Origin of the sequence: Corallococcus sp. AB038B (genome assembly GCF_003668955.1) — a bacterium.
In the GTDB taxonomy this organism is placed as follows: Bacteria; Myxococcota; Myxococcia; order Myxococcales; family Myxococcaceae; genus Corallococcus; species Corallococcus exiguus.
Genome location: NZ_RAWO01000002.1, coordinates 285149 through 400491 on the forward strand (window position 1 = coordinate 285149; position 115343 = coordinate 400491).

General features: G+C 69.6%; 79 protein-coding genes (2 of these 79 running past the window's edge). 48 read left to right on the forward strand and 31 right to left on the reverse strand.

Annotation, left to right across the window (positions count from 1 at the left end):
- From D7Y04_RS12395 to D7Y04_RS12425, 7 genes are all read left to right on the forward strand, one after another.
- Positions 1-306: the final stretch of a cation diffusion facilitator family transporter gene (locus tag D7Y04_RS12395; protein WP_120599095.1), read on the forward strand. 702 nt of this gene lie to the left of the window's left edge; only the last 306 of its 1008 coding nucleotides appear in the window; its start codon lies beyond the left edge, outside the window; it ends in the stop codon at positions 304-306.
- Positions 307-353: 47 nt separating this feature from the next.
- The gene (locus tag D7Y04_RS12400; RefSeq protein WP_121759463.1) at positions 354-1397 is read left to right on the forward strand and encodes a hypothetical protein; all 1044 of its coding nucleotides are present in this window, start codon (positions 354-356) and stop codon (positions 1395-1397) included.
- A gap of 10 nt (positions 1398-1407) precedes the next feature.
- A complete protein-coding gene (rsmD, locus tag D7Y04_RS12405; RefSeq protein ID WP_120599097.1) occupies positions 1408-1965 on the forward strand; it encodes a 16S rRNA (guanine(966)-N(2))-methyltransferase RsmD in 558 nt (185 codons plus the stop codon).
- Between the two features lie 47 nt (positions 1966-2012).
- Complete coding sequence (gene coaD / locus D7Y04_RS12410) at positions 2013-2495, forward strand: pantetheine-phosphate adenylyltransferase (RefSeq protein ID WP_014396068.1); 483 nt, start codon at positions 2013-2015, stop codon at positions 2493-2495.
- Between the two features lie 81 nt (positions 2496-2576).
- Positions 2577-3770, forward strand: coding sequence for a pyridoxal phosphate-dependent aminotransferase (locus tag D7Y04_RS12415; protein WP_120580181.1), 1194 nt, complete (start codon positions 2577-2579; stop codon positions 3768-3770).
- Positions 3771-3937: 167 nt separating this feature from the next.
- Positions 3938-6334, forward strand: coding sequence for a carboxypeptidase regulatory-like domain-containing protein (locus tag D7Y04_RS12420; RefSeq protein ID WP_121759464.1), 2397 nt, complete (start codon positions 3938-3940; stop codon positions 6332-6334).
- A gap of 167 nt (positions 6335-6501) precedes the next feature.
- Positions 6502-7119, forward strand: coding sequence for a carboxypeptidase-like regulatory domain-containing protein (locus D7Y04_RS12425; RefSeq protein WP_158627502.1), 618 nt, complete (start codon positions 6502-6504; stop codon positions 7117-7119).
- A 49-nt stretch (positions 7120-7168) separates the two neighbouring features.
- On the opposite strand, the gene D7Y04_RS12430 is transcribed toward D7Y04_RS12425, so the two are convergent.
- Positions 7169-7921 carry a hypothetical protein gene (locus tag D7Y04_RS12430; protein WP_121759466.1) on the reverse strand — a complete coding sequence of 251 codons (753 nt, stop codon included), beginning with the start codon at positions 7919-7921 and terminating at the stop codon, positions 7169-7171.
- A 142-nt stretch (positions 7922-8063) separates the two neighbouring features.
- Here D7Y04_RS12430 and carB point away from each other — a divergent pair, with 142 nt between their 5' ends.
- The 3 genes from carB to D7Y04_RS46745 all read left to right on the forward strand — a co-directional run bounded on the left by carB (position 8064) and on the right by D7Y04_RS46745 (position 14505).
- The gene (gene carB, locus D7Y04_RS12435; protein ID WP_121759467.1) at positions 8064-11315 is read left to right on the forward strand and encodes a carbamoyl-phosphate synthase large subunit; all 3252 of its coding nucleotides are present in this window, start codon (positions 8064-8066) and stop codon (positions 11313-11315) included.
- A gap of 251 nt (positions 11316-11566) precedes the next feature.
- Positions 11567-13573, forward strand: a complete 2007-nt coding sequence (locus tag D7Y04_RS12440; RefSeq protein ID WP_121759468.1) for a rhomboid family intramembrane serine protease — start codon at positions 11567-11569, stop codon at positions 13571-13573.
- 281 nt (positions 13574-13854) lie between these two features.
- Positions 13855-14505, forward strand: a complete 651-nt coding sequence (locus tag D7Y04_RS46745) for a pentapeptide repeat-containing protein (protein ID WP_366928227.1) — start codon at positions 13855-13857, stop codon at positions 14503-14505.
- Positions 14506-14514: 9 nt separating this feature from the next.
- Here D7Y04_RS46745 and D7Y04_RS12450 read toward each other — a convergent pair whose 3' ends face one another.
- Genes D7Y04_RS12450 through tssK form a run of 10 tightly spaced genes read right to left on the reverse strand, consistent with a single transcriptional unit; the run spans position 14515 to position 32083 of the window.
- The gene (locus D7Y04_RS12450; protein ID WP_147454738.1) at positions 14515-16368 is read right to left on the reverse strand and encodes a hypothetical protein; all 1854 of its coding nucleotides are present in this window, start codon (positions 16366-16368) and stop codon (positions 14515-14517) included.
- A gap of 47 nt (positions 16369-16415) precedes the next feature.
- Positions 16416-17399 carry a hypothetical protein gene (locus D7Y04_RS12455; protein ID WP_120598556.1) on the reverse strand — a complete coding sequence of 328 codons (984 nt, stop codon included), beginning with the start codon at positions 17397-17399 and terminating at the stop codon, positions 16416-16418.
- 15 nt (positions 17400-17414) lie between these two features.
- Entirely contained in the window at positions 17415-19181 is a 1767-nt protein-coding gene (locus tag D7Y04_RS12460; RefSeq protein WP_121759469.1) for an alpha/beta fold hydrolase, read from the reverse strand.
- Positions 19178-25036, reverse strand: a complete 5859-nt coding sequence (locus D7Y04_RS12465) for a choice-of-anchor D domain-containing protein (RefSeq protein ID WP_121759470.1) — start codon at positions 25034-25036, stop codon at positions 19178-19180. Before D7Y04_RS12465 ends, D7Y04_RS12460 begins: the two co-directional genes overlap by 4 nt.
- A 9-nt stretch (positions 25037-25045) precedes the next feature.
- Entirely contained in the window at positions 25046-25561 is a 516-nt protein-coding gene (locus D7Y04_RS12470) for a hypothetical protein (RefSeq protein ID WP_121759471.1), read from the reverse strand.
- Positions 25558-29259, reverse strand: a complete 3702-nt coding sequence (locus tag D7Y04_RS46515; RefSeq protein WP_121759472.1) for a type VI secretion IcmF C-terminal domain-containing protein — start codon at positions 29257-29259, stop codon at positions 25558-25560. Before D7Y04_RS46515 ends, D7Y04_RS12470 begins: the two co-directional genes overlap by 4 nt.
- A 3-nt stretch (positions 29260-29262) precedes the next feature.
- The gene (locus tag D7Y04_RS12480) at positions 29263-29577 is read right to left on the reverse strand and encodes a hypothetical protein (protein WP_128796573.1); all 315 of its coding nucleotides are present in this window, start codon (positions 29575-29577) and stop codon (positions 29263-29265) included.
- Positions 29574-30212: a DotU family type IV/VI secretion system protein gene (locus tag D7Y04_RS12485; protein WP_121759473.1), complete on the reverse strand. Its 639-nt coding sequence runs from the start codon at positions 30210-30212 to the stop codon at positions 29574-29576. The genes D7Y04_RS12480 and D7Y04_RS12485 overlap by 4 nt, the downstream gene beginning before the upstream one ends.
- Before the next feature lie 11 nt (positions 30213-30223).
- Positions 30224-30802, reverse strand: a complete 579-nt coding sequence (locus D7Y04_RS12490) for a hypothetical protein (RefSeq protein ID WP_120594183.1) — start codon at positions 30800-30802, stop codon at positions 30224-30226.
- 27 nt (positions 30803-30829) lie between these two features.
- Positions 30830-32083: a type VI secretion system baseplate subunit TssK gene (gene tssK / locus D7Y04_RS12495; RefSeq protein ID WP_121759474.1), complete on the reverse strand. Its 1254-nt coding sequence runs from the start codon at positions 32081-32083 to the stop codon at positions 30830-30832.
- A 309-nt stretch (positions 32084-32392) separates the two neighbouring features.
- On the opposite strand from tssK, the gene tssB reads away from it, so the two are divergent.
- From tssB to D7Y04_RS12510, 3 genes are read left to right on the forward strand one after another with little or no spacing between them, the layout of a single operon-like run.
- The gene (gene tssB / locus D7Y04_RS12500; protein ID WP_120574479.1) at positions 32393-32953 is read left to right on the forward strand and encodes a type VI secretion system contractile sheath small subunit; all 561 of its coding nucleotides are present in this window, start codon (positions 32393-32395) and stop codon (positions 32951-32953) included.
- 50 nt (positions 32954-33003) lie between these two features.
- On the forward strand, positions 33004-34521 hold the full coding sequence (tssC, locus tag D7Y04_RS12505; RefSeq protein WP_120594181.1) for a type VI secretion system contractile sheath large subunit: 1518 nt from the start codon (positions 33004-33006) through the stop codon (positions 34519-34521).
- Positions 34522-34553: 32 nt separating this feature from the next.
- Entirely contained in the window at positions 34554-35204 is a 651-nt protein-coding gene (locus D7Y04_RS12510; protein ID WP_120594180.1) for a hypothetical protein, read from the forward strand.
- Between the two features lie 58 nt (positions 35205-35262).
- Here the strand turns inward: D7Y04_RS12510 and D7Y04_RS12515 are convergent, their stop codons facing one another.
- Complete coding sequence (locus D7Y04_RS12515) at positions 35263-35862, reverse strand: hypothetical protein (RefSeq protein WP_147454449.1); 600 nt, start codon at positions 35860-35862, stop codon at positions 35263-35265.
- 55 nt (positions 35863-35917) lie between these two features.
- Here D7Y04_RS12515 and D7Y04_RS12520 point away from each other — a divergent pair, with 55 nt between their 5' ends.
- The 5 genes from D7Y04_RS12520 to D7Y04_RS12535 are packed head-to-tail and all read left to right on the forward strand — an operon-like array spanning position 35918 to position 41547.
- On the forward strand, positions 35918-36889 hold the full coding sequence (locus D7Y04_RS12520) for a type VI secretion system protein IglI family protein (protein WP_121759475.1): 972 nt from the start codon (positions 35918-35920) through the stop codon (positions 36887-36889).
- A gap of 13 nt (positions 36890-36902) precedes the next feature.
- Positions 36903-37847 carry a hypothetical protein gene (locus D7Y04_RS44420; protein ID WP_158620571.1) on the forward strand — a complete coding sequence of 315 codons (945 nt, stop codon included), beginning with the start codon at positions 36903-36905 and terminating at the stop codon, positions 37845-37847.
- Between the two features lie 14 nt (positions 37848-37861).
- Entirely contained in the window at positions 37862-38248 is a 387-nt protein-coding gene (locus D7Y04_RS44425) for a GPW/gp25 family protein (RefSeq protein ID WP_158620570.1), read from the forward strand.
- Positions 38245-39876, forward strand: coding sequence for a hypothetical protein (locus tag D7Y04_RS12530; protein ID WP_120594177.1), 1632 nt, complete (start codon positions 38245-38247; stop codon positions 39874-39876). Before D7Y04_RS44425 ends, D7Y04_RS12530 begins: the two co-directional genes overlap by 4 nt.
- Positions 39877-39879: 3 nt before the next feature.
- Positions 39880-41547, forward strand: coding sequence for a type VI secretion system baseplate subunit TssF (locus D7Y04_RS12535; protein ID WP_120594176.1), 1668 nt, complete (start codon positions 39880-39882; stop codon positions 41545-41547).
- A gap of 1 nt (position 41548) precedes the next feature.
- Here the strand turns inward: D7Y04_RS12535 and D7Y04_RS12540 are convergent, their stop codons facing one another.
- From D7Y04_RS12540 to D7Y04_RS12560, 5 genes are all read right to left on the reverse strand, one after another.
- Positions 41549-41935 carry a DUF4280 domain-containing protein gene (locus tag D7Y04_RS12540; RefSeq protein ID WP_120594175.1) on the reverse strand — a complete coding sequence of 129 codons (387 nt, stop codon included), beginning with the start codon at positions 41933-41935 and terminating at the stop codon, positions 41549-41551.
- A complete protein-coding gene (locus D7Y04_RS12545) occupies positions 41935-43617 on the reverse strand; it encodes an AMP-binding protein (protein WP_120594174.1) in 1683 nt (560 codons plus the stop codon). Before D7Y04_RS12545 ends, D7Y04_RS12540 begins: the two co-directional genes overlap by 1 nt.
- Positions 43614-44654, reverse strand: a complete 1041-nt coding sequence (locus D7Y04_RS12550) for a hypothetical protein (RefSeq protein WP_121759476.1) — start codon at positions 44652-44654, stop codon at positions 43614-43616. Before D7Y04_RS12550 ends, D7Y04_RS12545 begins: the two co-directional genes overlap by 4 nt.
- A gap of 210 nt (positions 44655-44864) precedes the next feature.
- Entirely contained in the window at positions 44865-47186 is a 2322-nt protein-coding gene (locus tag D7Y04_RS12555; RefSeq protein ID WP_158627503.1) for a PAS domain-containing sensor histidine kinase, read from the reverse strand.
- Between the two features lie 201 nt (positions 47187-47387).
- Positions 47388-47762 carry a DUF1622 domain-containing protein gene (locus D7Y04_RS12560; protein WP_120594171.1) on the reverse strand — a complete coding sequence of 125 codons (375 nt, stop codon included), beginning with the start codon at positions 47760-47762 and terminating at the stop codon, positions 47388-47390.
- A 273-nt stretch (positions 47763-48035) separates the two neighbouring features.
- On the opposite strand from D7Y04_RS12560, the gene D7Y04_RS12565 reads away from it, so the two are divergent.
- The 22 genes from D7Y04_RS12565 to D7Y04_RS12660 all read left to right on the forward strand — a co-directional run bounded on the left by D7Y04_RS12565 (position 48036) and on the right by D7Y04_RS12660 (position 82862).
- Positions 48036-49994, forward strand: a complete 1959-nt coding sequence (locus D7Y04_RS12565; RefSeq protein WP_121759478.1) for a hypothetical protein — start codon at positions 48036-48038, stop codon at positions 49992-49994.
- A gap of 16 nt (positions 49995-50010) precedes the next feature.
- On the forward strand, positions 50011-52332 hold the full coding sequence (locus D7Y04_RS12570; RefSeq protein ID WP_158627504.1) for a phage tail sheath subtilisin-like domain-containing protein: 2322 nt from the start codon (positions 50011-50013) through the stop codon (positions 52330-52332).
- The gene (locus D7Y04_RS12575) at positions 52332-52895 is read left to right on the forward strand and encodes a phage tail protein (protein ID WP_120594168.1); all 564 of its coding nucleotides are present in this window, start codon (positions 52332-52334) and stop codon (positions 52893-52895) included. The genes D7Y04_RS12570 and D7Y04_RS12575 overlap by 1 nt, the downstream gene beginning before the upstream one ends.
- 24 nt (positions 52896-52919) lie before the next feature.
- A complete protein-coding gene (locus D7Y04_RS12580) occupies positions 52920-53411 on the forward strand; it encodes a phage tail protein (RefSeq protein ID WP_120594167.1) in 492 nt (163 codons plus the stop codon).
- A 1-nt stretch (position 53412) separates the two neighbouring features.
- Positions 53413-54288 carry a hypothetical protein gene (locus D7Y04_RS12585; RefSeq protein ID WP_121759480.1) on the forward strand — a complete coding sequence of 292 codons (876 nt, stop codon included), beginning with the start codon at positions 53413-53415 and terminating at the stop codon, positions 54286-54288.
- 18 nt (positions 54289-54306) lie between these two features.
- Positions 54307-54519 carry a hypothetical protein gene (locus D7Y04_RS44010; protein ID WP_126932725.1) on the forward strand — a complete coding sequence of 71 codons (213 nt, stop codon included), beginning with the start codon at positions 54307-54309 and terminating at the stop codon, positions 54517-54519.
- Positions 54516-55244: a hypothetical protein gene (locus tag D7Y04_RS12590; RefSeq protein ID WP_121759481.1), complete on the forward strand. Its 729-nt coding sequence runs from the start codon at positions 54516-54518 to the stop codon at positions 55242-55244. The genes D7Y04_RS44010 and D7Y04_RS12590 overlap by 4 nt, the downstream gene beginning before the upstream one ends.
- Positions 55245-55254: 10 nt before the next feature.
- Positions 55255-55533: a LysM domain-containing protein gene (locus D7Y04_RS12595; protein ID WP_120574501.1), complete on the forward strand. Its 279-nt coding sequence runs from the start codon at positions 55255-55257 to the stop codon at positions 55531-55533.
- Positions 55533-56720 (forward strand): phage late control D family protein, encoded by a 1188-nt coding sequence (locus D7Y04_RS12600; protein ID WP_121759482.1) that lies wholly within the window; start codon positions 55533-55535, stop codon positions 56718-56720. Before D7Y04_RS12595 ends, D7Y04_RS12600 begins: the two co-directional genes overlap by 1 nt.
- Entirely contained in the window at positions 56720-57094 is a 375-nt protein-coding gene (locus D7Y04_RS12605; protein ID WP_121751450.1) for a GPW/gp25 family protein, read from the forward strand. The genes D7Y04_RS12600 and D7Y04_RS12605 overlap by 1 nt, the downstream gene beginning before the upstream one ends.
- Positions 57091-60858: a baseplate J/gp47 family protein gene (locus tag D7Y04_RS12610; RefSeq protein ID WP_121759483.1), complete on the forward strand. Its 3768-nt coding sequence runs from the start codon at positions 57091-57093 to the stop codon at positions 60856-60858. The genes D7Y04_RS12605 and D7Y04_RS12610 overlap by 4 nt, the downstream gene beginning before the upstream one ends.
- On the forward strand, positions 60855-63377 hold the full coding sequence (locus D7Y04_RS12615) for a hypothetical protein (protein WP_121759484.1): 2523 nt from the start codon (positions 60855-60857) through the stop codon (positions 63375-63377). Before D7Y04_RS12610 ends, D7Y04_RS12615 begins: the two co-directional genes overlap by 4 nt.
- Before the next feature lie 382 nt (positions 63378-63759).
- The gene (locus tag D7Y04_RS12620; protein WP_121759485.1) at positions 63760-67401 is read left to right on the forward strand and encodes a phage tail protein; all 3642 of its coding nucleotides are present in this window, start codon (positions 63760-63762) and stop codon (positions 67399-67401) included.
- Entirely contained in the window at positions 67398-75005 is a 7608-nt protein-coding gene (locus tag D7Y04_RS12625; RefSeq protein WP_121759486.1) for a right-handed parallel beta-helix repeat-containing protein, read from the forward strand. The genes D7Y04_RS12620 and D7Y04_RS12625 overlap by 4 nt, the downstream gene beginning before the upstream one ends.
- A 31-nt stretch (positions 75006-75036) precedes the next feature.
- Positions 75037-75378, forward strand: a complete 342-nt coding sequence (locus tag D7Y04_RS12630; RefSeq protein ID WP_121751455.1) for a hypothetical protein — start codon at positions 75037-75039, stop codon at positions 75376-75378.
- A complete protein-coding gene (locus D7Y04_RS12635) occupies positions 75378-75587 on the forward strand; it encodes a hypothetical protein (RefSeq protein WP_120565664.1) in 210 nt (69 codons plus the stop codon). Before D7Y04_RS12630 ends, D7Y04_RS12635 begins: the two co-directional genes overlap by 1 nt.
- Positions 75584-76771, forward strand: a complete 1188-nt coding sequence (locus tag D7Y04_RS12640) for a phage baseplate assembly protein V (protein ID WP_121759487.1) — start codon at positions 75584-75586, stop codon at positions 76769-76771. Before D7Y04_RS12635 ends, D7Y04_RS12640 begins: the two co-directional genes overlap by 4 nt.
- 4 nt (positions 76772-76775) lie before the next feature.
- Positions 76776-76970 (forward strand): hypothetical protein, encoded by a 195-nt coding sequence (locus tag D7Y04_RS44015; protein WP_120594156.1) that lies wholly within the window; start codon positions 76776-76778, stop codon positions 76968-76970.
- Positions 76939-78549, forward strand: coding sequence for a hypothetical protein (locus tag D7Y04_RS12645; RefSeq protein WP_121759488.1), 1611 nt, complete (start codon positions 76939-76941; stop codon positions 78547-78549). The genes D7Y04_RS44015 and D7Y04_RS12645 overlap by 32 nt, the downstream gene beginning before the upstream one ends.
- Positions 78546-80708, forward strand: a complete 2163-nt coding sequence (locus tag D7Y04_RS12650; protein ID WP_120594154.1) for a hypothetical protein — start codon at positions 78546-78548, stop codon at positions 80706-80708. Before D7Y04_RS12645 ends, D7Y04_RS12650 begins: the two co-directional genes overlap by 4 nt.
- Before the next feature lie 1204 nt (positions 80709-81912).
- Positions 81913-82644: a hypothetical protein gene (locus tag D7Y04_RS12655; protein WP_147477098.1), complete on the forward strand. Its 732-nt coding sequence runs from the start codon at positions 81913-81915 to the stop codon at positions 82642-82644.
- Positions 82641-82862 (forward strand): hypothetical protein, encoded by a 222-nt coding sequence (locus tag D7Y04_RS12660; protein WP_139916135.1) that lies wholly within the window; start codon positions 82641-82643, stop codon positions 82860-82862. The genes D7Y04_RS12655 and D7Y04_RS12660 overlap by 4 nt, the downstream gene beginning before the upstream one ends.
- Before the next feature lie 208 nt (positions 82863-83070).
- On the opposite strand, the gene D7Y04_RS45105 is transcribed toward D7Y04_RS12660, so the two are convergent.
- Genes D7Y04_RS45105 through D7Y04_RS12690 form a run of 5 tightly spaced genes read right to left on the reverse strand, consistent with a single transcriptional unit; the run spans position 83071 to position 96360 of the window.
- The gene (locus tag D7Y04_RS45105) at positions 83071-84585 is read right to left on the reverse strand and encodes an SUMF1/EgtB/PvdO family nonheme iron enzyme (RefSeq protein WP_199749656.1); all 1515 of its coding nucleotides are present in this window, start codon (positions 84583-84585) and stop codon (positions 83071-83073) included.
- Complete coding sequence (locus D7Y04_RS12670) at positions 84585-85355, reverse strand: hypothetical protein (RefSeq protein WP_121759490.1); 771 nt, start codon at positions 85353-85355, stop codon at positions 84585-84587. The genes D7Y04_RS45105 and D7Y04_RS12670 overlap by 1 nt, the downstream gene beginning before the upstream one ends.
- 15 nt (positions 85356-85370) lie before the next feature.
- Positions 85371-85895, reverse strand: coding sequence for a hypothetical protein (locus D7Y04_RS12675; protein WP_121759491.1), 525 nt, complete (start codon positions 85893-85895; stop codon positions 85371-85373).
- Between the two features lie 12 nt (positions 85896-85907).
- The gene (locus tag D7Y04_RS12680) at positions 85908-93980 is read right to left on the reverse strand and encodes a hypothetical protein (protein WP_147477099.1); all 8073 of its coding nucleotides are present in this window, start codon (positions 93978-93980) and stop codon (positions 85908-85910) included.
- 31 nt (positions 93981-94011) lie between these two features.
- On the reverse strand, positions 94012-96360 hold the full coding sequence (locus tag D7Y04_RS12690; protein WP_158627505.1) for an AAA family ATPase: 2349 nt from the start codon (positions 96358-96360) through the stop codon (positions 94012-94014).
- A gap of 146 nt (positions 96361-96506) precedes the next feature.
- On the opposite strand from D7Y04_RS12690, the gene D7Y04_RS12695 reads away from it, so the two are divergent.
- Together D7Y04_RS12695 and D7Y04_RS12700 are read left to right on the forward strand one after the other, a co-directional pair.
- A complete protein-coding gene (locus tag D7Y04_RS12695; protein ID WP_120595125.1) occupies positions 96507-97007 on the forward strand; it encodes a flavin reductase family protein in 501 nt (166 codons plus the stop codon).
- Between the two features lie 46 nt (positions 97008-97053).
- Positions 97054-97638 (forward strand): superoxide dismutase, encoded by a 585-nt coding sequence (locus D7Y04_RS12700; RefSeq protein WP_120595124.1) that lies wholly within the window; start codon positions 97054-97056, stop codon positions 97636-97638.
- Positions 97639-97710: 72 nt separating this feature from the next.
- Here the strand turns inward: D7Y04_RS12700 and D7Y04_RS12705 are convergent, their stop codons facing one another.
- The 4 genes from D7Y04_RS12705 to D7Y04_RS12720 all read right to left on the reverse strand — a co-directional run bounded on the left by D7Y04_RS12705 (position 97711) and on the right by D7Y04_RS12720 (position 102674).
- On the reverse strand, positions 97711-97920 hold the full coding sequence (locus D7Y04_RS12705; RefSeq protein ID WP_120595123.1) for a hypothetical protein: 210 nt from the start codon (positions 97918-97920) through the stop codon (positions 97711-97713).
- A gap of 45 nt (positions 97921-97965) precedes the next feature.
- Positions 97966-100698 carry a serine/threonine-protein kinase gene (locus D7Y04_RS12710; RefSeq protein WP_121759495.1) on the reverse strand — a complete coding sequence of 911 codons (2733 nt, stop codon included), beginning with the start codon at positions 100696-100698 and terminating at the stop codon, positions 97966-97968.
- Positions 100699-100728: 30 nt separating this feature from the next.
- On the reverse strand, positions 100729-101691 hold the full coding sequence (locus D7Y04_RS12715; protein WP_121759496.1) for an SMP-30/gluconolactonase/LRE family protein: 963 nt from the start codon (positions 101689-101691) through the stop codon (positions 100729-100731).
- A gap of 77 nt (positions 101692-101768) precedes the next feature.
- On the reverse strand, positions 101769-102674 hold the full coding sequence (locus tag D7Y04_RS12720) for a sigma-70 family RNA polymerase sigma factor (RefSeq protein ID WP_158627506.1): 906 nt from the start codon (positions 102672-102674) through the stop codon (positions 101769-101771).
- 127 nt (positions 102675-102801) lie between these two features.
- On the opposite strand from D7Y04_RS12720, the gene serC reads away from it, so the two are divergent.
- The 3 genes from serC to D7Y04_RS12735 all read left to right on the forward strand — a co-directional run bounded on the left by serC (position 102802) and on the right by D7Y04_RS12735 (position 106277).
- On the forward strand, positions 102802-103890 hold the full coding sequence (gene serC / locus D7Y04_RS12725; protein WP_121759498.1) for a 3-phosphoserine/phosphohydroxythreonine transaminase: 1089 nt from the start codon (positions 102802-102804) through the stop codon (positions 103888-103890).
- 83 nt (positions 103891-103973) lie between these two features.
- Positions 103974-104720, forward strand: a complete 747-nt coding sequence (locus D7Y04_RS12730; protein ID WP_199749657.1) for a bifunctional 2-polyprenyl-6-hydroxyphenol methylase/3-demethylubiquinol 3-O-methyltransferase UbiG — start codon at positions 103974-103976, stop codon at positions 104718-104720.
- A gap of 54 nt (positions 104721-104774) precedes the next feature.
- The gene (locus D7Y04_RS12735; RefSeq protein ID WP_121759499.1) at positions 104775-106277 is read left to right on the forward strand and encodes a lipopolysaccharide biosynthesis protein; all 1503 of its coding nucleotides are present in this window, start codon (positions 104775-104777) and stop codon (positions 106275-106277) included.
- Positions 106278-106280: 3 nt separating this feature from the next.
- Here D7Y04_RS12735 and D7Y04_RS12740 read toward each other — a convergent pair whose 3' ends face one another.
- From D7Y04_RS12740 to D7Y04_RS12750, 3 genes are read right to left on the reverse strand one after another with little or no spacing between them, the layout of a single operon-like run.
- Positions 106281-107273, reverse strand: coding sequence for a WecB/TagA/CpsF family glycosyltransferase (locus tag D7Y04_RS12740; protein ID WP_120595118.1), 993 nt, complete (start codon positions 107271-107273; stop codon positions 106281-106283).
- Positions 107270-108412 carry a glycosyltransferase family 1 protein gene (locus tag D7Y04_RS12745; protein WP_121759500.1) on the reverse strand — a complete coding sequence of 381 codons (1143 nt, stop codon included), beginning with the start codon at positions 108410-108412 and terminating at the stop codon, positions 107270-107272. The genes D7Y04_RS12740 and D7Y04_RS12745 overlap by 4 nt, the downstream gene beginning before the upstream one ends.
- Positions 108409-108930: a serine O-acetyltransferase gene (locus D7Y04_RS12750; protein ID WP_158627507.1), complete on the reverse strand. Its 522-nt coding sequence runs from the start codon at positions 108928-108930 to the stop codon at positions 108409-108411. Before D7Y04_RS12750 ends, D7Y04_RS12745 begins: the two co-directional genes overlap by 4 nt.
- 383 nt (positions 108931-109313) lie before the next feature.
- On the opposite strand from D7Y04_RS12750, the gene D7Y04_RS12755 reads away from it, so the two are divergent.
- On the forward strand, positions 109314-110729 hold the full coding sequence (locus tag D7Y04_RS12755) for a sigma-54 dependent transcriptional regulator (protein WP_158620617.1): 1416 nt from the start codon (positions 109314-109316) through the stop codon (positions 110727-110729).
- A 26-nt stretch (positions 110730-110755) separates the two neighbouring features.
- Here D7Y04_RS12755 and D7Y04_RS12760 read toward each other — a convergent pair whose 3' ends face one another.
- Both D7Y04_RS12760 and D7Y04_RS44430 read right to left on the reverse strand, forming a co-directional pair.
- Positions 110756-111688, reverse strand: coding sequence for a hypothetical protein (locus D7Y04_RS12760; RefSeq protein ID WP_158620616.1), 933 nt, complete (start codon positions 111686-111688; stop codon positions 110756-110758).
- Between the two features lie 79 nt (positions 111689-111767).
- Complete coding sequence (locus D7Y04_RS44430) at positions 111768-113627, reverse strand: hypothetical protein (protein WP_158627508.1); 1860 nt, start codon at positions 113625-113627, stop codon at positions 111768-111770.
- 125 nt (positions 113628-113752) lie between these two features.
- On the opposite strand from D7Y04_RS44430, the gene D7Y04_RS12765 reads away from it, so the two are divergent.
- Positions 113753-114976: an alkaline phosphatase family protein gene (locus D7Y04_RS12765; RefSeq protein WP_121759504.1), complete on the forward strand. Its 1224-nt coding sequence runs from the start codon at positions 113753-113755 to the stop codon at positions 114974-114976.
- Positions 114961-115343: the 5' end (the start) of a glycosyltransferase family 4 protein gene (locus D7Y04_RS12770; RefSeq protein WP_158627509.1), read on the forward strand. It continues 805 nt past the right edge of the window; 383 of the gene's 1188 nt are visible here — the first part of the coding sequence; the start codon lies at positions 114961-114963; its stop codon lies off the right edge, out of view. Before D7Y04_RS12765 ends, D7Y04_RS12770 begins: the two co-directional genes overlap by 16 nt.

Sequence of the window (115343 nt, forward strand, 5' to 3'; positions counted from 1 at the left end):
CGGCTGGTGAAGGACGCGGTGGACGTGCTCCTGGAGGCGGTGCCCGCGCACGTGGACCTGGAGCAGGTGCGCGACCTCATGGGAAAGGTGCCGGGCGTGCAGGCGGTGCACGACCTGCACGTGTGGACCATCTCCAGCGGCATGTACGCGCTGTCCGCGCACCTGGTGGTGGCGGACCCCATGGTCTGCAACAACGACGACATCCTGTCCGCGGTGAAGCACGACCTCTTCGACCGCTTCGGCATCGACCACACGACCATCCAGATTGAGAGCCAGTCCTACGCCCACCTGGGCGAAGTGCACTGACTCACGCTTGCGAAAGGCGCGCGGGGAGGGAATCCTCGCGGGCCTCTATGAGCGTGCTGGACAAGGTGTTGTCGCTGCGGCCGGGCAATGTGGTGGCGCGGGTGGGCCCGGGCTCCCGGGTGCCCCTGTTGGATCCACGAGAGTTGCTTGCGGCGCTGGAATCCACGCCCATGGCGCTGCCGTGCCTGCCGGTGTTGTCCAAGGGCTCGCTGCCGGGCCTGTTGGGCGCAGCCCGCGCGGAGGACTCGGTGCTGGGCCTCTCCTGCCCGCACCCCCTGGCGGACCGGGGCGCGCCGGAGCGCTTCGTGAGGGCGGTGCACGCGGCGGCGCAGGAGGCCGAGCACACCCGGCCCCTGTTCCTCCAGGCCGGCCCCCTTCGAGTCACTTCCACGGACGCGGACGTGCTGGATGCCCTGCAGGACGGCATCTTCCGCGTGGTGGACGCGGGCTTCGCGCTGGTGTCGTTGGACCTGTCGCGCCTCACCTCCTACGAGGCCGTGGAGGCGGTGAACGCGCTGGTGGGCCCGCTCAAGGAGCGCGAGCTGTCGCTGGAGGTGTCCCCGCCCCAGCTGTCCTCCGGCGGGCTGGTGGACGCGTGCGCGACGCTGCTGGAGGGGCTGGCGCAGTGGCAGGTCCCGCTGCGCTTCCTGCGCGTGTCGGACGCCCAACTGGGAGAGGGCGAGCTGGACGTGGATCTGCTGCGGCAGGTGGTGGAGACGGCCGCGGCGAAGGGCGTGTCGGTGTCGGTGGCCGAGTCCTCCACCGGACCCGCGCGGGGGCTGTCCAGCTACGTGGCCGTGGGTGTACGCAAGGTGGACCGGGGAGGGCCCTTCGGTCCGCTGGCCCTGCGCGCCTGGCCTCCGGAGGTCCGCGAGGCGGTAGTTGCGCGGGCGCAGGCGGCGGGCATGCCGGCCGGGGAGCTGCTCTCCGTCCTGGAGGAGGGGCTGCCGCCCCTGTCGTCCTCGGCCCGGGAGACGCTGGAGGCGCTGTCCTTCGCGGAGGCCACGGAGGCGCTGGTGGCGTTGGGGGCGCACCGGTCCTCGTCGGTGGCCATGGCGTTCCTCGCGAAGCCGGGCGGGGACCTGGGCTAGAAGGGCGCGCATGCGCATCGTTGCAGGCAGCGCGAAGGGTCGGGCCCTGACGGGGCCCAAGCCGTCGTCCGAACACATCCGCCCCACGGCGGACCGGGTCCGGGAAACCATCTTCAACATGCTGGGCCAGTTCCTGGACGGCCAGGCCGTGCTGGACCTGTACGCGGGCACCGGCGCCCTGGGGCTGGAGGCCCTGTCGCGGGGCGCGGGGCGGCTGGTGCTGGTGGACCAGGACCGCGAGGCCCTGGCCCTGTGCCGGAAGAACACCGACGCGCTGGGCTTCGCCGCCCAGGTGTCCATCCTGGCGCAGCCCGTGGTCCGCGCGCTGGAGACGCTGGGCAAGCAGGGGGCGAAGTTCGACCTCGTCTTCGCGGATCCGCCCTACGCGGCGCGCGTGGTGGAGACGGTGCTGGAGGCGGTGGTGGCCGCGGGCGTGGTGACGCCGGGCGGCACGGTGATGGTGGAGCACGACAAGCGGGAAGCGGCCCCGGAGGCCCACTCGGGGCTCGCCCTGGAGGACCAGCGCCGCTTCGGGGACACCCTGGTGAGCTTCTACCGGGCCCCGTGACGTGCGCTTGACCGGCCCCGTGGGCCCGCCGAGACTTCAACGCACCCATGCCGGTCGCCATCTATCCTGGTTCGTTCGATCCGCTCACCAACGGGCACCTGAGCCTCATTCAGCGCAGCCTGAAGATGTTCGACCGGCTCATCGTCGCCATCGCGGTGAACCCGAAGAAGACGCCCCTCTTCAGCCAGGAGGAGCGCATCGAGCTCATCCGTGAAGCGGTGAACGACCCCCGCGTGGAGGTGGACGCCTTCCACGGCCTGCTGGTGGACTACGTGCACCAGCGCAACGTGAGCGTCGTCATCCGCGGGCTGCGCGCGGTGTCGGACTTCGAATACGAGTTCCAGCTGGCGAACATGAACCGCAAGCTGGCGCCGGACATCGACACCGTCTTCATGATGACGGGTGAGGACTACTTCTACATCTCCTCGCAGCTGGTCCGGGAGGTCGCGACCTTCGGGGGGAACGTGGATGGGCTCGTCCCCCCGAACGTCAACGCGGGGCTGAAGAAGAAGTTCGGCCCGAAACCCTAGGGTCGTTCCGGAGGGGCAGCCGGCCCCCATGGCGCGCGAGCGGGCTTGTCCGGCTCGGGAGTTCCGCGCTACGCAGGGCGCATGAAACTCGCCCGCCGGCTGCAAGCCATCAAGCCTTCCGCCACCCTGGCCCTCAACGCCCGCGCCAAGGCGCTCGCCGCGAGCGGCAAGGACGTGGTGGTGCTCGCCGCCGGTGAGCCGGACTTCGACACGCCGGAGTTCGTGAAGCAGGCGGCCATCGACGCGCTCCGTACGGGCTTCACCAAGTACACCGCCACCGCGGGCATGCCGGAGCTGCGCGAGGCCGTCTGCCGCAAGCTGGAGAAAGACAACGGCCTGAAGTACGCGGTGGATCAGGTGGTGGTGACGGCGGGCGGCAAGCAGTCGCTCTACAACTGCTTCCAGGCGCTGCTGGACGAAGGCGACGAGGTCATCATCTTCGCGCCGTACTGGGTGAGCTACCCGGACATGGTGCACCTGGCGGGCGGCACGCCGGTCATCGTCCCCACGCGCGAGGAGGACGGCTACGCGCCGGACCCCGCCGCCATCAAGAAGGCGCTCACCCCGCGCACGCGCGCCATCGTGCTCAACAGCCCGGCCAACCCCACGGGCGCGGTGTACTCGCGCGCCACGCTGGAGGGCATTGCCGACGCGGTGCGCGGCCATGACTGCATCATCGTCACCGACGACATGTACGAGAAGCTCCTCTACACGGGGGAGCCGTTCCTCAACCTGGGCAACGTGGCGCCGGACCTGGTGCCCCGGCTGCTGCTGTCCAACGGCCTGTCCAAGTCCCACGCGATGACGGGCTGGCGGCTGGGCTACGCGGCGGGGCCCAAGGCGCTCATCACCGGCATGCAGCTGGTGCAGGACCAGTCCACCTCCAACGCGTCCTCCATCACGCAGAAGGCGGCGCTGGCGGCGCTCAATGGCCCCACGGACACCATCACCGCGATGGTGAACGAGTACCGCGAGCGCCGGGATCTGTTCGTCGCGGGACTCAATGCCATCCCCGGCATCCGCTGCCGGCTGCCGGAAGGCGCCTTCTACGCGATGGCGGACGTGCGGGGCCTGCTGGGCAAGACGTACAAGGGCAAGCCGCTGACGGACTCGCTCCAGCTCTCCGAGGCGCTGCTCAACGACTTCCTCGTGGCGGCGGTGCCGGGAGACCCGTTCGGTGCGCCGGGCTACATCCGCATGAGCTTCGTCACCTCTCGCGAGGTGCTGCAGAAGGGCCTGACGCGCCTGCGGGACTTTGTCGCGGCGCTGGGCTGACGGCGGAAACGGTCGTTGCGCCCGGCAACTTTCCGGAGCCGGAGTGAATTGATGCTCACACGGTACGTCGGAGGGGTGGCATAGGGCACGCGGGCCGGTTCCCCGTGACCTGGTGCCCGCAGTCAACAGCCGGACGCGGCCCCGTCCCCAACCGGAAGAGCTCAGACATGAAGATGAATCGACGGGGCGCGCTCTGTGCGCTGCTCCTGGCGTTGGTGTGCGCCTGCGACCCGAAGGATGCGCCAACGGACCCTGGCGGCCCCGTCATCCAGACGGGCAAGGTCGCGGGGACGACGCGGACGGAAGACGGGCAGACGCTGTCGGGCGTCCTGGTCAAGGCCGAGGGCACGGATGCCAGCGCCACCACGGATGCCCAGGGCACGTTCACCCTGTACGGGTTGAAGCCCGGCGCGCATTCCATCGTGGCGTCCCGGAAGGACTACCTGCCCGCCACCCAGGCGGTGGAGGTGAAGGCGGACGAGACGGCGACGGTGGCGCTCGTGCTGGCCGTGTCGGAGGGCCGTGTGGCGGGGACCGTCCAACTCGACGATGCGACCTCCCATGAGGGCATCACCGTCACGCTCGATGACTCGGGCCTGAGCACCACGACGGATGCCTCGGGTGCGTTCGCGCTGGAGAATGTGAGGCGGGGGGCGTGGCGCCTCGTCGCGTCCAAGGCGGACTACCTCGCGAGGTACGAGGTGATCACCGTGCGCGGTGACGAGACGACCTCCATGGCGCTCAAGCTGGCGCGCGCGACGAGCCGTATCACCGGGACGGTCCGCTTCGACGACGCGGCGTCGCACCAGGGAATCACCGTGTCGCTCCAGGGGACGAAGGTGAGCACGACGACGGATGCGTCCGGCGCGTTCGTGCTGGAGAACGTGAAGACGGGCACCTGGCGCATCGTCGCGTCTCAGGCGGACTACGTCGCCCGGGAGGCGGAGGTGGAGGTGCACGCGGACGCTGCGGCGACGGTGGCGCTCACGCTGACGCGCGCGGCGGGCCGGGTGGAGGGGAAGGTGCTGCTCGACGGGGCCAGCTCGCACGAGGGCATCACCGTCTCCATCGTGGGCACGGACGCGAGCACGACCACGGATGCGTCCGGTGCGTTCGTGCTGGGCTACGTGAAGACGGGCCTCTGGGTCCTCCAGGCGACGAAGGAGAACTACCTACCGCGAGCGCAGGAGGTGACGGTCCTCGCGGGCCTGCCGGCGACGGTGTCGTTCACGCTGATGCAGCAGGTGGGCCGCGTGACGGGCACCGTCCGCATGGCGGACAACAGCTCGCTGGAGGGCGTGCTCATCTCCGCCACGGGCACCACCGAGACCACGGTGACGGACGCGCAGGGCGTCTACACGCTGTTCGCGGTGCCCGCGGGCGCCCGGACGGTAACGGCGCGCAAGAGCCACTACACGCAGGGCACGCAGGCCGTGACGGTGGTGCGCGACGAGTCGCGCCGGGCGGACTTCGAGCTGGCCCGCGTGGACGGGCCTCCGGCGGTCACCTTTCCCATGCTGTCGGTGCAGGGCGGCGCGCTCGTGCTCAAGGGCGGACCCTTCGGCTTCGTGCGCGGTGCGAGCTCCGTGACGGTGGGCGGGGTAACGGTGACGGAGTACTCCACCTGGACGGAGGAGCTGATCGTCGCCCAGGTCCCCGCGTCGCTCGCCTCGGGTGAGCAGCCGGTGGTGGTGACGATGGCTGCCCCCTGGCGTCCCGCGGTCTCCGGCTCGGTGCGGGTCCTGCGGGCCCAGACCGTGAGCGCGGCCAACGACTGGGGCGTGGCCGTCCGGACGGATGGGACCGTCGCGGCCTGGGGCAGCACGCCCTCGGGCCTGGGGGACCTGAAAGGCGTGGTGAGCGTCGGGGCGGTCTGGCTCCAGGGCGTCGCGCTGCTGAAGGACGGCTCCGTGGCGTCGTGGGGTTCGAGGAACGAAGGCCGGCCCGACGTGCACGACGGCGTCGCCGTGGCCGCGGCCGGACTGACCCGGTTCGTGCTCCGGGCGGATGGCACCCTCATGATGTGGGGCGCCAGCGTCTATGGCGAGGACTCCCCGCCCGCCGGGCTGAAGGACGTGGTGGGCATCCACGGCGGCTTCAGCCACGTCGTCGCCGTCACGAAGGATGGCCGCGCGGTGGCCTGGGGGCAGGGCAGCTACGACGCCACGAAGGTGCCGGCGGACCTCTCGAACGTCGTGGCGGTGGCGCCCGCGGGCTTCCACAACGTGGCGCTGCGCCAGGACGGCACCGTGGCGGCGTGGGGCTCCAACGTCTATGGCGAGGGTAACGTCCCAGGCGGCCTCAAGAACGTCGTCTCCGTCGCGGCCGGGCAGTTCCACAGCTACGCCCTCCAGAAGGACGGCACGGTGTGGTGCTGGGGTAACAACGACGGCGGGCGCTGCAACGTCCCCGCGGGGCTGACCGGCGTGGCGGAGGTGATCAACATCGGGAACGGGGAGGGGTCCATCGCGCTCAAGCAGGACGGGACCCTGGTGAGCTGGGGGACCACCTACGGCTTCAGTCGTCCTCCCGGAGGACTCGTCGTGGTGGTGCCGCCCCGCTAGCCCCGTGGGAATGACGTCGCAGTGAAGGAAAGAAGCGGTCTGGAAGGATGAATCGCCAGGCCGCTTCCGCGTCCAGGAGCTGACTGGACGCACCGCCGAGCCCCTCCGAGGGCCAGATGCTGAAGTCCTCGCGCCGGCCGGAGCGCGCTCACCCAGGAAGAACCCCCATGATGACGTTGAAGACGCGAAGCAGCGTGCTCTGCGCGCTGTTGATGGCCGTGGTGTTGTCCGCGTGCGATCCCGAGATCGAGCTTGTCGATGATCCGGCCGATAAGGAGCCCCGGCCCGGGCGGGTGACGGGCGTCGTGCTGACGGAGCAAGGCGAACCTCTCAAGGACTTCGAGGTCACCCTCCTGGAGACCGACAAGACGGTCATCTCGGACGCGCAGGGCAAGTTCACCTTCGAGTCGCTCCCTCCGGGCAACTACACCCTGATGGCCGCGGGGCCGGGCTACGACGTGGAGCAGCAGGAGGTCGAGGTGGAGGCGGGCATGACCCTCGCCATGTCCTTCAACCTGAAGGCCACCATCATCCGCGTGTCCGGCAAGGTCCAGCAGGCGGACGGGACGGCGCTCGTCGGCGTCTACATCTCCGTCCTGGACCACGAGACGAAGGAGGTCCTGGAGCGCGCGACCACGAATACGTCCGGGGAGTTCTCCGTGGACCTGGCGCCCGGCCTCTACACGATTGAAGCCGAGCGTGATGGCTTCGAGACGTACTCGGACCTCCTGATCGTGATCCAGGACCCGGATCCCGTGAGCATCACCCTGCAGCCGGCGGGGTAACGGAAGCAGCGGAGCGCCCGGTGGGAACGCCGGGCGCTCCTTGGCGTCTTCAGTCCGTGTACGCGAAGGCGTGCCAGCTCAGGTCCGGGCTGCCGCGGAAGAGGAAGATGGCCGCGTGGCCGGAGAGGTTGCCCACCGCGGCCCAGGTGTCCTTGAGCGCGCGCGGATCCAGGCCCAGGCGCGCGGGCGGCTTGCCGTACTTCTTCTCCATCTCCGCGATGGGCAGCACTTCGATGTCGTAGAGGGTGACCAGGTCCGTGCGCCGCGAGCGCAGCTGCTTCACCCACGCCTGCACCAGCTCGTCGGGCGTGTTGAAGCGCTTGTCCTCCAGCTGGAACGGGAAGCTCAGCTCCGTGGACGCGTTGCGCACATCCCCCGTGAGCAGGCTCTGGAAGAGGAAGCGCGCCTCGTTGTGGATCACCGAACGGGCGATGCCCTCGGGGGACAGGTCCTCTTCGGTGGGACGCGAGGCTTCGCGACCCGGGGCCAGCTGGACGGTGCCCGCGGAGGAGGGGGTGGCCGGCGTGGGCGGCCGCGCCGTGGGGGACATGGGCACGGAGCCCGGAGGCGGGGTGGGGGCGGGCGTGGGCTTGCGAGGGGCCGGAGTGGGAGCCGCCGCTGGAGCCTGGGCCGCGGGCGGCTGCTGGGCCTCCGCGGGGGCGGGCGTCGGAGCCGGAGTGGGCGCGGCGGGGGCTGGCGCCGGGGTCGGCTCGGCGGGAGCGGGCGTGGCGGCCGGAGCGGTGTCCTGGGCGAGGGCGGGCACGGAGAGAAGGACGAGCAGGGCCAGGGGCCAGCGACGCATGAAACCTCCGGAGGGAAGCGCGGCAGCGTAGCAGAGGACGCCGGGCCGGGGTCTCCCGAGCAAGCAGGCATCGGACGGTCTCTTCGGATGCCACAACGCACCGCGTGCATGTGGCGGCGGACGTTGGTATGGGGGGCGCCCGATGCCCAAGCGTACCGATATCCGGAAGGTTCTCGTGATTGGCTCGGGCCCGATTGTCATCGGGCAGGCCGTCGAGTTCGACTACTCAGGCACCCAGGCGATCAAGGCGCTTCGGGACGAGGGCGTGGAGGTGGTGCTGCTCAACAGCAACCCCGCCACGGTGATGACGGACCCAGAGTTCGCGCACCGCACCTACATTGAACCCATCACCGTGGAGGCGGCGGAGAAGATTCTCGCCGCCGAGCGCCCGGATTCGCTGCTGCCCACCATGGGCGGGCAGACGGCGCTGAACCTGGCCAAGGCGCTCGCGGAGAAGGGCATCCTGGAGAAGTACGGGGTGCGGCTCATTGGCGCGTCCCTGGAGGCCATCAACAAGGCCGAGGACCGCCAGCTCTTCAAGGCGGCCATGCAGAAGATTGGCGTGGCGCTGCCCAAGAGCGGCTACGCGACGACGCTCACGGACGCCATGGCGCTGGTGGAGGAGATTGGCTTCCCGGCCATCATCCGTCCGTCCTTCACGTTGGGCGGCACGGGCGGCGGCATCGCGTACAACCGCGAGGAGTTCGAGGCCATCTGCCGCTCGGGCCTCAAGGCGAGCCCCACCTCCACCATCCTCGTGGAGGAGAGCGTGCTCGGCTGGAAGGAGTACGAGCTGGAGGTGGTCCGCGACTCCGCGGACAACGTCATCATCATCTGCTCCATCGAGAACCTGGATCCGATGGGCGTGCACACCGGTGACTCCATCACCGTGGCGCCGGCGCAGACGCTGACGGACCGCGAGTACCAGCGCATGCGGCAGGCGTCGCTGGCCATCATCCGCGAGATTGGCGTCGACACGGGTGGCTCCAACATCCAGTTCGGCATCCACCCGGGTGACGGCCGCATGGTCGTCATTGAAATGAACCCGCGCGTGTCGCGCTCCAGCGCGCTGGCGTCCAAGGCGACGGGCTACCCCATCGCGAAGATCGCCGCGAAGCTGGCGCTGGGCTACACGCTGGATGAATTGCGCAACGACATCACCCGCGACACGCCGGCCTCCTTCGAGCCGACGCTGGACTACGTGGTGGTGAAGGTGCCGCGCTTCAACTTCGAGAAGTTCCCCAAGGCGGACCGCACGCTGACCACGAGCATGCGCTCGGTGGGCGAGGTGATGGCCATTGGCCGCACCTTCCCCGAGGCGTACATGAAGGCGCTGCGCTCCATGGAGCTGGGGCGCGTGGGCCTGGAGTCGCCGGAGCTGCCCACGGAGAAGGAAGAGCGGGAGAAGGTGCTGCACGAGGGCCTGCGCGTGCCCCGTCCGGAGCGCCCGTGGTTCGTGGCGCAGGCCTTCCGCGAGGGCATGACGGTGGAGCAGGTGCACCAGCTCTCCGCCATCGACCCGTGGTTCCTGCGGCACATCGAGGCGCTGGTGCACGAGGCGCAGTCGCTGGCGGACATTGGCCGCCTGGATCACCTGGCGGACGACGTGCTCCGTCAGGCGAAGGCGCACGGCTTCTCCGACAAGTACCTGGGCAACCTGATGGGCTACCCGGAGGCGGAGGTGCGGGCGCACCGTCACTCGCGCGGCATCCGTCCGGTGTTCAAGCGGGTGGACACCTGCGCCGCGGAGTTCGAGGCGTACACGCCCTACCTGTACTCCACCTACGAGGAGGAGGACGAGGCGCCCCCCACGGACCGGCAGAAGGTCCTGATTCTGGGCAGCGGCCCCATCCGCATCGGACAGGGCATCGAGTTCGACTACGCGTGCGTGCACGCGGCCTTCGCGCTGCGCGAGGCCGGGTACGAGACGGTGATGGTCAACTGCAACCCGGAGACGGTGTCCACGGACTACGACACGTCCGACCGCCTCTACTTCGAGCCGCTGACGATTGAAGACGTGCTGGAGGTGTCCCAGCGCGAGAAGCCGGTGGGCGCCATCGTGCAGTTCGGCGGGCAGACGCCGCTGCGCCTGAGCGTGCCGCTGGAGCAGGCGGGGCTGCCGATTCTTGGCACTTCGCCGGACGCCATCGACCGGGCGGAGGACCGCGAGAAGTTCTCCAAGCTGATTGAGAAGCTGGGCCTGAAGCAGCCGGAGAACGGCGTCGCGCGCAGCCACGCGGAGGCCTTCAAGGTGGCCGAGCGGATTGGCTACCCGGTGATGGTGCGTCCGTCGTACGTGCTGGGCGGCCGGGCGATGGAGACGGTCTACGACGCGTCCAGCCTGGAGCGCTACATGCGCGAGGCGGTGAGCGCGTCGCCGGAGCACCCGGTGCTGATTGATCGCTTCCTGAAGGACGCCATCGAAGTGGACCTGGACCTGGTGGCGGACCGCACGGGGCAGGTGCTGATTGGCGGCGTGCTGGAGCACATCCAAGAGGCGGGCGTGCACTCGGGTGACGCGGCGGCGACGCTGCCTCCGCACTCGCTGTCGCCGGACCTGGTGGAGCGGATGAAGGACCAGGCCATCTCCATGGCGCGCGAGCTGGGCGTGGTGGGCCTGATGAACGTGCAGTTCGCCATCCAGGGGAAGAACATCTACATCCTGGAAGTGAACCCGCGCGCGAGCCGCACGGTGCCGTTCATCTCCAAGGCGACGGGCGTCCCGATGGCGAAGATTGCCGCGCTCTGCATGGTGGGCAAGACGTTGAAGGAACTGGACCGCACGGAGGAGCCGGAGTTCCGGCACGTGGCGGTGAAGGAGAGCGTCTTCCCGTTCGCGCGCTTCGCCGGGGTGGACGTGATTCTGGGCCCGGAGATGAAGTCCACGGGCGAGGTCATGGGCCTGGCGGAGGACTACGCCTCCGCGTTCGCGAAGAGCCAGCTGGCGGCGGGCGTGAAGCTGCCCAAGAGCGGCCGGGTGTTCATCTCCGTGAAGGACGAGGACAAGCCGGCGGTGGTGGACCTGGCGCGGCGTCTGCGGTCGATGGGCTTCACCCTGACGGCGACGGCGGGCACGCACGACTACCTGCTGACGAAGGGCATCGAGTCGCAGCGGGTGCAGAAGGTGAAGGAGGGCCGGCCGAACATCGTCGACAAGATCGTCGACGGGGAGATCGTCCTGGTCATCAACACCACCTTCGGCAAGCAGGAGATCTCCGACAGCTTCTCCATCCGGCGTGAGGCGCTGATGCACTCGGTGCCGTACTACACGACGGTGCAGGCGGCGCGCATGGCGGTGGGAGCGCTGGAGTCGCTGAAGCGCTCGGACCTCGCCGTGAAGCCGCTGCAGAGCTACCTGTACGGTGAGAACGGCGTGCCCCCGGCGCGCCGGTAGTCCCGTGAAGACTCGCGGCCCCTGTGTGTTGGGGGCCGCGTGTTTCACTCGCGTCGCGACCCGGGGGAAGCACCCGCCTTGCTATGACTTGCATGGCTTGGCTGTTTTCACGCATTTGAAGACATGTCCTGGAGGGCGCACCGGATGAAGGCGTGCGTCCTGGCGTGCTATGTCCATGCGCATCGCGCGGGGGGCTTCCGCGTGGCGCTGCATGGGTGGGGGGCCCCGCCCGTCGAGGTGAGGCTTCCTTCATGGTGTTCCTGCTCCCGCTTGGAGTGGACGGTGCGACGTTGGACCGTCGCCCCTGGGTCTCCGTCTCCATCGCCGCCATCTGTGCCGTGGCCTTCTTCATCACCTGGGTGGTTCCCTCGAACCCGGGCGGGGTGGGTGAGGGCGAGATTCGCGAGCTGCTCCAGGAGACGCTCGCCCATCCCGACCTGGAGCTGCCCACAGGCTGCACCGCGCTGCTCAGTGCGCACGGCAAGGCGCTGCTGGCCCAGTTGAAGAAGGAGGCGGAGGCGCCAGCCTGGGACGTGGATGTGAATGCGCTCCAGGCGCGGCTCGACGCGCACTGTGCGAGCGTCCTGGAGGCGAGGGATTCGGGTCTGCTCAACCGCCTGGGGCTCGTGCCCGCTCGGGGCCTGCTGCAATGGGGCTGGCTGACGTACATGTTCCTGCACCTCGGGTGGATGCACCTGCTGGGGAACCTGCTGTTCTTCTACGTCGTGGGGTTGCTGCTCGAGGATGCCTGGGGACGGCCGCTGTTCGCGGCCTTCTACGGGGTAGGGGGCCTGGTGGCGGGGATTGCCCACTTCGCGCTCGACACGCAATCCCAGACATTGATGGTCGGTGCCTCCGGAGCGGTGGCGGCGTGCATGGGCGCGTTCTGTCTGCGCTTCGCCATGCGCAAGGTCCGCGTGGGCTACCTCTTCTGGTTCCTGAAAATCTGGCGCGGCACCTTCGGTGTTCCGGGCTGGCTGTGGGCGGGCCTCTGGTTCGGCAACCAGGTGCTCGACTTCCTCTGGGGCAACAACACGGGCGTCGCGGTGATGGCTCACATTGGTGGGTTCGTCTTCGGCTTCGGCGCGGCCAGCGCGTTGCGTGTGACACGCATGGAGGAGCGCTTCGTCGCCCCCGCCATCGCCGCGCGTGAAGGGGGCTGGGTGGCGGACCCGCGCATGCTGGAGGCTCAGACGGCGCTGGACGGCGGCGACCGGGAGAAGGCAAGGGCGACCTTCCAGCGCATCCTGGCGGACCATCCGGACAACACCGAGGCGCTGCTCTTCCTGGGGCGGATGGAGCTGGAGGACGGCCGGGTGCCTTCCGGCTCCGCGCGGGTGGAAAAGGCGCTGCAACTGCTGGTGGGACATGAGGTCCCCGAACCGCTCTGGCACGCGGTGGACCAGTTGGGGGAGCTGTTCCCCGTGGACCGGCTGCGCCCGGGTGTCGCCTGGCGCGTGGCGCAGGGCATGGACCAGGAGGGGGCTCCCTCCAACTCAGTGGGGATGGCCGAGTCGCTCTACGCCGCGGCCGGCAAGGGCACTGGCGCCATGGCGGTGCGCGCCCTGATTCGAGCCGCGGAGCTGCGGCTGGCGCGCCGCGACGCGCCGGAGAAGGCAACGGAATACCTGACCCGGGCGAAGCCGATGGCGACAGGCGATGCCGCCGCGTTGGCGGAACGGATCGGCCAGCTGGAGTTGGAGGCGGTCCGGATGGAGGCGCGGATGAAGGACCGGGGAATCGCCCTGGACACGGAGTCCTCCACGCCAAGGACTCAAGCAGTCGCGGCCCTGGCGCCCGAGTCGTCCGGAGGCTCCACGCTGCCCCCGCGAATCATCCCCTGTCGCATCCTGGGGCTGTCCGACAAGGCCCTGATGGTGGAGGCCCAGGGAGGACAGCGCCGGTCGCTGGCCGTCACGGAGGTCATGGCGGTGGCCGTGGGAATGCTGCCCATCGCCGGGCCCGAAGGGGCGGCCCCGCGGCAGACGGTGCTCACCGACCTGGTGGTGTCCTGGGGCGACCTGTCGCGAGGGCCGACCGTGCTGCGCATCCCGGCCGCCGGGCTCGGGTTGCCAGAGCGCTATCCTGGCCTCGCGCCGCGAGACGCCTACGCGCGCTTCCTGTCGGCGCTGCTGGAGCACTCCAGCGCCAACGCCCTGCCGGACGCGCCCACGCTGGCCGAGGGCCGCTATCCACGCTTCGCCACCGAGGGCGAGCTCACGGCGCACTACTATGGGCAGGAGTCCGCGGCGGCCTGATGCTGGAATGGAGCGGGTTGTAGGTGCTTGGAAGCACATGGCCTCCTGTTCAATCCAGCTCCCTCCGTGGTATCCGCATACTTTTGCGCCCCGCGAGGCCGGGGCCCGGTCCGCTCCCGAGACGTACGCATGCAACCACTGACACGAGGGGTCTTGTCATGACGTCGGCAACTATTCTCCGCTGGCGGTCCCCCACGTTCCGTCTCTTGATTCCCGCGACGTTGTCGGTGGGCCTGTTGACCAGCTGCGAAAGCCCCCAGGACAAGGTTGTTCGTGGCTTGATGGAGACCAAGGCGTGTAACGGCTGTCAGTTGGTCGGGGTGCGACTGGAAGGGGCTGTGTTGCCAGGGGCTCAGCTCCGGGACGCCGCCCTGCGGGAAGCACAGCTAGCCCGGGCGAATCTGCGTGGCGCGGACCTGAGTGGGGCCTCGCTGGCTGCGACCGACCTGCGGCATGCCGAGTTGCAAGGCGCCCTCTTCGAAGGGGCCTATCTGACAGGCACCCAATTCCAGGACGCCAATCTGGAAGGGGCGGACCTTCGTGCGGCACGCTCCCTGGAAAGCGCTGACTTCACAGGTGCGAATCTGCGGAAGGCTCAGCTTTCAGGCAGCAGTTTTTTTGGCCCAGACGGTCCGTATCAGCGCACCGAGCGCTCCCACTTCTACTCTGTCCCCAGCGGTGGGGCGAGCTTGCCTCGGGCGGACCTGCGAGCCGCGGACTTGAAGAACGCGGTCCTCGCATCCTGCAACCTGCAAGGCGCCCAACTTCAGGGCGCCAGCTTGCGCGATGCTTCGCTGGAGGGCGCTGACCTTCGCGGCGCGAATCTCCAGGATGCGGACCTGCATGGAGCCCGGCTTGAGCGAGCCATCTGGGTGGATGGCACACGCTGTGGGCCTGGCTCCATTGGCCGCTGCACCCCCGAGAAGCCATGACCGTCCGTCTCAGCGTCTCAGGCTGTTGATCTGCTCCTCGATGAGGGCGCGGACCTTGGGATACAGCTTTTTTCGGCTGACGGAATGTGAAACCCGCATGAAGTAGGACAAGCCTCCGATAGAAACGGGAGGCGTGAACTCAAGCTTGTTCCGAGCAAGGGGGGACGGTTCAACAGCCTTATAGGGAACGTTCATGCCGCTCGCCTTGGGAAGAGCCTGCATGAACGGAGAAGAAACCAGGGTGACCTCCAATTGCCCGACGCTTCGTTCCTTGAGAATGCCAACATGGGTCTCGAGCACTGCGCACAGCTCCGCGAGTGCCGCGACCGCTGGAATGCTGATCATTCCGCTGGCCTCGCGGAAGAGTCTCCCCGGATCGGTTGGAAGCGCCATCAGATTGGACGGCAGGTACTTGTTTGCTTTCAGCCAGACCACCAGCCAGTCAAGTGTGCGCCGGATCGTGGTGACGGTTTTTCCCTGTTCGGCGATCAGCGTGCTCACAGGGGCATGATTCGCCAGAAGGGTGAAGACGAGGTTCATCAAATCAGTTCGAGCGACGGTACTGGCATATCTGGCTTCACACTTTTCCAGCCGGCCAACGAAGTTGTCGAAGTTGGCATCAAGATGGAACTGCGCGTACTTGTCCTCCTTGGTGACGTCGACGTCGACGATCCGGTTCGCGAAGGGCGATTGCGCGTACTGGGCCTTGGGGGATGAAGTCGTGTTGTCGAATTTGTGGATCTGTTGCTCAAGGACCTGGGCAAGCAGGTCCCACAATGGACCGCTCAGGGTCTTCGGATTGATTTGAAGGAGCTTGGAGACGGCTCTCAGGGGGCTTGAGACATTCAAGTCGTCGAAAAAGCCCATGAGCGGGTAGCGTCCGCTGGCCTTTCGGGCCTGGAACGCCTTGAGCGCTGGCGACAGGCTGGTCTCGACTTTGTTCAGCTCGGCCTGAAGCCGATTGGCGAGATCGTTGTTGATGATCTGTCGATTCTTTGGGGCATCGCCTGTCATCTCCACGGGCACGTCGAACTTGATGACGTTGTTGAGCGCGCAGATGACCTCGCGGGCCTTGGCAAGGGCGGTCTTGACGCTGTTGAGGGTGTTGATGCAGCTGTCGTAGAGCGCCTTCCCCTTGGCCGGATCCATCAACAGCTTCAAGTCAATCCATAGGGAAGGGTCGGCATCCTTGAGTCTCGTGGACTTGACGGCGTCCTCGAACACACGGGTGTCGAACGTTATCTTCTTGAGCTGGGCGCCGAAGTCGTCGAATTCGGACCGCTTGAAGGCATCGTGAAAAGGGAGGAGTGAGAAGTCGGCAACGACCCTCTGGGTCAGGTCGTATTTGTTGTAGACGTTGATGATCTTGCACTCCTTGTGGAGTGCCTTGGTGTTGACGTGGTGTTGCTTCGTGAAGAACGGTGTCGAGAGATAGGTGATGCTGCGGATCTTCCAGCGCTGGGGCCATGCGACGGCTGCCTGGGCCGTCAGTTCGTTGATGACATTCCCGCCATGTGAATGGCCAATGAGATGGAATGCGACTTCCTGGTTGAGGAAGCCCTTGTAGTAGGCGCTTTTCCCGTTGGCGCCACAGAGGCGGTTGGCCAGGTAGGTCCCCGCGATCGTACGGTTGGACGAGCCATTGTCCCCCGTCCATCCGTGAGCCGTGAAGATATGGACATTGGTGTAACGCTTGTGGATTTCGTCGATGGCAAGCCACAGGTCAGGGTTTTCCTGCCAGTACCAGTCTGGGTCGTTGATGCTTTTCTTGCGCTGATAACTCGCGGAGCGCGCCTTCAAGTCGCTGTTGACCGGGTCTACTGTTCCGCTCACCAAGACGATGATGTTGGGAATGTCGGACATGGCTTTTCTCGTGTCGTGAACTGGGAACAACAGGGCCAGGGCCGCGCTCACCACCCGCCGCTGGCGCCACCTCCGCCGGAACGACCGCCCATTCCCTTGAACGCGGTCTCCGTCAGCGGCTGGCTCTTCAACGCGGGATGGAGATCCAGCAGGTACTGGACCCACTTCTTCGCGTTGAGCTCCCGCGGCGTTTCGAATTCCGCCTTCCGGCGATACACGCCCCGCCATTCAGGTTGGGTTGCCCAAAGAGAGGCACCGTCATCCGTGCCATAGGTCTTGGGGTGGCCTACGTTCAGACGGAAGCCCTTGGAGTGGACGTAGTTCGCGAGCAGGTTGCTCCAGAGGGAGATGATGGTCTCGCGGATGTCGACGAAGATCCCGGGATCCACCTCCATGAGCTTGAACAGGAGCAGCGAGGATCGCTCGACCGCCGAGGACTCCAGGTAGAAGACGGGGGTGGGGCCGCCACTGTAGGGCGTGAACTTACCGCTTTCGACCTTGCCGACCTGGAGACTCCCTGCGTTCCATCCGGGCATCCCTGGCTGCAGGAGGCCGAAGACCCAGGACCGGCGGCCCGCGAGGAAGTGATACGCATTGTATTGAATCAAGACGGAGAGCGCCGAAAGCGGCAGGATCGACAGGGGCTTCTCCAGGCCCTCCGAGAAGTTGCGCTTGAGCGTCTGCGCGGCGAACCCCTTGTTGGGATCCTGCCAGAGGACGTGGACCCAATCGCTGTGGAAGTCAGGCAGGTTGATGCCCAGCGCCGCGAGCTTGACGTCGAGCAGGAAGCGAAGCGTCCGGGTTTGCTCGAACTGCCGGGTCGACCAGGCCACGCTCGCCTGGTTCTCCTGCATGTTCTTGCCGAGCCCATTGAAGAACTTGGGAAAGTCCTTGGTGAACTCCGCCACGAGCAACGGGAGCTGCTTCTGCGGATCGCCCTGGAGCCCGGGGACGCTGAAGTGGATCCGGAATTGATTCACATGGAAGTTGCCACTGCCCCTGGCGATCTTGAGCTCCGTGAAGTCCATCATCCACCTCCTGGTGGGTTACCGGGGACCAGAAGAGCGCTGTGCCGAGCTTCTTCCCAGGCTCCCCTGGTTGATGAGGGGTAGCCTCGTCGCCACGTACGTATTGTCACGGTCCATGGTCAGCCGGTCCGGTTGAAGCATCTTTGCGTCGAATTTCGGAGGAGGAAGATGCAGCGACTTGATGACAAGGCCTTGCATTCCCCCCACTTCATCGAGTGCGACCTTCAGCGTCACAAGCGGAGGAAGGAGTGTGCGAGCGAGTTTGGGCAGGGGAGAGTCGTAAGACATAACCTCTTTCATGAAGGACTTGCCCGGAGCCCCCATGATCGCGTCGATCTGCTTCATCACCGACCGGTAGAGTCCCGGGATATTGAGCACCCCCAGGCGTTTCTGTCGCATCTCCTCGACGATGGGGCTGTGGATGTTGTCGTTGGACTGGCCGGATGACTGGGGGCCTACCGTGAGCCGGGTGCGTTTGGTGGTCCCGTTGGGGCCCAGCAAGCGCTGGCTGTGGAGAGCCCCAAGCGCCCCTCCCACGCTTTTGGCAGCATCGTAGTCCCCTCCGGCCCAGGCGATTAGCCCCGCAGAGAGCAGTTCCTTGATGTTGGAGGTCCTCATCGCCGCTGGGAACAGCTCCCTCTTGACGACGATCTTGAGGACGATGGTCAGCACATCGGTGAGGAGATCATCTACCTTGCGCAGAGAGCCATTCTTGAGAAGCCTCCGCAGCTCCGCCGTGGCGGCTCCCTCCAGGATGGTGGCGCTGCCTGCAAGCAACGTCTCGCCTGCGAGTGAGACGACATCTCCCTGGGTGAGATAATGAGTCGCCAGCGGACCCTTGGGGGACTTGAGGCGGTTCGCGGTCTTTCTATCGACGCCGGGTGAGTTGAAGGTCACCACCTGGAGAACCGAGTCCCCGAAATCGACCGCCACCCGCTGCGCCATGGCGCCACCCAGGCTGTGTCCGACGACAACGATGTCCTTCCTGCCAATGCGCGTCAGCAGTGTCTGGAAGAGCGCGCGGGTCTGCTTGAAGGCAGTTGCGCCAACCCCTGCGGGGTCCATGTCCGCGACGGCATCAGGTGCCTTCTCGAACTCGGTGCCGCGGACCGCGATGATGGGATGGTTTCCACGGGATGGCTGCAGCCAGTAGGCGAACACGCCATGGGTCTTGTTATGGGGGTCGCTGCCCTCCATCTGGACAATGGTGTAGTACAGGGGCTGTATGCCCGGCTTCTTGGAGTAGGGGCGTTTGGTTGAGACGGCATAGGTCGCCGGGAACTTCAGCTCGGGCATTGCCCAGAGCTCCGGCGTTTCAGCGCGATACAGGAACCTGTCGACCTGGATGCCAGCCCGTGTGCCGCCGCCCTGGTTGTTCAGATAGGCGAAGTCGTGAGCCAGGTACTCGTAGAACTCGTGGTCGGGCGTGAAGTCCTCGGCCAATGGCTCGGGTGGCGCCTTGGGCATGACGATGGGCCGCGTGGCAACCCGGGTGTTGTCCTGGAGGATGTGCTGGGTCTGTCGACGGAGCGCGTTCAGATCAATACGAAGCGCATTGGAAGGCGACGCGTGTGTCTTTGCCGCTCCCGAGCCGGACGCCACCGCCAACACGTTGGACTCCGGGATGTAGACCTTGTCACCCGGTTTGATGTGGTCGGGATTGGGTCGTGCCTTCCGGAGCGCGGCGTTTCGTGGGTCTTTGTATACGACGCGCCAGTCCGCGATCCGGTAGGACACCGCGATGCTGTACAGGGACTCTCCAGCCTTGACGACATGCTGGGTCATGACGCCCGCTCCTTCTGGAGCTGATTCCGCCGTCCCTGGCGTGCCAGCCCCAGGCCCAGCAGGAGCAGCAGTGCCAGTGCCGCGCCGCCATCCCCGCTGGTTCCACAGGCGCAGCCGCCGCCCGTGCCTCCCAGCGTCCGGGCCTGGCCCTTCAGCGTGAGCGAGGCCTCCGCCGTCGTCTCTCCTCGCAGGCGCAGCTTCAGCGTTCCTTCCGCGGGGCCTCCCACCTCTCCGTGGAAGGTGACGCTCACCGTCGTCTGGGCTCCCGGCGCCAGCTCCGCGTCCAGGGCGCTCGCGTCGATCACGAACGCCGGGTTGGTGTTCTCCACCACGCTCAACCTCGCCGGCGACGCGGACTGGTTCGTGAGCGTCACCGTGCGCGCCGTGCTGGTGGCGCCAATGTCCACCCAGCCCAGATCCAACTCGAACGGCTCGATGGTCAGGAAGCTGGCCACCGAGATGCCCGAAAGGGCCACCAGCGCCGCGCGCTCCTGGTCCTTCGTGCCCACGACCAGCGTCGCCCTCGACGCGCCAATCTGCGTGGTGTCGTACTTCAAATCCAACGTCAGCGAGTCACCCTGCGGCAGGGCACGGCCTTCCGCTCCCAGGATGGGAGACAGCACCACGAAATTCGCGGCCTGGGGCCCCTCCACCTTGGGTGGCATCACCACCAGCTCCTGGGTGCTGTCGTTGATGAGCACCACCTTGGTCGTCGCCGGCTCCGCCTGGCGCACGGTGCCGAAGTCCACCGTGCGGTTGAGCGCCCGGAACACCGTGGAGAGCCCCCGGCCTGACAACGATACCTGCGCGTTCGGAGACTCAAGGTCGCTCGTCACCACCAGGAGGTTGGCCTTCGACGTGACGTCCGGACGGGGGACGAACTTGACGGAGATTTCCCTCGACTCCTGGGCCGCCAGCGTGAAGGGGAGCGTGGGCGCTGAATCCAGGCTGAAGTGCGAGGGCTCGGAGTTCTCCGCCGCGCCGATGATTTCCAGCCCGCGCACCACCAACGGCTGGAGTGATTCGTTGGTGAGCCGCACGGAACGGATCGCCGAGGCGGAGGACTCGGCCACCCGCGCGCCAAACTCCAAGGTGGGCGTGGACAGGCTGAGCTGATTCGTCCGGCCCTGGCCCTTCAGCTGCACGAGCATGGTGCTCGTCTGGCTGTCTTCGGAGGTGATGCGCAGTTCCGCGGAGTAGGGCTGCTGGGTGCCCGGGCGGAACTGGACCGACACATCCATGCTGTTTCCTGCGTTCAGCACCAGCGGTAGCGAAGGCTTCTGCAGGATGAACGACGTCGGATCCGCCGCGTTCAGCGAGATGTCCTCCACCTTGAGCGTGCTCGATTCCGTGCCTGCGCCCCCGGAGCCAGCCGGCAGTGCATGGGTCAGCCTCAGTACGATGGCCTCCGAGGTCGTGTTCACCCGGACGCCTCCAAAATCAAGCGACCCGTCGAAGGCCTGGGCGTCCTTGCGGGTCACCGCGAGCCTTGCCAGCGTGGCCATTCCCTGCAGGCCGAGCTCCAGCGGAGCCTGGGAGGATGCCTCCACCCGCACCGAGGCCTTGGTCGTCCTGAGTCCGCCCGTCGCCCCCTGAGGGGTGAACCGAAGCTTCACGGAGGCACTGCCATTCGCGGGCACCCTGGGCAGCGTTTCCTGCACGGAGAACTCCGAACTCCCCGGAGGGAGCGTCACGGAGATGTTCGCGTCGGTGATGCCTGTATTGGTCACCGTCACCGTCTTTTCCAGGAACGAGCCGAAGTTCACGCGCCCGAAGTCGATACTGGAGGGCGACAGGCTCACGCCGCCCACTCCATCCACAATCAGCTTCACGATGGTGCCTGACGGCTCCGCGTTGCTGGAGATGGTCAGGTTGCGCTCGATGGTGAGGAGTTGGGTGGGCTTTGCCGAGATGTAGACGTAATGCTCAAGGCCGGGGGCCACCGTGAAGATGGGCCCGGGCACGTTGGGGCTCAGGGAGGATTGGCAAGCCGTGGTTTGCTGCGAGTCCTCGCGCAGGCAGAACTGGTCCGGGACCTCCACGGCATAGACCACCAGCGGGGCCTTGCCGATGTTCTTCACCACCAGCCTCTTTGAATCCCCTTCGACATTGAGCGCCTGAGGCGCGAATTCGGGAGCGCCGCCGGGCAGCGTCAACACGGGGATGGTGCCCCGGCCCGAGACCGTGATGGTCTGGATCTGGCTGTCGCTCGAATTGCTCTGCACCTGCACGGTTCCAGTCACATCCTGCGCGACGTCAGGAGTGAAGGTGACGTCGAGCAGGGCGGACTCACTTCGCTGGAGGAAAACGGGGAACTGCGGGTTGTTCTGCAGCATGGCCTTGAAGGGGCCGATCGCCGTCGACACATTCTTGATTTCGAGTGGGGCGGAGCCGATGTTCTTCAGCACGACGGTCTGGGTGCTGGAGGTTTGCCGGGGAACTTCGTTGAAAACGAGCTGCGTCGGGTTCATCTGCAGCTGTGCCACGGCGGCAACGCCGGACAGCTTGACGACCAGGCCCGCCGTGGCAGGCGGCTTCGTGGCGAGTGAGAGATTGGCTGAGTAGTTGCCAGAGAGCTGTGGAGCGAACGTGACATCGATCTGGCGCGTGCCATTCACCGGAACGATGGCGTTGGGCCAACCAAGGACGTCGATGTTGAACGTCCCGAGGTTGGCTGCCACCTCCGCCAGATCAACGTCAACATGTCCTGTGTTGATGATGTCCAGGGAAAGCGTGTTGGAGCTGCCCGGCTGCGTGGCGGTGAAAATCAAGTCCGCCTTCGACGTGGTGAATCTGGCCTCCGCGCCAAACCCCACGAGTGGGAAGCTGCGCGTCGTCCTGAGATTGCTCGTGGTCCCCAGGTAGGTGATCTCCAGGCGGGCCTCGTACTTCAGGTCCTCGATGATGGGACTGAAGGTCACCCGGAAGGGCTGGGGGCGCTTCACGCCCTTCTCGAGCACGGGCTCGGAGCTGTTGACGTTGTCCACGAAGAACGCCGTGCCGGACGGCTCGATGTGGATGTCGGTGACCTTCAGTGGCTCGGAGGCGGTGCTGCTGTTGGTCACGTTGAGGCTGATGTCTGCGTGGATGAGCTTGTTCTGCTTGTAACCAAAGTTGATCTCGGTCGCGGTGAAGATGGCGTTGGGACCATTGGAGTTGCCCTTCACGACGAGCACGGGCGGCAGCTGCCGGTCATTCGTGGTGAAGAAGCGCAGCCGCGTCTCCAGGTCGCCCGTGCTGGTCAGGGGACGGAAGCGCACCTTCACCTTGGTCTCTCCGCCTGGCTGCACGGTCTGGGGCAGGAAGTCGACGACCTGGAACAAGGCGTCGCTTTCCGCGGTGACCTTCGACAGGAACAGGGCCTGGTTGCCGGTGTTGCGCAAGGTCGCATCGGCCGTGGACTCTCCGCCGGGCGCCACGTTGGGCAACGTCAAGGGGTTGTTGACCAGGAACAGCTCAGGGGCGAACGCCTGTCCGGTGAGTGCCACGGGGGGCACGGGCTGCGAGGCATCCGTCTGGAGTTGGAGCGTCTTCGAATAGGTACCCGAGGTGGTCGCGGCGAAGGCCACCGTCACCGCGGCGGTACCCCCGTTCTTCGCGACGGTCAGGCCCTCCGCCGGAATGCCGGAGATCGTGAACGGGGTCAGGACCCCGGGGGACACGGGGAACACCTTGATGGGCCAGTTGGTGCTGTTCGAGAGGATCACCTGCTGGGTCGGGTACGGGTCGCCGACGGTGTAAACAGCGAAGGCCAGGGTGGTCGTGCTGACCGCCAGCGTGGTCTTGCGCGCGGTGCCATGGAGGGGAACGCTGGTCACGCAGGAGGTGGTGGGCGACGTGCCGAAGGTGAGCACGCCATTCACGGCACCGCTCTCGTTGGGGCCGGGGTTGAACGTGATGAAGAGCTCACGCCCCGCCGGGCCTGGCGCCAGGGTGAACGCCGTGCTGGGGCTCACGGAATAGGCGCTGCTCCCCGTCGTCACGGTGGGCGTCACCGTCAGCGGGACCGACCCTGTGTTGGTCACCGTCACCTTCTTCTGCTCACTGCCCACGTCTCCTGCCTCCTGTTCGGCGAATTCGAACGAAAGGGGGTCGATACCCAGGCAGGCGTTGCCCGGCGTCGTGGTGCCGGACAGATTGAGTTCGGGGGCGGCGGTGTCGTTGCTGGTGAAGGTGAGCTTGCCGGTCGTGGCGCTCGTCGGCGTCGGGTGGAAGATCAGCTGCAGGCGCTGGGTATCTCCGGGCGCGAGGCTGAAGGTGCCCGAGGTGTCCACCCGGAAGGGTGAGTCCTGTGGCAGCGTCATCTGGGTCACCGTGAGCAGGCTGTCCCCGCCGTTCTTGACCGTGACCTCCTGGGGAGCGCTGTCGGTGTTGAAGGGCGTCTGCGCAAAGGCAATCGCGGTGCGGCTCAAGACGAGCTTCGGGCTGGATGGCGTGGTGCCTGAGAGCGTCAGGGACTGATCGGCGACATTGCTCTTGATGACCAGGGTGTCGGAGGCAGCCCCGGACGCACCCGGCCGGAACGTCACATTCAGGCGTTGGGTCCCCCCCGGGGCGATGCTGAAGGGGGCCGATGTATCCACCCGGAAGGCGGAGCCCTGGCTCAACGCCAGTTGGGTCACGTTGAGCGCACTGCCGCCTTCGTTCCGGAGCGTGACCTCCTGGGGGATGCTGTCTGTGTTCAGCGGCGTCTGCGGGAAGACCATCGTCGTGCGGCTCAAGACGAGCTTCGCGGGAACGACCGCCGGAGTCGCGCCAGCCAGCGTGACGGCGGGCACGTCGGTGCCGGCGATGGTGAGGCTGAGGGTGTGGTTCCAGGTGCCCGTCACCGTCGGGCGGAACGTCACCCCCAGACGTTGGGTGCTGCCCTTCGCGAGGCTGAAGGGGCCCGTGGTGTCGACGCGGAACGGTGAGTTGGCGGGCAGCTTGACCTGGCTCACCGAGAGCAGTCCGTCGCCGTCGTTCCGGACGATGACCTCCTGGGTGACGCTGTCGGTGTTCACCGGCGTGGCCTCGAAGGCCAGCGCGGTGCTGCTCACATAGAGCTTCGCGGGGGACAGCCCCTCACCGGTGAGCATGGCGGTTGGCGGGGCGGGGCACACGGCGGACGCGCTCGTCAGGAAGAGCGAGCCCGAGACGGGGCCCAGGTCGTTAGCGGTCAGGGGAGTGAAGGTCAACGCGAGCGTCGTCGAGCTCGCGGGCGGGATGGTCACCGTGGCGCCGGACACGTTGAAGGGCGCGGTGGCGGAAGGCTCCATTGTGAAGTTCGTATTGCCCAGGTTCATCACCGTGACGTTGCGCGGTGTCGAAGAACCCAATTCATGGGCACCGAACGCCACGGACGTCTGGCCGAGGACGACCAGTGGGCCCAGGGCCTTTCCATCCAGCGTCACGACGATCGACGGGGCGGCTGGATCGTTCGTGTGCAGCGTCAGCGTGCCGTGGAAGGTCCCGGGCTGAAGCGGCTTGAATCCAATCTTCAAGGTCCTTGCGTTCGTGCTGCTCAGGGGCGTGTTCGGCACGGGGCAGTTGGTGTCGCATTTGTTGGACGACGTGTCGAAAATGCCCTCGAAGGTGAAACCCCCGGTGACGCTCACCCGGTGAATCGTGAGCTCCGTGGTGCTGGTGTTGAACAGCTTGATGGATTTCTCCGCCGACAGAGTCTGGCACGGGGCCTGGTCGTTGAAGTTGACGAGGGTGTCCGACACGCTGAGCGCCGCCGCGGGATCCTCGGGTCGCAGCGCCGCGCCGACGGTGCTCTTGGCGGTGCCGGACTCCGGTGCCTTCTCCACCTCGGGACCGCAGGCGGTCAGGACGCACAGTGCAGCCGTCAGGATGAACAGGATGCGTTGCATGAGACGACCTCAGTTCTCGGCGTGGAGGGCCGGGGCCTTGGCGGAAGAGGAGGGTGGAGGCTTCGGGGCGGCGGGCGGCTCGGGCGGCTTCGCCGCGTCGTCGCTTTCCTTGGGCGCCGCGGGCTGCGTTCCCGTGCGGATGCGCCCTTCGAGCAGCTCGATGTCCAGCGAGCCGGGCGTGGGCGTGTTGACGAACTGCTGCCAGGTGCCGTCCGGTGCGGTGAACAGGAACGACACCGCCACCGGCGCGGCGGCGTCCGGCAGCGGCACCTTCAGGCGCTGCAGCGTTCCCGGATAGATGAGCGCGGACAGCAGCACGTCCGCGTCCGGTTGGAAGATGCGCGCGGAGACCTCGCCGTAGGACTCCACGGCGAACTGCTTCGGGTCCACCTTGCGCACCAGCATGTACAGCGGCCGGCCCTGGTTCGTCCCGGACGGCGCCTTCACGCTCAGGTGCAGCGTGCTCGGCTGGCACGCGGCCAGGAAACACAGCGCCAACGGGATACAGCTCGCCCACGGTTTCATCGCGGCACCTCGCGGAACGGGATCCAGGGCTCACCTTTGAGCCCGAAGCGCAGGTCCATCATCCCGTCCGTGGACAGGGCACCTCGCGCTCGCAACGACCAACGGCGGTGCTGCGGGTCTTCCGTGGACTGCGAGGACTCCAGCAGCCGGAAGCAGCTCCACGCCGAACGTGACTTCTCCAGCGACGCGTACTGCACGGACTGGTCCGCGGGCGCTCGCACCTCCAGCATCAGCGACGCCGTCTGCTGGTCCCACCACGCGAGCGGGAACTCCTGCCACGACGGACTCTGGTTGTACGCGAGGAACGTCGTCTTGCCGCACTTGAGCGAACCCAGCGTCACGAAGCTGCCCTGCGTGGGTGCCTTCGGCAGTGGCAACGGCATCACCTGCAGCATCAGGGGCCGGGGCCTTCCCTCCGGGTCCCACAACATGCGGGCCAGCCGCGACAGCCTCCCCAGCGTGGGCAACATCCCCTGCGGCAACGACAGCCGGGACTGGAGCGCGCCTCGCGGCACCCACTCCGAGCCTCGCTCCTCGCACACCGGCGCCAGCACCCGCGTCACGAACTCCCAGAACGCTCCGTCCTGCTTGCGCAGGACCTCCAGGTCTCCCGGATCCACCTCCTGGGTCGCGTCCGGCGTGAACGGATAGCGATTCAGCAGCGGACGCAGGAACCGGCTGGATGCGTCGTCCCAGTGCCGCTCCAGGGTCCGCTCAATCTCGCGCTGCCCCAGGTCTCGCACCGCGAGGAACGGCTGGCGGAACGGTTGCCGCAGCTCTCCGATGAGCCCCTGTTGATCCAACCACGCGTCCACCTTGCGCAGGTAGGACGTGTCGTCCTCCAGCATCATCGCGAAGGCCAGCCGCCCCAGCGGCGTCAGCAGCTCCGGCAGCTTCGCGGCCCCGCTCGCCAGCTGCGCGCTGCCGGTGGCCAGGCCCCCGTTGAGCGACGCCGTCGCCTCCGCGGGCACCACGCCCGGACGGGGCACCGCGTTCAGCTCGTCCGACATCTGGGCCACCAGCGCGCGGTAGGGGTTGAGCGCCGTGTAGTTGCCCGTCTCATCCGGCTTCATCACCGTGGCGATGGGCTTGAACGGCGCCACCGCGTTGCGCAGCGACTCGTAGAAGGGGCCGTCCAACGGCTCCAGCGCCACGCCCTGCGACACGTCGCGCAGCATGTCCACCAGCTCCGAGGACGGCTGCGTGAGGCGCGACAGCTCCTCCGCCAGGAGCGCGGGAATCACCGCCTGGAAGCGGTAGGTGGACACGCGCTGGAACAGCCGGTTGCGGTACTGGAACGCGAACTGGTTCACCTTGCGGCGCACGTGCTCCTGGCGCTGCGACACCTCCTCCACCGGGAGCCCCGCGCCCTTGATTCGCGTGGTGAACTCGTCCACCAGCGGGCGCAGCCGCGTGTCGAACTCCAGCCGGTCCGCCGCCAGGGTCGCGCCACCCCGCGACGCCACCGCCTCCTCGCCCTCCACCACGCCGAAGGGCAGGCGCCCCGTCTTCTCGTGGTAGCGCAGGAGCGCCTGGTGCAGCAGGCGCGAGCCGTCCTTGGGGCGGAACTCGAAGGTGCTCTGGAGCACCGGCACCTGGAGCACCGCGGGGCCGTTGCCCGGCAGCCACAGGCCGTCGCGCACCAGCAGCTCCGCCACGGTCATCTTCTGCACCGCCTTCACGCCCAGGTACGCCTCTTCCTCCATGCGCAGCACGTTCGTCAGCGCGTCCCGGTGGTCGTTGATCCACGCCACCGTCTTGAGCGTGGAGGGGATGCCCCGGAAGCGACTGGTGTCCACGCGCGCCTCGGAGGCCGCCAGGAGCTCCAACGCACGCGGCAGGCTGCTGAAGCGCGCGCTGTCATCCAGCAGCGCCTGGAGCCGCCTGCGTTCGTCCTGCATGGACTCCAGCTCCGCGTCCAACCGCTCCAGCTCGCGCGGCTCCACGGCCCGGTTGCCCAGCAGGTCCTGCAAGCGCCGCAGGTGCGCCTGCCACGGCATCAGCTGCGCCTCCAGCGTGAGCGGCTCCGGGAAGGGCCAGCGCGCCCAGCTGGCCTCGGGCGTGTCCGGCGCGGACCACGGCGGATTGCTCATGACGACGTAGTCGGCCACCAGGGACTCATTCAGCCCCACCGCCGTCACCCAGGTGCGCCCCGCCTCCAGCGCGGCCACGTCGCCGGGGGACTCAACCTCGCTGCCTTCCGACACGAAGCTCCAGGTCGGGCGCGTCTTCAGGCTGGACAGCACCAGCTGCCCCAGCGGCTCTTCGCGCGAGCCGTGCAACGTGGCCAGCAGGTAGACGACCTGCTCCGGACGGCACGTGTCCGGCTGGCGGTGGCACTTCTCCAGCGCGGGCCGGATGTGGGCCTCTCGGATGCCCCGCGCCAGGCGCTGGCGCAGGTCCTCTCGCGCGCCGGTGAAGCTGTAGCGCAACAGCGGCCACGCGTTCATCGCCCTCCACAGTGAGTCCAGGGACTGGCCAGCCGCGAGCACCGGCTCCTGCACCGCGACCCCGGACACCTCCTGCCCCTGGTCGCGCATGCGCTGGACCATGTCCTCGAAGCGCTGCACGCGCGTGCGCGCCTGGCCCAGCCTCCACGCGAAGTGCCCGTACGCGGCCAACAGCGGCAGCGCGAACGCCAGGCCCAGCAGCGCCGCCCGGCGCAGGTGCGTGTGCATGTAGCGCTCGTGGACCGCCTTCGCCGTGCTCGCCTCGGCGGACACCGAGAGGACGTCCGGGTCCCTCGCGTCCTTGTCCGCGGAGGACAGCGACACCGTGGCCAGCCGGGGCGCGTACGCCAGCGTCTGGCCCTCCATCAGCGCCGTCACGAAGCGCGACAGCGCCTCGAAGGGCGCGTGGCCTTCCGAATAGAAGCGCTCCAGCCGCTCGAAGGACTCCACCGGCAGCGCCGTCAGGCCCAGCGCCAGGTACTGCTCCTGCGCCTTGAGCAGCGAACCCAGCTTGGGCTCCTGGCCGGGCGGGGGGAGGGGGAAGCGCAGCGGCACGAGGTGCGCGCGCAAGAGCTTCGCGAAGTCCGCGTAGCCCTCGCGCTCATCCAGGTGGGTGAGGCATACGCGCGTCTCGAACGCGCCTCCGCGGACCTCCGCCAACAGGTTCAGCTTGCCTCGCAACAGCTGCGCCGCGCGGCGCACCTCGTCCGGGGGCGTGTCCTGAAGCCAGCGCGCGTCCAGCACCAGCACCGCCAGCGCCTGCTGACCGCCGCCGAAGCTGTCCTTCCACAGCCGGCGCAGGGCCTCGCGCGCCTGGGGCGACTCGTCCTCCAACAGCTGCGGGGACACCTCCTGGGCCACCACGTCCGCGCCCAGGTAGATCTGGAGCAGCGAGTCCGTGAGGAGGCTGGGCAGGAACTGCCGCGCCTGCCGCTTCCAGTCCAGGTCCAGCTCGATGAGCCGCGACTTGCCCGCGCCCGCAGGGCCCAGCACCACCACACCTGGCAGGTCCCGTACCGCCACGCGGTGGCGCAGCGGCAGCCCGGCCAGGAACTTCTCGCGCACCTTGCGCAGCCGGTTCTTCGCCAGGGGCTCCGGCGCGGCGGCCCCTCCGGCCGGCGCGCTCTTGCGCTTCGCGCGCCACACGAGGAACAGCGGCACGAAGAGGGCCAGCAGCGCCAGGAGGATCAGCGCGTACGGCTTCCACTTCGGCGGAATGAACGCCGTCAGTTTCTTGAGGACATCCATGGTTCAGCGCTCCCCCCAGCCCAGGACGCGCCCAGCCCGGCCCGAGCGATGCAGGGCCTCCAGGACGTCCTCCAACGTGTCCACCATGCCCGCGAACGACGCGCGCGCCTTCTCCTGCTCCTCCGGTGACAACCGCGCGTCACCCGGCCCCGGCATCAGGCGGGCCAGCGTCTGGCCCAGTTCGTCCAGCATGGGTTCCAGGCCAAAGGTCCCGACCCCCAGGCGCGCGGCGATGAGCCGCCGCACCTCCTGGAGCAGGGCGGGCGCGGCGTCGATGGGGGGCGCGGGCGGAGTCTGGGGAGCGGCTTGAGGCTTCACCGGGTCACCCACCAGAGCAGGCACTGCAGCCCCAGCACGCTCGCGGCGCTGATGGCGTAGTAGCGGGCGGGAAAGGCGTAGAGCAGCGGCCCGGTGGACTCGCCGGACGCGGCGAGGGCGGGCGGTGGCGGGGGCGTGACGATGCGCGCGGACAGCCGCTCCTGGTACTCGCGCAGCTTCGCGGTGTGTCCCAGGTAGCGGCCTCCGAAGCCCGCCGTGATGCAGAAGTGGAGCATCTCGAAGAGCAGCGCGGGCGACCCCGGCTGATCCAGGCGCTGATCCGCCAGCGTGTAGAAGGCCTCGCCGCCGCCGTCCTCGCCGAAGAGGCGGTACTGCAAGAGCGGCCACAGCGGCTGCTCCGCGTCCACGAGCCGCAGGAGGACGCGCTCGTCCACCAGGTACGTGAAGGGCCTCAGCGCGTCCTGCACCTCCTCGTCGCGGGCGTGGGCGCCCAGGCCCGCGCGCAGCCGCTCAATCACCTCCAGGAGCTCGTCGTGGAGCCTGCGCAGGCCCTCGCGGCCCAAGAGCCCCGCCGCCGCGGCCGACCCGGGCGCGGCCTGCGGCAGCCACCCGTCCAGCACGGACTGGGCCTGCCGGTACTGCGTGAAGACGACCTGCCAGTGCTCGAGCTTCATCGCGCCCCCCGTCAGCCCACGTTCACCATGCCGCCCTTGATTTCCGCCATGCCGTCCGCCTTGAGCGCCAGCTGCGCCTTGGCGGTCACCTTCACCTGCGGCCCCTCCAGGGCGATGTCCTTCTTGCCCGCCGCCTTGACGGACGGGGCATTCAGGGAGAGCTCTCCGCTCTTGGCCTCCAGCTGGACGTCGGCGCCCTCCACGCTGAACAGCTTCGCGGCCTTCATCGTCACGGCCTTGTCCGAGGAGAGAGTCGCGTCCTTGGTCGCCGTCTGCGTCAGCTCGTCCTTCGTGGTGACCGTGAAGGCCTTGGCGCTCTCCAGCGCGAACGTGTCGTCGCTCTTCCACGACGAAGCCTTCGTGGACGTCACCTCGATGGTCTCCGCCTTCAGCACGAAGGACTTGCAGGTCACCGTGACGCTGTCCTGCTTCTGCACGATGGTGCTGGTGGCGCTGTCACCCTTCACCTCCAGGGTGATGGACTCACCGTCCATCTTCACCGTCTGGAGGATCTTCCCGTCCTTGTCCTCCGTGGTGAGGGTGAGGCCCTTCTCCTTGTCCATGTCGATGATGCAGATGAGCTTGGGCATGCGCGCCGTTCCCCCGTCGGTCCGTCGTCAGGCCCTGCGCCAGTAGAGGAGCACCTGCGCCCCTTCGAGCGCGGGCGTGGCGAAGAAGGTGAGCCCGTCCTCGCGCGTCGCGGACTGCCATTCCTCGCTCTGGGGCGTCAGCTGGTACCAGTCGATGTCCGCGTCGAAGGCGTGGGGGAACGACGGGAAGGCCACGTGCCGGTACGGCACGCCCTTCAAGGCCTGGCGACGCACCGCCGGCAGCCGCAGGGGACTGGCCAGCTTCACGCCCTCCATGGAGCGGGGCCGGTCGCGCTCCTGCCGGCGCACCAGCAGGTAGAAGTCATCCGGCGCAGGCGTCTCCCTGGGCAGCGGCGTCAGCTTGAAGTGGCCGTCCTGGAAGTCGAAGACCCGGTACGACAGGGGGCTGGCCTGCGGGCGGAACCCGCGCGTGAGCAGCTCCATCCACCGCGCGATTCCCGGACCCGGCGCTTCGTGCTCGTACGCGGGCAGCTCGTCGTCCGGCTCCGCCTCCAGGTAGCAGCACGTCTCGAAGTACAGCCGCCGCAGCGCCTGCACCAGCGGGTACGGCGGCGGCTGCAGGCCGTGGCGCATGTCCTGGCGCAGCACCTGGAGGCTTCGCACCTCGCACAGCGCCCGCCGCGCGCTGGCCAGCCGGTCGCCTCGCACCAGGCCTTCCCGCAGCGACGTGCGCAGCTGCCCCTGCGCCTGCTGGAGCAGGCCGTCCAGCTGCTCGAACAGGGGCTCCAGGAACGGGTGGGGGCCCACGCTCAAGAGCGGCGGCAGGTGCGTGGCGGACAGCTGCCAGGGCCCGTCCGCGTTCCGGGTGAAGACGGCCAGCGACAGGCTGCTCACCGTGTCGTCCACCACCGGCTCCAGCGACAGGCACAGCCTGCGTCCCGCGCGCACCACGCTGGGCGCTTCACCGCCCGCGGGCGCCATGTCCTCGCGGGGCTCCAGCACGCCCAGCAGGTGCAGATACACCGTCACCCGCATGCGCCCCGTCTCCTCGAGCGACAGCGGTGTTACCTCCGCGTTGCCCGGCACCTCCACCAGGTGGCCTCCCGGTAACACCGCGGTCAATTCCTCCAGCGCCACCGAGCCCTTGGCGAGCAACACATTGTTGAAACGCAGCGCGCTCACGCCCACCACCGGAAGGCCCGCGAAACCCGCGTAGCGCCGGGCCTCCGTGGAGAGGGATTCCTCCTGCGCCCGGAAGTGTTCGGGCAGCAGGGTCTGCCCCTCCTGCCACAGGACTCGTGCGAGTGTGTCTGGGTTCATGGCAGGGGTGGCGGGAGCGGGTTTCCTGTCACGGGGACCGCCGGGAGCAAAAACTTGCTCGGGCTGGGTGACAGTGTTTAGAAAAAGCTACCGGCCTGGAGCCTGTGACGTCAAGTGAGCCTGGATGATCCACCGTGTCTGGTTTCATGCCCTGGAGGGCATGGGATTCCACGGGTTGGGTCCAACTTGTCTCACCGGGTGGCGACGCGCCCATCGTGTCAGGTCATACGTTGGGGGTGTATTGCTTTTGTGTATTCGTATGGTTTATCAATTCCTTCACAAACGGCGGTTCAGTTCTTGGGGGTACTCATGGCCATCACCGACGAAATTCCCAGATCACGCATCACGCTGACCTACCGCACTCAGGTGAATGGCACCCGGGCGGACAAGGCGCTTCCGTTCCGGCTGCTGGTGATGGGGGACTTCTCCAAGGGCACCTCCATTGACCGCAAGAAGGACCTGGATCAGCGGGAGATCCGCAACCTGGATGGCAAGAACCTGAACCAGGTCATCCAGAACATGGGCATGACGCTGAACTTCAGCGTGCCCAACCGCGTGGACAAGAAGGACCCGGTGGATGGTTCGGCGCCGGCGCCGCTGCAGGTGAGCCTCAAGCTGGACTCGATGAAGTCCTTCAGCCCGGTGGACGTGGCGCGTCAGGTTCCGAAGATCAACGCGCTGCTCACGCTGCGCAAGCTGCTGCTGGAGCTGCAGGGCAACCTGGACAACCGCAAGGAGTTCCGCCAGCTGGTGCGCCAGCTCGCGCAGAACCCGGAGGCCGTCCAGAAGCTGAAGACGGAGCTGGCCGCGTTCAAGTCGATGAGCCTGCCGAAGCTGGCCGCGACGAACCCGCAGCCGCCGACGACGTGATGCCGGGCGCAAGCCCCTCCCCACGACCTTCCTGAACGAGACCTCCTGCCATGCCCACCACTCCTGCGTCTTCCACCACCGCGACGACCGCCGTGGCCGATGTGCCCCTGGACCTTCCGCTGTTCCTCAACAGCGTGCGCCTGGGCTCCGTGCCCACCGCGCGCGACGCCTCCACCCAGACGGACCTGCTGGTCATCCCCGACGACGCCACCCCCGAGGAGCGCTTCGTCTCCAGCCTGGCGGCCATGGTCCACAACATGGACACGGACGAGGGCCGCTTCGACAAGCAGACGGTGCAGGAGCTGGTCGGCACCATCGACGCGCTGGTGTCGGATCAGCTCAATGCCGTGTTGCACGCGCCGGAGTTCCAGGAGGTGGAGGCGCAGTGGACCGCGCTCAACGACCTGGTGCGCAACACCAACTTCAAGGCCAACGTCGAGCTGAGCCTGCTGGATGTCTCCAAGGAGGAGGCCTACAGCGACCTGGAGACGAACGCGGCGGATGTCGCCGGTTCGGAGTTCTTCAAGAAGCTGTACGTCGCTGAATACGATCAGTACGGCGGCGCCCCCTACGGCGCGCTGGTGGGCCTGTACGAGTTCGCCAACACGCCGCAGGACATGCTGTGGCTCAAGACGATGGGGAAGATCGCCGCGGCCAGCCACGCGCCGTTCGTGGCGTCCGTGTCCCCGCGCTTCTTCGGCTGCGACACCATGAAGGAGGTGTCCCAGCTGCGTGACGTGGCCAGCCTGCTGGACTCGCCCAAGTACTCCGCCTGGAACGCGCTGCGTGACACGGATGAGGCCGCCTACGTGGGCCTCACGCTGCCGCGATACATCGTCCGGCCGCCCTACAACCCGGAGACCTACCCGGCCCCCGGCATGAACTTCACGGAGGCCGTGAAGGGCGACAAGGAAGAGGAGTACCTCTGGGGCAACGCGGCCATGCTGTTCGCCCGCAACCTGGTGCGCTCGTTCGCGGGCTCCGGCTGGTGCCAGCACATCCGCGGCCCCAAGGGCGGCGGCCTGGTGGCGGGCCTGCCCGTGCACCTGACGCACCTGCGCGGCGAGGAGGAGATGAAGCTGCCCGTGGAGATGTCCATCCCGGACTTCCGCGAGCTGGAGCTGGCCAACGGCGGCTTCATCCCGCTCATCCACAAGAAGGGGAGCGCGGAGGCCGTCTTCTTCAGCGTCCAGTCCCTCAAGAAGGCCAAGGTCTTCGAGGATGCGAAGGACTCGGAGAACTCGCAGCTGGTGACGAACCTGGCCTACACGTACTCCATCAGCCGCATCGCGCACTACGTGAAGGCCATCATGCGCGAGAACATCGGCAGCACGGCCAACGCGGCGTACATGCAGGCGCAGCTGGACCGGTGGATCTCCCGGTACGTCACCACGCTGGTGAACCCGGATGACCTGACGCTGCGCTACTACCCCTTCAAGGCCTACAACCTCACCGTGGCGGAAGTGCCCGGCAAGGTGGGCTGGTACCACTGCAATCTCTCCGTCCTCCCGCACATCCAGTTCGAAGGCATGAACGTGGACCTTCGCGTGGATGCGCGGCTCGGCTGACAAACCCCGCAGCAAATTGGAGGACCGCAATCATGGGTGATGGAGCGATCAACATTTCGTGTGACTGGCAGCAGACCATCCAGCAGCGCCCCCAGAAGAACATGCCGGTGGGATACCTGCTGGACATCAAGGGGATGGGCAAGGACGACGGTGCCTTCCCCAAGAGCAGCAGCCAATTCTACACCCCGTTCGTCGGTGACCCCGCCTACCCCGGCGTGCAGTTGCAGGACGTGGGCGCGAAGAAGGCCGTGCGCGCGGTGGGCCTCATCACGCAGCTCCAGTGGGAGGGCGGCAAGCTCGACCCCATTGATTTCACGGTGCTGATCTCGCCGGAGAACAAGGCGGACTTCTCTGGCATCACCAATACGGAGATCCGTCAGCTCAAGTTCTGGGTCTGCGAATGGGACAGCACCGCGGGCAAGTGGTACGAGAAGTGCTACCCGCTCGGTGACGAGGCCGGTGGCCCCGCCAACGAGATCACCTCCCGCCTGAACCAGAAGGGCAGCGAGGTGATGATTCGCGTGGGGGATCCGGAGAACGTGGGCGTCACGGACGTCAAGTTCTGCCAGATGTCCTTCCAGCTCATCCCGGACAAGGCGCACCTGTGCAACTTCCACTACGGGCACAACTCGACGGACAAGGACGTGTTCGCCTGGGGCTACGTCGAAGGCGGCCAGTCGTAAGCGGTTGAGGCAGGACGGGGAGGGCGGGAACAGCGCCTTCCCCGTCGCGCTTTGGGGGCTACTTGTCCGAGCCCCACTTGGTGACGCGGCGCTCCTGGGAGTTGGTGGCGAACTCCAGGGTGGTGCTCTTCTTGGGCGCGGGCACCACCCGGAACTGGAAGCGGTGGAAGCGGATGTCCAGGTCGTCGGCCAGCGTGGCAGGCTGGTTGTCCAGGAAGACCTTGGGGCGGCCCTTCTCCGTGTCCATCAGCGCTTCGGCGGTGGCGGGGCTCTTCAGCTTGGCGGCCTCGAACCAGGTGTCACCTGCTTCATCGAAGTCGATGATGGCCCACGCCAGCTTCAGGCGCAGGTTCTCCAGCGGCTTGGCGAAATGGTTGAGCACGTTCGCGGCCGTGACGCGTCCCACGTACACGCTGAACTCCAGGGGGCCGGAAGCGCCATTCATGGACAGCCGTTCAATGAGGCCAATGCATTGCGCCGTGGGCCCCAGGTCGCCCACCGTGGGAGAGGCCAGGGAGAGATCCTTCGCCAGGTTCAATCCCCCGCAGCCGTTCCATTCCAACAGATACCCCAGCGAGCCGCGGAAGCCGGGCCGGTATTGAAACCCGGTCTGCCATTTGCATTCGAGTTCGAGCAAGTCGGGTTTCGCGATGGTCATGGAGTGTCTGTCCTTGTGAATGAAAGACATGTAACATGAAGTCGAAAGACAGACCATGAGAGACCTGAGCCTGTGCCTGCGCCCCGTGGAGGGCGGAACGCTGGAGCGCCTGGAGTCGCATGATCCGCGCTTCCTCACGGTGGCGGATCTGGTGCAGCGGGAGTCCTACGCGGAGGCCGCGGACGCCATCGAGGCCCTGGACGGTGAAGGGGTCTACGAGGTCCGGCTGTCGGCCTACTACCTCTTCGCGGTGCTGCGCGAGGACGGGATCTCGCGCCTGCCGGACGTGTTGGAGGTGCTGGTCGCGCTCGCGCGCGCGGCGGCGGAGGAGGCCGCGCAAGGAGAGGGGAAGGACAAGTCCAAGCCCGCGGTGCTGCTCAACAAGGCGCTGACGTGGCTGTTCCAGACGCTGGTGAGCGCGCTGAAGTATCACCACGGCAAGAAGGACGCCGGCTGGGAGACGTGGACAAAGGGCTTCACGGACGGCAAGCGCAAGGACGCCCTGCGTGGCATCCAGACCCTGCAGGGCGCGCTGGAAGGCCCCGCGTTCCGCAATGGCTCCCAGGGCCTGGCGGGCCTGGGGCAGTTCCTGAAGGAGGCGCAGGAGCGCGCGGCCGCTCCCGCTCCGGCGCCAGAGCCCGCGAAGCCCGCCGCTCCCGCGAAGGGACGGGGCGCGAAGGGCTCCGCCACGCCGCCCTCGCCGTTCCCCCGCACGACGGGGCCGCTGCAGCTGCGGGGATCCGTGCACCTGCTGGAGCTGTGCGACAAGCTCAAGGCCTTCGAGGTGCTGGTGGAACGCGGCGACTTCCAGAAGGCCGCGATGGTGAGCGACGACGTGCTCCGGACGCTGGAGGAGTTCGACCCGCGGCGCTACCTGCCGGAGCTGTTCTCGTCGTTCGGCGCGCTGCTCAACCGCCACGTGGGGGACATCCAGGAGCACTGGGAGCGCAAGGAGACCATGGAGTGGCGCACGCTGTCGCAGTTCTACCAGGTGGACCTGGGCGCCTTCGTGGGGCCGGGCGAGTGAGGCGGCTCCGCTCATGATCGGCGCCTCGCCGCTGCTGTCCCCGCTGGAGCGGCGCATCCGCGCCCGCGCGAAGGACTTCGACCTGGGGCCGCTCTTGCGGCTCTTGGAGACGCAGGGCTATGGCCGGGACCGGGTGCTCTTCGAAAGCAACCCGGAGCCGGTGGCGTCCGCGTCGCTGGTGGAGGCGGTGACGTTCCACCTGGCCCCGGTGCGCCGGGTGGTGGTGACGCTCAACCTGGGCCTCCTGGCCACGCCGGGCCTGTTGCCCAGCTACTTCCTCCAGGTGGCTGAACAGCTGCCGGAGCCGGAGTCGTTCCTCGACTTCATCCGCTTCTTCGACCACCGGCTGCTGCTGGCGCTGGTGGACGCGCTGCATCCCGAACGGGACGCGAGCCTGGTGGGGGACTGGGAGCGCACGAAGGGCTTCTACCTGCGCATGGTGGGCGTGGATTCGCAGGCCACGCTCCAGTGGCTGTTCCAGCAGGTGTTCCCGGAGCTGCGCGTGACGTGCGTCCGCCGCTCCTTCCGCACGCGCTTCTCCGGCATGCGGCCCACCCACGGGCCCACGCCGCTGGATGGCACGGGCATCCTGGGCAATACGTACGCGGCGGACATTGGGGGCTTCCAGGTGGAGGTGTTCGCGGACGAGGAGGCGGACATGCGCGGACGGGACTGGCCCGCGCGGGTGCGCCACCGCTTCCACCGGCACATCCTGCCGCTGCTCGTGCCCGCGCGGATGCAGCTGGAAGTGGTGCTGACGGTGCTCGCGCACGGGCGGACCGTGCGGCTGGGGCCCCGGGGGCAGCTGGGCTACGAGCGTTTGCCGGGCGCGGAGGGCAAGCCGCTGCGGCAGCTCATCTTCCTGGGCGACACGTCCGTTCCGGTGGCCGCGCCTCCGCGTGTCGAAGGCGACCGGCAGGGCATGAGCATGGGCACGCCGAAGGCAGCCGGACGCTAGGAGGGAGGGGGACCGTGGGCTTTCTGCACCGGAAGTTCTTGGGGGTGGTGGAGACGCCTCGTGAAGCCGTGCTGCGCAACCTGGGCCACCTGCTCCAGGCCAAGCGGGGCGCGGCCTCCGTGCTGCCCGGCTTCGGGCTGACGGAGACGGGGTTCCGCTCGGACGCGGAGCGACTCGCGGGCCTGGGCCTGGAGATCCGCGAGACGCTGTCGCGCTACGAGCCGCGCGTGGAGGTGGTGTCCATCGACGAGGTGCCCGCCGTGTCGGGTGGCGCGCCCGGCCTGGTGGTGCGCCTGCTCTTGCGTGACTCCCACGCGCCCATGGACCTGCTTCTGGACCCGGGCTCGCGCCGCCTGCGCGAACGGCCTCTAGAAGAGGCAGCTGGAGAGGACGAGCCATGAAGTTCACCGAACAGCTGAAGGTGACGCTGGACCTCAAAGCCGGAGACGAGGCCTTCAAGCTGCCCGCGGGCAGCATCAAGCGCCTGTCCGTGAAGGCGCACTCCTACGGCTTCGAGGCGGAGGTGGAGTGGTGGGTGCTCTGCAAGGAGAGCGGGGACGAGGACAAGCTCTTCACGCCCTTCACCGACACGAAGCCCCTGACGGCGACGCTGACCGTGGACCGCCGCTACGGCGCGCAGGCGGAGGGGCGCGAGGGCGCGGAGGCCCTGCCGCTGAAGCTCATTGGCCGGGTGGAGGAGCGCCACGTCCGTGAGCGCTCGCTGGCGAACGTGAAGGACTCGCCGGTGATGCAGCGGCGCTACCGCATCCGCCTGGTGGACCCCGCCGCGATGCTGTGGCGCCGCCACTTCCCCAGCGGCGTGTGGGTGGATGAGACGCTGCAAGCGGTCATCCAGGCGAACACGCCCGGCGGGCTGGACGTGGCCTACGAATGGGAGGCCGCGGGGACGAAGCACGGCCTTCACGCGCTGGGACTGGGCGCGGATGACGACTCCGGCGCCAGCTTCCTGGACTTCCTGCACTGGGTGCAGGCTCGCATGCACGCGGGCATGTTCCTGGACTACGCGGAAGGGAAGTACACGCTCGCGGACGCGAAGCCCGAGGGCGGCGAGGCGCTGGTCTTCACCCGCGACGAGGTGAGGCAGGTGGACCTGCGCTACCCGGAGCCGCGCCGGGACGCGCTGTCGGTGCTCAACAGCTACGTGGACGCCGGCACGAAGCGCAAGGCGGTGGAGAACGCGGACGCCATCGCGGGCGTCATCACCGAGTGTCTGGTCACCTCCACGCTGGAGGGCACGCTCACGGACCGGGTGACGCTGGAGACGAAGTGCCAGCAGCTGGAGGGCCCGGAGCTGCGGCTGTCCTTCGCGGGCTACCCTCGCGCGTCGCTGGTGCTCAACGGCCTCTACACGCTGGGGGACTTCAGCACGCAGGCCGCGACGCACGGCAAGCAGTACCGGCTGCACGCGCTGGAGCTGGACGCGCGCGCCGTGGAGGCCGACGCCGCGCATGATCCGGACAGCGACGCCAACGACTACGAGCTGAAGTTGAAGGCCACGCTGGAGGAGGCGGCGGACCCCACCTTCCGGCGCCCTCGCTTCCGGCCGCCGCGCTGGCCCTTCCTCGCGGAGGGGCGGGTGGTCAGCGAGGAGGGCGGGGATCCGGACCGCACGTATCAGATCCGCCAGGACGACGAGACGTCGGTGGAGTCGTACCGGGTGAAGCTGCCCTTGTGGGACAAGGAGGTGCTCGTCCCCTATGAGCCGCACCAGCAGCCCGGGCACTTCTACTTCCCCATGGACAAGGGGACGCGGGTGCTGGTGTCGCTGGGCTACCAGCACGCGCGCATGGACCGCTTCCTGGAATGGCGCCCGGGCGCCCGGCTCCCCAAGGAGTCGCAGGGCAACCACCTGCTGTTGGGCAAGACGGACAAGAGCGAGACGTCCATCCAGCACCTGTACCAGGACTCGAAGCCGATGCTGCGCATCCAGCGCACCCTGGAGAAGGACACCCAGCTCATCGAGGTGACCGAGGGCCGGATGTTCCTGCGCGTGCAGGAGGGGGACTAGGCCATGCGGATGGATGAAGCGCTCTACGCGTCGTTCCTGGAGGAGCTCCAGGCGCTGGAGAAGTTCCGCCTGGGATACACGGCCCTGCACCCTTCCGCGCCGCTGGACGGCGAGGACGCGGACGTGCGGCGGCTCACGGAGGCCATGGCCCTGTTCACCGCTCGCACGCGCCGGGCGGGGCAGCGCGCGCTGGAGCGCAGCACGCTGCGGCTGTTCCAGCAGCACTTCGCCTACCTGCTCAATCCCATTCCCGCCATGGCCATGTTCCGCGCGGAGCCGGACGCGCGCTTCGTGGACGCCGCGGAGCTGCCCCGGGGCACGCCCTTCCTCCTCAACCCGGGCCTGGGGGGGGGGCCCACCGGGCCGCTCTCCCTGCGCACGCTGGCCCCGATGCGGCTGTTGCCCGTGCGGCTCACGCAGGCGCGGCTGGAGCGCCAGGGCGACGACGGCGCGCTGTTGCGGCTCGTCTTCGAAGGCGGCTTCCCGCGCAACGACTCACCCGGCGAGGTGCGGCTGCACATCAACCACCTCAACGACTTCCGGGCGTCCCTGGCGGTGTTCTTCCAGCTGAAGAGCGCCGTGCGCTCCGCCACCGTGTGCTTCGACGACGGGGCGGTGGAGCACGAGGTGAAGCCCTTCGACGCGCATTCGGGCCCGGTGCGCTTCGGCTCGCCCCGGCCGGTGGCGGCGGATGGCGAAGCGTCCGAGCACCCGTTGCAGCGGCTGCGGCAGTTGTTGCACTTCCCGCAGCAGGAGTTGTTCCTGGAGGCCCGCATCCCGCCGGCCCCCCGCAACTGGCAGGGCTTCACGCTGACGCTGCGCCTGGCGGGCCGCTGGCCGTCGGAGCTGGTGGTGGGGCCGGACTCGTTCGTGGCGCACGCGGTGCCAGTGGTGAACCTGCAGCGCGCCATGGCGGCGCCCGTGGAGCACGACGGCACGAAGGAGCGGCACGCGGTGCAGCACCCGGATTCGTCCATGGGCTTCCGGCTGAACGCTGCCACGGGCGTGTACCAGCTGACCCCGAAGGGCATGGTGCCCCTGCGCCCTGGAGCCATCTCCGGAGGCGCGGACACGTACGAGCTGGAGCACGAAGGCCAGGCCCTGGCGCGCACGTCGTGGCTGGCGCTGGACATGCCGGACGCGTTCCTCAAGCCGGTGCGGCTGGGCGTGGATGGCCTGTGGCACCAGCCGCTGCCGCCGCGTTTCGATGCGCGGGGCTACCGGCCGGTGCTGGCGGACCGCTTCCTGGAAGGCGTGCCGTGGAGCCTGGTGGGCGCGGTGGCGCCCGGCGGGGACAACCCGGTGGAGCACGGGCAGCAGGCCCTGTTGCAGCTCCTGGCGCTGCGCACGCAGCGGTTCCTGGGGCGCGAGGACCTGCTGTTCCTCCTGGATGTGCTGGGCGTGCGGACGCAGCGGCACTTCCGGGATCTGCTGCCGTCCCTCACGGAGGTGTCCGTGAAGTCCAAGCCCTTCGCCCGGAGCGCCGCGGGCTTCAAGTACGTGTACCAGCTGGGCTTCGGGCCCATGGACGCGTCGCTGTTGCCGCTGGTGGACCTGTTGTGCGGCCGGCTGGTGGAGCTGTTCGCCGTCTGGAGCGCGGAGGACGTGGTGGAGCTGGAGGTGCGCCTGCCGCAGCGGGAGGCGCCCCTGCGCTACGTGCCCCTGCCGTGAGTCACTTCACCTGGGTCTTCGTCTGGGCGGTCATGTTGATCTTGATCATGCCGCCATAGGCGCAGGTGCACGTGCACGTGTCGGTGAGCGCCGGCTTGCCCTTGATCACCACGGTGGGCGAGCCCGGCGTCCACGGTGCGGGAATCACCGGCAGGCACGGCATGGGCGTGAGGACGCCCATCGCGGCGGCGGTGGCGGTGGCCACGGTGGGGTTCGCCATGGACTTGCACATGACGAAGGGCGGCACGTTCATGCCCGGGACGTTGTCCATGATGGTGGCCGCCGGCGCGGTGGAGTTCACCTTGTTGGCGGGCAGCACCGACAGCGTCGAGGGCGCCATCCCGAAGCTGCACTGGAGCATGGCTCCGGACACGACCTGGATTCCCATCAGCGTGACTCCACCCGGGCGCGCAGTGACGTGAGCGCCTGGAACAGGGGGTCTCCTGATTTCAGCTTCAGGGAGCCCATGAAGTACTGCGCACGGCACCACTCTTCATCCAACGGCCCGTCCTGCTGTCCGTTCAGGCGCCGCGCGTGGAGCGCGAAGCGCTCGATGCGGTCCGGCAGTGCGTCCGCGCCCAGGGCCTGTTCAATGCGGCGGCGCACGTCCGCTTCGCTGACCTCCACGCCGGGAGGCAGGTCGCCGGTGAAGACGACCAGCACGCTGCGATACGCGCCCGCCAGGCCGCTCTCCGGCACGGCCAGCCCCACCGTGTCCAGCCGGGGGCCGGGAGGCTCGCGCAGCGCGTTCGCGACCTCCTCGAAGAGGAACACCCGTCCCTCGCGCCGGGGCTCGCGCACGCCCAGGTGGTGGTACTGGCCGCGCACCCGCGTCAGGACGACGTGCGCGAGCGGCCGTCCGGCGTCCGGCAGGGGGGTGAAGAGCCCCGTGTCTCCCACGGCGTCCTGCCCGCTGTCGGTGAAGTCGCGCAGCGCCCAGGCGCGCCCGGGCGCGGGGGCGATGTCCGTGTGCACGTCCGCCGCCACGCGCCGGTGCGAGCACAGCACCGCGCCTCCCAACGCCGGGTCCACGCACACGTTGCCGCCGGGCACGCTGGCCAGCCCGCAGGCCTTGAGCGCGTCGCGCCAGGCGTAGAAGTCGAAGGGCGCCTGCGGATCCCTGAACCACAGGCCCACGTTCTTGAGCGGAAGGCGCGCGCGGGCCACCAGGTCGCGCACGGCGGGCGTGAGGCCCAGGGCCCGCACGGGGTGCTCGGTGAGCAGCGTGGGAGTGACGTCCAGGTCCGCGGGCTCCACGTGCAGGTACGTCGCGCCGCGCAGGAGCGTGGTGAAGTACAGCGCCGGCAGGTGCTGGAGCGGGTGGAAGCCCGGCGCCGCCAGGTGGTCCCCCGGGTTCAGTCCGAAGGTCAGCAGCCCGTCCACCAGCGCGCTCCGCCACGCGTCCCCGGCGGTGAGCGGCACGGGCACGTCGCTGGGTTTGGCCAGCGGAGAGAAGAGCAGGCCCACCGGCTCGGAGGGCTTGTACGTGTACGACGCGAGCGCGGGCGGCACCTGCGTCTGCATGGGCAGGAGCCGCGAGGCGTGCTTGCCCAGGAGCGGCGCCTGGTGAGGCTCGGCGGCGATGTGTTGGGGCGCGAGCGCGTCCAGCCGGCGCGCCACGAAGGCGCGGGCCCCGGGCGGCAGGAGGCTCACGCACGCGCCCAGGCCCAGCGCGGCGCACAGCGACACCATCAGCTCCGCGCCCGGCGGCAGCATCAGGCACAGCTTCGCGCCCGGCTTCACCCCCAACCCCGCCCAGGCGGTGGCCCGCCGCGAGGCCTGCTCCTGGAGCTGGCGGTAGCTCAGCGTGCGCCAGCCCTGCGTCCGCGAGTACGCGCGCAGCGCGATGCGGTCCGTGGTGGCGTGGCGGGCCACCAGGTCGTGGAAGAAGTCGTGGTGCTGGCCGGTGCGGCTCTTGAAGGGCGTGCTCCGGCCGGCGTGGATGGGGGCCATCGCGGCGGCGAAGCCATCCGGATCCTCCCAGCTTCGCGCAAGCCACGCGGGCACGCTGTCCGGAGGCGGCTGGGTGCCGTCGAACGCGGAGAGGACGATGCGTGGCTCGAAGGTCATGGCGAGGGTGACGGCGCGGGTTCAGGGGGGAGCAGCTCGCGGGTGGGCACCGGCTCCACGCTCGAGTCCGGGACGTACTCCGGCCGCGTCTTGAACTCCTCCAGGCGCAGGTGGGGCACGGGCTCCGGGAGCACCTCCATCCGGGGAGGAGGCTCCTGGCGGAACGACACGCCCAGGAGCACCCGGGCGATGGGCGTGCCCGGCGTGCGTCCCAGGCCGGGCCCCGCGAGCGCGTGCAGCTCCAGTCCCTCCGATAGCGGGATGCGTCCGCCGGCCAGCACCTCCACAGCGGGCTGGTCCATGTCCGCCGCGAAGGCGGCCTTCACCGCCAGTTCGCCGCGCAGGCCCTGTCCGGCCGTCGTCAACCCGGCGCCCAGGCGGACCTCCAGGGTCTGTCCGGAGGCGTTCGGCGCGGAGAGCGGGTTGCGCGAGCGCAGCAGCATGCCGGCCTCCAGCGCGGGCTTGAGGAACCCCACCTGCGTGCCGATGGCGGCCAGGGCGCGCACGCGGATGCCCGAGTCCCGGCCCAGCACCGCCGCGCTGCCGATGGGCAGCCCCACGCCCAGGTCCATGGCGAGGTCCACGGGGTGGTCGTCACGGCGCGACAACAGCCCCAGGCGCGCCTGTATCTCCGGGGTGCCCAGGCCCTGCGAGGCCAGCGGCGTCAGGCCCAGGGGCGCTGGATCATCCCCCTGCTGCCACAACACCACGGGGACCTGCGCGCCCACCTCCAGCCACGGCAGCACGCCGTAGCTGCCCGCCAGGACGGAGGACGCGCGGTTGCGCACGGCCTCCAGGCGGCGCTCGCCGTTGAGGAGCACGAGCGGCAGCTGTTGATACTGGCCCACCAGCCCCAGGCTCATGCCGCCGGGCACCAGCAGCTCGCCGTTGCGCATCACCGCGGTTCCGCGGCCGGGGTTGATCTCCAGGTGCTCCAATTCAAAGCCGGGAAGGGCGGACTGGGCCCAGGCGGGCAGGGCACTCAACAGGACCGCGGCGGCGGCGCCGTGCACTGACAGGAATTTGGGCATGGGCATGATGGCGCTCTGACCCGCTTCTGGCGGGACGCGCTCCCCCGGCCGACATCATACCCAGACAGCGATACGAAACATAGGCGTGCCCAGCGGTACGGATGAGCAGGAATGGGTCGGCGCCGCCCTGATGCATGGGGTTGGCGACCTGCCAAGTCCTGGTGTTCCGGCTCCGCGCTTGGGGCGGGGTGGGATGTGTGTATCTTTTTGTCGGCGTCAGGAGGCCGGCAACTCCACGATGAAGGTCGCGCCGTGGCCGGGCTGACTCTCCACGCGCAGGGTGCCGTGGTGGGCTTCGACAATCTGTCTGGTGATGAAGAGGCCCAATCCCAGACCGCCGTAATGCCGTGTCGACACGGCGCGGGTGAATTTCTCGAAGATGGCCTGGAGGCTCCCCGGCGAGATGCCGATGCCTTCGTCCCTCACGCTCAGCCTTGCCCGGCCGCGGACGTGCTCCACGCGAATCGTCACCGGGTGGCCCGTGCCGTATTTCAGCGCGTTGGACAGCAGGCTGCTCGCCACCTGTTCCAGCCGGTGGCGGTCCCAGCGGCCGACGACGCCCGGTGTCGCATGGACGATGAGCTCGCAGCCCGCCTTCGCCGCCTGGGCCTGGAAGCGCTCCACCGCGTCGCGCACCACGTCCACCAGGTCCACGTCCTCCAGTTGCAGCGGTGCGGAGGGGCCCGTGAGCTGCGTCACCTCCAGCAGGTCGTTGATGAGCGTGGTCATCTTCCTGATCTGCCCGGAGACGGTCTCCGCTGTCTTCACCACGCGCTCCCGCAGCGACTCCAGCGTCTGTTCCGCCTGCGCGTCCTTGACCAGGGATTGGAGCTTGAGCTGCAACGGTGTCAGCGGTGTCTTCAATTCATGCGACGCCACCGTCAGGAATTCATCCCGGAGCGACACGGCGTGCTGGAGCTGGGCCTGTGTCTTTCTCAGCTCCGTGACGTCCTGGAGCGCCAGGAGGACCGCCTCTGGATGGCCGTGCTGGGCGGGCAGGGTGCCCGCCTCCACCAGCAGCGAGTAGTGACCCGTGGGCGTGTGCCAGACGACCGGCTCCGCGTGCACGGGATTGCCCCTCACCGCGCGGATGCCAGGGATCTCCTCCATGGTCAGCTCGCGGCCCGCTTCGTCCGTGAAGCGGTGCGCGCCGCGCATGTAGCTCTCCTCGCGCAGGCCCCCGGGGAAATCACCGCCGGCCATCTGCCGGGCCGCCTGGTTCGCGAAGATGATGCGGCCAGTCACGGGCTCCACCAGGATGATGGCCACGGGCGTCCGGTCCAGCATCGCCTCCAGCCACTGCTGCTGGTTCTTCAGGGACGCGGCGGACTCCTCCAGCTTCTTTCTCGCCTCCACCCGAACCGTCACGTCGACGGCGAACGACAGCACGGAGTCCACCTGGCCCCGCACGTCGCGCAGTGGCTGGTACGCCACATCGAACTGCCGCGTCGACTGGACTCCGTCGCCCTGGAAGTCGGTGGTGACCGGGACCTCTTTTTCGATGAACGACTCTCCCTGGCGATAGGCCTTCTCCAGGAGTCGCGAGTACACGGCCCCCCGTTCGTCCGCGACGTCCCTGACGGAGATGCCCATCAGGTCCGCGCCTCCCGACAGCACCTTGTAGAGGGGGTTCACCAGCGTGAAGACCTGCCGCTCTCCGTTGAGGATGGCGATGGACGCCGGGGCGCTCGTCAGCACGGAGCGCAGCCGCGCGCGCTCGTTCTCCACCTGGGCCTCCGCGTGCTTGCGCTCGGTGATGTCCTCCGCCGTGGACACCCACTCCCGGATGACACCGTTGTCGCCGAACACGGGCACCGCCCGGCCCACGACGTCCCGGTAGCCCCCCGCGTGGAAGCGCAGGCGGAACTCACCCCGGTAGGACGCCTTCGTGCGCAGGGACTCCACCCAGCTGCGCACCACGCGCTTGCGGTCGTCCGGATGGATGGCCGAAAGCCAGCCCAGTCCCAGGTGCTCCGCGTGCGTCTGGCCCGTGAAGGCCAGCCAGCGCGGCGCGGGCTCCACCACCTCGCCCCGGGCGTTGGTGGACCACACCGGCTGCGACATGGCCTCCACCAGTGAGCGGTAGCGCTGCTCGCTGGCCTGGAGCGCGTCGTGGGCCCTGCGCTGTTCGGTGACCTCCGATACGATGACGCCGATGCCCAGCAACACGCCCGAGTTGGTGCGCACCGGGTAGTAGCTGACGAGGAAGTGGCGCTCCACGCCCACCTCCTTCGAGGTGGCGCCCACCACCTCCACCGTCTGCGCGCTCCCTCCCTCCAGGATGCGCTGATACTGGGGACGGAGGGTGGGCCACATCTCCGGGACGATGTCCTGCACCTTGCGCCCCAGGTGCGCGGCGCGCGGGATGCCATTCATGGCGGCGAGCGCGTCGTTGACCTGGACAAAGCGCTGCTCCATGTCCACCACCGCGAGGCCCACCGGCGTGCTCGCCACCAGCGTCTCGAGGAGCAGCCGGGAATGCGCGTCGGAGAGGGTCTCGATGGTCTCCGGGTCGAAGCTTGCGCTGGGGCTCTCCACGCGCGCCTCCTTTGACCCCGGCCCTTCCCGGCGAGCTTGGAGGCAGGGCCCCGTGACGCCGCTTCCCACCATGGGAGTGGCCTGACTTGGAGGGTGTGCATCCCCGGCCCCGGTGGGCAATCCACACCGGCCCGGAGACGCGGCTGCCGCCTGGCTGGCACCCAATGACAGACAGGCAGCGGGCCAGTCCCTCCCGTTGGCTCATGCACGCGGAGGGCCGGGCCCCTCCTCGTCCGCTGGCTTGGATTGCCAGGGCCAGCGCCTGTCGATCTCCACCTCCAGCGTGAAGCTGAGGAAGGTCCGGATGAGGACGATGAGGCCCAGGATGAGCACCTGCCTCAGCGTGGGCGCCCCCGCGACCGTGCGGATGATGTCCGCCGCCACGAGCAGCTCCAGTCCCAGCAGGATGGCGCGGCCCAGGTAGTGGCGAAGCTGCCGGTACGCCTCCCCCTTCCGCGGACCCCGTACGTCCTGGAGGACGAGCGCCACGGACACCACCGTTCCCACCACCATCACGCCGACGCCCGCGGCGTCGAACCATTGGGCGGCCAGGGCCACCAGATCCTCGAATCGCATCCACCGCTCCCCCTCCGGCAAAGGTGGTTTGCGACGCAGCGGACAGCCACCGCGATCCACCCTCCCCTCGGGATGGGAAGCCCGTCGGAATAGACACACAAAATATCAAAGCAATACATGCGTGCAGTGTTGACGGCGGCCGGGCTCCTGATTCATTGTCGCCGCCCTTCGCGTGTCACAGCGGGAGTCGGGCGGTTTCCGAGGGGTGCCGGGGGGTGCCGTGACGCAGCAGCTTGAAACCAGACATGGCGTTACCCTGGAGGGTCGTTTCGCGTGATTCGCGAGATCCTCAGCGGACTGCTATGGCAGGGCCGGGTGGCTTTGCGCAGCGGCGACGTGCGCGTCTTCGCCGCGCATGGCTACGTGGATGAAGGCTACCGGCCTTCGCGCGTGCCATTCCTCTCCGTTGTCGGCCCGCTGGGCCTGTTCCCCGAACCCGAGCGAGAGAACGGGCGCACGGGCGTCGCCACCTTCCGTGTGCCGGGCCACCTCGTCGGCAGGCCTCGCGCTTCCGGGGACAGCGTGCCGCCCAATGGCTCGCTCAAGCTGCGCCTGGATGGCCGCGCCACCGTCACCCTTACGGGCCTGCCGGGCGGCTCGTTTGCTTCCACCGCGACGGGCCCCGCGCTCGCCGCCGCCATCAACGCGCGGCTGGCGGATGCGCTCACCGGTGGACTCTTCCAGGAGCCCACGGGCGCGCCGCTCACGGACCCGCTGCTGCTGGAGGCGCTCGCTGGCGTCATCGCGCGCTGGGACGTGGAGGGGAGCCGGCTCGCGATCAGCTCCGACGCGGGCATTCCCTCCATGGAGTTCCGCTCCAGCGTGGAGGTGCTGCCTGTCGCTGGCGGCATCGAAGGGCCTCTGGGCCTGGAGCCTCCGGAGCGTTCTCAAGAGGGCAGGGTGTTCCTCAGCAAGATCCGCGCGCCCAAGGCCATGGCCATCGATGTGCAGGTGGACCTGTGGGCGGGCTCGCAGGTGGACCTGGCGTCCATCATGGACACGGTGGCGCTCTCCATCCCCACGCGCGGGCAGATGGTGCTGCGCCCGTCGCTGCTGGCCGAGGACGTGCCCGAAGGCGCCACGACGGTTCGCCTGCTGACGCGCGGTGAGCCCACCACGGTCCTGTCCCTGGTGCACCTGGAGGCCAGCGATCAGAACCTGGAGCGCGCGCGCGGCGGACGCGTGGACCTGACGCCCGGTGCATCCTTCCTTCCCACCTCCGAGGGCCTGCGCCTGTCCGGCACCGGTACTGCCTCCGTCCTCGTCTACCCCATGCCCGCAGTGCCCGACCCCTTCCACGCCGACAATCCGGCCCCGGACGGACTGGCGCTGTCGGTGGGGCTGCGCGTCGCCGCTGGCGCCGTGGCCGCGCAGTCGTTGCCGGTGGCCGTGCTGATGGCGCAGGGGCAGCCCGTGCTGCGGCTCATCGTCCGCTACGAGCAGGTGGACACCCGGCTCATGGGCGAGGTGGTAGCCACCGCGACGCTGGCGCAGGCCACCGGGACGCAGGTCGCGGAGACGCGCTGGCGGCTTCCGGTGGAGCGGCTGGAGGCCGGCGTGGTGCTTCACGCGCGGCTGGAGGCGGGGGAGGGCGTGGTGTGGCTGTCGGCGGACGGGGTGCCGCAGCCGCTCCAGGACGCGGACGCCACGCCCGCGCCGCCCGTCGCCGCGCCGGGCGTCACCGTCGCCGCGAGCGACATGGTGCTCACGCTGGGGGCGCAGGCGGGCACGCCGTTGGACTTCACGGTGGACCACGTGCACCTGGTGGCGGAGCCCGTGGGGCCGTTGGATCCGGCGCTGCGCCGCTCCGTCACGGCGGCCTCGCGCCTCAAGCCCGGCGACGTGGTGGTGCTGGGTTCGAGCGACGATGGCTACCGCGTGGGCAAGCAGCGCTTCCAGGCGCTGGTGCTGGGGCTGGATGGCGACCGCGTGACGCTCAGCCGCCCCGTGGAGGGCGCCTGGGCCCGGGGCCGCACGCTCGTGTTCCAGGAGGAGTGCTTCTTCTTCCAGACGCAGCTGCGCCGCCGCGACGACCTCTTGAACCACCTGTACCGCTGCTGCGTGGACTACCGGGTCTCCGCGCTGATGGACGAGCCGAACGCGCGCAGCACCGCCCGCCTCGTCGAGACGCCGCGGGTGGACCTCATCGCGCGCGGTGCTGCGCGAGGCGCCAGCGGCCATCCGGGAACATCTGTCACCGAAGTCGATACCGCCAGGCGCGGGACCATCTGAAACCAGGAGGATGAACGTGGCTGAGCGACTGCATCCGGGCGTCTATGTCGAGGAGATCAGTGCCGGTGCGCGCCCCATCGAAGGGGTGGGCACGTCCACGGCGGCGTTCGTCGGACGCACGGCGCGAGGCATCCCGGCCCTGGCCTCGTTCGTCACCGGCTTCGCCGAGTACGAGCGGGCCTTTGGCGGACACGAGCCCGGGGAGGCGGGCCTCGTCGCGCAGGCGGTGGAGGCCTTCTTCGATTCGGGCGGGCGGCGCGCGTACGTCGTGCGCGTGCTGCCCTCCGACGCGGTGGGCGGTGTGTCCACTCCACTGGTAGCGAGAGCGGGCGGCAGCCTCAACGCCCTCACGTTCCTGGCGCGGGGCGCTGGAGAGTGGTCCGACTACCTCCGCGTCAACGTGAGCGACTCCATCAACTTCCCCAGCGAGGCGTTCCGCGTGGAGGTGATGTGGACGGAGGCCGGGGCCACGCGCCGCCTGGAGACGTTCGAGGACGTGCGCATGGACCCGTCCAGTGAGGACTATGTCGGCGACCGCATCAACGACATCTCCCGCTACCTCCGCGTGCGCGACGAGTTCCAGGTGGCGCTGGCCGCCCGGGCGCCCGGCGCGGTGCTCGTCGCGGGCGTGCCTCCCCGGCTCAAGGCCGCGGTGCTGGCCAGCACGAAGTACAGCCTCTATGACGGCGGCAAGCTCCAGGTCTCCACCTGGGACGAGGCCCAGCCGGACCTGCCCCGCACGACGCTGGACGTCTCCATCACCCAGGCCCTGGTGGTGGCCGCAGTGCCGGCCGCCGCGTTCGTCAACGGACGAGTGCAGCTGACCGCCACGGAGCTCAAGGCCTTCCTCACCCAGGCCGTTACCTCGGCGGGTCTCACCAACACCTTCGTCATCGGTGGCACGGACTCGCCGGAGATTTCGCTGAAGGTGGCCACCGGGCCCACGCTCACCATCCCCAAGCCCACGGGCGCGACGTACGACCTGGACCCGGAGGACGCGAAGGTCACCGTGGGCTCGCCGGGCGGCACCACGGTGGTGCCCATCCCCATCCTGGCGGTGGACAAGGGCGCGGTGACGCCCGCGGAGTTGAACCACTCGCTGAGCGTGGCGCTGGCCGGCAAGGTCGCGTCGGTGGTGACGGACGCGCAGGGCAACACCGTCATCACGGGCCTGGCCACGGCGGCGGGGACCTCCACGCTGTCGCTCTCCGCCACCGGCTTCACCGGCACTGCCGCCGCGGGCACGGCGGGCACGAGCGCGGAGTCCTTCGACGGGCTCCAGCTCTCCATCAGCGAAACGCTCCAGCCGACGGTGCCCACCATGCTCCGGCAGCTGGGCTTCGCGCCGCGCGCACGTGGCTACTCGGATGACTCGCCCGCGAACCCGGTGGTGCGTCCGTCTTCGGTGACGAACCTGCGGCTCCTGGGCGGCGACGACGGCGCGGGCCTCCTGGACACGTCTGACTTCGCGGGCGACGCGAAGCTGCGCACGGGCCTGCACGCGCTGGACACGGAGGAGGTCAACATCGTGGCGCTGCCCGGCAAGAACGAGGTGTCGTTCATCGCCGCGGGCGTCGCGTACTGCGACAACCGGGGCGACTGCTTCTTCCTCGCGGACGGCCCCGGCGGCGTGGACAAGGACTTCGCGGTGGTGCCGGACGACGCGAAGCAGTTCGTGGAGGGGTTGCCCTCGCGCTCGAAGAACTCGGCCATGTTCTACCCGTGGATCCGCGTAGCGGACTCCGTGGGCGTGGGCCGCAACCCCACGCGGTTGGTGCCGCCCTCCGGCCACGTGGCGGGCCTCTTCGCGCGCACGGACACCACGCGTGGCGTGTGGAAGGCGCCCGCCGGCATCGAGGCGTCCCTCTCCAATGCGCTGGGCCTCCAGTACCCCGTCATCGACGCGGAGCAGGACCAGCTCAACCCGGCGAGCCTCAACTGCCTGCGCCAGTTCCCCGGCGTGGGGCTGGTGTCGTGGGGCTCGCGCACGCTGTCGCCCGACCCGGAGTGGCGCTACATCCCGGTGCGCCGCACCGCGCTCTTCCTCAAGGAGTCCCTGCGGCGCGGCCTGATGTGGGCGGTGTTCGAGCCCAACGACGAAGAGCTCTGGGGCCGCATCCGCGTCGCCATCGAGTCGTTCATGCTGGGGCTGTTCCGGCAGGGCGCGTTCCAGGGCAGCACGCCGGAAGAGGCCTTCAGCGTCGTCTGCGACCGGAGCACCAACCCGCAGGAGAACGTGGACGCGGGCATCGTCACCGCGCAGGTGGCGTTCGCGCCGCTGAAGCCCGCGGAGTTCGTGGTCATCGAAATCAGCCAGAAGAGCCTGCTGGCGGCCTGATGCCCACGCCCGTTCCCGCCAACGCCCGCAACCCGCTGCGGACCTTCCAGTTCCGGCTCCGGATGAGCACCTCCGCGGCCGGCGACTACGTGGCGGGAGTGCGCACCGTGTCCGGCCTGTCCGTCAGCGTGGGCGCCTATGAGACGTGGGAGGGCGGCAACAACCTGCACCGCTACGCGCAGCCCCACAAGGTGAACTGGGAGCCGCTCGTGCTGGAGCAGGGACTGGCGCTGGACGACACGCTGGAGCGCTGGGCGCGCGCGGTGCTGGAGTTCGCGCGCACCGGCAAGGCGCCCGGCGAGCCGGTGAAGCGCGACCTCTTCCTCGACGTGTGGGACGCCTACGCGCACCCCACGGAAGTGCCGCCGCCCGGAGGCATGGAGGCGCGCATCCGCAGCTTCCACGTGCACAACGCGTGGGTGAGCAAGTTCCACGCCCTGCCCAAGCTGGACGCCATGGCGGGCGAGGTGGCGCTCCTGTCGCTGGAGCTCACCCACGAGGGCTGGGAGCCGGTGCCCCGGCCCGTGCTGTCCATGCCCGCGACGAGCCTCCCGACGCCCTGACGTCCCCATTCGAGGAGTGAAGCCATGCCCCGATTCGTCGAATCCACGAAGCGCGACCCGTACCGCAACTTCAACTTCCGCGTGCTCTTCAACAACCTCGAGGTGGCCGCGTGCCGGAAGATTTCCGGCATCACCGGCACCGTGGAGGTGGTGAAGTTCCGCTCCGGCAACAGCCCGTCCTCCGTGGACGAGCTGTCACCGGGCCGGGTGCACTACGAGCCCCTCACGCTGGAGGCGGGCCTCACCCAGGACACGACGTTCCGGGACTGGGCCACCCAGCTCATCCGCCATGAAGCCACGCCCGGATTCCGCTCGGCGGAGCCGGACTTCCGGCGCACCGTGGAGATCCTCGTCTTCGATCTGGACTTCAACCGCGCGGTGAAGAAGTTCGTGCTGCGCAACGCGTGGGTCTCGAAGTTCACCGCGATGTCGGAGCTGGCCGCGGAGGCGAACGAGATCCTCATCGAGTCCCTGGAGGTCCAGCACGAGGGCTTCACGCTGGAGCCGGTGGTCTGACGTGCTCCTGGAACCTCCCATCCCGGTGCTGCTGCCGCACGGCCTCTTCGACGAGGACGGCCGCTGTCACCGCCAGGGCGAGCTGCGCCCGCTCACCGGCCGCGAGGAGTGGGCGCTGGCCCAGGCCGGAGAGCGTCCCGGCCCGCGCGAGGTGAGCGGGTGGCTGGCGGTGTGTCTGGGACGGTTGGGGGATTACTCGCGCGTGGACGCGGAGCTGGCGGCCTGCCTCACGCGCGGAGACCGGCACCACCTGGCGCTGCACCTGCGGGCCCGGATGTACGGGGACCGCGCGACGCTGGTGGCGCGCTGCCCCGCGCCTGGCTGTGAGGCGATGGCGGACGTGGACGTGCGGCTCTCCGCGCTCTCGCCGGAGCGGGTGGACGCGGCGCCGGAGGTGCTCACCGTGGCGCTGCCGGAGGGACGGGCGGAGGTGCGCGAGCCCACGGGCGAGGACGACGCGCTGCTCGCGGAAGTGCTTGGCACGCGGGCGGAGCGGTCCGCGCTCCTGTGGTCGCGGCTGGTGGTGGTGGACGGGCAGACGCTGACGCCTTCCGCGTGGTTGGCGCTGCCCGCGCGTTCACGGCACGCGGTGGCGCTGGCATTGGCGGACGGCTCGAGCGCGCCGGACCTGGGGCTGCTGGCGCGCTGTCCGAAGTGCGCCGCGTGGTTGGAGCTGGAGCTGGATCCGTTCGCGCTCCTGGCGCGCGAGCTGCGGGGCGGCGCGGCGCGATTGGAGACGGAGGTGCACGTGCTGGCCTTCCACTACCACTGGTCGGAGGCGGACATCCTGGCCCTGCCGCGGGCCCGGCGGTGGCGCTACCTGGAGCTGCTTCGCAACGAGCTTGAAGGCCGTCCGCTGGTGGATGGCTGGAGCTGACGAGAGGACGCGCACGCCATGGCCCCACCCCCGGTGCAAGGACAGGTCGGACTCACCCGTCGCGAGATGGAGCGTGAGCTCGCGTGGATGCTGCGCAGCGTCCCGGACAACCCCAAGGAGTTCGTGAAGCTGTTCACCCAGACGGTGGTGGCGCTGATGGACAAGAACAACGAAGCCATTGCCCGGAGCCTCGCCCAGCGCGAGCCGCCCGGCGCTCGGGGCAATGGATGACGCGCAACCTGGATCCGACGCTCATCGCGTTCGATCAGCAGCTCCAGAAGGGCATGCTGGTGACGCTGCCGCCGTCGTCCGCCGACCCGAAGGCCGCGTCGGGCGTGATCGCGCTGCGCTTCCAGTACAACCCGGAGACGGTGACGCGCACGCGTGCGGGCCAGTGGGAGACGAAGCCCGGCAAGACGCCCGAGCAGACCAAGATCCTCACCGATGGTCAGCGCGGCGGCGGCCTGCACGCCAAGAGCGAGACCATTGCCCTGAAGCTCGTCTTCGACGTGACGGAGGCGCTGCTGCGCGACACGAAGGGGGAGGGCATCCAGGGCGTGCTGCCGGAGCTGGCCATGCTGGAGGGCATGGCGCTGGGCAAGGACCAGACGGGGGACGAGGAGAAGAAGCCCGCGACGAAGCTCGTTTCGCTCAACCCCACGGAGCTGCTCTTGATGCTGGGGCCGCGCACCTTCCCGGTGGTCATCACCGGGATGACCATCGTGGAGCAGCGCTTCGACCCGTCGTTGTTCCCGCTGCGCGCGGAGGTGGACCTGCGCATGCGCATCCTGGAGGTGGGGGAGAACGCGGCGAACAGCAAGGTGGAGCAGGCATTCGCGAACCTGCGCGACCAGCGCCTGCGGATGGAGGACCTGGCGGCGGTGAAGGGCGCGGACGCGAGCACCCTCATCGCGCAGGCCCTGGCGCCGCAGGTGAAGCTCAACGGGGCGAGCTGAAGAGACGGCCATGAGCGACCCTTCCTCGCGACACAAGGACCTGCCGACGTACGCGGTGCCGCTGGGGCCGGAGGGCGCCACGGTGTCGCTGTACGTGCCCCGCGTGGCGCCGAGCGTGCCCACGTCCCTGTTGCACAAGGTGGTGGCGGGGGACCGGTTGGACCTGCTCGCGCAGCGCTACTTCAGCGACCCGTATCAGGCGTGGCGCATCGTGGACGCCAACCCCACCTTCGAGCCCGAGGCGCTCCTGGAGCCGGGAACGGTGCTGTTCATCCCGGAGAAGCCCTGATGGCGGATCAGCGCGCGGCGTTCCTCCAGCTGTGGATCGACGGGCAGCCCATGACGGACGCCCGCGGCCGGGTGTCGCGTCTGGAGGTGGACGAGCGCACCGACGACGCGTCCTCCTTCCACCTGTCCCTGGACATGGCGCCCACGGACTCGGGGGACTGGGACGCGCTGGCGGACGGGCGCTTCGCGCTGCTCAAGCGCGTCACCATCAGTTTCGGGCTGGGCGCTCCGGACAGCGAGGCGCCGGACGTGCAGGAGGTGGTGTTCGACGGCTACATCACCGCGGTGGAGCCGTACTTCGGCCCCTCGCGCATGCCGGACTCGTCGCTGGAGGTGTACGGGCTGGACGCGTCGTGCCTGATGCACCTGGAGGAGCGCACGCGCTCGTTCAGCGGGCTGTCCGACGCGGGCATCGTGCGGCAGCTGTACGGTGAATACGGCTTCGCGCTGGACGTGCAGGAGACGGCGCCCGTGCGCGACCCGGCGCGGGCGGTGGTGCTCCAGCGCGGAACGGATGCGTCGCTCCTCCGGTGGCTCGCGCGGCGCAACGGCTTCGAGGTCTTCGTGGAGCGCAAGCAGGGGCCGGTGGGCGCGGGCGCCAACGCGGCGCCGGAGAGCGTGGGCCACTTCCACCTGCCCCGGCCAAATGGTCCGAAGCAGCCGGACCTGTCGCTCATTCCTCGCTCCACGCCGACCGTCATTGAGCTCAAGGCGCGCTGGGAGAGCCACCGCCCCACGGAGCTGCATGGCGAGCACATCGACGAGCGGACGCGGCGGATCCGCTCCGCCACGGTGACGGCGCCTCGCTTCCCGCGCATGGGGCCCACGAGCCGAGCGGACATCCTGAAGGCGCGCATGGCGGCGGTGCTGCCGAAGCGGCCCCAGACGAAGGCAGTGGGCCTGCAGTACGTGGACGTGCCGCACGACGTGCCGGAGGTGGAGAACCTGGCGTGGTCGGACTACCGCGAGGCGGACTGGCTCGCGGAGGCGAACGGCACGGTGCAGGGCCTGCGCTACGAGCGCATCCTTCGCGCCCGGCGTCCGGTAGGGATCGTGGGGGCGGGCAAGCTGATGGATGGCACCTGGTACGTGCGCGGCGCCCGGCACCGCTGGGTGTGGGCGGAGGCGCTGGCCCGCTACGAAGTGGATGTGGACCTGGCGCGCGACGCGCTCAACGGGGTTGCGTGATGGGGCGCGGCCTGAACTTCCCCTTCCAGCTGGGAGACCTGGGCACTCCGCGCACGGTGGGTCCCTCGCAGGTCATCCGCCAGCAGTTGGAGCAGTTGCTCTTCACGCTGCCCGGGGAGCGGGTGAACCGGCCGCGCTTCGGATGCGGCGTGCAGCGAATGGTGTTCGGCGCCGCGAGCCCGGAGGCCGCCGCCACGGCCGAGTACATCATCCGCCTCAACGTGCAGGAGTTCATGCGCGACCAGGTGCGCCTGGACGCAGTGAAGGTGAGCGCCGAGGACGCCACACTCTACGTGGACATCCTCTACACGCTGCTGGCGACGGGCGAGGAACACGCGGAGCTGTTCCGCCGGGACCTGGAGGCGCCGCCGTGAGCGCACGGGTCCTGACACTGCCGCTGGAGGCGTCGCTCGCGGAGGCACAGGCCGCGTTGGAGACCACTCCGCCGGGCGAGGTGGAGTGGGTGCTGCCCGTGGGCGAGGGCGTGCTCACCACGAACTTCGTCATCGGCACGCCCGCGCACGCGCTGCGGCTCACGGGCGGTCCGGGCGTGACGCTGAAGCTCGACGGCGGGACGCTCGAAGTCACGGGGCTCGTCACCGGATTGTCGGGCGTGACGGTGGTGGCTGTGGACGCCGGGCTGGTCCTCCTGGGGGCGCGGGTGGAGGTGTCGGACGTCACGGTGAGCGCCACGGCGTCCGGGGATTGCGCGGCGCTGAGCGTGGAGACGCCGGACGGCGAGGTGGCCATCGACTCGCTCACGGTGACGCAGGCGAGGGGCGAGGTGGCGACAGGGCTCCGGTTGCTGGCGACGGAGGCCCGCGTCACGGGGCTGTCCGTGGACGGCGTGAGGGCCACGGTGGGGGATGCCTTCGGCGTGCGCGCGGTCTGCCAACGTTCGCAGTGGGCGGACGTGGCGGTGCGCAACGTCATGGGCATGGAGACGGGCGTGGGCCTGGAGCTTGCGGGCTTCACCCGAGCGGACCTGTCCGGGCTCACGGTGTCGCAGGTCTCCGGGCCGAACGCGACCGGAGCGCGGGTGCTGGTGGCTCGGGAGGAGGGCGAGGGCCTGTCCATGGTGGACGTGTCCGTGAGCGAGGTGGATGCGTTCGGGGTGCAGTGGAGCATCGGGCTCTTGGTGGCCTCGGCGGGCGTGCTCCAGGTGCGTGGCTTCACCGTGCAGCGGGTACAGGGCGGGTTCCCGATGGGCGTGCTCGCATTGGGTGGGCGGAGCATCGAAGTGGCCATGGGCCAGGTGGAGGATGTCTCCGCCGGAACACGCGCCACGGGCATGCGGGTGCTGGGGGGACCCTCGCTGGAGCCGGTGGTGGTTCGTGACGTGGAGGTGAGCCGTGTGTCAGCGGCGCCTGTTCCGGTGTCCGCGCAGCCCGAGGCGTCCTGGTCGGACTGGCTCATCGCCGCGTTGGATGCACTGTCTGCTTCGGTCGTGGGGCCGCTGACGCTGCCTGCGTTTCCCACCGATGCGGACGTCGTGGGCCTGCACGTGGCCGCGCCGCTGGGTGGCCTGGAGCCGGTGCTGGACGTGGGCACGCCGGGGGAGATCGCCGTCGAGGACTGCTCCCTCTTCGTCATCACCGGCACCGCGTTGCAACTGGAGGGCGGACTGCGCACGGCGCTGGTGCGACGCACCGAGGCCTGGACGTCGGTGCACGCGGGCTGGCTCCAGGCGGAACAGCTGTTGCTCGCGCAGCTCACCTGGCACCGGCATGCGCATGGGCTGCAGCTGGGGCCCGGGGAGATTCGCGCCTACGACTCGCTCTTCACGGCCATCGTGGGCGCGCCGTTCGTGCTGGAGCCGGACGCGGAGCTGTCCGCCTCTCCCGCGCTGTTCGCTCAGGGCGCGGCCCCGCCGTTCCTGGAGGTGGGGCCACTGCCGTATCGGACGCCGGGGACTCCGGAGATTCCTCCGGTGTTGCTCACTGGCGGCCTGCCGCCCCCGGAGACCGTGGACCTGCGGCTGGTTCCGGATGCTGCCATCTCGCGGGCGGCCGTGCCGGTTCCGGGCGATGGTCCTCGCGACCCGCCGCCATTCATTGGCGCGTGGGCTCCGGACGTCGTGCCGGGCTGTGACGTGAGGGATCCGCAGCCGCGCCCGTGGCTCGCGGCCCCGGAGCGTCCGGCGCCTGGCGCGCTGGTGGACTACCAGGCTCGCGATGCGCAGTCGTTGCTGGCGGTGATGCTGGAGCGGGCTCGCACGGTGATGTCGCCGTGGGAGGACCGGGGGCCCGCGGACTTCACGACCATGTTGCTGGAGGCCGTGGCCGCGCAGCTGGACTCGCTGGCGTACCAGCAGGAGCGCGCGGTGGTGGAGGGCTTCCTGGAGGAGGCCCGGTTGCGGCGCTCCGTGGAGGACCACGCGCGCGGACTGGATTACGTGCCGGATCCGGGGCTCTCCGCCACGGTGATGCTGCGGTTCCGATTGGATCCGGAGGCGCTCGCGGCGTTGGTGAAGGCGCGGCTGGAGGAACTGAACCTGTCGGTACTTCCGCCCGGCACCACCGCGCTGGAGTTCCTCACCGGTGGCGGCGTGCTGGAGATTCCCGCTGAAACGCTGGTGGCGAATGTCTCCACGGACGAGCACTCGCTGGTGTTCGTCACTGAGTCGCCCCTGTCGTACTTCCCCCGGCTGGAGATCGTGACGCTCGCGGAGTCCGTGCAGTTGGGGGACACGGGCGCCACGCTCGCGGGTCTGTACCCGGAGCTGGAGCCCGGCCGTTGGCTGATCCTCTACCGGGGCCGCGGCGAGAGCGGGCACGTGGTGCGAGTGACCTCCGTGGCGCTCGCCACCGATACGACCTTTGTCGGGTGGGATCCCCGCAGGTTCGCGCCGGAGGTGTTCCTGGCGCCGGGAGACCCCGCACCCGGGCCTCGCGCGACGGTTCTGGGCAACGTGATACCCGCGCATCACGGACTACCGGTGACGCCGCTTCCAGAGGGCTTCGAGGCGGACTCGGCGGAGCCCTTCGCGCGCAGCCTCGCGCAGTGGCGCGCGTTGCTGTCCCCGGTCGTGGACGGCAGCGAGGAGCGCGAGTTCGCCCTGCCGTTCCATCCAGTCAGCGTCCAGGCCTCCGGGTATCCACTGCCGGAGGAGACGTCGCGGCGCGGGACGCCCCAGCTCCAGGTGAGCGTGGAGGATGACCCCTGGACACTGGTGGACGACCTGTCCGTCCAGGGGCCGGGGGATGAGGTGTTCGTGCTGCGTGCGACCCCCACGGGTGGTGCCAGCCTGCGCTGGGGCGACGGCGTCAACGGCGCCTTGCTTCCGCCCCGGGAGACGGCGCTGGGACTGTCGCTGCGCGTGGGGCTGGGGACGGTGGCCAACGTGGGGGAGGGCGTGCTCACGCGGTTGCTCCAGGTGCCGTTGGATCCGCAGCGCTCCGCGTCCGCGGGCGAGCTGCTGGCCCAATCGATGGACGACTTGCGCGCGTTGGTGCGCGTGGACAATCCGCTGCCCGCGGTGGAGGGACGCGACGCGGAGTCGCTCGACTCCATTCGCTACCGTGCGCCGGCGGGCGTGTCGCAGCCGCTGTCCGCCGTCACGGTCGACGACTATGTGCGGATGCTCCAGCAGCTGCCGGAGGTTGCGGGAGCTTCGGCGCGCGCCGTGGACCGGGACCTGCGCACGGTCATCCGCGTGACGGTGTTGCTGCGCGACGAGGACACGCTCGACCGCGACGAGCTGCTGCGCCGATGGGCGGGGGTGCGCAGTCGCCTGGAGGAAATACGCCTGCTGGGCGTGGACGTGGAAGCGCTGCCGCCCAAATGGGTGCCGCTCGACTTGGACCTGGAGGTGGATGCCGCGCCGTATGCGCAGGCCGACCAGGTGCGCGGCGCGGTGGTGGGCGCCATCGCGGGGGACGGCGGCCTGTTGGATCCGGACCGCTCTGGCCTGAACGGCGACGTGCAGCTCGCGGACCTGTACCAGGCGGTGCTGCGCGTCCCGGGCGTGACGGCGGTGCGGGTGAAGCGCTTCCGCCGGCTGGAGCCTCAAGCGCAGGAGCGGCTGGAGGCGGGCGTCATTCCCATTGGACCCGACGAGGTGGCCACTGCTCGGGGTGGTTACTGGCCGGGGTCTGAAGGCGTCCTCACCGTGCAGGTGTGCGGAGGACTGCGATGAGCCGCGTTCCCTCCACGCACCAGGCGCTGACGCATGAGCAGCTCCGCACCCGGCTGGGCGAGTCGGCGCGCATCGTCTTCACCCGGCTGGACGAAGCGCCCACGTGGAATCCGCTCGCGTACGCGGCGCCCTCCTCGGTGGACCTGGGGCGGGGGCTGCTGGACAGCGTGGCGCTCGCGCTGCACGTGCTGTGGACGTATCAGCAGGCGTGGGCGGAGGAGAGCTTCCTCGCCACCGCGCGGCTGGAGGACTCCGTCTCCAAGCTGCTCGGGCACATTGGTTATCGGCCGAGCCCGGGCACCGCGGCGGTGGGGCTCCAGCACTTCCGCTGCAAGGCGAACGTGCGCGGCACGCTGTCGCCGGGAACGGCGGTGAATTCAGCGGCGGAGGGGGAAGAGACCGCCGCTGTGTTCGAGACGCTCGCGGCGCTGCGCCTGCTTCCGGAGCTCAACGAGCTGCGCGCGTTCCTGCCTCCTCTGGTTGGAGTGGGGACAGGAGCTGGAACCGGGACGGGGACGGAGACAGGTGGGGGAACGGGAACAGGTGGAAGCACGGGGACGGGTGGTGGGACCGGTGCGCCTTCCGGCGAGGCGGGTGAGCCCGGGGCTCCGGCCCCCACGGGCGGCATCTTCGGGCCCGGCTCGGTGGTCGCGGGGCTTCAGGATCGCATCGAGGTGCAGCGCCACGGCCCGTTGGAGGAACGGCAGGTGGCTCGAGCGAAGCAGGATGCTCGCAAGCTGGCGTCGTTGATGAAGACGTTGGACCTGGGCGGGGATGCGGCGTGCAAGAGCACTCTGGACGCGCTCTGCGAACAACTGTGCGAGGCCCAGAAGGTCGTGGCGCAGGCGGTGCCTCCGCCCGGCCGTCCCGTGGGCGCGTTGTCCGAGTCGCAGGAGATCCTCGCCCGCCAGCTCCGCAACTTGCAGAAGCGGCAGGCGGACGCACTGGCCGCGTTGGAGGAGGCGCTGGCCCCGTGCGCGGACGAGGACCCGACCGTGCACGCGGTCCGGTTGGACAAGATGGTCACGTTCCTGGATGCCTTCGTGAACAGCCTCATCCAGGAGGCGCGGGATCAACTCGTCATCCTCAAGGGCAGTGAGGCGCTGAACCGGGCGGACCAGGCCTTCGGCGCGGAGGCGGGAGTGGCCCGGCCGTTGGGCGTGGCGGCATCCGGAACGGACACGCTCTACCTGCTGCCACTGACGGATGCTTCCGGGCTCACCTCTCAGGATCCGCCGGTGCGGCCAGGAGACTGGTTCGTGCTGGCCGAGGACGTGGAGCGCCTGGGCCCCGGAGGAGCGAAGGGCACGGAGCGGATCTACCGCGAAGCGCTGCGAGTGCTGCGGGTCCGCACGGAGGTTCCGCCCGGTCAGCGAACGCCGATGACGCAGGTGACGTTCCAGCCACCGCTGTCGCGCGCGTACGCGTTGGACGGCGTGGTGCTGCTGGGAAACAACACGCTCGTCAGCGAGGGCTCCACGGTGGAGGAGGTCGCCGTGCCCGCGCTGGATCTGCGCACGGTGTCACTGCTGCACGGGCCGGTGACCTGGTTGCGCGACCCGAGCCGCGCGGGAGGCCGCCGGCCGGAGGTATCCCTGACGGTGGGGGGACTCGCGTGGCATCCGGTGGATTCGTTGTTGGACGCGGCGCCGGATGAGCTGGCCTTCGCGGTGGAGTCGCTGCCGGCCGGGGCCGCGCGGCTGCGCTTCGGAGAAGGGGACCACGGTTCTGCGTTGCCCCTGGGCGCGGAGGTGCGGGTCCGCTACCGCGTGGGCAGAGGGACGGGAGGCAACCGGGCCGCGCTGCGGCTGCTGGCGATGGCGAGCCCGCATCCCTGCGTGGAGAAGACGTTCAACCCGCTGCCGCTGGCCGGAGGAACGGATCCGGAGGCACCGGAGTTGGCGCGCGTGCGAGGGCCCGCCACGGTGGGCGCGATGGACCGCGCCGTGTCGCTCTCGGACGTGCAGGCGCTGACGTTGGTGTTCGACGGCGTGCACCGCGCGAACGTGTTCCGGGATGGCGTGCGCCGCCGTTCGTTGAAGGTGGTGGTGGCCGGGCCGGAAGGAGCAGCCCTGGGCGCAGCCGATCTGGAAGCACTCCACGCGCATCTGGCGGCACGGGTTGCGCCGAAGGTGGAGCTGAACCTGATCAATCGGCAGCGCGTGGAAGTGCGGCTGCGGGTGCTGCTGCGCGTGGTGAAGGGCGCGGATCCGGTCGCGGTGCTTCAAGAGACGCGCCTGCGGCTGGGCGTGGACCGCGACCCGGATCGTGAGCCTGGTCTGCTGGATCCGGATCGCGTGGAGCTGGGACAGGATCTGCAGCTGTCGGACGTGTACGGCGCGCTCGCGGAGATCACGGGCCTGCGCTCGGTGGTGGTGCAGCGGCTGCATCGCGAAGGCACGCCGCCAGCCCTCTTCGAGCGCATCGTCACCGCGCCCGGCGAGCTGCTCGCGTGGGCCCCGCCGTCCGGAGAAAGCGATGGCGTCGCGCTCACCTACGAGGAGGCCCAGGACCTATGAGCCCCGCCTCGACGCGCCCGACCGGCCCCCGCCCCACGTCTGCGGACATGGGGTCAGTCTCCGTGGCTGAGAAAGAGGGAACCCTGCGGGGACTCCCGGCTGCGGCGCACCGCATGAACCTGTCCGACAGCCGGACAGGATTGAAGGACCCAGGTCGGGGACCTCAGCGCCCGCCGAGCTGCGGAAACCTGTCCGACAGTCGGACAGGTTTTGAGGACGCAGGCGGGGGACCTCTGCTCCTGCCGAGCTGCGGAAACCTGTCCGACAGTCGGACAGGTTGGGACCGTGTCGGGCGGAAGGTGCACGGCATTGATGTTCGGGCGCTTGGTGCGGCGCGTTACAGCGTGGCCGCGACGCTTCCGGTCGTGGAGGGGCAGGCCCCATGAGCCCTCCTTCTCAGCGGCTGATCCAGCTCCTTCCGGGGCTCTACCCGGCGCGGGACTCCACGCTCGCGGATCAGCCGCTCCTCAAGCTGCTCGCCGTGCTGGGCATGGAGCTGGATGCGTTCGCGCGCGCAGTGGATCAACTCTGGGATGATCATTTCGTGGAGCGTGCAGGCCCGCAGGCGCTGCCGTTGCTCGCGGAGTTGATGGGCGCACGGCTGATCACCGACAACCCTCGCGTGCAGCGCGGAGTGGTGGCTCGCGCGGTGGCGTGGCGACGACGGAAGGGCACGCTCGCGTCGCTGGAGGAGGTGCTCTCCGTCACCAGCCTCTGGGACGCGGAAGTGGACGAGTCCTTCCGTTCGCTGCTGGAGACCCAGGACCTCAACGACCTGCTGCCCTGGCGCGGCCGCAGCGCGGTGATGTGGGATCCCATCGGCCTCGCGGATCCGCTCACCCGCCGCTCGCCTGGCATCGAGCGTCCCCGCGACGGTGTCCCGGAGCGTGGCCTCTTCATTGGCGTCGCGCCCGGCGAGACGCTGGACCAGGCTTTGCGCCGACTGGGGAGCGCGGACGCAGGCCGTGTTGCCGCGACTCCGCGCACGCTGGACCTGCTGGGCTGGGCACGTCCGGATGTCGCCCTCATCCGCACCGCGCGCCTGACGCCCGTGGAGTTGGAGGAAGTCACCCCGGCCACCGTGCTCACGCTGCCCAACGGCTACCGGGGCTTTCGCGTGGATCCACTCGACCGCGATGCTCCCCTGGTGTGGCTCAAGCCCCTGGAGCGCGCGGACCTCACGGGAGGCCTCACCGCTCGCCATGAGCCCGCGCCTCCGTCGCTCGTCACGGGACGCACGGCGGCGATGCTGCTCACCCCTACCTCGCTGGCCGAGGACGCCGACGCCGCTGAACGCGCGGATGCCATCACCGTCTCCGTCGACGGCATTCCGCTGGTGGGACCGGAAGCCCTGCCACTCCTGCGCGGGCCGCTGCCCACCGCGCCCGTGGGGCCCTCGCCCACGCTGCGCTTCGCGGACCGGGGCAGGCCTTCGCCCGGAGACACATGGCGACTGACGCTGCTGGCCGCGCGTGAGAACTCGGACACGGTGCTCCTGTCCACCGAGCTTGTGGCGGACGCACTGAATGCCGTCACCGTCACGCCGGAAGCGAACCAGCTCCTGGGTGGCACCACGGCGGCGTTGCTCGTTGAACGGGTGAGCGGTGATCCGCGCCTGCGCGACGCGGACGGCACGTGGCGCACCCTCACCGTGGGGCTTCGCCAGGGGCCTCCTCGCAGCAACGCCATCCGCGTGGATCTGGCCGGTGCGCCGTGGGTCGCTCGCATCGAGCAACACCTCGCGGATGGCAGCCTGCGCCTTGCCCGCTTCGACGCGAGCGCTGACGGCGCGCCCTGGCAGGTGACGGAGCTCATCGGCGCGTTGCCTCCAGACGGTCCAGGCATGTCCCTGGCCATTGCTGGTGACTCACTGTTGCTGGTGGCGCCGGACGGCACGGGGAAGCTGGGCGTGTGGTCGGTGACGGGCCTGGACACCGCGACTCCGACGGGGACGCGGTTGGACACCGCGAGCCCACGGCAGCCCTCGGCGCGACTGGCTCCCAGCCTGTGCGTGCGCGGCGGCCGGCTCTTCGTCTTCGGCGGTGACCTGGGCGGCGCGCCCACTGGAGACCTCTGGTCGCTGCCGGTCACGGGCGGACCGTGGCGGCCCCATGCAGTGCGCAACCGCCAGGAGCGCAAGGCCGCGACGCTGCTGAGCACGGCGCAAGGACTGATGCTCGTGGGCGGCGAGGCCGTGACGGGAGAACTGGCCGTGCCGGTGATGCTCTGTGACCCGGCCTCCGCGAGCCCTGTCTGGCGCCCCCTGGCCCCACTGCCCATCACCGCGAACCTGCCAGGCACGCTCGTGGCAACCACCACCGCCGACGGCGTGGAGGCGCTCGTCTGGGCGGACACGACGCGTCCTCAACGGATGACGCTGAAGGCAGGCGAGGATGCCTGGGTCGCCGGACTGCTGGAGGCCTCGGGCACGAACCCGCCGGTTCCGGGCGAAGCGCTCTACGTCGATGGGCGCGTGCTCCTCACGGATCCGGCGCCGCTGCCCGCGTCGGAGATCGTCTTCTCACTGGGCGGTCGCGGCTACCTGGCCTTCCTGCCAGAGCTGGCCCTGCTCCCGGATGAACTCCTGCGCTTCAACGTCGCCAACGACGGCGCCGCGTTCATCGAACCTCGCGAGGGCCAGCCGCTCCCGCTCGATTCCCGGCCCGGCGGTGCGTACCACTCGAGGGATGCTTCCGTGGCCGGCGGTGCGCGGCGCTATTCGGTGCCCGGACGGCTGAGTCGCCACCCGTTCCAGCTGCGCCAGCGAAGCCTGGGCCCGTGGACGAAGCTCGCTCCGAGCATCGCCTCCGGCATCGTCGCGGTGGATCCACGCCTGGGCCGCGTCGTGATCCAGGACGACGCACCCGTGGGCCGTGTCACCGTCTCCGCGCGGGTAGGGCGGGGCGCCTCATTGGGAGCGGGGCTGCTTCCTCCGGACCGCCGTCCGCCCGCCGCGTGGGCGGAGCCGGACTTCCCGTTCATCGATCCGCCGGACCGTCCTGGCGACCGCTCCGGCACCGGCCTTCCTGTCACCGCGTGGATCTCCCCGGAGCGCGCGGGCGGAGTGCTGGCGGCCGGAGGCCAGGAGCGGCCCATCGTCGCCACCGTCGCGGATGGACTCCAAGCCGGAGCACCTCCGGTGCTGGGCCTCATCGGTTCGCCGCGTCTTGCTCCGGAGCGTCTGTCACAGGGCCTGGACAACGGGCTGTCCCTCTTCGCCGCGGACACGGGCGCGGCGCCATGCATCGGCGCGGACGAGCACGGCCTCTCGCTGGCGCTCTACCCGGGCTTCGGAGGCAGCGCGGCCACGCGCGTGTGGCTCGCGGGCTTGTGGCTCGCGGGGCGGCTGGACCTGGTGCTCGCTCGGGGGCAGGCGGATCTGCGCTGGTGCAACCTGGGCGCGCCCGGACAGGTGGGCGTGTGGATGCCGGGCGGTGGGCACCAGGACATCAGCGCGCGGCGTTCGCTGCCTCCCGCCGACGTGGAGCTGCGCCTCTACGGCTGCATGGTGGGCGTCATCGAGCTGCCGCCCTGGGTGCACCTCATCGCCGCGGGCTGCACCTTCGACGCCGGAGACCGCGACGCCGTCGCCATCCGAGCGGCGGGCGCGACCGTGCGACTGCGGCACTGCACGGTGCTCGGGGCCACGGAAGCGGGTGTGCTGGAGGCTTCCTCCTGCGCCTTCGCGGGCGAGGTGCGCACGGACCGGCCGGACCTGGGCTGGCTGCGCTACAGCCTCTTCGCGCGCGGCGGACAGCCTCCGGTGTCGCACCAGTCGCGGGTGCACACCGTGTCCTTCCAGTCGAACCGCCAGACGGACCCGGGCTACCTCGTCCTGGGCGACAACAACGGCCCCGAAGCGCTCCACGCCTCCGAGCGCGGCGGAGTCCCCGGTGCCCACGACGAGCGCTCTGACCACGAGCGCGAACTCTCCGCGCGCACCGACGACAGCATGCCCATTGGCATCACGCCCTTCCACGCCGACCGCAGCCAGGACGACCTCGTTCGGATGAGCCGACCATGACCGTGAAAGCGTACACCTCCAGGTCCCGCTTCGACGAAGCCCGGCGATTCTCCGGCGTCTATCAGCAGATGGGGCGCATGAGCCTCGACGCTGACTGGAACGAGGAGGTGCGGCTGCGCACCGTGGACTCGCGCCGCCGCTCCGCCGACGTCGCCGAGGGCTCGCCCGACGACGGCTTCCGCATCGTCGACACGTACCTGGTGGATCCCATCCGCAACGTGCTCGGCTGGACGGGGCAGGGCCTGCCCGCGGACGACGAGCGCATCATCCCGCGCGAGCTGCGCCTGGACCGCTACGACTCGGAGACGCTGCCGTTCGTGGTGCGCAGCCGGGGCCACATCGCGCTGCGCCGCACGCTGCCCGCGCCGTTGGATCTCACGGCAGTGCCGCGCTCGGACAGCACCACCTTCATCGCCTCCGTGCTCGTCATCGGCCTGCGCTTCGAACGACCGCTCACCGACGATGAGTTCATCGACCTGCGCGTGGTTGTCGCGGACACGGAAGGGAACGAAGCGGTCCTCTCCGCCGGTCTGGGGCAGCGGCCCACGGGCTGGAACGACGTGCGCTTCCCCGTCGCCGCGTTCGCGGGCGTGGACCCGACGAAGCTGAGCTCCTGGGGCGTGCTGGGCCTGCCGCCCGTGGCCCGCACGTGGGTGGCCGCGCTGCGTGTGGAGGACGCGGCGCTGGGCGCCGATATCATTATAAGGGGTGGTGACGGGACGCTGCCGGGCGCGGGCCGCATGCTGCTCGACGGCGTGCGCATCTTCCTGGAGCAGGACCTGCGTTACTCCGTGCAGCCGGATCTACCGGAGGCGGATCCGCTGGCGGCGCTGCCCACGGACGGCACGCGGCACCACTTCTTCTTCCTCGACTGCTGGGAGCAGACCACCACCCAGTACGACGACGCGTTCCTGGAGGAGCCCGCGCTGGACGGCCAGGACACCACCGTGCGCCTGCGGCTCGTCACCCAGGTGCGCGCGCTCCAGGGTCTGGCTGACACCGACGCGGAGGTCCTGCCCACGCCCACCAGCGGCGCACGCCTCACCACCAACATCCCGAAGGGCGCGCTGCCAGACCGCTTCCCACCGGAGCCGCTGGACCCCTGTCGAGACCGCTGCCTGTCCACGGAGAACGCCTCCACGGGCGAGGGCTACACGGGCTCCGACAACCTCCACTTCCGCGTGGAGTTCTTCCGGGGCGGCGCGCAGCCGGTGGTGCTGTGGTCGCGAGACAACGGCTCCACGGTGCTCCCGCTGACCGCGCCCGCGGCGGCGGATGCGATGACGCTCCAGGTCTCCCCCGCGAGCGCCGCGAAGCTTCGCGCGGGAGACCTCGTCGTCATCGAAGACCGGGTCACCCGGCTCCAGCCCGAAGGACCGTCGCGGCCAGTGCTGCGGCGGCTGCGAGGCGTCCAGGCGGACACGGGCAAGCTGGAGCTGGCGGACGCGAGCACCGTACTCACCACGGACCCCGTGCCGCTCCCCGTGGGAGGCACGCTGGGCCGGGCCTTCGACCCGGAGCAGGGCGCGGTGGTGCGCCGGTGGGACGGCGGCGACCTGCTGGTGTCCAACACGCGCTACCGCTTCGACGACGGCATCACGCTGGCCTTCGGCAACACGGAAGGGCGCGCGACCGAATACTGGTCCTTCACCGTGCGAGTGCGCGCGGCGGACGGCGCGGCCCGGGGCGAAGTGGAGCAGCTCACGGACGCGCCCGTGCAAGGTCCGGTGCACCACTGCGTGCCACTGGCGCGAGTGACAGGCGGTGCGACGCGAATCTTCGAGGACCTGCGCCCGCGCTACCTGCCGCTCGCCCAGGTGCGAGACAGATTGGTGGAACTCTCCGAGCGCGTCATCGGCCCGGGCGTCTTCACGGTGGTGGTGGGCGACGGCGTGCGCAGCTTCGGCGACGTCGACCAGGACCTGCTCGAAGGCATCACCGGCGACGAGGCGCTCCAGGCGGCGGTGGACCGGATGGGAGGGCAGGGCGGCTCCATCTTCGTGCGAGCCGGCCGCTACAAGCTGGAGCACCCGGTGCTGCTGCGCAACCTGTCCTCCGTGCATCTCCTGGGCGACGGAGAGGCCACCGAGCTGCGCACCCAGGGCTCCGGCGGCGCCTTCTTCGTGGACCGCTGCGGCCTGGATGGCGACGTGCGCATCGAGGACCTCAAGCTGGTGGAGGCCCCCTTCGAGGACGTGGTGATTGGCGGAGGCCTCCAGCCCGTGGTGAAGGCGGTGAAGACGAGCGTGGCCATGTCGAACGGCCAGCGCTTCGTGCCGCTGGTGGAGGTGGACGACGACCGGGTGCTGGAGGAGGACGACGTGAAGCACCCGTCCGCCGAAGCCGACTTCGTGGACGTGGTCGTCGACCGCATCAAGGCCATCGTCCCGGGCCAGGGCCGCGCGGCGGGCTCCGTGGTGGCCACCCTGGTGCAGCTGCGCAAGCTGCAACGCCAGCACCCGGGCCAGCCGCTGGAGGACGTGCCGGAAGCAAAGCCGCTGCTCGACGCGCTGGCGGCGCTGCCGCACGGCGTGGTGACGCTGGCGGACTCCAGCGGCGTGACGCTGCGCCGCTGCCACATCCAGGCGAACCAGGCCGGCTCCGAGGCGACAGGCGTGCTGGTGACGGGCACCTGCGAGCGCATCGTCATCGACGAGAATCGCATCGGCGCGGCGACAGGCATCGCGGTGGCGCCGTATGCCCCGTATCTCGCGGAGCGCTTCCTCGCGTCCTTCCCGCGCGCGGGCCTCTTCGTGGACGCGCTGGCCATCACCAACAACCGGCTCCAGCCGCTGGGGGACGCGACCACGGGCATCCACGTGGCGGACGGACGCCTGGCGGGCGTGGAGGTGCGCGGCAACAGTGTCCAGGGCTTCCAGGTGGGCATCCTGGTGCAGGACCTGGCGGAAGGGGGACTCGCGGGGCCGGTGGACCGCGTGGTGGTGGCGGAGAATCAGATTCTGGGCTCCGCGGCCGTGGGCATCCAGGTCGCGGGCGACGGCGTGGACGTCGTGGGCAACGAGATCCGCAACGCCGTGTCGGACAGCTTGTTCCAGGTGGGCATCCAACTGGCGGGCCGGGCGCTGCGCGTGCGCGAGTCGTGGATCTCCCTGCCGGCCGTGCCCGCCGCGTCCGTGCTGGGCGTGGTGGCCGGCATCGTCGTGGGCGATGGCCTGGATGACGGCGCGTCCAACGGACGTCCCGCCTCGGACGTGGAGGTGGTGGACAACCGCATCGAAGGCGACGGTGAGTCCACGCCGGGCTTCGGCATCCTGCTGGGCGGTCCGCAGCCGGTGTTCGACGTGCGCATCCGGGGCAACGTGGTGCGCGCGCTGGGGGACTCGGCCGTGCGCACCTGGGGCACGGGCGGCGCGGTGGGACGCCTGCGCGTGGAGGACAACCGTTTCGAACAGGTGGCGCTCGCGGACGTGCCTTCGCAGGAGGACAACACGCTGGCGCTGTCCCGCCTGGACCCGGGTCTGGAGGCCGTGCTGAGCGCGGACGCGAAGTCCCGTCCCCGGCCGCTCGTGGAGGCGCTGCTCGCCAACGCCACGACCCGCGTGCGCGCCCCCCTGGACGCGGCGCTGCGCTGGCTGGAGCGGCTGACGCTCCGGGGCGCGGTGGTTCTCGCGGGCGTGGACGAGGCGCAGGTGCGCGGCAACCGGCTGCTCCAGGTGGGACGTACGCAGGCCTACGGCGCGCCCGGACTCCCGGACGCGGAGGTGCGCGCGGCGGGCATCGCGGTGGTGTCCGGCTCCGGCATCACCGTGGAGGGCAACGAGGTGGACGGCGTGCATGCGCCGGTGACGACGACGCAGCCGCCGCCCGTGACGGGCCCGGTGAAGCTGCCGCCCATCACCGTGGTGCTCCAGCAACTCAGTGTCACGAGTTCCACCGTCCGCCCGGAGCGCGCGAACGTGCACGGTGCCGTGGTGGGCCTGTACTCCATCGTGTTGCAGTACACGGGCGCGAACGTGGACGGACGCCAGAAGCTTGGCCGGGGCCTGTACGGCCCGCTCGACACCCTGGTGGTGGAGCTGGAGGACCTGGGGACCGTGCCCGACTCCATTCTCTCCGCGCTGGAGAACGACGTCGCGGAGCTGCGCGCCGCCCAGAGCTTCAACGACCACACCCAGACCGCGCACGCGGTGCGCTCGTCGCTGAGCCGCGCCTCCAGCTTCACCGCGCCGGACCCCTTGTCCCAGGAGGCGTGGGACATGGTGGCGCAGTTCGATCTGGCCACCGTGTCCGGCAAGGACGCCGTGGCGACGACGGCGGACCGCATCAAGGGCGCCTTCGACTCGCTGGTGCAGGGCCTGCCCTCCGACACGAGGGAATTCCTCCTCAAGGCCCTGGCCCGGGTGCAGGGCGGGCCGGGTGACCTGACCGCGATCGTCACGCTGGCGGGGGCGTTGAGCCAGGTGGCCCAGCTGCGCGAGGCGCAGGCGCAGCGCGCGCGGCAGCCCGTCATCGGCCAGGCGGTGGGACCCAAGAAGACCATTATCGGGACCTTCGCCCAGGCCGCGCTGCAACAGCTGCCGCTCCAGCCGGGCACCCGCGACGCGAAGGCCAACACGGACGTGCTCGTGCAGCTGCGCCTGTCCAAGGAGGCCCTGACGGATCAGCTCCAGGAGCTCCACCCCGCGCTGGCCTCGCAGGTGGAGGCGGACTACCGCGACGTGGAGCGCACCGGCGGCAAGATGCAGCCGGTGGTGGACCGCATGCGCGCCACGCTCAAGCAGGTGCTGGACTTCACCACCGGCGTGCTGCCCCCGTCCGACGTCGCGCCGGAGGACGGCACGCGCATCGCGGCGCAGGGGATCACCGCCACCATTGGCCTGTACGCCACGAACCTGGACCGGCAGGCGGCGGGCCTCGTCACTGAATCCGACGACACGGTGGAGAAGCAGCTGCGCGCCTTCGGCACCGCGGTGGGGCAGCTGGGCGAGCTGGTGAGCGGCGACGCGGAGCTGTCCGCGCTCTCGTTGCAGGCGCACCAGGCGGTGCTCGACGCCATTGCCCAGCCGCAGAAGCGCATGGAGCAGGTGGCCATCGCCCGGAGTCTCCTGGACCGCATCCGTGTGCAGACGCTGGAGGTGCTGCCCATTCCTCTACCGCCCGTGCCGCCGAAGGCGGAGCCGCTGGAGCGCTGGGTCTCCGCCCTGGGCGCGCTGGTGCTGGCCGTGCGCGGCATGGCGCCAGGGCCGGTGCTCAGCGGCTCGTTGCAGCTCTACCTCTCGCAGTACGACCGTGTGCTGGACATCGCGGGCATCCAGGGGAGATTGCGCACGCTGGCGCTCCAGCGCGTGAGCGACGCCATCACCGCGCTCACCAGCGGCAACGGCGGCGTGCCCGCGCGCCAGGCCCTGCACCTGCTGGTGGACGAGCCCGCGACCACCGCCGCGGAGGCCGTCGTCAGATCCAGCACGGTGACGGCCGAGCTGGACGCCGCCGCGGTCCTGCTGCGCGCCGTGGAGCAGGCCCTGGACCCCGCCGAGGACGACGCATCGCGAGTCGCGCGGCTCCAGGAGTACCTGCGCCAGCGCTCCGACAAGGTCTCCGCGTCGCTCGTCGCCGTCGTCACCGGCATGCAGGCGCTGGACGCCATCCTGGACATGCTGCGCAAGTCGCTGGAGCAACTGGCGCGCGGCGAGGCGCCGGACCCCGGCGACCTGGTGGACCCCGTCTTCGACACCTTCCCGTTGCCCGCGGACGGTCTCTTCGTGTCCGGCGTGCAGGGCCGCGTGCGGCTGGCGGACAACACCGTGCGCGACACCGTCACCGGCATCACCGCCCTGGGCGCGGCGGGGCACCTGTTGACGGAGGCGCCCACGGATCCAGGCTCGCTGCTGGACGTGGACGGCAACCGGCTGGAGGGCTGCGCGGTGTCGGGCCTGCGGCTGCGGCCGGACCTGTCCGTGACGGTGGTCTCCGACAACCACCTCTTCGCGTGCGCGGGCCTGCCCACCGCGGGCGAGCCCGGCCTGGGCCAGGCGGTGGCCTCCTTCGTGGGCTCCGGCGAGCTGGTGGTGAAGGGCAACGTCTTCCTGGAGAGCGGCAACACGCTGCCGCAGGCAGTGCTCCACGAGGTGGCCATCGACTGGCGAGGCGAGACGGTGGTGCGCGGCAACACCGTGCGCCACGCGGGCGGTGGTGGCGGAGGCGCGGGCGTCCTCGTCGTCACCGACACGCTGCCTCCGGACCTGGTGGCGAAGCTGTCGCGCGTGCCCTTCCTCGCCACGGACCCGGTGCCCAAACCGGGCACGGATGGCCGCACGGTCGCCGGCAATTCGTCGCCGTCCTCCATCGCCACGCTCGCCTCGGTGCCCCGCGTGGAGGACCTGGTGCAGCTGGGTTCGCTGAAGCAGAAGTTCGCCGCGGGGCCGGTGCTCAACCGCGCGCTCGCGGTGACAGCCGCGGACTTCGTGCCCACCCTGAGTGCCAGCGCGGCGGCCTCGCGCTACCTCACGGCGACGACGGCGCTGGTGCAGCCCGCGCTGGTGGACTTCCTCGTCAGGCCCATCCCCATCCTCCCGAAGCCGGTGGTGAAGGCGAAGCGGGGCGTGCAGGTGGAGGGCAACGACATCACCGCGCGAGGCCCCGCGCTGCTCCTGCTGGGCAACGGCGGCGCGGTCATCTCCGCGGCCGTGTCCGGCAACGAGCTGCGCAGCGAGGGTGGCGTGGGCGCGGTGTACCTGCGCCGCGCGGACTCCACCGTCTTCAGCGGCAACCGGTGCCAGTGCCTGGACGCGGTGAACGTCGTCGTCCTGCGCGTGGAGAAAGCGCCAGTGACCTTCACCGGCAACGTGGTGCTGGGCGCGGAGACGGTGACGCCGCCCCCGCCGGTGGTGCGTCCCCAGTGGCTGATGCCCTCGGACAGGCTGACGCTCCAGATTCCCGTGGGCGGAGGCTCCACCCTGGGCGTGCCCCTGGACCAGGAGCTGCTCCTGGGCGGCCTCCAGCGCCGCCGCGACGTGGCGAGCGATGCCTTCTCCACGCTGCTCGCGGAGCTCGTCCTCCGACCCACGCCCCTCCCGCCCCAGGCCCGGGCGGAGGTCCCCGCCAAGGGCGTGCTGGACAACGCGACGATGCAGGACGTCCGCTCGAAGCTGCCCGCGACCATGGACGTGAGCATGGCGGCCCGGACGCTCTACGGCATCGCGGTGACGAAGGACGACTCGCCCACGAGCGCGCTACGGGACCTGGTGGACCGCGTCGCGATGCACGCGGACAAGCCCGAGGACGTGCAGGGCCAGGTGCGCTCCGTGCTGACCGCGGCGGACGGCGACCCGAAGAAGGCCCTCCAACTGGTGGACAAGAGCGTGCTCGGCATCGACTCGGCGGCGTCCACGGTGAAGGAGAGCATCCTCAACGTCTCCGTGCTGCACGAGGTGCTGGCGGACTCGTTCTACACGGGCGGCACCACCGGCCCCATCCCGGTGCAGGACGCGGGCATCCGGCCCCTCCCGCCGGAGCCGGCGCCGGATCCGTATGCCCACTCCGTCATCATCCTGGGCGGCTCGCGCGTGGCGGCCGTCGGCAACGCGACCACCTCCGGTGTGCACGTCCAGGAAGCCGACGCCGTGGTGGAGCTCAACCCGTAGCGCTGGAAGTCCCTTTCGCGAGGACACCCCCATGCCCGACCCCTTCGCCCTCAGTGGCCGTGTCGCCCTCCAGCGCACCGCGCTGCCCGAAGTCTCCCTCTCCGCCACGCCGGACGCGCCCGACGCGAAGGCCGCGACGCTGGAGAACCTGGCCGGCACGCGCGCGAAGCTGGACCTGGACACCTCCGTGCTCCGGGCGCTGGACGTGCGCATCTCCCGCCTGCCGCCGGTGCCCACGGTGCCAGTGACGCTCCAGGACCTGGTGCGCGCCGCGCGCCGCAGGCTCGCCTCCGAGCGCCAGCGCGACGTGGGCATCTGGGTGGACACGCGCGTGAAGCTGGCCACGCGGCTGGTGCAGAAACTGGAGGAGTGATGCGCAAGCTGCTCGAAGCCAGCATGGGGCAGCGCTGCTACCTCTTCACCACGTTGGGCCAGGTGTACGTGGGTCTGGTGGTGGAGCTCATCGACGACGTCGTCCACCTCACCGGGCCGGATGGCGCCACACCCGTCTACATCAACCTGTCGGACGTCTCCGGCGTGCGCCAGTACGACGAGGACGACGACCTGGGGAGCGCGCGATGATCGAACAACTGCTGCAGCAGCTCATCGAACGCACGGAGAGCCGCTACTTCGGCAAGTACCGGGGCTATGTGACGAACGTCTCGGACCCGCTCAACCTGGGGCGCATCCAGTGCGTGGTGCCGCGCCTGATGGGGGACGTGGCCACGGGCTGGGCCATGCCGTGCACGCCGTACGCGGGACCGGATCAAGGCCTCTTCGTGGTGCCGGACGTAGGCGCGGGCGTCTGGGTGGAGTTCGAGGGCGGAGACCTGTCCCAGCCCATCTGGAGCGGCATGTGGTGGGGGCAGCCCTCTCTCGCGGACCTGGGCCAGCCGGACTCCACCGCGCGAGTGGCCCCGGACGTCAGCGAGATTCCCAAGCACGACTACCCGCCCCAGTCCGCGGTGCCGGGCGTGCGGATGCTCAAGTCCGCCACGGGCCACTACATCGTCCTGGACGACCGGCCGGAGACCGCGCGCGTGGAGATCCACGACCGGCAGGGCAATCGCGTCATCCTGTCCGCGGAAGGCCTGGACCGGCTCATCAGCAACGAGCGCACGGTGAACGAGGGCAACCGCTCCGCGGAGGTGGACGGCGACGACCACCTGGAGGTGGCGGGCAAGCAGGATGAGACGGTGGACGGCAGCCACACCCGCGACGTGGGCGGGGACGTGTCGCTGCACGTGACGGGGTCGCTGACGGAGAAGGTGGACGTGGCGGGCTACTCGCGCACGGTAGGTGGCAGCGGCGTGAAGGAGATCGTGGGCGGCCCGCGAGAGGACCGCATCCAGGGCAGCCACACGCGCATCGTCTCCGGCGCGTCGCAGGAGACAGCGGTGGGGGGCTACGGCGTCACGTCCGGCGGCAACGTGAACTTCGCCGCGGGCAAGGCGGTGAAGGTGGCCGCGGCGATGCCAGACATGCCGGGCCCGTCGCTCAACGCCGTCTCCATCGACGCGCTGATGGGCAACGTGTCCATCAACACGATGCTGGGCATGTGCCAGGTGGGCGGCATCTCCGCCATCTCGCCCATGGTGCTGGGGGACGGGCTGGCCATCCACTTCACGATGCTGGCTCAGATCCTCAAGGCGGTGAACCCGATGACGGTGGCCGCGTACGGGCCGCTCCTGGATGTCTGGGCGGCGATGACGCCGATGCTGGACTGGTCCTACTTCGGCTTCGTCAAGCGCATGCCGGTGGGGTGACGCGATGAAGGCTCCCGACTGGAAGCCATTGGAAGCCTCGGTGCTGCGCGAGCGGCTGGAGGAGGTGAAGGCCCTGCTGCTCCAGGCAGCGGCGGTGGGCGTGGCCCAGGACGCCGAGCGGCTGGAGAAGCTGATGGAGCTGGAACAACGCACCCGGGAGGACGCGCGTGGCCGAGTTCAACGACGCCGCTATCGCTGAGCTCCACGGCGCGCTGGAGGCCTGCTGCGAGGACCTGGCGAAGGCACTGGAGGATGCGGAAGGCACGGACGCCACTGGCACCGAGGCCGGGGCCGGGCCCGCGTGGCGTCCGCTGCTGATCGGCGTGCCGCCGGGGCTGGAGCAGCTGGTGGGCATCATCAAGCCGCCGCTGCAGATCATCATCGCGGTGCTCCAGTTCGTGCAGGCGCTGCTCCAGGCGCTGGCGGCCATCCTCCTGGGGCTGCCGGATCCGTTCCGGGCGCTCATCCTCGCGGCCTACGAGCTGCTCAAGGACATCATCAACGACCTGCTCAACGCGGGGGCGTACCTCTACGCGGACGCGCCGGGCATCGGGCCCACGGAGACGAACCTGGCGGAGACGGGCTTCATCCCGAACATCCCCAAGGACTTCAAGGCGGGCTTCGCGCTGGAGCGCCCGCCAGTGACGCCGGACGGCTTCGCGCGCTGGGCGGGGCGGTTCGTCGCGTCCTTCGATGATCCGGGGGATGACTCGCGCCCGACGGTGACGGACGGCGCGCCGGTGCAGGCGGTGTTCATCGTGATGGCGGCGCCGTCGCTGGATGCGCTCCGGCAGGCGCTGTACCTGCTGGGCAAGCTGCTCAACATCAGCGCGTTCAAGAAGGCGTTCGAGAAGTACCCGAAGGGCGCGTTGGATCCGCGCCGCAGCCGGGCGCGTGGAAGGTCAGTGAAGCCGGACTGGAAGTCCGCGCGCATGCGGGACCTGTTCCCGGACCTGGAGAAGCTGCTCATCCTCCCGGAGGCGCTCAGGGCGCTGCTCCTGTCGGTGGACAACCTGGCGACGCTTCTGCGGAGTCTCGCCGCCGCGATGCAGGACAAGGTGCAGGTGTTGCTGAAGCTGGCGCAGGCGGTGCAAGCCATCATCGACCTGCTGAACGCGCTCAAGTCCGCGGGGATGTACGCGCTGCCGGTGTCGACGACGGGCGGAGTGGCGGGGCTGAAGCAGGCCTTCCTCACGGCGACGAACCGGCCCCCGGGAGGCTACGTGGGAGGCATCTGCCTGCTGGCGGCGGGCCCCAACCTGGCGAAGGCCGCGATGCTCTGGGAGCTGCTGGGCCTGTCCGCGGCGATGGAGCTGGCGTCGGGAGACCTCACGCTCCAGGACGTGAAGAAGGCCCTGCTGGAGAGCGAGGCGGCGCAGGTGCTGGAGGCGAACACGGACGAGGTGAAGGACGCCTGGGGCAACCTGAAGACGACGGCCCAGAAGAAGGCGGACAAGTTCGTGAACGCGGTGGAGAAGGCGCCCGAGAGGTTCGCGAAGGCGGTGGGGCGCACGCCAGAGGAACTGAAGGCCGCCGCCGAGCGGAGCCGCTCCGCGCTGGTGGAGGTGCTGGACCAGTCGAAGGAGCACGTGGAGGAACAGAAGGAGATTCTGGAGGGCATTGCGTCCACGAAGCACGCCCAGCGCCGGGGAGGGCGTTCGCTGGCCATCGGCTTCGGAGGTCCGGGCGCGTCCGAACGTCCGCCGAGTCCGCAGCCCCCCGCGGCTGACACGTCCACACCACCACCCGGCACGCCCAAGAAGGGAACCGGCCCGTGAGCGCGGTGACACGCCTGAGCGCGGAGCTGGACGGCTGGACAGCGGCCTGGAAGCAGCTGGAGGCGTTCCTGGACCGCATGGACGGCGTGGCGGATCAGGACGCGCCGCAAGTCCAGACAGTGTGCGCGCTCCTGCCCGTGTTCAACGTCATCGAGCGGGCCCGTCGTCGCGCGGTGGGCATCGCGCTTGCGCCAGCCCTGGCCGCCGCGCCCCGGGGCGAAGGACTGCCGAATGTGTCCGTCGGTTCGCTCGTAGGGAGTGAGAGCCGGCTGCCGGGCGTGGAGGAGCTGGAGTTCGCGGTGGGCACCATCGAAGCGGATGGAGACGGAAAGCTCACGGGAGCGGCGTTGCTCGCGGGAACGGTGACGCTGTTCGCCTTCCGCGACGAGAAGCACGGCGGCGAGGTGGCGGTGCGGGTGCCCACGTATGACTTCGGGCCCCTTTCGACGAGCGGCACCGTGGAGGACGCCATCGACGCGGGGCTCTTCACCACGGACCAGCGGAAGGATGCGGCGGAGAGCGGCGTCGCGGAGCTGGGGACCTGGACGGGCCTGCGCACCACGAGGCGGGCGGAGCTGAAGACGACAGCAGAGACGGTGTCCCTGAGCAGCGTGCTGGATGGGCTGAGCGTCTCGTCGACATCCAGCGCCTTTGATCCGGTGGCGTCCGGGGCTTCAACCCGCCAGAGCGAGTGCCTGTCGGACCGGAACGTGCTGCTCCAGGCGAAGGTCACGCTGGAGGAGCAGGGCGCGGCCCCGGAGTTGACGGATGCGCTCCAACGCGCGGCGGATTCACTTCAGGCATCGGCGACGGACTACGGCGCGGTGGCCACGGCGCTCCAGCCGCCACGCACCGTGATTGCGTCCGTGTCGGGACTGGCGTCGTTGAAGACCACGCTGAGGAGGGCGGATTCACCGGGCATCCCCGGCCAGCTGTCCAACGAGCTGACGACGTTGGACATCGAGGCAGGGAAGGGAATGGACGAGGCGGTGGCGTCGCGGCTGGCGTATCCGGATGGGTCGCTGCGGATGCTCCGGACGTTGGAATGGTCGCTGCGCTTCCACTGGGTGTTCCGTCAGCGATGGTTCGACGTACGCAACCGGGCCGCGCTGGCACCGCTGCTGAAGCTCGTCCTTAAGCCATTCTGCGACAGCCTGACGCGGGTGCTCGCGGGACAGTCCACGGGAATCCCGCTGGTGGGACCGGTGGCCCTGGTGAAGGACACGCTCACGCAGGCGACGGTGCTATCGGTGACGCCCACGGTGGACCTGGGGCAGGTGCAGCCGGGCCACGTGGCGAACGTGGGAGGAGAGCGGCCCACGCTTGCGCTGGTGCTGGGCTGGGAGGTGAAAGGAGCCGAGAAGCGCCTGCGAATCGCACCGCTGAATGTGTCCATCGCGACGGACGCGAAGCTGCCGGGTATCGCCGGGCTGGTGAGGAGTGGCTCGCCCGTGAGTGGAAGCGCGGTGTCCATCTCCACGCAGGAGTTGATGGAGGGACACGCGGCGGCGGGGCCGCAGGCGGACGGGGTGGTGCAGGAGATCATCGCTCTGGGCGCGAAGCTGAACCTGATCCTGGGGCAGGGAGGAGGCGCGCTGGGGCTGGTGCCGTCATCGGTGGCCGCGCCGTATCCAGGCCAGACGTTCAAGTTGCTGCCGCCAGTGGAGGTCGGAGCGACGCAGCTGTTCCTGGATGGCAGCCCGCTGGTGAGCACATCTGGCTCGAGCAAGCCGGTGCAGGTCGCAAGGCCCGGGGAGCTGTTGCTCGTGCGCGGAGCGGACGACGAAGGAACGTGGTGGCAGGGCGTAGCCACTGTGGACACGGTGGACGTGCGCACAGGCGCGGCGGCCCGAGCGGACGACGAGGTGACAACGACGCCCGCGCCGCTGTGCTGCGAGGACGACGAGGAGGTCGTGGTCATCACGCTGCGCGACCTGCAGATGCCCAAGGCGCTGGTCCGCGACGTGACGCTGCGGCGCGACTTCAAGGGCTTCGGAGGCCCGAGCCTCGCCACGGGAGTCATGCTCCCCATCGAGCTGGACTCAGGCACAGCGAACATCACGGTGCAGGACGGCGGCGTGACGAAGACGGTGCTGAGGGATCCGGAGCTGAGGGCCGCGACCACGGTCCTCAAGTCCTGGCTGGGAGTGCCGACATGAGCGAAGCCAGAGACGACCTCTTCGCGGTGGCCGCGCTGCTCGCGGAACTGGACCGGGTGCTCCATCCCCTGGAGCGAGGAGAGCGCGGAGACTTCAAGGTGGATCCACCGCTGCCACCGTCCCTGCCAACGCCAGGTGCGCGGAGGCGGGAAGGGGAGTCAGGCCGCGCGGTGAAGACCGCGTCGCCCTCGACAGGCCCCAGGTCCATGGGGCTCACGGAGCCTGCCAACGCGGCGCCACCCATGCTCAAGCGTCCTGAGCGGGTCGAAGTCCCTTCCGTGACGGAACCCATCGCACCCATCCGCCGTCGCGTCCCCCGACCTGTCGGCACGCCAGCACAGCTCCAGGAACCACGGCCACCGGTCGAACCCGTGAACCGAAGCCCAGATGGGCAACTGCCTCCCACGCTCGCGCTCCCCGTTGTCCCCAGCGCCCCAGAGGTTCAGACGGAGGTCGCGGAGCCACAACCACGCCGTCCTCGCACGGAAGCCGGGGATGTCCCTTCACAACGAAGCGACCGGCCCGAACCAGCAATCCAGAAGGCCTCTGATGTCCCTCTCGCCGCCGAAACACGCGTGAAGGCCCCAAGTCCGCGAAGGAGCCGGGTGCCGAGACCCGCCGTAGAGAGGAGCGCCGAACCCTCACGGATCAGCGCACGGGTCCCGGAGTCCCCAACACGCCGCCATCGCGTCGCGCGCGCCACCACCCAAGCGCCACCACAGGCTCCCCCAGTGGAGCAAAGGGAGACGCCCCCACGGGCATCGCCACGGAGGAGCCGGACACCCCGAGCCGTGGACCGACGGCCAGCACCGGACACACGAAAGGTCCCCCCGTTCCAGGAGGAACTCGGACCACGTCGTTACGACAGACCTGAATCACGGACTCCGCATCCTTCCCAATCGGAGGAACGGGGCGAATCCATCCTCTCCCCATCACGGGCCACGAGGCACACCGCACCAGGCCCGGTGCACATCGAAGTGAAGACGTTGCTTCCTCCGCCGCGAGTCCAGGCACTGCCACGGCCCGAAGTCGCAGATGAAGAACCCGTGTGGGAAGACGCGCCGGAACACGAACTGGAAACAAGCACACGGGCCTTCTTCATGAACGGCCGTCGCCTCACGGCGAGGGACGCAGAAGCGCTCCATCAAGCAGAACAGCGACTGCGGCGCCGGATGGTCGGCCGATCGCTGTGGAGGAGGCGAGGATGAACGCACTTCCTCCAAGACAGCGATTGGGCCACCTGCTGCGCTCCCTCGCGAAACAGCTTCCGGGCCAGCTCGACGGCCTATTGGAGAACGCCAGGTTCAAGGACGGCGCCGCGGCGCTCCAACGACTGGCGGACCCGGCGCACGTGGAGCAGGCACTGACACGCATGTCGCCAGAAGAAGCCGGCTGGCTCGCGGACCTGCTCACCGAGCGCTGGTCCTGGATCGCCGAAGTCCAACTGGAGCCCGAAGTGGCCATCGTCGCGCCAGACGAACTCTGGCTGGGCGCGGAGGCCATCCGCGTGCCGTTGTCGCTCGCGGCGGTGGGACTGGACGAAGGACTCGAAGCGGTCTGGGAAGGCGCTGTCCTCCCAGGTCCACCCGCGTCCACTGCCACGCTCTTGGCGAGACCTCCCGAAGGCAAGACACCCGGAGTCGCCCGGGTCCGGGCCCAGGTCCGAGCGAGCGTGAAGGGTCAGCGCTGCGTGCTCATCGCGCAGGCGCAGGTCGCATTGAGGCGCCCGTCGGTGGTGGTGAGCGACGACCGGCGCAGGCTGCTGGTCCAGGACCACACGGGACGTCCGGCCGTGGGCTGCCGTCTGGAGATAGGCCCGGACGTGCACCTCACTGGCGCAGGGGGCCTGGTGGACCTGGAAGTCCCAGCGCAGCCCGGTGTGTCGCTCAAGCTGGAAGGCATCCCGGCCGGACGCATTCCCGGAGGCAACCCATGAAGACAATGACGTCGCAGACGCGGAAGACACCCGACCGCAAGCCCGCCATGAACAAGGCCATCGCGCCGTCGCAGCAGCCCAAGACGGACACAGCCAGGGCCCAACTGGGAACCGCGGCCAAAGGGCCCACGATGAAGGCTGCGGCCGGGGGCAGCTTCAAGGCGAAGAGCGCCCCCCGGGTCACGGCGAACCCCAATATCCGGATGCCGAAGAAGTAGCCCACCCCGACTCGACGGACCAGGACAGTGGCTGGTGGTTCCGAGGGGAGGGGGCCCCGGGCCTGGGCCTCGGGAAACCTGTCCGACAGTCGGACAGGTTTGAGGCGCCTCGCCCCCGGAGGTGGCGGCCCGCCTGAAACTCCCCGCCATCCCAGGGGGCCCAGCTTCGTGAGCGGCAGCCCCGGCGTCCTCGCACTGCCAGTCAGCTTCAGGAGGCCAGCACCCACCGCACGGCGCCCACTCCCGCCGACACCTCGCGGCGCGAAGCGCACAGCGGCTGTTCCCGTCCCCCGCACAGCAGTCCCGCCCGCGCCCATTGCGGAAGCGAAGCCACGAGCTTCTCCACGCCCCAGGCCGACGCCCGAGTAGCCCCGTCGTCCCGCATCGAATTGCCCCACGGGAACAGCCGTCCATCAGGCCCACGGGCCGCCATCTCCCATTCCTCACCGGAAGGCAGCCGCAGCTCCACGCCTTCAATGCGTGACAGCGCCGAGCACAGTTCCTCTGCCTCCACGAGAGTGCACGGCAGTGGTTCCTCCGCGTCCGGCCCCGCCGTGCCCATCGGCCCCTGTGAAGCCGCCATCGCCCAGGCCGCAGCGGCCCGGCTCACGGGAACCCGAGCAACAAAGAACCCCGGAGACATCACCCGCCGCAGCGTCGGCCCTGTCCCCAGCCAGTGCTCCACCGGAGGCACCCAGCGCGCCTCCAACCCGGAGCGGCGCAGCCGGTACGTGCCTTCCCGTTCCACCACCGCTTCGGGCAGTCCCGCCGGACGAGGCCCCGGATCCACCGGCGTCGTGAGCGCATGCAACAGCAGCGTGGGGTCGTCCCGAACATCCGCGGGACCCGATAGCGCGCGCAGCAGCGGAGCCATCCGCTCACGCTTCGGCGAACCCTCAGGAGGCAGCGGCCGGCCCGCGAGCACATGGGCCACCAGGTCCCGCAGGTTCGAATAGAACTGCCGGTCCCTCGGGTCCGCGCCCTCACGCGTCGACGTAGGCATCCGAGCCTCGCGCAGCGCCGGCAGCACCTCCCTCGCCTGGAGCCGGGCCGCCGCCATCACCGCCGTCACCCGAACCTCCGCGTCCGCGTCCACCAGCGCGGAGCGCAGCACCGCGTCGACGTCCGGATTGGACGCCGCCTGATCATGGATGAGCCAGCGCAACACCTGCCGCCGCTGCTCCTCCCCCGGCAGGTGCGCGAACAGCACGGAGCGGTCCGGATGCGCCTCCTTCTCCGCCTTCAGCCGCGCGAACGCCTCCTCCGTCCCATCCGGCACCAGCGACGCCAGCACGCGCTCCGCGGTCCGCGACACGCTGAACTCCGGATGGAAGCGCAGCGCCGCCACGCGCTCCATCGACGAGCGCTCCCGCAGCGTCTCCGTGGCCAGCAACCCCAGCAGCACCTCCCGTGTCTCCGACGACGCCAGCAGCGCCGCGAGCGCCGGGGCCTCCATCACCGGCACCGCCTTGCGCACGGCCACCCATTCCCCCACGGCGTCAGGTCCGGAGAACTCGAGCACCCGCAGCCGGAGCACCGGGTTGAACGTGTAATGGAGCGCCGAGTCCGTCCCGCGCTTCACATACACCGCGGACTCCGGCTCGCCTGGGATGAGCGGAGGCGTCTGGCTTTCGGACTGGAGGAACCAGCCCAGCGCGGACAGCACCCGGTCCATCGCCTCGAAAGAAACCTCCGGCAGGGCGACAAGGGCAGGGGAGCGCATCAGGCCGGCTTCACGAGCGCATGCAGCGACTCACCCACCCGCGCCACCGGCCGCCCCTCCACGCCCACGAAGTACGCGCGAGCCGCCCAAAGCAGGTCACTCCACGAGACCTGCTCCGCGGCCTTGATCTTCGGAAAGCCCTCCACGAAGGACTCCCACGCGGGCCGCACCGCTTCAGACGGTGCCCCGACCTTCATCGCCGTCGCCAGGTAGCGCACGAAGCCCTGGACGTTGAAGCCGAACTGCTCCCCGGGCGTGAGCGTCTCCGGAAGCTTCCCACCTCCCACCAGCTTCGCCGCCAGGTCCGGCTCCCCCAGACAGAGCGCCACCAGCCCGCAGCGATAGAGCAACACGTCATCCAGCTTCTTCACCTTCTTAGCGAGGGCCTCCAGCCACGTCTTCGCGGGCGAAGCCTTCACCATTCCTTGCGCGGCCCCGCACGCTTCCGCCGCGTTCACGAAGGACAGCACCTGGAGGGCGACTCGCGGCGGATCCACCGAGTCGAAGAACCCCCCGGCCTGCTCGACTCCAGCCGCACACAGCGGCACCAGGGGCGCGGCCGCCGCGCGGGCCTCCTCGGCTCCCGTCAACACGATGAGCGACGCGAGCACATCCGCCAGCGTCCGCAGGTATTGAACGGGCGTGTTCGCCTTCGTCAGCGCGATGGGCGAGAAGCGCTTCATGAGCTCGCGCGCGTGGGTGTTCTCTCCCCACTCGGCGGAGAAGAGCCCGGCCCAGGTGCCTGGAACGTTCACGGGGATTCCAGCCATGTCACTCCGCCTCGTTCACGGCTGCTGCCGTTGCTGGAAGAGGGCCATGTGGTGCTTCCACAGGGCGCGGTGCGCATCTTTGACGGTCGTCGCGGCGCGCTGCAATCGCTCGAAGAGGCCACCGTCCTCCGCCTCTTTGCGAAGCTTCGAGACGAACTTCGTCTCCGTCTTCAGCCCCGCATCCTTGCTGCGCTGGAGCCGCGCCAGGTTGCCCGACTCCCAGGCCTCCAGGTCCATTTCGCGCGCCAACGTCAGCAGCGTGTCCACCTCCGCCTCCGTGCGGGTGAAGCGCTTCAGGAACCGCTCCACCGTTCCGTATGTCTTCTTCTCCTCCGGCGCGCCGGCCTCGGTGAGCAACAGGCTCTTGGCCACGCCCACGTCCAGCCTGGGGATGCTCCGCAGGGGCGCATCACAGAAGGGACAGGCCGACGGTTCCTGGAGGACGGTCCGCCGGCCTCCGGTCAGGTCCACCCGGTTGTGGACGGTGAACGTGGAGCCGCACACGAAGCAGGTGACGGAGGTGGAAGGAGCGACGCGCATGTCGGAACCTCATCATGGAGGAGGCCAGCGGGGCGGCAAGAGATCGATGACGCGGCGGCCGAAGCTCTCCGCGTCCGTTTCAATGGGCTGCCGGAAGTACCTTGGGTCTCCCGGCCCGTAGTAGTGGCCGCCGGAGCCAGGCAGGTTGCGCCACCACCGGCGCGAGAACGGATGCGACTGTCGGCCAATCGAATACTGGTAGGCCTGATACGCCTGATAGTAGTGCCGCGACTCGTGGACGGCGGTGCCCACCGCGTCGCCCACGTCCAGGTTCTCGTTGATGACGATGACGCCACGCCGGCTTACGGGCGCGAGCCGGCCCTGGTGCGTGACGTTGAAGTCCCATTCCATCCATCCGTAGTCCCCAGCCGGCAGGTTCTGGAATTCGACCCGTGGACGACGCGACTGGGGGACGCCCATGGCATCCATTGCCGCACCCACTGACTTCTTGAGGGCCTGCTGCCGGTCCCGGAGCGACAGCGTGCCGAACGTCGAGGGGTCCAGCTCCGGGATGTCCTCCAGCCCCGCTTGCAGGTCGCGCATCTGCGCCAGCTCGAAGGGCTTGAACCGGCGGCTGCTCCAGCTGCGGGAGACGGTGACGTCGAAGTCCCCCCAGCCCAGCACGTTGCCGGTGGGACCTATCGTGCGAATGCGCTTCGCGGTCTCGAACGGTTCGATGATCCGGGCGATCTCTCCCGGCTTCACGTTCGGGTCCAGGCTGTGGATGAGCCCCTTCAGCTGTTTGGGATCGATGTTGTACTGGGCCAGCAGGCCTGGCTTGCGCTTCGTGCCCTTGAGCGCCGACTCCACCTTCTTCAGCACCTTCAGCGTGGCCCCGACGCGGCCCTTCTTCAGCTCATCCCTGAAGACAACCATCAGGGCATCGAGCTCCGCGCGGGGGGCCGAACCGTGGGGCATGACCTCCCGGACCAGCGACATCTTGCGCCACGCGTCCGCGATGCGTTCGACGCGGTCGACGAGCTCCCAGCCCGGCGGAGGCATGGGGGTAATGGGCCCCACGCGCAGCTCGATGGAGATCCGCCACTCGTCGATGGCCTTGGTCAGCGCCTCCAGGTGCGCCGGCCCCAGGCCTCTCGCCCGGGTCCAGGCCAGGTCCGACAGCTGCGCTTGCAGGTCGTCCAGGTTCTTGCGGAGGTTCTCCCCCACCGCCGTGAAGTCCTTGAGCCTGGGGGCGTGCTTGCCGCCCTTCACCTCGACCAGGTGGAGCTTCGCGCTCGTCGGATCCGCGGCGTGGTCGAACTCGACGATGATTTCATCGATGCCGCTGCCTTGCTCCGCGCCCCTGGGCTTGAAGTCCAGCCGCCGGAATCGCTCCGTCGGCCCCATCCGTTCGCCGAGCAGCGCCTCCGTGAACGCCCGGGACTTCTGCTTCTCCACCACCTCGCCCGCCTCGGTGGTGCCGTAGCCGCGCGGCTGCCAGCGGTTGCGGGAGCGCTTGGACAGGATGAGCTCGATGTATTCCTTCTCACCGCTGGCGCGAGTCACCTCCACCAGCTTGTAGTAACGGAGCTCCTTGGGGCGGTACATGACCTCCTGCCACGCGGGGCCGATCTGCGCCACCGTGTCCGCCGGATCCAGCTCCAGCGTGGTGCGCCCACGCTGGAGGTCGTCGAACACCTGGCGCGGTGCGCTCTTGATGTACGGATCATCCAGCTCCGGCCCCCCCTTCGAGAACGGCCCCACCTCCGGGTGGTCGCCGTGGAGCACGGTGTTGGGCCACACGTTGTTGGGCCTGCCTGGCTCCCGGATGACGGGCTTGGTGTCCGTCACGGTGAGCACCGGGGCCGTCTTCTTCCCACCTCCGCGCGTCTTGACCGCCGGCGGCTTCGTCTCCGGAACGACCACCTCCGGTGGCTTCGCCGTGGGAAGCTCCATCTCCAGCTGTTTTGGCGTCGGAACCTCCGGCGCTGACGGCTTCGCCGGGGTGAATTCCAGCTCCAGCTGTCTGGCCCCCTCCGCCTCCGGTGAAGGGACGGGCGGTTCCTTCTTGCTGAACAGCCGTGGAGGCTCATTCAGGTACTGCGGCTTCGAGCGCACGCCCTGGCCGAACTCCGCCATGTCGAGGGGTGTGAACGCATCCACCTCCTTCATCCGCTGGCGCAGGTTCTCCAGCGTCTTCTTTCCCTGCCGGATGCGGCGGGTCGCCTCCTCCGGGTCCATGGACACGCCGCGCTTGCCCTCCAGCGACGTGAGCAGCGACTCCTGCGCGTCGATCTCCAGGAGCAGCTTCTTGCGATAGAGCTCGAACTGCTTCTCGATGGGCAGCTTGTCCCAGTGCCGCAGCGCCCGTTCGTCCAGGGCCTTGATCAGGTCGCGCGTCGCCTTGTCGTGGCGCTGGAGCAGGTGCAGGCCCTCCTCGCCCAGGTCGGACAGGTCCGCGCCCGCCTTGACGATGATGGTGGGCTTGCCGCGCCGGAACATCGCGACGGCCTGGGCGGACTTGCTGCCGGTGAGGGCTTCGAAGTCCGCCTCGGAGATCAGCTCGATGGGCGTGTTCGCGAACGCCTTTCGCTGCGCGGGCGGGATGTGCTCCAGCAGCTCCTTGCGCATCGCGCGCTGGAGCTGCTGCCGGTCGAAGTCGCCGGACATCTGCTTGAGCAGGCCCTCGTCGAACTCGCGCAGGAACTCCTTCATGTTCCCGGCGGGGTTCTCCGCCTTCCACTTCTTGAAGAGGGTCAGCCGCTCCTTGGGCGTGCCCCGGAAGTGGAGCAGGTCCTGGGTGCGCGGCGGGACATGGGGCTTGGAGATGCCGCCCAGCGCGCCGAAGGCCCCGGCCATCACCGCGCCCGGCGCCGCCTGCATCACGGTGCCGGCCAGCACGTTGAAGAGCGCGTTGCCGCCCTTGTAGTTCTCGTCGTTGAGGACGTTGCCCAGGAACGCGGAGGGCGCGGACTGCACCAGGCCTTCGGCGCCCTGGGCCAGGCCGTGCGCCGCCACGCGGGCCATCACCCCGCCTTCCTCCGCCATGCGCGCCAGGAACCCCAGCTTGAGCAGCTTCGTGCCCATGCCAGCGGTGGCCGCGGCGGTGAGGGCGTCCACGGCGCCCACGCCCGCGTCGACGGCCGCCTCCTCCCAACCGTAGGCGCTGCCCTTCATGGCGGCCTTGGTCAGCATCGTCACCGCGGCCGTCGCCACCGCCATGCCCACCAGCACCGGCGTGCTGGCCATGAACGCGCCGAACGCGGCCCAGAACCCCGCGCCCGCGGGCGGAGCGAAGATGCTGACGATGACGCCGATGATGATCACCACCGCCATCACCACCGCGGTGAGGACCATCACCAGCCGGTCGGTGATGAAGTCCACCTGCTCGCGGTGCATCTGCACCGACTCGTCGGCGTAATCACCCTGGCGCTGCACGCGATCGGACTTCTTCTCCCAGTCGTCCTGCCACTGGCGCAGCCCGTCGGCGGTGTAGTTCTTGTCCCCGGGCTTGGGGCGCATCCGCTCGTGCAGCTCCAGCGCGCTCACCTCGGCGTCGAGCGCGGACGCCTGGTCCAGCACCAGCTGGTACTCCGACGACGCCAGGCTGTTGGTGGAGCGCGCCTCGAAGTGCACCCGGCGCCAGGCCCGGTCCGCCTTCTCGCGGGGCGTGACGGGCTCGCCGTAGTCCACCATGTCCAGGACGTCGAACTCATCGCGTCCGCCCAGCTCCTCGTCGATGCGCGCGCGGAAGCGCTCGAAGGGCGTGCGCGTGTCGCCAGGGTCGGCGGGGTGGTCCTTGGCCCACTCCTCGGCCATGGCCTGGATCTCCGCCTTCGTCTTCCCGGCGAAGACCTCCTTGAGCGCGTCCTCGTCCGTGCCCACGCCCTGCACGGCGTACTGAACGATTTCCGCGTCGGTGAGGTAGCCCTTCTCCAAGAGCGACGCGACGGCGTCCCGGTCCGCGCCGGACGTGTCCATCAGGACGGCCTGCTCGAAGCTCGCCTGGAGGTGCGTGCCCTCCACGTAGGCGCTGTCGTACTCGGCCGCCAGCGCCTTCATGTTCGCCATGGCGTCGGCCTGGGCCTGGGCCTTCGCCTTGCCGTCCACCTCCTTGCGTTCCTTCGCGATGCGGGCCTGGACCTTCTCCGGGCTCCACTTGTCCAGGAACTCCACTTCACTGATGCGGCCCTTGCGGCGGTCCTCCTCCGTGAGCGGGCCTTCGCTGGCGGGCTTGACCTTCGCCTCGTCCAGCGTGCGCTCGATGTCCATTCGCTCCTGGACGTCCAGGTAGCCGTCACGGCGCGCGTCGGCGATCTGCCGCTTGCCCTGCGCGGACATGGCGTCGCGGATGACCTTGTCGTCCGCGTAGAAGACGCTGGTGTGCTCGATGCGGATGCGCGCGGCATCCACCTGGAGTCCCTTGTCGTCGCGCAGGCCCTCGATGAGCTTGAGGTCCTCGCCCTTCATCTCGTCGTGGAACGCGGCGCTGAGCGCGCTCTCACCCGTGGTGCGCTCGGTCCACTCCGGGCCGTATTGCTTCTCATACGACGCGTCGATGGCCTGGTTGCGCTTGAGCAGCTCCGCGCGGAACGTCTTGGTGTCCCAGCCGTACTGCTGCGCGTCCGCCTCCGTCTCCTTGCGGATGCGGTCGTAGACGCCCTCCATGGCCTTGCGGTCGGTGCCCAGGCCGAAGAACCACCCGCCGCGCATGGCGCGGTCCATCTCGATGGCGCGCGCGTCCTCGGTGCGGCCCTCCACCAGGGCGTGCATCTCGTCCACGTCGTGTGTCTTGAGCGCGCCGCTGCGCAGCTCGTCGTCCATCTGGACGACCAGGTCCTTGCCGTACTTCTGCTGGTAGGCCTTCTTGATGGCTTCGATCTGCTCCGGCGTCTTGCCGCGAAGCAGGGTGAGGATGGCGGCCTCGTCCGTGCCCCAGCCCAAGCCGAAGAAGGTGCCCTCCATGGCGTCGTTCAGCTCGACAGCGGCGGCCTTGGAGGCGTTGCCGGAGAGCAGCGCTTCCGCCTTGTCCCAGTCGTGCGTGGTGGTGCTGAAGAAGTCGTCCAGCTCGCTCTTGAGCCGCTCGCGCAGGTTCTCGTTGTGCTCCTGCTGGTAGAGGAGCTCGATGTAGTGGCCCTGGAGCGGGTTGAGGTTGGCGAGCGCGTCGAAGATCTTCTTCTCGTCCGTGCCCCACTGGTCCACGCCCTCCCAGACCTTGAGGGAGATGTTGCGAGCGCGGTTGCTGAAGAGGGGCTCCTGCTGGTCGACGACGATCTTGAGCCGCTCCAGGTCTGTGGACGCGAGCAGCTCCTTCTCCAGGGCCTCCATGAGCGGCTTGCGGCGCTGGCCGATGATGCGCACGGCCAGTCCCTCCGCGAGCGCCTGCACCGCGTCCTTGCCACCCTTGCCGTAGTAGGAGAGCAGGATGGCCTTCTGCTCCTCGCTGAGGGCGTTGTTCCCCTTGATGGTCTCCGCGTCCAGCTCCTCGCCCTGGCGCAGGCGCACCTCCGCGAGGAACAGCATGTTCTGGTCCAGCGACGTCTTGTTCTCCGCCGCGCGAGCGGTCTCCCACGCGCGGCTCTCGTCGTGGGCGGCCGCCAGCCAGTCGATGATCCACCCGAGCAGCCGGTCCCAGAAGCCGCGCTCGTAGCCGATCTGCTTCGCGTGCCAATCGCGGATGACCTCCCGGGCCTCCTTGCCCGCGTCGCGCAGCTCCTGCTGATAGCGCTCCACGCTCTGGTCGATGTCGCGCTTCGCCTTCGAGACGACGGCGCCAATCTCCTTGCGGCGGTCGTCCAACCACTTCTTGGTGGGGCGGTACGCCTCCGTGGCGGTCTTGAGCTTCACCGGATCATCGCCGGCGTCCTTCTTGAGCTCCCACTCGTCCTGGAGCGCGGCGAGCTCGTAGGCGTGCATCTGGTCGCTCGCGGCCTTCGCGAAGGCTTCCTTGAAGCGCTTGCCGTTCTGGTCGTACCGGACGACCCAGTTGCTCACCTTGGTGTCCACGGCCGCGATGAGCGCGTCGCGTTTGCGCCGGGCCTCGGTCAGGTCGACGCCGCCCTTGATGGCGGCGGCCTTCGCCTCGGACTGCGCGTCGAGCGAGGCGCGCATGCGCGACAGGGAATCAGCGAACGACTTGCCGCCCTCCTCCAGGCTCTTCTTCGCGTCCTCGTGCGCCTTGCTGAGCGTGCCGGTGGTGGCGGCGTGCGAGTCCACCAGTTGCTTGCGGCGGGCCTCCACCTTCGCGTCCAGGTCCTCCTTCTTGATCTGCGCGGCGTCCGCGACGCGCTGGAGCTCCGCGGCGAAGATGGGACGTTCCGCGGTGATGAGAGCAACGCCCCAGGACGCATCCAGACCGCCCGGGACATAGGCTTCGCGGGCCTTCTGGACGGAGGCGTCCGCGTACTTGTCCGGAGCGACGAGCAGCCGCGCCAGCACGTCGCCAATGTCCACGCGAGCGAAGTCGGGGACGTTGATGGGCGCGGGGGCGGCCTGTTCGAGGACGGTGATGCCCTTCGCGGGTTCCTTGGGCTGGACCTTCGCCTTCTTCTGCTTGTCTGCCTCGGCGGTGATCTTCTTCTGGAGGCGCGTCCAGTCCTTGAGCTTCTCCGGGTCGGTGGGCTTGGGGCCGCCGGGCTTGTAGACGAGGTCGCCGAGCGGGCCCTTGATGAGCATGTGCCCGCCGTCGTCGCGCACGAGCTGCGCGCCAATCTCCGGCACATGGCCCAGCGGGCTCTTCCGCAGGTCGGGGAGTTTGGCCTCCTTGACGTCCAGCTTCCGTTCGCACTTCGCATCCACCAGCGAGGAGGCCTTGCCGGTGGGATCGTCCGGGATGGCCGGAAGGTCCTTCGGCTGCTTCGCCGGGGTGATGGCCTTCTTGCCTTCGTCCTCCAGTTGCTTGAGGCGCGCGGCGCGGACCGCGTTGGGGTCCACGGCGGCCTGGGTGATCTTGAACGTGTAGCGGGGCGCGGGAGGAAGCTGGGGCTCCGGGACCTGCGCCGTGGTGCTGGAGATGCGGCCCTTCCATGCGGTGACCGGATCCGCGTCCGCGCCCACCGCTGGCGCAGCGGGGATGGGCCCCGCCGTGACAGGTGCCGCCTGCGCAGGAGGCGGCGCGGGAAGGCTGGCAGGGGGCTCCACCGCCGCGACGGCACCCGTCGGATCCGGAGCGGTTTCGAGACCGTGCTTGATGCCTTGGGCGCCCTGCGCATGGGCCTCGGCCAGCTGCTTCTGCCACTCCATCGCGGCCGGAGGCACGGGCACCCTGGGGCCCGTGTCGACCGTGGCCTCCGTCTGGATGGAAGGAGGCTCCTGGGGTCCAGCGCCAGGGGAGGCCTGACGGACGACGATGTGGACATCGCTCTGGCTCGACAGCGCGGACACCAGCGTGTCGATGCGCGCGGCGTCGTCCATGCCGCCGGGAGCGGTCCCCGTGGGAATGGAAGCGGGCGCGGGAGCTTGCTCATGCGTTGCCAGCTCGCCGCCCGCGCTGGGCGCATCGACGGTGGTGGCTGTAATGGATTCGGGCGCGGGAGAAGTGCTGCCCCCGAGTCCCGCCGCTTCCGACTCCGCGGTGCTCGTGGTGGGTTCGAGGTCTGAAGCACGGGCCTCGGCGAGCCGCGCGGCGGTGTCTCCGAGTTGCTCAGCGGAGCCCAGAGGCAGGACGGCCATGCGTGCCGCATCACGCCGTCGAGCATCCTCCTCTTGCTGCTCGAGGGTCGCGGGCTGGGACGCGCCAGCCGCCTGCGCGAGCCCGGTGTTCGGTTGTGGCGCGAGCCCATGGATGCCCAGCTCCGCCTCGACGGCGCCGGGCGTGGAGAGCAGCGCGACCTCCGGCGGGTGGACCGGGTACGGCTCGAAAAGATGCGAGCGCGGACCGCCCAGTGTCCGCCACGCCGGGTCGCTCCACCGGCGCTCCAGATCGCGAGCGGCATCACGAAGCACGGGCCCGTGAAGGGCAGGGGCCGAGCCTTTAAGTGACGCGAGCCGCGCCGCCAGCTCACGCGCGGGATTGGACGAGGAAGGGCCCCGGGGAACGACACCCGGAGCACGAGGAAGGGCCGCGGAGGACGAGGGAGTGCGCCCGGAGTTCTTCCGGAGCATGGCCTTGGCGGAGGCCTTCGGGCCCTGGTCACGGATGCGCACGGTCCCCCCCGCACCATCAGCGCGAGGGACGCTAGGTCATCTCCACATCGAGGACCAGCGAGGCCCGGATGGGATGTCCATGACTGCTCCAGAAGCGATGGAGCAGGTCAAAGTCATAACTCTCCTGGACGCGAGGTGTGAGCTTGCGGCCATCCAGCTCGTGCGGGAGTCCACGGGAGAGCAACCCATGCAACACGCCAAGCAGCTCATGTTCCTCCTCCGCGCGGTGTGACCACGCGGAGACGATGAGCCCCAACCGCAGCGCACCGTTCTGGGTGACAGCCAGCCGGTAGAGCGCGAGCGACACAGCGGGCCGCTTCCCCGCGAGCGCCTCCCGGGTGGGGGAGCCGTGGAGGATGTGGACCTCCTTGAGGAAGTGTTGTCTGAGCTGCGAATCCAGTGCCTCCTGGAACACTTCCGCCACGCGACGAAGGCGTGTGCCCGCGTCCGAGGGAGCCTCCGCCTCCGGGCGCCGCGAGAGCCGGCCCAGCTCATACAGCTCCAGCGCGACGGCGCGCTCCAGGTGCTCCTGGGCCAGCGGAGCACCCGCCTGTTCGGCGAGGAAGATGGCCTTGAGCGCGGCGTTGCGGATGTCGCCGCCCGCCAGCCGGTGCCGCTGCGCCAGTCCCGCCAGGTCGAGAGCCCCCGCGCGAGGCACACCCTCCGGAAGCATCAGCTCCCAGATGCGGCGGCGCTCGTCGACCTCGGGGAAGGGGAACTCGATGCGCGCGTGGAAGCGCCGCAGGAAGGCTTCATCGATGGCCGTCTGCAGGTTGGTGGCGAGGATGATCAGCCCGTCGTGACGTTCGATGCGCTGGAGGAGGAAGCCGACCTCCAGGTTGGCGAAGCGGTCATTGGCGTTGCTGACCTCCGTGCGCGCGGAGAACAGCGAGTCCGCCTCGTCGAAGAACAGCACGGCGCCGGAGCGCTCGCCGTGGGACAGCACCTCGTCGATGTTCTTCTCCGTCTCGCCCACGTACTTGCTGACGAGCCGGGACAGGTCGATGACATACAGCGGCCGGCCCACCGCATGGGCGATGACCTCCGCGGCCAAGGTCTTGCCAGTGCCGGAGCGTCCGGAGAAGAGCGCCACCGGCCCCGTGTGCATCCGGAAGCGACGTGACAGGCCACGCTCTTCGGCGACGCGGTCGCGCTGGGCCACGTAGAACAGCAGTCGCTCCAAGGCCGCGCGAGTGGTGTCACGCACCACGAGGTCCGCGAAGGTCCGCGACGTCTCCAGCCGGTAGCCATGGCGCAAAGGCACCTGGACAAGCCGCGAGGCCGCGGCACGAAGCGCATCCGCGTCACCGCCCGGAGCCGAGTCGAACACGCGGCGGATCTCCTGAACCCCGCCCCGAAAGCCAGACGCCAGCCGTCCCGCGTCCACTTCCGTCAATGACAATCCCCGGACCCGGGCCTCCTCCAGCCACAGGGTCCGCCGCTGGACGAAGCCTGGAGCGGGTGCCTCATGGTGCGGCACGGCGAAGGGCTGCGCGGAGTCCGCGAGCACCAGGGCCCGCCCGCCAAACCGTTGGCACAATCCAGACAGCGTCTCCGTGACGGAGAGTGCCAGCCCCCGCTCACCCCCGGACATGTCCACGGCCAGCATCGCGCCGCGCACGGAGGCCAGACGCCACAGGGCCCGGGCCATGGAAACCGGCTCTGGAGCCCCTGCCCACCGAGCGACAACCAGCGGTACACCGGCTTCGTCAGCGAGGCTCATCGCCACGCCCAGCCGCTCTCCTTCGCCATGCACGACAGCGAACGTCCCGAGTGACGAAGACGGCAGCACCTCCGGTCCATGCCATTCCAGCGAGAGCTCGCCCAGCACGGAGGGCCTGGGCAGTTCCAGCAGGGCCTCGCGGACCTCCGGAGCCAGGTCCACGGGCCGGAGCATGGGAGGAAAAGCGCCAGCGCCCGTCTGCAAAAATCCACCGCCCACCAGGAGTCCGCTGTCGGTCAGGGACGCCAGCAAGCGCTGCGCGCGAGCAGGCGTGCGTCCCAGGACGGTGAGCAGCAACCGCTCCACGTTCCATCCCTGCGCGGTCTCGTCCTGGAGCACGGCGAACAGGCGCGAGTACCGGGGCTCCAGCCACGTCGCGAGCAGGAGCAGCAGCGCCTCCTCCTCCACGGTGTCGACGCGAAGCGAAGCCCGCAGCCGCGCGAAGGGAAGGGGAGGCGAAGTCCCCAGGAGCGGCGTCTCCGCGAGCGCCGAGCTGAAGGCGAGCTCGGCGGTGGAAGGGCGCACGGTGGTGCGCACGGCATCCCAGCCATTCTCCTGTTCCCCCCGGAGCTTCGAAGCGCGGGCCTCCTCCAGGTCACACACCTGGACGAGCAGCGCATCCAGACGCCTCAGCGTCTCCCCCCACAACGGATCCATGGGCGCCTCCAGCCGGCCAGCATACGGAGGGCGGGTGGATCCGGCCATGGACGGGCCTGGAGGGCAGGTTCCACTGCGTTGGTATTCCGCCAATGGATTGGAGGAAGTGCTGACCGGGTGGCGGGGCGGGTGGTAGAGACCGGCACATGACTCAGAGTGGTACTGAAGGGGTGTCGGCCCTGGACTTCCGGGAGGCGATGTCCCGGTGGGCGAGCGGGGTGGCGGTGGTCTCCGTCCGTGATGCGGACGGGATCGCGGCGACGACGGTCAGCTCCTTCAGTTCCCTCTCCCTGACGCCTCCGCTGATTGCCCTGGCGCTGCAGCAGTCCTCCCGCACGCTCAAGCGCGTGGAGGCCGCCCGCCGCTTCAGTGTGAGCGTGCTGTCCACCATCCAACGCGACGTGTCGGTCCGCTGCGCGAAGGGGGAGGCCGAAGGCCGGATGTTCGACGAAGGAGCCTTCGTGCAGGACAGCCTGGTGGGTCTGGCGTGCGCTCTGTTGGATGTGCACCGTTACGGCGATCACCTGTTGCTGGTGGGCCGCGTGGAGCGCATCCAGCGGGGAGTGGACGAAGAACCGTTGCTCTACTGGAACCGGGGGTATCGCGCGCTGACGGCGCACCCGGAGCCAGGGCCCGCCCCGAAGTAGCGAACGAGTAGCTGAAACCTCACTGAACCCGGAAAGGACGCACCCGATGCCCTTCACGCTGCCCGATCTCCCGTACAAGAAGGACGCGCTGGCCCCTCACATGAGCCAGGAGACGCTGGAGTTCCACCACGACAAGCACCACGCCGCGTACGTCAACAAGCTCAACGAGCTGACCGCGGGCAAGCCCGAGGCCAGCAAGTCGCTGGAGGAAGTCATCCTCAGCAGCGACGGCCCCGTGTTCAACAACGCGGCCCAGGTGTGGAACCACACCTTCTTCTGGAACTGCATGAAGCCGGCCGGCGGTGGCAAGCCGACGGGTGACATCGCGGCCGCCATCGACCGCGACTTCGGCTCCTACGACGAGTTCAAGAAGCAGTTCACCGAGGCCGCCATCACGCAGTTCGGCTCCGGCTGGGCCTGGCTGGTGAAGGACGGCAACAAGCTGTCCATCATGAAGACGTCCAACGCGGACCTGCCGCTGAAGCACGGCAAGAAGGCGCTGCTCACCATCGACGTCTGGGAGCACGCCTACTACATCGACTTCCGCAACCTGCGCCCCAAGTTCATCGAGACCTTCCTCAACAGCCTCGTGAACTGGGACTTCGTGAACGAGAACCTGAAGAACGCCTGATGTGAAGTGAAGTGACGGGAACCGCGCGGCCCGGCTCGGCACGGTCCGGAGCGGCGCGGTTCTCGGATGCGTTCAGTGCCGCTCGCACCAGTCAATGCGGCACTTGTCGAACTGGACGTAGCAGGCCTCTTCCTGCGCCGGAGTCGTCGCGTTGCGCATGCACCGGGCGCGCATGTCGATACAGTACGGACAGGGACCTGCCGCCTCGGCCTGGGTGTTGGTGAATCCCGCCGCGAATCCCAGACATGCCGCTACCGCCGCCAGCGCCATCTTGAGCTTCATCACGACCTCCGGTTGGGTTTGGACCGCAATGGAAGTCTAGCACCGTTATTGCGGGGAAGACCGGGCTCCCACCAATCCTTTCACCAGATACAGCCGGGAAAGCGCTTCGTTGTAACTGTATGTGTAGAACTTTCCGTCCTCGGAGATCGCCAGCGTCATCACGGAGATGAGGCCCGGCATGACGCCCCCCGCCGGAAGGGTCAGGTGTGGCGTGCTCGCGCCGGTCTTCACGTCGACCCTGGAGACGCGCACCGGGAGCGAGACGCTTCGCAGATAGAGCGCCGTTCCGCTCGCGTCCCAGCCCGCCACCCATTGATTCGTGAACCGGCCGGGGACGGTGCCTTGCGCCTCACCCGTCTGGGAGAACAGGCGGAGGCTTCCCTCCGCGTCCACGGTCGCGAGGCGGAGGCCATCGGGTGAGATGACCGTGTGGAAGCCCGTGCCTTCCTCTGTGATGGGCCTGGGGGCTCCGGAGCCGGGTTCGAAGACCCAGAGCCGGGCAGGACGTCCCTCTTCGTGCGCGCGAAGGAGCAACCGCTTCCCATCCGGGAACCAGCGCGCCGTGAGCACCGTGGTGACAGGAGCGAGCGACAGCGACCGAGGCTCGCCCGCGCCCGTGGGCAGCAGCAGGAACTCCATCTGTTCGCCGTAGCGCACCAGCAGCACCTGCTTGCCGTCCGGAGACAGCGCCATGGGGATGCCGTCGCCCAGGCGGATCGGTGGTGCGCCATCGGAGGTGCGCAGATAGGCGCCGTAGGTGGGGCCCTCCACCTCCGCGCCCTCGGTGAAGAGGAAGGTCCGGCCATCGCGGGACATGTCCGTCATGAACGACGAGTCCGACCACGTCAGGTCCCGCTCCGTGCCCGCGTGCCCGAACGCCAGCCCCGTGCGGATCACCGGGTGATCCACCAGGACGGAGCCGTCCTGGGAGATGTCATGCAGCACCATCCGCCCGGCGATCCGATCCACCGGCCGCGTCGTGCCGCGCAGGTCGACCGCGAACAGCTCGGAGTCCGCGCCTGTACGCGAGGCGGTGAACCACACCTCGCTTCCATCGGGAGACCACGCCAGGCCCCGGATGCTCGCCCAGTCCGACGAAAGCTCGCGGGGCGGACCGTCCTTCTCCAGCACCCAGACCCCGCCCCGGTCGTCCTTGGGATGTGCATGGAACAGAAAGGCGATCCGCGCTCCGTCGGGGGAGACGCGTGCGTGGCTGATCCATCCCTGGGATTCGAAGCGCACCGTGCCGGGGGGCTGCTCCAGCCGGAAGTTCTCGCCCACGCGGCGCACCACCGCGAGCGGTCCATCCGCACGTCCCCAGTCCGCCTCCAGCACGCCATCGAGCACGGCCCGGGGCGCGCCGCCCGCGAGCGGCATCAAGCCGAGCGTCCCGCTGCCATGCTCGGCGTCGAAGAACCGGGGCTCGAGCAGCACCGCCAGCTCCCCCTTCGAGGACGCGGCGAGCACATCCGCGTGCTGCCCCAGCGGTTGTGACAGCGGACGCTCCGTGCGCGCGCTGTAGAGCTCCGCGGGTCCTCCCTCCCACGCCGCGCCATAGAGCAACGTGTGTCCGTCCGCGGAGAACCGGGCGTTGAGCACGTGGCCCCGGCGGAACGTGACGGGGCGGTACGTCGGGCGTGAGGACTGCGCCGTTGGCACCGCCGCAGTCGCCGGCCTGTGTCCGAACGCCAGGAAGCCACCCACGACAGACAGCAGCACGGCCGCCGCGGCCACCCACAGGGCAGGGCGTGGGAACACTCCGCGCCGCAAGGCCAGGGGCGCACCACGAGCCGCGATGGACTCCAGGGCGAAGGCCAGGTCCTGCGCGGACTGGAACCGTTCGCCTGGATCCTTCGCCAGACAGCGAGCAATCACCGTCCCCAGCTCTCCCGGCAGCACGGGAGGCGCATCGCGGAGCGCGGCGCTCATCCGCTCCACCGGGCTGTCACCGCCAAAGGGACCACGGCCGCTCACGGCCTCGTAGAGCACCGCGCCGAGTGAGAACACATCCGCGCGAGCATCCACGCCCTGGCCGCGGATCTGCTCCGGAGCCATGTACCCGGCGGTGCCCACCACCGCGCCGCTCTGGGTGAGCGAGGCGTCCCCGGTGTGCTCGACGCGCTCGGTGAGCCGGGCCAGCCCGAAGTCGAGGATCCGCGCTCCGCCGTTCGAGCACAGGAAGATGTTCGCGGGCTTGAGGTCTCGGTGGATGACACCCCGCGCGTGCGCGGCCGCGAGCCCCTGGGACAACTGGATGCCCAGCCGCAGCGCCTGCTCTGGTGGAAGCGGCCCACGCATCAGCCGCGCCCGCAGGGTGCCCCCCTCCAGCCACTCGGTGACGAGGTACGGCACGTCCTCGTGGGTCCCCACGTCGAACAGCGTGAGCAGGTGGGGATGGGACAGCGCGCCCGCCGCGCGGGCCTCCTGTCGGAAACGGGCCAGGCGCTCCGCGTCCTGCGCGAACCGGAGCGGGAGCACCTTCAAGGCCACGTCCCGTCCCAGCCGCCCATCGCGAGCCCGGTACACGTCCCCCATCGCGCCACTGCCCGCATGGGCGACGATGACGTACGGCCCCACCCGCTCCCCAGGAGCGAACGAGCGGGGCGGAGCCGCCTCCACGAACCGGCCCTCCGCGTGCCACGTCGCCGCGACGGCCGCGAGCAGCGACCCGCAGGAATCGCAGCGGGACAGGTGCGCCTCCGCGAGGGCGCGCTGCTCATGCGGCAGGCGGTCCTCCACGAAGGCGAGAATCGTTTCCTCGGAGGGACATCCCGACATGGTGGGACGCGACTCTAGGATTGTTCGCGCTCAGGGCAGAAGAGGGGGGACGGCGACCCGGTACGCGCGGAAGGGCAGGGCCGGGGTCCCCGGCGTGCCGAAGAAGAACCCCATCTGCGACTCCAGCACCCACGCGCCGTCCTTCGTGATCGCGGCGGCGGTCGGCTCCACGAAGCCGTTGGCGAGCACCTCCTTCGCGCCAGCGCCTTCACCCAGCGTCACCAGCGAAGCCCGCCCCACCGTGTTCTCCACGACGAACAGCCGGCCCGAATCCACCCACTCGACCCCGTCCGGCGTCTCCAGCGCCGGCGTCACCGGGATGTTCACGGGCGCCGCCGCGCTGCCATCCGGCTGGATATCGATGGAGAACAGCGCGCCCGTGTCGCTCTTCACGACGTAGAGCCGGTTCGCCCCGTCGTAGGCGATGCCGTTGAGCGTGATGAGGCCCGGCTCGGAGGGCTCGTACGCGGCATCCGAGGACCACGTGTCGAGCGCCGTCCCACCCACGGCCAGCCGGAAGACCGCGTTCCCGAACGAGTCCGTCACGTACACGTTGCCCGCGGCATCGACGGCGACGTCGTTGCAGAAGCTGACCTGGCTGGGCATGGCATGGCTGGCCTTCAGGGCACCCGTGGAGAGCGCATACCCGTTCAGGTACGAGGCCTGCGCGGGCAGCAGCAGGTCGTCGTAGGTGCAGGCCCAGAGCGTGTCGTGGGCCTCATCCACCTCGAGCCCGTAGACGCCGAATGAGGCCCGGCCCGGGACGAAGACCTCGGCCCCCAGCGAGCCCGGCTTGGCGCGCGCGATGGCGCCGGTGCCCAGGCTGCCCGCGTAGAGCGTGCCGTCCTTCGAGGCCGCGATGCCCTCTGGAAAGAAGACCTCGCCGGGCCACTGCACCTCGGTGGGGATGGAGGGGGCATCGTCGGGGAACGGCTCGCAGGCGGAGACGGTGGCGGCGAGGGTGACGACGGACAGCCAGGAAGAGACGCGCATGGGGCTTTCCTCGGTGAGGCCCGGAAGGGGCCTTTCGACGCCCTGACACCGGCCGGGAAATCCCTTGCAGCGAAAGTTCAGCCCCCCGGACCGAGCAGCCGCGTCAGGCTGAGGTCCACCTGGCTCACGACCAGCGCCGCGATGCTGTCCACCGAGGACGCGCCCACCCCCAGGCGTTCGCAGAGCCGCCGCGTCGTGGCCTCCGCCACCTGCTCCCGCGCGCGGCTGAGCCACCGCGACACCGTGGACATGTGGACGCGGTAGAGCGCCGCGATGGCGTCCAGCGACAGCGACTCCACGTGGTACAGGCGCATCAGCGTGCGGTCCCGGTCGGACAGTTCACCCAGCGCCGTGCGCACGGCCTCCGTGAAGGCCTCGCGGTACCGCGAGCGCAGGTGTTCGAGCTCTGGCCCCAGCTGCTCGCCGAACGCGGACTCGACGGAGTCCTGCGCGGCGGAGTCGGCCCGGGCTTCGGAGCGCTTGATGTTGAGCGCGATGCGCAGCGCCGCCACCCGCACCCAGCCGCCCAGCGCGCCGCCACCGGTGAACTCCGAAATCTTCGGCTCACCGCCAGCAGCCGCCGTGAACAGCTTCTCCCGGAGCACCTGCCGAACCTCCGCGACGAACGCGGGCGAGCGGTCCACGCCGGACACGAACGCGCCGACATCACGGAGGTAGCCATCCTCGAAGAACTGGAGCGCGGCGCGGTCATGCCGCAGGCACCCGAAGGCCAGGTACAGCTCCGAGAAGGCAGGCGAGGCCCCTTCGAGCGCCTCCAGGAGCGCCGTCTGGGACGTCAGCCGCTGCGCGACGAACGCCACGAAGGCGAGCGGCTCCAGCTCCACCCCGGGCCAGCGCGACCGGGCGCGGTCGAGCGACGCACGGAGCAGATCCTCCAGACGCGAGGGCTCCGGAAGCGGAGCGGGCGCGCGGCCAGGAGCCGCGAGAAAGGCGGAGGCCAAAGGAGTGGGCGCGGGGGACACGCCCGGGACGCTACCACCCCCACCGGGCGGACGAAGGCCACCGTCCGCCCGAGCCCACGTTGCTCGTGACCCCCGGAGTTCCACCGGCGAGAATGCCGGAGCGGTTCACTTGCCAGAGGACACTGCCATGCGCGTCATCAACTTCAATCCCGGCCCGGCCGGTCTCCCCACGGCAGCGCTGGAGCGGGCCCGGGACGAGCTGCTCGACTTCCAGGGCACGGGGATGTCGATCATCGAGCACAGCCACCGGGGCAAGGCGTTCGAGGCTGTCCACAACGAGACCATCGCCCTCGTGAAGGAGCTGCTGGCCGTTCCGGACACCCACGAGATCCTCTTCCTCCAGGGCGGCGCCTCGCAGCAGTTCGCGCAGGTGCCCATGAACTTCATGCCCCAGGGCGGCTCCGCGGACTACGTGGTGACGGGAGGCTGGAGCGAGAAGGCGGTGGACGAGACGCGCTACTACGGCACGCCGCGCATCGCCGCGAACACGGTGGACAAGGACAAGCGCTTCACGCGCGTCCCCACCCAGGCCGAGCTCCAGTTGGATCCGAAGGCCGCCTACGTCCACATGACGAGCAACAACACGCTCTTCGGGACGCAATGGCACACGTTCCCGGAAGTGGGGCAGGTGCCGCTCGTGGCGGACATGAGCTCCGACATCCTGTGGAAGCCCATCGACGTGAGCCGCTTCGCGCTCATCTACGCGGGAGCCCAGAAGAACATCGGGCCGTCGGGCATCGTCCTGGTGCTGGTGGAGAAGTCCTTCATGGCGAAGGGCCGCAAGGACATCCCGAAGATCTTCCGCTACACGACCTACGCGGAGAACAACTCGCTCTACAACACGCCGCCCACCTTCTCCATCTACCTCTGCCGCAACGTGCTCTCGTGGATCAAGGGCGTGGGCGGCCTGAAGCAGGTGGAGGCCTGGAACCGCGAGAAGGGCGACCTGCTGTACACGGCCATCGACCGCAACGCGGGTTTCTACCGGGCCCCGGTGGAGAAGGCGTCACGCTCGTACATGAACGTCGTGTTCCGCCTGCCGGACGAAAAGCTGGAAGAGGCCTTCGTGGCCGAAGGCGCCAAGGCCGGCATGGTGGGCATGAAGGGCCACCGCATCACGGGCGGCATCCGCGTGTCCCTCTACAACGCGGTGACCGTGGATCACGTGAAGACGCTCGTCTCATTCATGGACGACTTCGCGAAGCGCAACGGGTAGCGCGCGCACCGGCCCACGTGTCTCAATTCGAGACACGTTCCGGTGAGGTTGCTCCCTGTGGCTGTGTTTGATTGTATCGCCCAATGACTCCCACAGGGGCGAAGCGACTCTTCCGGGCCGTGGTTCCCGACGGCATCTATCAGTGGCTGGCCCATCACAAACGCCAGGTCTCCATGGGGCGGGTGCGGTGGGGCAGCCTGGGCCGTCAGACGCCCATCGGCACGCACTGGGGACACGACCGCGGCCAGCCCATTGATCGCTATTACATCGAGCGCTTCCTGGCTCGGCACGCGGCCGACGTCCAGGGCCGAACCCTGGAGGTCGGGGACGCGCGCTACACGCGGCGGTTCGGTGCCAGCCGTGTCACCCGCTCCGACATCCTCCACGCGCTTCCTGGGAACCCGGAAGCCACCTTCGTGGGAGACATTGCCCACGCGGTCGACATCCCCTCGGATGCGTTCGACTGCGTCCTCTTCACCCAGGTGTTGCAGTACGTCTTCGATGTCCAGGCCGCCGTGCGACAGCTGCACCGCATCCTCCAGCCTGGCGGCGTGGCGCTGCTGACCGTGCCCGGTATCATCAAGGTGGACTGGGGCGCGATGGAGCAGTGGCCGGACTGCTGGCGGTTCACCTCCCGCTCCGTCCACCGCCTCTTTGAGCAGTCCTTCGGCCCCGGCAACGTGCGGGTGGAGTCCTTCGGGAACGTCCGCGCCGCGGTCGCGACCCTGCACGGCCTGGCCCGGGAGGACCTGCGAACCGCGGACCTCGACGTGCATGACCCCCACTACGAAGTCGTCATCGGCGTCCGCGCCGTGAAGACCCGGGGCTGAGCTACAGCGTCGGCCCACGCGCTACGGCATGCGGGCTGCAATGGTCAGGGGTGCATGGCCCCTGAGAGATCGCTCCTGAGGATGAGCGTCGACGTGCTCGCGTCGTGCGCTCGGCACGTGGTGCAGATCGTGACGGGGCTGGCGACGGTCGCGCTGGTGGTGCGCCTGCTCGGTCCGGAGAGCCTGGGCGCCTGGGGCGTCCTTGGCACGACGGGCTTCCTCCTCGGGTTGTCGGACCTCGGCCTCAGCATCGCGGTCCAACGCACGGCGGCCAGACCGGACGAGGCCGCCACGCGCGAGCTCATCCGGCTCACGCTGCTGGTGGTGACGCTCGCCTGTCCCTGTCTCTGCGTTTGTGCGTACGTGTTCTTCCTCCACCTCCCGTCCGCGTCCGAAGCGCTGCGAGCGGACGTGGCCCGCGCCGCGCTTCCGGTCCTCGCTGCAGGACTCGCGGGCTCGCTGGCGTCACCGTTGCGTGCGTTCTTGCTGATGCGGGGCGCCAACACCTCGCTCGCCTGGGCGCGCGCCATCGGAGCCGCGACCCAGATTGCATTGACGGCGGCGGTGCTCGGCACCACGCGCTCGTTGCTGGCGCCGGCGCTGGGGCTGTTCGCGGGCGCCACGCTGGAGCTCCTGCTCCTCGCGGCGGTGTCCAGGCGCATCGACCCGCATCTCTCGCTCCGTCCTGGATGGCCGGCGGATCCGGCCCAGGTGCGCAGCGCGTTCCGGCAGGGCGCCGCTGCCCTGGCCATGAACGTGGGCATCGCGGCGGCGGTCCGAGCGGACGTCCTCATCCTGACCCGCTCCGCGTCCCTGAGCTCGGTGGGCGCGTATCAGGTGGCCTCCCGCGCCGTGGAGCAGATCCTCTCCTTCGCGAAACAGGCGGGCGGATGGCTCATCCATCGCCTTGGAGATGCCCGGCACCGCTCCAGCGCGCTGCGCCTCGGCACGGCCCTTCTGGGCGGCCTGGCCTCCAGCGGCGTCATCGCGCTGGCCCTGGATGGCACCGCCCTGCTGGAGGCCTGGGTGGGCGCGCTCGCGCACGACTCCGTCACCATGCTCGCGGTCGTCCTCCTGGGCACCGCGGCGATCATCGCGGCCGCGGAGGAGAGCGCGTCCTCGGCCCTGGCCGTGAGCGGTGAGACGCCGTGGCACCTGACCCACCCGGTGCTCATCGGCCACGCGCTCAACGTCGCCGTCTCCATGGCTGGGGTGCGGTACGCAGGTGCGTGGGCCGTCGCCGGAGGCACCGTCCTCGGAAACCTGGTCATCGCCGTGCTCGTCTGGCGGAAGGTCCGCGCCCTGGTCCAGTGGACCGTCCGGGAGGTGCTCTGGGCACTGGCCCCGGTCGGAGCCGCGGGCCTCGTGTCATTCGTCGTGGGCTGGGGACTCGCTCCCTTCGCCTCGCGAGGCCCGTTCGGAAGCGCCTGCATCTGCGCGCTCGTCACGCTGCTGGGGACCGGGATGGCGCTGCTCGTCTGGTGGCGGCGGGATGCACGCCTCGCGGCGGCGGCATCCACACCGGTGGGCAGCGCGGTGCCGACGTACGCACCCTGAGGCCTACCGCAGCTTCTGCCAGAGGATGCGGAGCAGGAAGAGTGGATTGCCCAGCAGGTAGCGGACGGCCATCCGGCGGGGCTCCTGGAGCAGGCGATACATCCACTCCAGTCCCAGCTCGCGCCAGGCAATGGGCGCGCGTTGGATCCGGCCCGAGTAGAAGTCGAACAGCCCTCCCACCGTGAGGATGACGGCCTGCGCGGCTCCGGAGAGGTACTCGCGCGCCCACAGCTCCTGCCGGGGGCTGCCCATGCCCACCAGCACCAGGCAGGGGCCCAGCCTTGAGATGGACTCCGCCAGTGCGCGGGAGCCAGCGGCGGTGAGGAAGCCGTGCGAGACGATGGGGAGCTCCAGGCCCGGGTGGGCCCTTCGCAGGTTCTCCGCGCACGCCTCCGCCACGCCGGGGGCAGCCCCCACCAGCACCACGGGCCAGCCTCGCGCGGGCGCGTGCTTGCAGAGCAGCGGCAACAGGTCCGTGCCATTGAGGTTGTGGCGCATGGCCACGCCGAGCAGCGCCGCGCCCACCCGGATGCCAATGCCATCCGGCAGCACCATGTCCGCTTCTGCCAGCGCCCGCGCGAGCGCCGTGTCGCGCGCCGCCAGGTTCAAGGCGTGCGGATGCACGATGGACACCAGCTTCGCGCGGCCACCTTGTCCTTGCGTGAAGAGCTGCTCCACCGCCTGTTCGAGCGTGAGGTTGTCCACGCGGGCGGAGACGATGAACGGGCGCACTTCGGGCTGGGCGCTCTCGGGCGGTGCCAACGCGCGAGCCACCGACGTGCGCAACATCACGCCGAAGTCCGTCGCGGGGGTGCGGCCCTGGAGATAGCGCGCCTCCTCGGCGGCGAGGTCGCCATAGGGCAGGCCGAGCAGCCACCGCGCCTCCACTGGCGACAGGTAGCCGCGCGGCAGCACCTCGTTGAAGCGCGCGCCCACCAGCGGAGCGCGCCCGCGCAGGACGTCACGCAGCAAGGCTCGGGGAAGGGGCGCCTTCATCGAACGCCTCCCACGGAGCGGCACAGGGCCAGCAGATCATCGCCCGTGCGATCCCAGCTGCGCTGGCGGGCGTGCCCGGGCCCTTCGCGACGCACCCGCGCGGCCAGTGGCTCGTCCCGCACCACCCGCGTCAGCGCCGCCGCCATGTCCTGCTCATCGAGCGGATCGCACAACACCCCCAGATCGCCCACCACCTCTGGAAGCGCTCCCGCCCGGGCCGCCAGCACGGGCTTTCCCGCCGCGATGGCCTCCAGCGCTGGCAGGCCGAAGCCCTCGCACAGCCCCACCGCGATGAGGGCCTCCGCGCCCGCGACCAGGCCCGGGATGAGGCCATCCTCCAGGTAGCCCAGGATCCTCACGCGCTCCTGGAGCCCCAGCCGCTGGAGCTCCTCCCGGATGAGCTGCTCGGCGCCCCAATCCGCGCCGGCCAGCACCAGCTGATGGTCCTCCCGCACCGGGGACGCGGCGAACGCCCGCAGCAGCCGCAGGTGGTTCTTTCCCGGGTGCTCCAGGCGCGACAGGTACAGCAGGTACGGCGCCTTCAAACCCAGCCGCTCGCGGGCCCACGCGGCGCCAGCGCCGTCCCCGAGCGCGAAGCGGTCCGCGTCCACGCCGTTGGGGATGACGTGGATCCGCTCGGGCGCGCAGGAGAGGAAGCTCACCATGTCCCCGCGCGTGGCCTGGCTGACGGCGGCCAGCGCCTCGAAGGACCTCAGCGCCTTGGGCAGAAGCCATCTCACGTAGGTGGTGCGCAGCCGGTCGTACTTGTCCGGCACGTTGAACTGGGCCAGGTCGTGCACCACGCCCACCGTGGGCAGGCCGGGCCGCAGCGCGACGCGGCGATTGGCTGCGGGCAGCAGCAGCACGTCCGCTCCGGCCCCGCGCGCATGCGCTCCGCAGCGGGCGAGGTACCAAGATGCACCCAGCGCGGGCGTGTCGACGACGGCCGGTGCCACGGCCCGCTCCGCGCCCACGAGCTCCGGGTCATACGCGGCGAAGTCCCGAGCCGTGCCGAGCGCCACCAGCCGGCCCCCGGTTCGCGCGAGCCCCCGTGTCAGCCGGGGCAGCATCGCGCGCACGTACGTGCCAATGCCCGAGCGCCCCCAATCCGTTCCCCCCAGCGCGACGGCCAGCCTCACGGCGCGGCCTCCCCGGGACGGGACGCTCGCACCACACGCGCGGGTACGCCCACCGCCACGGACGCAGGGGGAATGGCTCCGCGCACCACGCTGGCCGCGCCCACCAGGCACCCGTCGCCCACGGACGCTCCCGCCAGCACCGTCGTGCCGTTGGCCAGCACCACGCCCCGGCCAATGCGTGTGCCCGCGCCCCGCTGGACGGTGACGCCGTGGAGCAGGGTGCACTCCGGGCCAATCTCCACCCCATCGCCAATGACGATGTTGAAGGGGTGCGGCAGCCTCAAGCCGGGGCCGATATCATCCGTCCACACATCGATGTGGAAGCCCACGCGCAACAGCGTGGACAGGCCCAGTGAAGTGCCCAGTCCGCGCCGGAGCACCGCCCCCCACCGCAGCAGGCCCACCGCCCATAAGGACGGATCCGCCAGGGCCGCGGCTCTGGGAAAGCGCGCCCCCCGGTCCCTGACCGCATCCACCACCCGGGCCCTGTCCGAACGCAGGGCGCGCAACGGCTCCATGCAGGCATGGATTGACTTCGCTGACGCACGCATGGGCGGCTGCCGCTTGCAAGGCAGGAACCATGGCGTCGCACGCGCTGCCGGTGCGTGTCAGGTCGCCGCGGGCCTGTCTGCGTCCCGAACCGGGATGTCTCATCTGGGGACGCCGGGATGTCTCAAACGTAGACAACGCCGGGATTTGTCAAACAGGCCAGAGGACAAGTCGTTGGCCGAGCGCATCCGGATCAACCAGAGGGGATGTCTCGACATGCGGGAATGGTCTGTGCAAACGGATGCGTTTGCTGTCCCGCGTACTCCGATGTGCGAGTGCCCGGCCTCGCGCATCACCGGGACCGGAGGCGTGCTCCCGTCAAGCGCATCCCCCTGTCAGGAGACCCGAAACCGTGAATGTCCTGGACGTGAACCGGCAGTCCCCCGTGGTGATTGTCGATAGGGATGACGTCGCCAGACGTCGCCTGGGCGCCTGGCTGGAGGCGGCGGGCTACGCGGTGCGCGAGTACGCCACCGCGCGCGAGGCGTTGGAGGCGGACAGCGCCGAGTGGCTCGCGGTCTGCCTGGAGCTGGTGTTGGACGACATGGCGGGCCTGGACGTGCTGCGGCATCTGCGCGCGCGGGACACGACGCTGCCCGTCATCGTCCTCACCCGGAACCTGCAGCTCGACACCGCGGTGGATGCCACCCGGATGGGGGCCTTCGCCTTCCTGGACAAGTCCTCTGAACCGGCCCGGCTCGAGCGGACGCTGCAAAGCGCCGCGAAGACCCGCCGCATGACCTGGCGGGAGCCGCGGGGCGCGCGGGAGGGCGGGGCGGAGCGGCTCATCGGCGCCATCGTGGGACGCAGCGCCCCGATGCGGACCTTGGCGCGCCAGTTGGATCGCATCCTCCAATCCGACGTGCCGGTGTGCATCTTCGGTGAGACGGGGACGGGCAAGGAGCTGGTGGCGCGCGCCATCCACGAACAGGGCGCGCGGGCCAAGGGGCCCTTCGTGGCGGTGAACTGCGCGGCCTTCTCCGAGGCGCTCCTGGAGTCGGAGCTCTTCGGCCACGAGCGCGGCGCCTTCACCGGAGCGTCGGCCCAGCACCGCGGCTGCTTCGAGCAGGCCCAGGGCGGAACGCTCTTCCTGGACGAGGTGGGCGAGATGAGCCCCGCCACCCAGGTGCGCCTCTTGCGCATCCTCCAGGAGCGCACGCTGCGCCGGGTGGGCAGCACCACGGAGGTCCGCGTGGACGTGCGCATCATCGCCGCCACGCACCGGGACCTGGTGGCGGAGGTGAAGGCGGGGCGCTTCCGGGAGGACCTGTACTACCGGCTGGCGGTGTACCCCGTGAAGGTGCCCGCACTGCGCGAGCGGCCCACGGACATCCTCTCGCTCAGCGACCACTTCCTGGAAAAGTACGGAGGCGCTTCGCTCGTCCTGGCCGACGAGGCCCGCGAAGCGCTCGTGCGCCACCGCTGGCCCGGCAACGTGCGCGAGCTCCAGAACGTCATCCAGCGCGCCATCCTCTCCTGCGATGGCGAGCGCATCGAGCTGGCGGACCTCCCACCAGAGCTGCGCGTCCTGGTGCTACCGCCCGTCCCCGTGGCGCCTCCACCGCTTCAGCGGATGTCCGAGGACCTGGCCCCGTCACCCGACGTGGTGGTGCCGCTGCGTGAACTGGAGCGCCGGGAGATCCTCAAGGCCCTCACGGTGACGAACGGAAGCATCACCCTCGCGGCCCGGCTGCTCGGCCTGGGCCGGGCCACGCTCTATCGTCGCGTGGCGGAGCTGCGCATCCAGCGGGAGCCGGAGCCGGGGTGACACGCTTCCCGGTGCGCGTGGCTCCGTCATCGGGAGAGCCCCAGCAGACGTAACGCCGCTCGCGACAGGAGCCGGCGCCGCGCAAGCAACAGGGGATCTCCCAGCGGGAGCAGGGGACCGGTGCCCTCCAGCGAGGCCAATCCGTCGGGTGTGGCGATGGCATCGCGCACCTCCAGGCCCTCGCCCACCACGGTCTCCTCCTCCACCACGGCGTTCACCAGACGGGTGCCGCGCTCGATGATGGCGCGCGCTCCAATGAGGGCTCCCGGGCCGATCCGCGCTCCGGCGCACACGAGCGCCTGGGGACCGATGAGCACGGGAGGGTTCACCTCGGCGCCGCGCTGGAGGAGGGCGCCGCGCGCCACCCAGACCCCCGGTGCCCGTTCGGCCGCGTGGATCAGGAGCCGTGAGGTTCCTTCCGCTCGCGGCAGCCGCCCCAGCAGCGCCTTGCAGGCCAGCCGCAGGGCCGCGCCCGGAGTCTCCAGGCGCGCGCCCCACCCGGGCAGGTCCTCCTCAGTGACGGGACCGGTGGCCGCGGTGATCAGGTGCACCTCGGCTGGCGCGAAGGGCTCCACGGCGGGTGGTGGTGTCAGTCGGCCCACGCGCACGCCCCGCTCTGGCGCCCGTCGGTAGAAGGCCGCGAGGTCCGCGTTGCCCAGGACGGTGTCCGGCACCACGAGGAAGGGCGCGTGGGCGGGAAAGCCCGCCGAGTCCGCGATGACGCCCGGCGGGAACAGCGAGGCCGTGGGGACGAAGATGACGTTGCGGGCCAGCGCCTCCTGCTGCGAGACGAGGCTGCGCAGTTCCTCTCCATGGGCGTCCGCGCCGATGTCGATGGCCACCTTCTCGAAGCCCGACGCGCGCAGCCACTGCAACTGGCGGGTGACGAGCGGGGGCCCGGCCACGGACAGGAACCCGGCGCCAGGAGCCGCGGCGCTGCGATGGATGACGGCGAACATGGTGTCGTCGGTTCCGTTCCTGGGGGGCCCGCCGGACGGAGGGCTGCCCTGTGATGACGCGCGCGAAGGCGTCTTCCTCTCAGCGCGGCTCCTTTCGCGGGAAGGGCCCTTCCATGCCCCTCGACGCTCCGGAGCCGGACCAGAAGCCCATGACGTCGCCCACGCGATCCGGATGGGTAGCAAGGTCGGTGCCGAGCCCCACCACCACGAAACCGACGCACGCCTCGCTCCCGAGCAGCCGCCGCAGCGCCCACACCTCGAACACGGAGTGAGCGCCGGAGCTGGCGACGACAAGCACGCGGGCACCCTTGCGGACCGCGAGTCGCAGCGCTTGCGGACGCCGCGCCTCCTCCCAAGACACGAGCATCGCGCCTCGTCCCGGGACGTCATCCCGGGCTGGGACGTCCGTTGCCCCAAGCCGGGACAGCAGCTCCCGGGTCCGCTCTTGCTGCGCTTCCCCGAGCGGCAACACCCGAGTCACGCCGCTCGCCTCGTCCAGCGCGGCCCGGAGCTCCACGACGAGCTCCTCCAGGCCTTCAGCGGTGGCGGGCCAGGGAGTGGAGGCCACCACCGGGCCGCGTCCCCAGAACGAGAACTCGGCCGGCGTCCACAGCTTGAAGCCGCGCAGCGAGGAGGCGGTGAGGGCCACCACGGCCAGCAGCGCGAAGAAGGGAGGCAGCAGCAGGGCCACCGCGCGGCGGTAGGACTTCGAGGGACGCGTCGGCGGCGTGGCGGAGGTGAGCACGCGCAGCTCCATCGCGGGCTGGCGCACCTCGCCCTCCACCACCTTCTGACGCTGCTGGAGTTCGGTGAGGCGCGTCTCGGTGATGTGGATCCGCGCGAGCAGCGCGCTGGCTTGGCCCTCCAGTGCGGACAGCCGTGTGATGCGCTCCTTCGCGGCCTCCTCCGCTTCGGCGTAGGCGCGCCACTTCTTCTGGGCCAGCTCCCGCTGTGAGCCGGCGTCCAGCAGGCTGTTCTGGAGGAAGGTCCAGGAGGGGTTGGTCCCCACGACGCGGTCGGAGACGGTGCCACCTGCCGGCCGTGACTCCAGGGCCCGCACTGCGGCGGTGAGCTGCACCACCTCGGGATGTTCCATGGAGAGATTGGCTCCGCGGGCGGCGAGCTCCGCGCGCAGCTCGGCCAGCTTGCGCAGCTCGAAATAGCTCTCGGTCTCCGACAGCACCATCCGGCTGGGCTGCTCGCGAGCCGCCTGCTTCAGCAACAGCGCCCTGGCGTCCGAGGACTCCGCTTCGATCCGGAAGCGGTTCTTCTCGGTGCGCAGCCGCGCCGCCTCCTCGATGAAAGACTGCCGGTCGAGCGTGAGCTCCGCGATGCCGTTCTCCTGGCGGAAGCCGTCGTAGCGCGTCCGGGCCTCCTCCAGTTGCGCCTGGACCTTGAGCACCTCCTCGCCCAGCGCCTTCAGCTGCGCCTCGGCCCGGGTCCGCTCCGAGTCCCGCTGATGGTCCAGGAACACCTGGGTCATGCCGTCGGAGAGCCGGACGGCCTCCTCGGGGCTCGCTGCGGTCGCGGAGAGGGTGAGGATGTTGGAGCCGCGGGCCACTGCGATGTCCACCCGCCGGGCCAGCGCCTCCAGCGTCACCGGCAGGCCCGTGCGCATACGCAGCGCCTCCAGGTTGTTGGGGAGCTTGAGCGTGTCCATCAGCGTCTGGATCTCCCGCTCGGGGTTCGCGGCCGCGCGCGAGCCCGTGGGCTCCCAGACGAGAATGGTGCGAGCGGTGAACTCGCGGGGCATCACGGTCTTGGCCAGCAGCACGCCCAGGACGATGCCCGCGACGAAGCACCCGGCGATGATCCGCCAGCGGCGCCGCAGCACCCGCGCGATGCGCAGGGGATCGACGGGATACCCAGAGCGCACCGACTCCTGTCGCACGAGCGCCGTCTGCGTTTCGGGCTCCGGGCCCTCTTCCAGCGAGAACATCCGGTGCGGACCGGCTGCACGGTGGATGCCAGCCTGGATGGGCGCGGATGGCGGAGCTCTTGCAATGTCAGACACCATCGCGGACGGCGGGAGCGCTCGGAGCCGTCTCACATTGAGACAGAACCATGTCCCAGGAAGAGATGACACCAAGAGGAGACAGCGCCGGAGCACGGCCCGTCCAGCCGCGTCGTGTGCTCGTGGTCTTCGTCGATGCGCTGGGCCCGTCCCAGCTGGAGACCTTCGAAGGGCTGAGTGGGTTGCCGCACCGGGGCCGCCTGCGCGGCATCCTCGGCTATTCATGTGGCGCCCTGCCGACGATCCTCACCGGCGCGCCGCCGGAGCGACATGGGCGGATGTGCCTCTTCGCGCACGCGGAGCGTGAGGACGAAGGCGTGCTGTCACCGCTGAGGTGGCTGGGGCTGTTGCCGCGCCAGGTGCATGAGCGGGGAATGCTGAGGCGCGCCGCGGCGCGGGTGCTGAAGAGGACGGAGGGGCTGACCGGGTACGTGGACCTGTACCGCGTCCCTCCGGAGCTGTTCCGCTGGCTCGACCTGCCGGAGCGTGAGGACCTGTTCAACGCCGAGCGCATCGGCGGGGTGGAGACGTTCCTCACGAAGGCACGGCGCGCGGGCCTGCGCGTGTTCGCCGCGCCCTGGCAGTTGCCTGAGGAGGAGCGCTGGGCGCACACCTGCGCGGTGCTGCGGGCGAGCAAACCGGACCTGGCCTTCGCGTACGCCACCGCCCTGGACGGCGCCCTGCACCGTACAGGCAACGGCAGCCGGGACGCGTTGGCGACGGCCCGGCGGCTCACCGAGCGGATCGAGCAGACGGTGGACGCGATGCGCGCGGGCGGAGGTGACGTGACGACGGTGATGGTGGGGGACCACGGGATGGCGGACATCCACGAGGTGGTGGATCCACGGCGGATGCTCGGGGAGCTGCGAGGCACGCGGCTGTTCGTGGACAGCACGATGCTGCGGGTCTGGGGTGATGAGCGGACGCGCGAGAAGGCCCGCGAGCGGATGGTGGCGCACGGGCTCCCGGGACGATGGCTGGACGCGGATGCGCTGGTGGAGCGCCAGGCGCCGGTGCGGGGTGCGCCTTACGGACAAGCCCTCTTCGTGCTGCGGGAAGGAGCCCTGTTCGCCCCCAGCTTCGTGGGGGGCAACGTGCGAGGCATGCACGGCTACGACGTGGACAGCCCCTCGGCGTATTCCGCCATCGCCTCGGATGCGCCGCTGCCCCGGGACCGAGGCGCGTTGATGGACGTGGCCGGATGGGTGTGCGCGATGCTGGGTCTGGAAGGGGAGACGAACCCGGACGGGAGACCGCCATGGGCCGCGGCTTGAGGGTCGCATGGCTCAACGACGCCGCCACCCCCGTGGGCGGCGCCGAGCGCTACGTGCGAGAGACCGCGCGGGAGTTGGGCAGGCGGGGAGTGACGTCGCTGCTCTTCTACGACGTGAACGTCTCGTCGGATCCGCACCCGGTGATGCGGGAGCCGTTCGAGGGCATCTTCCCCATCGTCGACCTGGCGCGGCAGCTGAGGGAGCTGGCGCCGGACGTCGTCTACGTGCACCAGCTCGCGAGCCTGAAGGCGCAGCGCGCGCTGGTGGATTCGCCAGCGCCGGTGGTCCGCTTCTTCCACGACCACCGGCTGTTCTGCCTGCGCGAGCACAAGTACACGACGCTGGGAAAGGAGCCCTGCACGAAGCC

What these genes read in the sequence shown, in the direction of transcription:
- D7Y04_RS12400 (WP_121759463.1), top strand. Translation starts at nt 354, where the DNA reads ATGAGCGTGCTGGACAAGGTGTTGTCGCTGCGGCCGGGCAATGTGGTG.
- rsmD (WP_120599097.1), top strand. Translation starts at nt 1,408, where the DNA reads ATGCGCATCGTTGCAGGCAGCGCGAAGGGTCGGGCCCTGACGGGGCCC.
- coaD (WP_014396068.1), top strand. Translation starts at nt 2,013, where the DNA reads ATGCCGGTCGCCATCTATCCTGGTTCGTTCGATCCGCTCACCAACGGG.
- D7Y04_RS12415 (WP_120580181.1), top strand. Translation starts at nt 2,577, where the DNA reads ATGAAACTCGCCCGCCGGCTGCAAGCCATCAAGCCTTCCGCCACCCTG.
- D7Y04_RS12420 (WP_121759464.1), top strand. Translation starts at nt 3,938, where the DNA reads ATGAAGATGAATCGACGGGGCGCGCTCTGTGCGCTGCTCCTGGCGTTG.
- D7Y04_RS12425 (WP_158627502.1), top strand. Translation starts at nt 6,502, where the DNA reads ATGATGACGTTGAAGACGCGAAGCAGCGTGCTCTGCGCGCTGTTGATG.
- D7Y04_RS12430 (WP_121759466.1), bottom strand. Translation starts at nt 7,921, where the DNA reads ATGCGTCGCTGGCCCCTGGCCCTGCTCGTCCTTCTCTCCGTGCCCGCC.
- carB (WP_121759467.1), top strand. Translation starts at nt 8,064, where the DNA reads ATGCCCAAGCGTACCGATATCCGGAAGGTTCTCGTGATTGGCTCGGGC.
- D7Y04_RS12440 (WP_121759468.1), top strand. Translation starts at nt 11,567, where the DNA reads ATGGTGTTCCTGCTCCCGCTTGGAGTGGACGGTGCGACGTTGGACCGT.
- D7Y04_RS46745 (WP_366928227.1), top strand. Translation starts at nt 13,855, where the DNA reads ATGGAGACCAAGGCGTGTAACGGCTGTCAGTTGGTCGGGGTGCGACTG.
- D7Y04_RS12450 (WP_147454738.1), bottom strand. Translation starts at nt 16,368, where the DNA reads ATGTCCGACATTCCCAACATCATCGTCTTGGTGAGCGGAACAGTAGAC.
- D7Y04_RS12455 (WP_120598556.1), bottom strand. Translation starts at nt 17,399, where the DNA reads ATGATGGACTTCACGGAGCTCAAGATCGCCAGGGGCAGTGGCAACTTC.
- D7Y04_RS12460 (WP_121759469.1), bottom strand. Translation starts at nt 19,181, where the DNA reads ATGACCCAGCATGTCGTCAAGGCTGGAGAGTCCCTGTACAGCATCGCG.
- D7Y04_RS12465 (WP_121759470.1), bottom strand. Translation starts at nt 25,036, where the DNA reads ATGCAACGCATCCTGTTCATCCTGACGGCTGCACTGTGCGTCCTGACC.
- D7Y04_RS12470 (WP_121759471.1), bottom strand. Translation starts at nt 25,561, where the DNA reads ATGAAACCGTGGGCGAGCTGTATCCCGTTGGCGCTGTGTTTCCTGGCC.
- D7Y04_RS46515 (WP_121759472.1), bottom strand. Translation starts at nt 29,259, where the DNA reads ATGGATGTCCTCAAGAAACTGACGGCGTTCATTCCGCCGAAGTGGAAG.
- D7Y04_RS12485 (WP_121759473.1), bottom strand. Translation starts at nt 30,212, where the DNA reads ATGAAGCTCGAGCACTGGCAGGTCGTCTTCACGCAGTACCGGCAGGCC.
- D7Y04_RS12490 (WP_120594183.1), bottom strand. Translation starts at nt 30,802, where the DNA reads ATGCCCAAGCTCATCTGCATCATCGACATGGACAAGGAGAAGGGCCTC.
- tssK (WP_121759474.1), bottom strand. Translation starts at nt 32,083, where the DNA reads ATGAACCCAGACACACTCGCACGAGTCCTGTGGCAGGAGGGGCAGACC.
- tssB (WP_120574479.1), top strand. Translation starts at nt 32,393, where the DNA reads ATGGCCATCACCGACGAAATTCCCAGATCACGCATCACGCTGACCTAC.
- tssC (WP_120594181.1), top strand. Translation starts at nt 33,004, where the DNA reads ATGCCCACCACTCCTGCGTCTTCCACCACCGCGACGACCGCCGTGGCC.
- D7Y04_RS12510 (WP_120594180.1), top strand. Translation starts at nt 34,554, where the DNA reads ATGGGTGATGGAGCGATCAACATTTCGTGTGACTGGCAGCAGACCATC.
- D7Y04_RS12515 (WP_147454449.1), bottom strand. Translation starts at nt 35,862, where the DNA reads ATGACCATCGCGAAACCCGACTTGCTCGAACTCGAATGCAAATGGCAG.
- D7Y04_RS12520 (WP_121759475.1), top strand. Translation starts at nt 35,918, where the DNA reads ATGAGAGACCTGAGCCTGTGCCTGCGCCCCGTGGAGGGCGGAACGCTG.
- D7Y04_RS44420 (WP_158620571.1), top strand. Translation starts at nt 36,903, where the DNA reads ATGATCGGCGCCTCGCCGCTGCTGTCCCCGCTGGAGCGGCGCATCCGC.
- D7Y04_RS12530 (WP_120594177.1), top strand. Translation starts at nt 38,245, where the DNA reads ATGAAGTTCACCGAACAGCTGAAGGTGACGCTGGACCTCAAAGCCGGA.
- D7Y04_RS12535 (WP_120594176.1), top strand. Translation starts at nt 39,880, where the DNA reads ATGCGGATGGATGAAGCGCTCTACGCGTCGTTCCTGGAGGAGCTCCAG.
- D7Y04_RS12540 (WP_120594175.1), bottom strand. Translation starts at nt 41,935, where the DNA reads ATGGGAATCCAGGTCGTGTCCGGAGCCATGCTCCAGTGCAGCTTCGGG.
- D7Y04_RS12545 (WP_120594174.1), bottom strand. Translation starts at nt 43,617, where the DNA reads ATGACCTTCGAGCCACGCATCGTCCTCTCCGCGTTCGACGGCACCCAG.
- D7Y04_RS12550 (WP_121759476.1), bottom strand. Translation starts at nt 44,654, where the DNA reads ATGCCCATGCCCAAATTCCTGTCAGTGCACGGCGCCGCCGCCGCGGTC.
- D7Y04_RS12560 (WP_120594171.1), bottom strand. Translation starts at nt 47,762, where the DNA reads ATGCGATTCGAGGATCTGGTGGCCCTGGCCGCCCAATGGTTCGACGCC.
- D7Y04_RS12575 (WP_120594168.1), top strand. Translation starts at nt 52,332, where the DNA reads ATGCCCACGCCCGTTCCCGCCAACGCCCGCAACCCGCTGCGGACCTTC.
- D7Y04_RS12580 (WP_120594167.1), top strand. Translation starts at nt 52,920, where the DNA reads ATGCCCCGATTCGTCGAATCCACGAAGCGCGACCCGTACCGCAACTTC.
- D7Y04_RS44010 (WP_126932725.1), top strand. Translation starts at nt 54,307, where the DNA reads ATGGCCCCACCCCCGGTGCAAGGACAGGTCGGACTCACCCGTCGCGAG.
- D7Y04_RS12590 (WP_121759481.1), top strand. Translation starts at nt 54,516, where the DNA reads ATGACGCGCAACCTGGATCCGACGCTCATCGCGTTCGATCAGCAGCTC.
- D7Y04_RS12595 (WP_120574501.1), top strand. Translation starts at nt 55,255, where the DNA reads ATGAGCGACCCTTCCTCGCGACACAAGGACCTGCCGACGTACGCGGTG.
- D7Y04_RS12600 (WP_121759482.1), top strand. Translation starts at nt 55,533, where the DNA reads ATGGCGGATCAGCGCGCGGCGTTCCTCCAGCTGTGGATCGACGGGCAG.
- D7Y04_RS12605 (WP_121751450.1), top strand. Translation starts at nt 56,720, where the DNA reads ATGGGGCGCGGCCTGAACTTCCCCTTCCAGCTGGGAGACCTGGGCACT.
- D7Y04_RS12615 (WP_121759484.1), top strand. Translation starts at nt 60,855, where the DNA reads ATGAGCCGCGTTCCCTCCACGCACCAGGCGCTGACGCATGAGCAGCTC.
- D7Y04_RS12620 (WP_121759485.1), top strand. Translation starts at nt 63,760, where the DNA reads ATGAGCCCTCCTTCTCAGCGGCTGATCCAGCTCCTTCCGGGGCTCTAC.
- D7Y04_RS12625 (WP_121759486.1), top strand. Translation starts at nt 67,398, where the DNA reads ATGACCGTGAAAGCGTACACCTCCAGGTCCCGCTTCGACGAAGCCCGG.
- D7Y04_RS12630 (WP_121751455.1), top strand. Translation starts at nt 75,037, where the DNA reads ATGCCCGACCCCTTCGCCCTCAGTGGCCGTGTCGCCCTCCAGCGCACC.
- D7Y04_RS12635 (WP_120565664.1), top strand. Translation starts at nt 75,378, where the DNA reads ATGCGCAAGCTGCTCGAAGCCAGCATGGGGCAGCGCTGCTACCTCTTC.
- D7Y04_RS12640 (WP_121759487.1), top strand. Translation starts at nt 75,584, where the DNA reads ATGATCGAACAACTGCTGCAGCAGCTCATCGAACGCACGGAGAGCCGC.
- D7Y04_RS44015 (WP_120594156.1), top strand. Translation starts at nt 76,776, where the DNA reads ATGAAGGCTCCCGACTGGAAGCCATTGGAAGCCTCGGTGCTGCGCGAG.
- D7Y04_RS12655 (WP_147477098.1), top strand. Translation starts at nt 81,913, where the DNA reads ATGAACGCACTTCCTCCAAGACAGCGATTGGGCCACCTGCTGCGCTCC.
- D7Y04_RS12660 (WP_139916135.1), top strand. Translation starts at nt 82,641, where the DNA reads ATGAAGACAATGACGTCGCAGACGCGGAAGACACCCGACCGCAAGCCC.
- D7Y04_RS45105 (WP_199749656.1), bottom strand. Translation starts at nt 84,585, where the DNA reads ATGCGCTCCCCTGCCCTTGTCGCCCTGCCGGAGGTTTCTTTCGAGGCG.
- D7Y04_RS12670 (WP_121759490.1), bottom strand. Translation starts at nt 85,355, where the DNA reads ATGGCTGGAATCCCCGTGAACGTTCCAGGCACCTGGGCCGGGCTCTTC.
- D7Y04_RS12675 (WP_121759491.1), bottom strand. Translation starts at nt 85,895, where the DNA reads ATGCGCGTCGCTCCTTCCACCTCCGTCACCTGCTTCGTGTGCGGCTCC.
- D7Y04_RS12690 (WP_158627505.1), bottom strand. Translation starts at nt 96,360, where the DNA reads ATGGATCCGTTGTGGGGGGAGACGCTGAGGCGTCTGGATGCGCTGCTC.
- D7Y04_RS12695 (WP_120595125.1), top strand. Translation starts at nt 96,507, where the DNA reads ATGACTCAGAGTGGTACTGAAGGGGTGTCGGCCCTGGACTTCCGGGAG.
- D7Y04_RS12700 (WP_120595124.1), top strand. Translation starts at nt 97,054, where the DNA reads ATGCCCTTCACGCTGCCCGATCTCCCGTACAAGAAGGACGCGCTGGCC.
- D7Y04_RS12705 (WP_120595123.1), bottom strand. Translation starts at nt 97,920, where the DNA reads ATGAAGCTCAAGATGGCGCTGGCGGCGGTAGCGGCATGTCTGGGATTC.
- D7Y04_RS12710 (WP_121759495.1), bottom strand. Translation starts at nt 100,698, where the DNA reads ATGTCGGGATGTCCCTCCGAGGAAACGATTCTCGCCTTCGTGGAGGAC.
- D7Y04_RS12715 (WP_121759496.1), bottom strand. Translation starts at nt 101,691, where the DNA reads ATGCGCGTCTCTTCCTGGCTGTCCGTCGTCACCCTCGCCGCCACCGTC.
- serC (WP_121759498.1), top strand. Translation starts at nt 102,802, where the DNA reads ATGCGCGTCATCAACTTCAATCCCGGCCCGGCCGGTCTCCCCACGGCA.
- D7Y04_RS12730 (WP_199749657.1), top strand. Translation starts at nt 103,974, where the DNA reads ATGACTCCCACAGGGGCGAAGCGACTCTTCCGGGCCGTGGTTCCCGAC.
- D7Y04_RS12735 (WP_121759499.1), top strand. Translation starts at nt 104,775, where the DNA reads ATGGCCCCTGAGAGATCGCTCCTGAGGATGAGCGTCGACGTGCTCGCG.
- D7Y04_RS12740 (WP_120595118.1), bottom strand. Translation starts at nt 107,273, where the DNA reads ATGAAGGCGCCCCTTCCCCGAGCCTTGCTGCGTGACGTCCTGCGCGGG.
- D7Y04_RS12750 (WP_158627507.1), bottom strand. Translation starts at nt 108,930, where the DNA reads ATGGAGCCGTTGCGCGCCCTGCGTTCGGACAGGGCCCGGGTGGTGGAT.
- D7Y04_RS12760 (WP_158620616.1), bottom strand. Translation starts at nt 111,688, where the DNA reads ATGTTCGCCGTCATCCATCGCAGCGCCGCGGCTCCTGGCGCCGGGTTC.
- D7Y04_RS44430 (WP_158627508.1), bottom strand. Translation starts at nt 113,627, where the DNA reads ATGTTCTCGCTGGAAGAGGGCCCGGAGCCCGAAACGCAGACGGCGCTC.
- D7Y04_RS12765 (WP_121759504.1), top strand. Translation starts at nt 113,753, where the DNA reads ATGTCCCAGGAAGAGATGACACCAAGAGGAGACAGCGCCGGAGCACGG.